The following is a 96286-nucleotide window of genomic DNA, read 5'->3' on the forward strand; positions in this document are numbered from 1 at the left end:
AATTTACGACACAATAGAGGCTTATGTGTTTCTTATTACAAACATACAGCCTTTTTGTAAGGAGGAGAGCTGATTTACATGATGCATAGATCTATACGTTTATAAAACTTCTTTTCGAACACAATTGCTCATTCATGCACTTCTGTTCCATGCACAGGCATAGTAAATGACCGATAGTTACAAATGAAAATAAGGGCAATCGTCATTGTTTATGCTCATTTCTCAGCCTTATGCAACGGAGTGTTTAAACTTAAGCAGGCAAGTTCATTTTAGTAGGATAGAGATTATTTAAATTACCACGCGACAGGAGTTGCGCGGCAGCGTGGTAAGCCTGCATACCAAGTCGTGGTAAGCATACATACCAAGTCATGGTATGCCTGTATACCAAGTCGTGGTAATTTAAGGCCAGGACCCCGAATGTGACGAATAAATAGTTGTGGTGTACCGCTAGCGCCGGTTTGCAATCGGCGCTTAAAATTAACGCAGCCCTCATTATTATCTGTTTACTCGTGTTTCAATACGACCAAGCTTAGATTCCGGACTGCCTCTTTTTTTTAGAGCTATTGAGCAAATTCTTGTTTTAAGCTGATGTTTGTGTTAATTCTCTTATTGGAAGTTGGGATGATAAAACTAACCTTTGTGCCACTATTCTCAATGGATTCCACCCATATCTTTCCACCATGATAATCGACAAACTCTTTACAGAGAATCAGACCCAATCCTGATCCTTTTTTGGATACATCAGAACCAATGTAATATGTTTCTTTCTTATCAAATATCTGTTCAACCTGTTCAGCTGCTATCCCTTTTCCCTGGTCATTAATGCTTATGCACACGTGTTTTTGCTGCCATTCTGCATGAATTTTCACCTCACCATTCTCAGGAGAGTATTTGATCGCATTGGATACCAGGTTGCGAATAATTGCCCGAAACATATTAATGTCAACCTTTAAGCTCAGGCTGGTTTCCATATCAATGTTAAAGCGGATGTTCTTATTGTTAATGGATTGATCGAGCAGCTCAACACTTTTTTTAATAACAGGATAAATAGGTGTAGTTTGCGGTTTAAATGAGATTTCGCCCCGCTGTGAATTGGCCCAGGTTAATAGATTCTCCAATAGATAATAGGCGCTTGATGATGACTCACGTGCTGTTTTCAGCAGGTTATCAATGTCATTGGGTTCCAGTTCCGGTAACTCCATATATAGTTCCACCAGTTCTTTTAAACCACCAACGGGGCCTCTCAAATCATGACCTATCACCGACAAAATGCGCTCCTTTGACTTATTCGATTGCTCAAGGCGCTTGTTAACAGATAGTATTTCGCTTTGCTTCACTTTTAGTTGCTCATCAGCCCTTAGTAACTTAATCCACTGTCGCTTCATATAGAAACCGTTAACCAATAAAACTACAATAAATGCAATGATGAAAACAATGGTAATCTTTAAACTTTTCAATTGTGCTTGTTGTAATTCATCTTCCTGTTCCAGCAGTTTAATCTTCTGATCGCGTCGTTCAATCTCAAATGCTTCCTCTATATCAATCAGTTGGTCTGAAAATACGGCATTGCTAATGGAGTCTTTATCTGACGAAAAGTCATAAAAGGCTCTTTGAGCTTTGTCTGGTTCACCGCGCAATATGTAATAATCGGTGGTGTTGAATTTAAATGACAGTACCTGCTCATTGGGTACTTTTAATTTGCCAAGCCATTCGTTCAGCAGAGTATGATAATATTCAGCATCTTGCAGTTGCTTGGTTTTGATGCTTATTCTAAACAGGTTTTGATAACTGGCAAACATTCCCAGTGAATCGTTTTCCTGCCTTTTGATGGTCAGCGACTTATTAATGTACTCTTTGGCATTGGGCCAGTCGTGCTTATAAATATAAATAACCCCCAGGTTATTATAGAGTGGTTTAAGTCTTCGCTTGTTATTACTTATTTTAAGGCTCGCTTCAAGCAGTTTATAATACTTGAGGGCTTGCTCGGTCTCTGCCTGTTCGGTGTAAAAATTAGCTACGTTCAAATACACCATTTCTTTTAAATTGCGATCGTCGGTATTCTTTACTATACCCAGTAACTGCTGATTGTACTTTTCGGCCAGTTCAAAATTATCCGATTTGGAATAATAGTTAGCCATGCGTGATAATGCATAAACAACGCCCAGTTCATAATCTGTCTTTTCAAAACAAAGAGCTGCTTCATTAAAAGCATTGTGCAACACTTCTGATTTATTGTCATCAATTGCCCTTGCACCAATAAAGAACATGGCTTCACCCAAACCACGAAGGCAGTTTGATTCACGCATCATTTGTACTGACACAAGAAGCAATGAGTCAACTTCAATGCCTGCTTTCAGATGTTTCTTGGCAAACTGGATATGGAAAGTTGCCTGTTCAATAGGCGTCAGGTTAGCTACTTTATCGGCTTCACTGGCAAGTAGCATTTCAAATGATGCCGACTGATCCTGATTCTTAATAAAGCGGATGGCCTCATCTTTTGCACTTAAATACATGTTTGTCAGTGAATCTTGCTCTTGTGCAAAAGCAGGATAGGTAAGCAGACAGAGTAAAATAGTATACAAGTAATGTTTTAAAGGCATGTCAACTAGATAACTACTCCTAAAAAATAGAAGTACATTAGGTCACGTAAAATACTATTTTTTTTTAACAGTAAGAATGTGTTATTGAGCAGCTACCTCCTTGATACTGCTTACCGATACCGTTTTATAGCTCTTTACCGGAATTCTAAAACATACATTTGTACCTCGACCTTTTTCTGAGTCAATCCAGATGGTGCCACCATGGCGCTCCACAAATTCTTTACAAAGAATAAGGCCTAGTCCGGTGCCTTTGGCGGTCATTTCACTTCCAATAAAGTAGGTTTCTTTCTTTTTAAAGATGCGCTCTGTTTCTTCGGCTGTCATGCCTTCACCCTGGTCAATCACGCAAAAACGAACGTTTTGTCCTTCCTCAATGGCCGAAATGGTAATCACGCTTTCGTGTGGAGAGTATTTTAAGGCATTGGATACCAGGTTGCGAATAATGGTGCGCAACATGTTTAAGTCTACCTGCACCACCATTGATTCGGGTATGTCAAACTCAAATTGAATGTGACGTGTATTAATGGATGTATCCAGTAACTGAACGGTCTGTTTAATAAGTGGCAATACAGGTGCTGAAACCGGGTTATATACCAGTTCGCCACGTTGCGAGTTGGCCCAGCTCAGCAGGTTTTCAAGCAGGTGATAGGTGCTGGTCGATGCTTCGCGGGCAGCTTTTAACAGGTTTTTAATATCGTTGGGCTCGTATTCGGGCAGCTCCATATAGAGCTCAATTAATTCTTTCAGGCCGCCAACCGGACCACGCAGGTCATGACCAATAACGGATAGTATACGATCTTTAGACAGGTTAGAAACGCGCAACTGCTCATTCATACCTGTAATATCTTCTTTTTGGCGCAACAGGCGGCGACGCGACTGCACCAATTCTTTACGCTGACGATTGATTAAATAACCAACAATTAATAAAACCACCAGGAAACCAATGGTGATGACAATAAGGATGTTTTTTGTTTTTAGGCGGGCCTGGTTTAAAGCATCTTCTTTTTCGAGTAGGGCAATCTCACGATCCTTTTCTTTGAGCTCGAAGCTCTTTTGCATTTCGATAAGTTTGTCGGAGAAGGCGGCGTTGGAGACAGAGTCTTTAGAATTGATTAAATCATTAATAGCTTCTCTTGCCTTTTCAATCTTATTTAGCAATAGATAATAGTCTATCTTTGAATAGAGGAAGCTTACCCTAATGTTTGTATTTAGTTTACTTTCTTTATTATTTTTTTCTAGTTCGTCAAAAAAAATCTTTGATTTTTCAATATCACTTTTTTTAAGTGCCAAATTGAAAAGATTTTGAAGAGTGCTATTAACACCGTTTGTATCATTAATTCTTTTCTTAAATCTTAACGATTTTTCAAATTCAATCTGTGCTTTATTAAACTTATCTAGTTTAATGAATATCGCACCTTTATTATTATGAAATTTAGCTTTCTTTGATAATGATAAGTCCTTATAATACTTCCTTTCAATTAAATCATATATTTCGACTGACTCAACATATAAATTCTCATCTGCAAACAATGCTGCTTTGCTAAGCAGTACAGATGTTTTTATTCGTGTATTACCTGTTGAATTAAACTGCATCTCAGCTAACTCGAATTGTTTCTTTGCTAAAACAAAGTTTTTTCGCTGAGCAAAAAAGTTACCTGTATTTAAATAACACACGATTATACCATCAAAATATTCACACATCTTAAAATTGTCAATCGCAAAATTATAATTTGTAGAGATTGCAAATGTATCATCTTGTTTTTTAGATAACGCTCCTTTATAAAAATAGGAATTCCCAATGCCCTTATAATTATTGAGATTAGTGAAGATAATAATAGCCTTGTCTAATAAGATTTCTGCATCATAGAACTTGTTTATTTGAATTAATTTTTTTGACTTAAAAATAAGCGCTACTCCTTTCTCAATATCTAGATTTGAATTATCAATAATACTGTCGAGAACAAAAAGATAATCTTCTAAACTTTTTTCTCTTAATGATTCGTTTAGTTTAAGACTCCATTTATCATACTGAGCATTTGTACCTATCATATTAGAACAAACACCCAGTAAGATTATAATTAGAAACTTATTCCTTAATTGGTTTATTAGAATAATGTTAATAAAGAATATATATATATTTCTAATCATTTCGACTGTTATGGTAAATCTTCATCTTCATATTCAATCACCACTCCAGGGTCTCCTTCAGTATCTTTCATTTCACTACTATCAGTTGCCATAGCTCTTGCTTCAACAACAGCACTCTTCACCATTACTCTTACACCTCTCTCCAATAAGCCAACATCTTTGCGCTCAACTGTAAAGTCTACACCAAAATAGTCAAATTCGTCAGATGTACCATTGTAAGTAATGGTTAACGGACGGTAATATACATTGTCGGCTACTTCTCCTTCACCGGTTTTTGTTACTGTACTGTCTTTAGGGAGGTAAGATACTGTGCGTACAATAAATTTTTCGATTTTACCGTTTTTGCCTTTAACGGTCTCCAGGTTCACATAAGGAACGTACTTCTCCATATTGATTCAGGTTAAAAAATTAAAAATGCAATGTAGGAAAAAATATTATGAGTTGTTTTAGACTTCGAATATTTTGGTGTTAAATTCCAGAGCATTCATCTACCTTTTGCGGGCTTTTGTAAAATACTGTTAACTTCGCCCTGTCATTTGCTTCAAATAGCAAACACCGATCAACTGTTTTTGAAGATTATTATGGAATTTAATAACATACTATTTGCCTTTGGCCTAACGCTTTTTGCTGGATTAAGTACCGGAATTGGCAGTGCCATGGCCTTTTTTGCCAAACGTACCAATACTCGTTTTTTAGCTTTGTCATTGGGCTTTTCAGCCGGGGTAATGATTTATGTGTCCTTTGTCGAGATATTTATGAAAGCCAAAGACACCATGGTGGAGGCTTATGGAGAGATGCCCGGCACCTGGTACACGGTACTGGCCTTTTTTGGTGGTGTACTGTTTATTGCCCTGATCGATAAATTTATTCCATCGGCAGAGAACCCGCACGAATTGCATTCTGTAGAAGAAATGGGTAATCAACCCAAGGCCAAGGATAAAAAGCTGATGCGCATGGGCTTATTTACAGCACTGGCCATTGGTATCCATAACTTCCCTGAAGGACTGGCCACCTTTACAGCCGCTTTGCAGGATCCTAACCTGGGTATTGCCATTGCTGTAGCCATCGCCATCCACAATATACCGGAGGGTATTGCTGTATCTGTGCCTATTTATTATGCCACAGGCAGCCGGCGCAAAGCTTTTCGACTCAGTTTCTTATCCGGTCTGTCTGAACCCATTGGCGCATTAATCGGCTACCTGATACTGATGCCTTTTATGACACCACTCACCTTCGGAATTATCTTTGCCGGAGTAGCGGGTATCATGGTCTTCATCAGCCTCGATGAACTATTACCCTCCGCCCGCGAGTATGGGGAGCATCACTTGTCCATCTACGGCCTGTTTGCCGGCATGGCGGTAATGGCGGTTAGTTTGTTGCTGTTTTTGTAGATGTTTAGTTATGGGGTGATAGGTTATTTTGTAAAACCATTGAGCTGTCGAACCGTCGAATTGCTTAACTGTCGAGTTGTTGAAAGAGTTGAAGAGTTGACAAGTATAAGAGTTTAAGAGTTTAAGAGTTTATGAGATGGTTTCGTTAAACTATTCAACTTTTAAACTGTCGAACCGTCAAATTGCTTAACTGTCGAATTGTTGAAAGAGTTGTTGAGTTGACAAGTTTATAAGATGGTTTCATTAAACTATTCAACCTCTAAACTATTCAACTTGTAAACTACTAAACCTTCAACCAACCCAATAATCTATTGACCTAATCATCTAATATTATTCTCACCTCACCTCGTTCCTCTCCTCAAGGAGAGGATGTGTGAACGATCGAACAGCTCATCATGTATAAAGTGATATGCATTGCCAGTTTGCTCAACTGAGGATGTCCAAAATGAAGGATATTGCTCGCAAAGAACGCAAATGAAAAAAAAACGCAAAGCGCGCAAAGTGTTGAAAAATAACATCATATTCTTTGTTGTCTTGGCGTAATTCTTAGCGGCCTTAGCGTGAATCTTAAAATTTGGACAGCCTCTTGGAATGAGGTGGATGTTTTAGCGAAGTTTAAAACTTTTTAACTGTCGAACCGTCGAATTGCTTAACTGTCGAGTTGACAAGTTTATAAGATGGTTTCATTAAACTCTTCAACTTTTAAACTACTAAACCTTCAACCAACCCAATAATCTATCGAGCTATTGACCTGCCAACCTACCGACCTAACTATCTAATGAGCTAGATAAACTCACCTGATTCTTATCACTCATTAAACCTTTCCTTCATTACAATGTTTCTAATGGATAAACTCAAAATGTAAACTAGAAAACAACTATAATGAAGTACATTTTAAACCTGTTAATCTTAACCATTTTATCAACCCCCTTCTCTTTGGCTCAAAAATCGGATGCCAACATCTTTGGTGATGTGCAGGCCGAAGGAGAGCATTTACCTTTTGTAAGTGTCTATTTAAAAGAAACGCAGCATGGTACAATGACCGATTTATCGGGTCACTACATGTTAACGAACCTGCCTGAGGGCGAGCATATTTTAGTTGCCAGCTTAATGGGATACAAGCCCGTTGAAAAAAAGGTTACTATCGTCAAAGGCCAGTCGCAGGAGATCAATTTTGTGATGGAAGAGCAGGTGATGTCATTGGATGATATTGTTATTACCGGTACCAAAACCTTTAAGCGCAAAACAGAATCGGCCGTAGTGGTCAACGTCATGGAAGGCAAGAAGCTTGAAATGCTGCAGGCCGGTACCTTATCTGAAGGATTGGCATTTCAGCCGGGCCTGCGCATGGAAACGGATTGCCAGACATGTAACTACACACAGTTGCGTATGAACGGACTGGGTGGTGCTTATTCACAGATATTGATTAATAGTCGACCTGTATTCAGCCCTTTAACAGGCTTATACGGACTGGAGCAGATACCAACCAATATGATTGAGCGCATTGAAGTAGTACGTGGTGGTGGTTCGGCCTTATATGGGGCAGGAGCCGTTGGTGGTACCGTAAACGTGATCACCAAAGTGCCAGAGTCGAGTTCGTTCTCGGCCTCAACAACACAATCGGTTATTAATGGCGATGCCAGCGACAGTCAGGTGATGGCCAACGCAGGTATTTTAACCGACAGAAAAAATGCCGGGCTAACATTGTTTGCTACCAATCGTAACCGTGAGTCATATGACCATAACGGCGATGGTTTTAGTGAATTGCCCAAGCTAAAGAATAACTCATTCGGCTTCACCTCCTTTTTATTACCGGCACCCAACCATAAGCTGGAGGCTAACTTCTCAAGTATGTATGAGTACCGTCGAGGTGGCGACCGTGAAGATTTACCGGCTTACCTGGCCGAACAGAGTGAAGACCGTACCCACAATGTGTTGATGGGAGGATTGGATTACAGTTTCTCATTCAATGATAACCAGTCGTCATTAGCTGTTTATGTGGCGGGGCAAAAAACCGATCGCGACCATTATACCGGTATTCTACCCGATAAGGGAACGCCCGAGTACCTGCAGCACCTGGAGGAACCACCATATGGAATCACAGAAAACGAAACCTATATGGGAGGGGCTCAGCTGAACCATATGCTGCCCGATTTCTTTGGAGGTAAAAACAACCTGACTTTCGGCGCTGAATACAATTACGACATGGTGGTGGATGAGATCAAAGCCTATGACTATCTGCTTGACCAGACAACACGTAACTTTGGAGCATATGTGCAAAGTGACTGGGAGCTGGCTAAAAAGTGGAACCTCTTAACAGGTGTAAGAACCGATAAGCACAACATGGTGGATAACCTGATATTCAGCCCGCGAGTTTCATTGCTTTACAAGCAAAATGGTATGCAGCTGCGTGGTAGCTGGTCAACAGGATTCAGGGCACCGCAGGCCTTCGATTCAGATATGCACATTGCTTTTGCAGGTGGAGGTATTCAACGTATACAGCTGGCCGACGACCTGGAAGAAGAACGCTCACAAAGCTGGAGTGCGTCCGTCAACTACGATAAGCCAACCGAGAGATATATCTGGGGCGTGACCCTTGAAGGATTCTACACAACCCTTTACGATGCCTTTATTCTTGAAGAAAATGGTACAGACCCCAATGGTAATGTGATATTAGAGAAGCGAAACGGCAGTAACTCAACTGTAAAAGGTATTACCATGGAAGCACGTGCCAACTATAACAAACTATGGCAGCTTGAGGCAGGCTATACCATTCAGTCGAGTCAGTTTGATGAAGCCGTAAACTGGTCGGAAAGCATTGAAGGAACCAAAGATTACCTGCGCACGCCCGATCATTATGGCTACTATACCTTAACCTATAATCCGGTCTGGGGTATTAAAGCAGCCTTATCGGGTGTTTACACCGGATCTATGATGGTACCGCACTTTGGTGCAGGTGAAGATGACGGAACAGGTAATCCGATCGATGATGAGCTGGTGAAATCAGATCCGTTTCTGGAAACCAATATCAAATTAAGCTATGCGCTGGACTGGCGTTATGTTGGTGTAGGAGTCGAATTCTTTGGTGGTGTGCAAAACCTGTTTAACGCCTACCAGGACGACTTTGATAAAGGTAAAAACCGTGACAGTAACTATATTTATGGCCCGGCACGCCCACGTACCATCTTCTTTGGTTTGAAGTTGATGAACCTTTAGGATGTTTGGATATGAGATGTGCGACCTTGGGATGTGAGATGTTATCATCAGATTCTGAGTACATCTTAAGATACTAGTTATTGGCTTGTAAGATTTTTTATAAAAGTAAAGAAACGGTATACATAAAAGGCCTTAAGGTTTCATAACGAAACCTTAAGGCCTTGCTATAATTAAGCCGGCTGATTAGCTCTGTATTTCTCCCCCTATTGCCATTATGGTTTCTTCGGTCTACCGTCCTTCATCCCCTGACACTAAAACCAATTTCTTAATGTACTAAGCTAAATATCTAACAACTAATGTTTATTTTTAGCCGCTATAAATCGATTGAATATGCTTAAAAAGGAACGCTACAATAGAGTCATAGATTACTTCCAGGAACACATGCCGGTTGCCGAAACCGAGTTGCATTATTCCAATCCCTATGAGCTACTGGTAGCAGTTATATTATCGGCACAGTGCACCGATAAACGAGTTAACCTGCTGACACCTGCCATTTTTGAGCGGTATCCCCAACCAGAAGACATGGCTCTGGCAACGCCGGAAGAGATATTTGAATTAATTCGTTCCTGTAGTTACCCCAATAATAAAAGCAAGCATTTGGTGGGTATGGCCAAAATGCTCATTGAAGATTTCAAAGGCATCGTACCCGATGATATCAAAGAGTTGCAAAAACTGCCTGGGGTGGGGCGGAAGACGGCCAATGTGATCGCATCGGTTGTATATGAAAAGCCTGCCATGGCTGTAGATACCCATGTTTTCAGGGTAGCAGCCCGCATCGGACTAACCACCAACTCAAAAACGCCTTTAGACACCGAAAAGCAGCTCGTTAAGTACTTTCCTGAAGAGTTGTTGCCAATTGCCCATCACTGGCTCATTTTACATGGCAGATACGTGTGTATAGCCCGCAAGCCGAAGTGTGGGAGATGTGGGTTAAAGGAATTTTGCCGCTACTACGAGAAAGAGGTGTATAGCGTGAAGTAAGGTGTGCTTTTTCTTTTATTACTTTTGTGTAGATAGCTACTTGCAGCGGAATGTGCAATAATTGATTAGCATTTGACACTAAAAAAGGGTAACTCAATGAGCTACCCTTTTCAATATATTAATATACTTCTCTTTACTTTTTAAGACGAGCAATGCTTTCAGTCAATGTCTTGATTTTAGCCTCGGCATCAGCTTTTTTCTGACGTTCTTTAGCAACAACAGCTTCCGGCGCACTGCCAACAAAGCGTTCGTTACCAAGCTTCTTCATCACACCTTTCAAAAAGCCTTCCTGGTGAGCCAGGTCCTTCTCCAGCTTAGCAATTTCAGCTTCAACATCAATTAAACCATCCATAGGAACGAAGTATTCGCTGGTGCGAACCATAAACGAAACGGCACCTTCCACTTTTTCATCCACCATGGTCAACTCGCTTAAGTTGGCAAGTTTAGTTAGTATTGCGTTGAAATCAGTTGCAAACTCTTCGCCTGCTAAAATGCTTAAAGAAAGAGCGTCTTTCATTGGTATGTTCTTTTCTTTACGAATGGTACGAACACCACCTACTGCTTCCTTCAGCATTTCAAATTTTTCTAACAATGCAGTATCGGCCCCGGTAACGGTTGGCATATCAACCTTCATGATGCTTTCTCCGCCTTTGCGTTCCTCAAGTGCCTGCCACAGTTCCTCGGTAATAAAAGGCATAAACGGATGTAGTAAGCGCAGCATTTTATCAAAGAACATGCATGTTGCTTCGTAAGTTTTAGCATCCAAAGGTTGCTGGTAAGCTGGCTTAATAGCCTCAAGGTACCACGATGAGAATTCTTGCCAGAAAACGGTGTAAACGGTCATCAATGCATCAGAGATACGGTACTTACTAAAATGATCGTCTAATATCTGAATGGTTTGATCTAATTTGGCATCAAACCAGGCAATGGCTTGTTTGGCAGACTCTGGCTGCTCAATATTGTTATCAATTTCCCATCCTTTAACCAATCGGAATGCATTCCATATTTTATTGGCAAAGTTACGCCCTTGTTCCGGTTGGCTTTCGTCGAATAACAAATCGCCACCGGCAGGTGAGCAAAATAGCATACCAATACGAACGCTATCGGCACCATACTTATCGATCAAATCTAATGGATCGGGTGAGTTACCGAGCGATTTAGACATTTTACGGCGTTGCTTATCACGCACCATTCCGGTAAAATAAACATTCTTAAACGGAAGGTCACCTTTAAACTCGTAACCGGCAATAATCATTCGTGCTACCCAGAAAAAGATAATGTCGTGTCCCGTAACCAAGTCGGAAGTAGGATAGTAGTATGCCAGATCTTCTGGTTTTTCAAAACCGGTAAATGGCAATAGCCATGAAGAAGCCCAGGTATCTAATACATCGTCATCCTGGCGCAAATCGTCTATAGTTAAATTAGCATTACCTGTTTGTTCTTTGGCTTGCTCCAGTGCTTTTTCTTTGGTTTCGGCAACAAAATACGAATTATCCTCAAGGTAAAACACTGGTATTTGATGGCCCCAGTATAACTGACGCGATACACACCAGTCTTTAACATTTTCCATCCAGTGGCGGAAAACATTTTTAAATTTTGGCGGATGAAACTGAACGGTATCGTTCATTACATTATTGAGGGCCGGCTTCGAAATTTCGTCCATTTTAAGATACCATTGCGCCGATAGTTTTGGCTCAATAGCAACATGTGTACGCTCCGAGTACCCCACCTTATTATTGTAATCCTCAATTTTTACAATATTACCTGCTTCTTCAAGCACAGGAATAATATTTTTACGAACATCAAATCGATCTTCGCCAATAAATAGTTCAGCAGCTTCGCTCAAGGTACCGTTATCATTAAAAATATCGATAACTTTCAGGTTATGCTTCAATCCTATTTCGTAGTCATTAACATCGTGAGCCGGTGTAATTTTTAAGCAACCCGTACCAAACTCCATATCCACATATGAATCCTGAATAATTGGGATAACACGGTTGACCAATGGTACAATAACATTTTTACCTTTCAGGTGCTTAAAACGTTCATCGTCTGGATGTACACATACGGCTGTATCGCCCAAAATAGTTTCGGGGCGGGTAGTAGCAATAGTTACATATTCATCGCTACCTTCAATTTTATATCTTAAGTAATAAAGCTTACCCTGTTTCTCTTTGTAAATTACCTCTTCGTCAGAAAGTGCAGTTAAGGCAGCAGGATCCCAGTTTACCATTCGTACCCCACGATATATTAAGCCTTTGTTGTATAACTCAACAAACGACTTGATAACGCCTTCAGAGCGTTCGTCATCCATGGTAAAATAGGTGCGATCCCAATCGGCCGAGGCGCCCATTTTTTGCAATTGCTTTAGAATGATTCCACCATATTCGTCAGTCCAGTCGTAAGCATGCTTCAAAAATTCTTCGCGGCTGAGCTCTTTTTTATCAATGCCGCGCTCTTTAAGTCGGTTAACCACTTTAGCTTCTGTTGCAATAGAAGCATGATCGGTACCTGGTACCCAGCAAGCATTTTTGCCCATCATGCGCGCACGACGAATCAGAATATCCTGAATCGTATTGTTTAGCATGTGACCCATGTGCAAGACGCCAGTGACGTTTGGTGGCGGCATTAATATTGTATAAGGTTCGCGCTTATCTGGTTCTGAATGAAATAACTTTTGATCCATCCAGTACTTATACCACTTGTCTTCGGTAGCAGACGGGTTGTACTTGCTTGCAATTTCCATAATTGTAATTGTCTTTCTTCTGTTTTTACATTTTCATCAATAGCCATTTGCTAATGACGTGATTATATAAGTCTGCAAAAATAAGAAAAAAAACAGTGTTGTTATAACGTTATACTATAAGTATTATTAAAGAATTGCTGCCTGTTGTAACTTGTTTCAGATAGCTGCTGTTTACAGGTTAATAGGCTATCAATTGAATTGTAAAGGGAATTGTTATTGTAATTTTCTGCCCTTCTTTTCAGTTTAAAAAGGCAATTAATATATTTTTGTGCCATGGATGCTCAGGAAAAGATTAAAGACTATTTACGGGAGAGGAAACTAAAGGCAACACCTATTAGGGTCGAGCTGCTTAAGTTGTTAAAAGAAAGGGCTTCGGCGGTTCCATATTCAGACATTCAGGACAACCTTAAGAACTTTGACCGTGTGACGCTTTATCGAACCATTAATGCATTGATCGATAGTGGTATCGTACATAAAGCTTCAACTTCGGGAGATGAAACCTACTATGCTTTATGTACCCCTGAATGTTCGCAGGATTGCCATAATCACGAACATATTCATTTTAAATGTACCCGCTGCAACGAGGTGTCATGCATACATGCCAGGCAAAGCATAGAAATCACAATTCCCGAACATCAGATTGATGAAATCTCGGTTGAGGTAAGCGGATTATGTAAAGCATGCCTCGAACATTTAAATGATTAATTCGACTTGTTAATCATATTGTTTTAATAGGTAATAGCAAATAAAAAAAGGGCAACCGCTGTATGGTTGCCCTTTTCTGTGCATTATCGTTAACTACGACCTTGGGTGGAATTGAATAAGAGTATTCTTTAAATATTCCTTATCAAGGTGCGTGTAAATTTCAGTGGTAATAATAGATTCGTGTCCAAGCATTTCCTGCACAGCTCTCAGGTTAGCGCCTCCGTCAATTAAGTGAGTAGCAAATGAATGACGGAAGGTGTGAGGGCTGATGTTTTTCTCAAATCCAAGTTTCTTGGTGAGATTCTTGATTATAGTAAAGATCATAACGCGTGAAAGCTTATGCCCGCGGCGATTTAAGAACAAAATGTCCTCGTCTTCTTTATTGATCTTTAATGTACGGCGATATTCGCTCAGGTACAGGTTGATCTCTTTGATGGCTTTGGAACTGATTGGTACTAAGCGCTCTTTGTTTCCTTTTCCTTCAATTTTAATAAATCCCGATTCGAAGAATAGGTTAGAGATTTTAAGTTCAATAAGTTCAGAAACGCGAAGTCCACAACTGTAAAGGGTTTCTAAAATTGCCTTGTTGCGTTGTCCTTCAGATTTCTTCAGATCAACAGAGTTGATAATAGTGTCAATTTCTTCTACCGACAGAATATCAGGTAGTTTACGTCCGATCTTTGGTGATTCAAGCAGTGCGGTAGGATCTTTTTCTACCTTTTCTTCAATTAATAAGAACTTGTAGAATGATTTGATTCCACTGATAACACGCGCTTGTGTACGAGGGCTGATTCCCCTGTCACCAATCCATTGCATCATCTCCTTGAGGTCTGCAAGAATAACGTCTTCAGGTCCTTTCTTTTTTCCCTTGTCTTCTAAGAAAGTAACCAGCTTTGTTAGATCAGTAATGTAGGCATGAATAGAATTTTCAGATAATCCTTTCTCAATTTTAAGGTAACTTCTGAATTCATTAATTTCTGATTCCCAATTCATAATTTAACAATTTAAAATGTTTCCCGATTAATTCATTATCAGTAAAAATAAAAATTGAACTGATAACAAGCAATAAAGCTACGGAAAAATTTAAAATAATGTTTATTTTCCCTATAAAATTTAAAATATTTAGGTTGCTTTTTTATTCCAACAAACTATCGTAATTTTGCAGCGATTAATAATAGTAGCGGATGAACTTGTTAATAATAAACGGTCCCAATTTAAATTTGCTTGGCAAGCGTGAGCCCTCAGTATATGGAAGTGAATCTTTTGATGATTATTTAAACAAGCTCGTTGGTGAATATACTGATGATGCAATTTCTTACTATCAGTCAAATAATGAGGGAGATATAATAGATAAATTGCATGAAGTAGGATTTGATATTGACGGTATTATTATTAATGCAGGTGCATATACGCATACATCATTGGCCATAGCCGATGCCATATCAGCCATAAAAAGTCCAGTTATTGAAGTTCATATTAGTAATGTGCATAAACGGGAAGCGTTCAGGCATAACTCATACCTGTCGGCAGTTTGCCAGGGTGTTATTGCCGGATTTGGTTTAGATTCTTACCGTTTGGCTATTGAAGCTTTAAAAAGATCGAAATAGAATAATTCCAATTAATATATTAATTAAACTCTGCTTAAGGTTGGGGAAGAACCTTATTCAGAATAGTAGTAATTGTTGCATACCACCAAGAAAAATTGATTATGAAGAAGTTTACCAAAATTGTTGCTACAATTTCGGATCGCAATTGTGATGTTGATTTTCTTAAGAAGCTTTACAAATCAGGGATGAACGTTGTTCGTTTGAACACTGCTCACCAGGATTTCGAAGGTGTTCTTAAAGTAATAACCAATGTAAGAGCTGTCTCTGACAAAATTGCCATTTTAATTGATACAAAAGGGCCGGAGATCAGAACAACAAAGTGCGAGGAAGACATCGAATTGAAGACAGGTGATGTATTGAAGGTAAAAGGTGATTTAGATTGCTTTTCATCAAATGAGTGCATTTGTGTTAGTTACCCTGACTTTGTAAAAGACATGCCTGTTGGAGGTCAGATCTTGATCGATGACGGTGAGGTTGCTATGGAAGTGACATCTAAAGAAGAGGAGCACTTGGTTTGTAAGGTTTTAAATGACGGCACTGTTGGAAGTCGCAAGAGTGTAAACGTTCCTGGTGTACGTATCAACCTGCCTTCAGTAACTGAGAAGGATCGTAATTTTATCAAGTTTGCTGCGCAAAATAACATTGATTTTGTTGCTCACTCTTTCGTGCGTAACAAGGAAGATGTTATTGAAGTTCAGCAGATCTTAAATGAAATGGAAAGCCCGATGAAAATTGTGGCTAAGATTGAGAACGAAGAAGGTGTTGCAAACCTGGATGAGATACTGGAGCATGTTCATGGTGTGATGGTTGCTCGTGGTGACCTGGGTATTGAAATTCCACAGGAAAAGATCCCTGGTATTCAGCGTCGTATGATCCGTAAGTGTGTTGAGGCTAAAAAGCCGGTTATTGTTGCTACTCAGATGTTGCATACAATGATCAAAAACCCACGTCCTACACGTGCGGAGGTAACCGATGTGGCCAACGCTATATACTACCGTACTGATGCTATCATGTTAAGTGGTGAAACTGCCTATGGTAACTACCCCGTTGAAGCGGTTAAAACAATGGCTAAAATTGCCAAAGAGGTTGAAGCTTCAAAAGATAGTCGTTACGATATTCCTGTTTTACACGATACTAATGATATTACTGCATATTTATCAGATACAGCTGTAAGAGCCAGTAAAAACTTAAATATTAAAGCGGTATTAACAGATAGCTTAACAGGCAAAACAGCTCGTTATTTAGCGGCATTCAGAGGTACTTGTCCAGTTTATGCTTTATGTTACAATGCCAATGTCGGACGCCAGTTAGCATTGTCTTATGGTGTTGTTCCCCGCTTGATGGAAGACGGTAGCTCTAAGAAAGAGATTCTAAAGAAAACTTTAAAGAAGCTATTAAAGAAAGAGGTATTGATCGAGGATGATTTGGTAGCCTACTTAGGAGGTAGCTTTGGTATCGGCGGCGGTACTACTTACCTGGAGGTGATTACTGTTAAAGCACTATTGAAGAAAGTAGAAAAAGAGTAAGTATCTTTTACAGATAATACAAAGAAGGTGTTGCCGTTTGGTAACACCTTTTTTTGTGTATTATTTTATATCGCACAGGTCTTTTGTGTGCAGCCTTTGTAGTAAGTTCCATCCACAAGACTTTCTAATATAGAAACGTAATACAACATCTAAAAACGGATCACGTACAAAAGTTAGGTCTAATCTGGAAATGTTTAATTTTGTGGTAAATTAGAATTAAACTAAAGAGCTTATTAAGGAAGTTATCAGCTTTTTTCTATAAGCATAATACACCAGCTTGTATATAAGATATTTCTTAGGCTGAATTGAAAATCGACGCAGTCAAAGCCTAAAACATCACAACAAGGGGCAACGCCCCTTGTGAGATTAATCGATTAACTATCAGGCTGTAAGTCTGAAACTATCGCCAATAATATTCAGGCTTGTATTCCAGGTTATACTCCTTAAAAAACATCTCAATCTCCTCTTGATAGGATAAATGCTTATGATGTTCTTTTGGGTTGATTATGATAATGATTGTCCCATAGTTTATGGATAAGCGTATTATAAATGTTCCAGACCTACAGTCTGGATTGTCATTGTATATATGTGCTTGGGGCGTTGCCCCAAGTTTTGATGTATCAGGCTTTCAGCCTGACATACAGCTATAATATTATTTAATTTTTCATCAACGGAGAAACTGAAATTTCAGTTAATCACCCTAAACCTAATATAATAAAGACAGATGGCTGTTTAGAGGGGTGACAGATGTGAAGTTCTTTCTCTATCGTTTGTGTAAAATTTATGCCTGGACCCAGAAATTGGTTGTGATCCATACAACATCTAAAAACAACAAAAGCCCACCGGAAATGATGAGCTTTTGCGGTCTGGACGGGACTCGAACCCGCGACCTCCGGCGTGACAGGCCGGCATTCTAACCAGCTGAACTACCAGACCTAAAATTGAAGTTAAAACAAGCGGTCTGGACGGGACTCGAACCCGCGACCTCCGGCGTGACAGGCCGGCATTCTAACCAGCTGAACTACCAGACCAGTTTTATCTTCATTTATTTCTAGTGAAACTAAACAAGCGGTCTGGACGGGACTCGAACCCGCGACCTCCGGCGTGACAGGCCGGCATTCTAACCAGCTGAACTACCAGACCAGTTTAATTTCATTTCAGTCTTTTTGATGAGCTTTTTTCCGTTTGAAAATCGCCTGCTTTCCTTTATTAATACCGCTTTGATTGGGTACCCCTGTTTCTGAAAGCGATGCAAAGATAAGTCTTCTTTTCTATTATGCAATACTTTTTTTCAATAGAAATGCTGCTTTTATTTCTTCTTTTAGTCTTGATCATTTGTTGTCAGTCATTTAAGAGGCTCAAAAAAATGTGATTTTTTTTATCAGATATGATTAGAACGTGCAAACACTGCATTTTTCAAGTAAAACAATGAATCCGGATAGGGAAAGTTATTGTTGTTGTTTGTTAGTTAGAAGGCGAAATTCTGCGTACAAAAACAGTTTTCTTTAAGGGACCGCCTCATTTTATGCTTTGTTGAAGAATAGGGTTGAAGAAAGTCACTTGTTGCTGCCCTGTGAAGCCATATTTTAATTTTGGGTAGTTAGTCCTGTCATTTGACCGCTTAATCTAAAAGTTCGGGCATTTCGCCTAATAGCGTTGCTTACATCACAACTTTAATAGTGTTTACCCGTAGAATTTAGCCAGTGGAAGATTACAGGAAGGGCTGTGATTGTGTTGTAATTAGTAAGCCATTACTATAGATCGCAACTAAGCATGAAGATAAGGAAAATATAATTGCATGTACTTTCCTGAAAGATATAAGTCGTGGAGACTGAAGTAGGGAGACCAGTTACATTGGGGAATGTAGCAAGGGCCGGTTGGGAGGATGCTCGCAACCGGCTTTTTTTATAGTTCCTGAATAATGTTATTGATTGCCTGCCAGAAGCGAATATGAAAAGCCATGCTTTCCTCATCGAGGTATTGGTTTAAATACTTGCCTTCAGCATCGGGCTCAAAGGTGTATTTTCGTGACTGAAGAAAGAATTGTGAGCGCTCGGGGTGAAACTGCACACCAAATACATTGGGGTAATGCGCGTGAAACATAGCTTCAATTACTTTTTCATCGCTCGATGTTGCTCCAATAATAAAACCTTTCCCTAGATTCTCAACCGCCTGGTGGTGATAACTGTTGATCAAAGGACTGAGCTCCGGATCTGTTTTTGTAAGGTTGGGGAAGAAATAATCCTTAAATAGTATTCGGTGAAAATGCGAGCCAGCCAAATTTTTATCTTCATGCTTTTTCATTTTACAGTAAAAATTCCTGTGCACCTCTTCATTATCTAAATGAGCCAGCCCTTTTGTTTCTTTACTGTCGAATAGTTCCGTAGGGATATCCTGTATAAGCGTGCCACCAGTGGCTATGTTCATTGTTTGCATGCCAAGGCAGATCCCAAATATCAGATAGTTGGAGTTGTCTTCCAGAAAGGCAGTGTGCTCAGTGTTTTGATAACCGCCTAACAGATGGTAAATAAAAGAGGCTTCAAAATAATGCCTGTAAGGATCGGTTATTTTTGTTGCAGGATGAATATCTTCACCATAAATGCAGGGCGGGATATCGGGACCACCAAAGAAAATAATACCTTCACTTTCGTTAAAGAGGTGACGAAATGTTTCACTGTTTGCATTTTGGCAAAACAGGCTATCGGCATAAAGTGTGTCTCTTAACTCAACTAATCTTAAATTGAGGTGGGGTAAGGTATCAAGCATCGCCTCAGATTTTGAGTAATCGTATACTTCATCTTTATGATACAAACCAATAAGTTCGGTGTGCGAAATATCGATAAGCTTATTCTGATGTAAGGCTTCGATAACCTCTATGGTTGAGGTAGTTGGGTGTGCCAGTAATATGCGTTTGTTAAACTGTTGGGGCAGAGGGCTGAGTAATTGGGCACTCAGGTTAAAGGAACAAAGCAGCAGTAGCAGGATCAGGCTTCTCATAGTATAATTGTTTTGAGCTTCTAAAATACAAAAAAAAGCGACTGTCAGGCATTGGTGTGACAGTCGCTTGTACCATATTAAATGGTGTCGAAGTTATATATTGATTGGGATTTACAGCTTAGATCGATTCATACTCATCATTTATTGATCGTGTCTGATCTGCAATGTCGATCTTTATTCCATTTTCTATTGTCTCTGCCATGTTGTTGTCAACAGGCTTTGGAGTAAAAGTTTTACTTGTTGATGACGTTTCTGCTACATCCTTGATCCTGAAGAAGGAAACAGTTTCTTTCATTTGTGCAGCTTGCGAGGATAGCTCCTCTGCTGTTGATGCCAATTCTTCTGAAGAGGCTGCATTTTCCTGGGTGATATTGGCCAGTTGCTGCACACCTGTGTTAATTTGGTTGACTCCGGCACTTTGCTCTTTACTTGAAATATTTATCTCCTCAACCAGCTGGGTGGTTTTTTGAATTTCCGGCACCAGGGTCTTTAGCATTCTGCCTGATTTTTCTGCGATTTCAACACTTGTGGCTGCCAGTTCCGTTATTTCACGTGCAGCTCGTTGTGTTTGTTCAGCCAGCTTTCGTACCTCACTGGCAACAACAGCAAAGCCTTTCCCGTTCTCACCTGCCCTGGCAGCTTCTACCGCTGCATTAATGGCCAGTAAATCAGTTTTGTGAGAGATGTCGTTAATGATAAAGATCTTTTCAGCGATCTGTTTAATTGCTTTGTTCGATTCCTCTACAGCCACCTGGCCTTCATTCATTTCCAATGCCGTTTTATTGGCAATTTGTTCTGTACGTTTGGCATTATCGGCGTTTTGTGAAATGCTGCTTGTCATTTCTTCAATGGATGACGATATTTCTTCACTGGAAGCGGCTTGCTCAGTTGACCCGGCAGATAATTGTTCCGATGAAGTGCTCAATTGATTACTTACCGTAGCAAAACTGTCAGAAGCCATCGTTATTTCTTCGATAATGATTTTTAGTCGGTTAACCATCTGGATAAGTGCCTCATCAAGTTCTCCTTCAAAGTCATTTTTATTCATTGAATTAAGAACAAGCAGGTTACCTTTTGACACTTCAGTTGCAACCGTTACACTTTTGCGAAGCTTATTGATCATCAGTTGCACATCTGTTAGTAAAACGCCGATTTCATCCTGGTTCTTAATCTCAACGTTTTTAGAAAAATCACCATGAGCAACTGCATTTACCGCCGTTTGGGCAGAGCGCAGACCATTTTGAATGCTTGAAAGGGTAAGCATCAGCAAGGCTATGGTTATCATTAAAAACAGAACGATGAGGATTATGATGTTTCGAATAGTAGCATTGATTGAATTTTCACTCTCATTTTCAATGGCCGCTACAATTTCTTCAATCTCAGGTTCTGTTTTATGAATGGTGGCTCTCAATTGCCCTTTAATACCTTCCTTTTCACTTAAGCCAATTCTTTCATCAATACTGATAATGTTATTAAAAGCCTGCTGATAGTTCTTCAGTCGCATAATCAGTATATCCTTCTTACTGTCGGTAAGTTGTCTGCTGTTCTTTATTTGTTGAACGAACGAATTAACAGCATCGTTTAGCTTTTTTTGGTACGAAATATCTTTTCTCAGCAGGTAATCCTTTTCATGTTTACGAAGCAATAACTGCTGGGCTGCAATGAAATTGGCATCATTATAGTTTTCTTCCAGGGCCTTGACTGCCATTCGCATTTCGCCAATACGACCATAGTCTTTTAAGCCTCTGTCGGTCAAAAGTTGAACTAAACTGCCAAAGTGCTTCTCGTATTCCTCAAAATCAGCCTTCAGAACTTCAAGGTTACTGACAAGGTTATACTTTTCAATATAACTGCTGGCAAGTAATACCTCCAGTGTTTTAAGGTTGCTCATTTTTACTTCTTTGAAAGTAGTGAGGTATTTACTTTGCTCAGTTTCAAAATAATCGTAGTTGACTAACTCTCTCAGCATAAAATCTTTTTCGGCTTTACGCATCATTAGCATGTTGGTGTGCACCTGGTTGGCCATAGCCAGGTGATCGTGTAGTTTATCTACTCTTTTAAACGACAGGTATGTCATGGTGCCAATAATCAAAAGCACCAAGGCAATAGCGACAATAAGCCCTGTGAGCTTTTGTCTGATTGTAATTTTTCCCATTATTCAAGTTATTTTCAGGCTATGCCTGATGAATTCCCAATATGATGTACTGTTTTTTAACGGATTATTGCAGTGGCGGTTTCATCTTTTTTGCCTTTGTTAAGTGTGATCTCAGATACAATAAAAGACATTTAGGTCTCTAATGTACGGTAGTGGTGAAAAACAAGAGAATGAGTGAGCAATGTTAAATTTTGTTCTTTAACAGTTTGAATGATATATGCATGATACGTGTCACTATTGGCATTACCTCAGGGATTTGTCAAATGGAACGGATGCGTGTATTAGAGACGTTTTTGATAGAATATAAGTGTGACTCAAAACAAAAGGCGAAGCTGTCGGTTATTTACATTAAGAATTAAAACAATACTCTTATTTTTTCGCTAATTAAAATCTATTTACCCTATGAGCGTATTAGTAAATAAAGACTCTAAAGTTATCATACAAGGATTTACCGGCAGTGAAGGAACCTTTCACGCCACCCAAATGATAGAATACGGAACCAATGTTGTTGGAGGAGTAACGCCTGGAAAAGGAGGTACCCAACATCTTAATCTACCTGTTTTTAATACTGTAGCAGAAGCTGTTACAAAGGTAGGAGCCGATGTGGCCGCCATATTTGTTCCGCCTCCGTTTGCTGCTGATGCTATTATGGAAGCTGCCGATGCGGGTGTAGAGGTAATTGTAACCATCACTGAAGGTATACCTACGGCCGATATGGTTAAGGTAAAGGATTATATAACGGGTCGTGATGTGCGATTGGTTGGCCCTAATTGTCCTGGTGTTATCACGGCTGATGAATGTAAGGTTGGCATTATGCCCGGCTTTGTATTCAAGAAAGGTAGGGTTGGAGTTGTTTCAAAATCGGGAACCTTAACCTACGAAGCAGCTGATCAGATCGTCAAAGCCGGATTGGGAATTTCAACGGCAATTGGAATTGGGGGAGATCCGATAATTGGAACAACCACCAAAGAAGCTGTTGAGTTATTCATGAACGATGATGAAACAGATGCTGTCATAATGATTGGTGAGATCGGTGGTACAATGGAGGCAGATGCGGCTCGCTGGATAAAAGAGAACGGTACCAAGCCTGTTGTTGGTTTTATTGCCGGACAAACAGCTCCTAAAGGACGTCGAATGGGGCATGCGGGTGCTATTATTGGTGGTAAAGATGATACTGCTGCCGCTAAAATGGCTATTATGCGTGAATGTGGTATTCATGTTGTTGACTCACCTGCCGATTTAGGGGTGATGGTTAAGCGAGCACTTGAAAGTGTTGCCAGTGTTTAAAGAAGCGCAATAAATAGATATGAGTCATTTAAGCTTTAAATATTGATTGGTATTTTAATTGGAATGGACAGGCTATCCGTGTTGGATAGCCTGTTTTTTTATCCTGGTAAACTTTCATTCTATTAATAGATTGTATTTATCCAGCTCTGCATATAAATGTAGGAGTTATCTTTATCAAGATTATGCCTGCCTGCACGATAAAAACTAAATTTCGTAACACGGTTACAGATATTAATCTTAATACTTCACCTTATTTTATCGTAAAGTATTGCACTTCGCTTGCTATAGCCTTCGGGTTTGTAGTGACCCTGCTTCGGTATTTGTTCGGCAGTTCTTCGGTAATCCTTCGGTAATTGTTCGCTTACGCGCGTAGCCGAACAATTACCGAAGAAATACCGAAGAAGACCCGTTTATGGCCCGAAAATGCCTCGAAATAGGGTCAGATGAGCTCAAAAATGGCTTGTTTAGCTTCATTTTTGGGGAATTTCATGCAAAATACCCTGTTATTCTAACGTTTGCTTGTTAATGTTTTGGTGCTAAAAGGTATGTTTTTTAGCTTAAGTAGTTTATATTGAGTGATGTGTGGTTTTTGTCAAATTACAATGCATGCATTGTAATTGACCTGGTCTTCCAGAGTTTATATGTTTGCATAAAACATTAAGTTCAAATCCAAACAATGCAATCATCATGAAAATCAATCACCAGTTTTTCAACAACAGATTTCCTGTTCCTGATTTCGACAATCAGGCTTTAGTTCGCCAAGCACTGCATGGTGTTAACGGGTACAGGGTTTCCAACTTCTTAATTGTTGCCCCGTACTCCCCTCTGTTTGATAGTATTCAAATACCTGGTCTTGTCAGATGAATGCATGGATTAATGTTCTGTTACAAACTAGTTTCGTCCAACCTTAAAATATTCAACCTGTCGTTGCAGTTCATTGGCAAAAGCGTTTAGTTCATCAGCACTTTGCGCTAGAGTATCAGCCAGCGATGCATTCTTTTGAGTACCATTATTCAACTGTTGAAGTGCACTTGAAATTTGCTGGATACCCATATTTTGCTCGATGCTGGCAGAGGATATTTCGTCAACAAGTGAGGAGGTTTTCTCTATTTCCGGCACCAGGTCTTCCATATCATTGCCCGCACGCTCTGAAATCATTAAAGCCCTGCGTGATAGTTTTTCTATGTCAGAAGCTGCATTCTGACTTCTTTCAGCCAGTTTTTTTACTTCTGCAGCAACAACCGAGAAGCCTCGTCCAGCCTCGCCTGCACGGGCAGCTTCAACAGCAGCGTTCAGTGACAGTATATTTGTTTGAGAGGCAATATCCTGAATAATGGAAATGCGTTCGGCGACTGAGCCCATGGCTTCGCGCATCCTTTGGGTTGATTGGTTACTGTTCTTGACGCTTTCCAGTGCTGAATGAGACAACTGGGCTGTTGTTTTAGCATTTTCTGTATTCTGTTCGATGTTAGCCGTCATCTCTTCTATTGCAGATGATACTTCTTCTGATGATGATGCCATTGAGGTAGCTGCATCTGACAAAGAGCTTGAATCCTGCTCAAGTTTATCGGAAGCATTTTGTATCAGACCTGAATTTTCACGGATCATGTTAACCACCACAGTCAGTTTTTCCTGCATATCCAATAATGAATTATTGAGTACATCCAGTTCATCATCTTCCTTTTTATATGACATTTCACCGGTTAGATCTCCTGCTGAAATGTTGGAAGTAATTTTGGTAGAAAGGATGATAGGATTCGTGATTTTTCCTGAAACAATATAGATTAGGATGGCTATGATAATAATGGCTGAGGCACCAATGATCAGCATGATCAAAAGGATCCAGTTGGCTTCTGCTGTTAAAGTCTTTTTAGGTGTTTGAATAAGCACGTACCATGGGCTGGTGCTTTTACCAGCGAATATGGGGGAGATAGTAAATACATAATTCATCTCGTCGTATTCATCCTCAAACATCAATGCCCCCTTATTGGCAGCTATCAGCTTTTCTGAGCTGATTGTGGTGAATGTTTCACTTATTGGTTTACCAAGTAAATTGATATCATCACTTCCTAAAATAACGCCCTTGTTTGAAATTAACCAGGACTTTGAAGATTCGAATGGTTTGATATTGGCCACATAGTCGGGAAAAGCTTTAAGTGACATGTCAATACCAACCACACCAATGGCTGTTGAATTGTCGGTCATTGGAACAATCAGGGTTGTCTCAAGTACCTTGTCATTTTCATTGTCACCGTATTGGTACCAATACGGTTCAACCAGTGTTTCTTCTTTGCTTTCTAATATATCGTAATAAGGAGAAGGTTTAATGCCGTCAACGTCGCGAATGATATCTTTTTGTTTCAGGTCGCCTTCTTCACGAGAGAGTGTCGAAGTTAGACGGCCAGGTTTATCACCCCAGTCAGGATCAATGACCTCGTACTGGAAACAGTTCCAGACAGCCAGGTACGATGATTCTTGTTCAGCAACTTTTTCCATTGAGGCATTAAAAAGTGGTGCCATCATGTTCCAATCGGCTTTATAGCTTGATTGAAATGTTAGGGCAAGTGCCCTTGCTACACCCATGTGTGACGACAATTGCGTGTTAATTTCTTCAGCTGCTTTCTGGGTTTCTTCAGTCAGTACATGTTTGTTGGCTTCAATAAACGAACGCCGGATAACTATTAATGACACTGTCAGAAAGATGCAAAAAACGGCACCAACAGTGAGGATAGTAAAGCTAGCCAGCTTTTTCTTAAGAGTGAACTTCATTCTCGTTTAGGTATTATGTTGTAGATTCCGAATTCTATACAAAAATATAATTCCGTACATATTATCGTTAAATAAATTGATGAAAAGCAACTATTAAGTGATAGATGTATTGCCTTTGATAAATTAATACCAGATAATTTTAAAGTCATCATGTCGTAATTAACAGTTAAAGAATGGTCAAGTCAGTTGTTTTAAGGTGTAAGTTTGTTTAGTCCATTGTTTCAGACATCCGTCTCCATTGTGTTTGGAGCGTAAATGTGCATTTCAACAAAAAAAATAGCGAAAAGCTAAGAATTGTTCTATTTTTGTCGGGTTAAGTTTGAAACAGATAGTTGAGGAGTGGCTTAACTATAAATTTAACGCACTATTTTTTTGTAATGATGAGCAGGTCATTGAAAACAAGGCTCGTCAAAACTTATAAATAAAACAATATGAAGTTACTAGAAGGAAAAACAGCCATTGTAACTGGTGCTGCACGAGGCATTGGTAAGGCTATTGCTATTCGTTTTGCACAGGAAGGTTGTAATGTTGCATTTACTGACTTAGTAATTAACGAGGCAGCAGAAGAAACTCAAAAAGAACTTGAAGCATTTGGTGTAAAAGCTAAGGGATATGCTTCTGATGCCAGTAATTTTGAAGACACGCAAAAAGTAGTAGCTGAAATCGCTAAAGATTTTGACTCTATCGATATTTTGATCAACAACGCCGGTATCACAAAAGATACTTTGTTGATGCGTATGACTGAAGATCAGTGGGACGCTGTTATCAATGTGAACTTAAAATCAGTGTTTAACTTCACTAAAGCTGTTCAGCCAACCATGTTGCGTCAGCGTTCAGGCTCTATCGTTAACATGAGCTCTGTGGTAGGTGTAAGTGGTAATGCTGGTCAGGCAAACTACTCAGCTTCAAAAGCTGGAATGATTGGATTTACCAAGTCAATTGCTAAGGAATTAGGATCACGTGGTATTCGCTCCAATGCAATTGCTCCAGGTTTTATCATCACTGAAATGACTGGTAAATTGCCAGAGGATGTAAAGAAAGACTGGGAACAAAAAATTCCTTTGAAACGCGGTGGTACACCAGAAGATGTGGCTAATATCTGTGTATTCTTAGGTTCTGATTTGTCTGCTTATGTTAGTGGTCAGACTATCCATGTTTGTGGTGGTATGAATATGTAAGAGTTTCAAATTATATTGACAGAAGGGTGGTTTTTTAACCACCCTTTTTTATTTTTATAGAAAATTACATTTGGCACTAAATTTGTTAACAGAAGTTAAGCTTCCGGGCATTTTTATTTAATAAAGATGTTATGAAGTTCTTGAACCGAACACTCTAAAATTCATATGATTAAAAAAGTCCCAATTTATTTTCTGTATCTATTGATACTGGTGTCATGTAAACCATTTGAACTGATGCGCTATGACGTTCTTCGTCCTGCTACGTATACGATACCATTAGAAATAAAGTCCATTGTAATTGTCGACAATGCTTATCCTTATAATCCTGATAATGCCCATTTGGCTACCGTATTGGGAGATGAGGTGCGTTTGGATACCATCAGGGTAGATACCTTTTCAACTGTTATTATCAACCAACTCCAGCAAGAGTTGGATTTTCGCCGTTTTTTTGATACTGTATATGTTGATACGCTGAAGTATAATTCGGTTGAAAATGACTCTCCAATAAGAAGGCTAACACATAATCAGATTATTGATATCTGTAATAAGTACAATGTTGATGCTGTTTTGTCACTTGATGCCGCCATGTATAATACGAAAATTAAAGTTGAGGACATGGAGGTGGAATATTTTGCTACAATGGATATTTCAGGTTTTGTTTACTGGAATTTTTTCGATGGGTATTCAACAGAACCACTTTTTTCAAGCTCTCAAAATGATACATTGTACTGGAGTGGTGTTGGGGCCGATGTAAATGGCTCGGTAAGTATGTTTCCAGGTATAAAAGAAGCGACCATTGAGGTCGGGCATTACATGGGAGAAATGTTTGCCGATGAGATGGTCCCTTACTGGGAGCCTGTTGTAAGAAAACTCTATATTACAGGTAATCCACACTTTGTCAATGCAGCTGAGTGGTTAAGTAAAGATAATCGCTATGAAGCTGAGAAACTATGGGGTTATATATACCAGCATGGTAATTCGCGTGAGAAAGGAAAGGCAGCTAACAATATTGCTGTTTCAATGGAGGTCAGGGGTGATTTAGAACTTGCCATGGAATGGGCCTATAAGAGTTATGATGCCTTTAATACCAAAGGGGTGGTTGGAACAAGTGAGGAAAGCAGAACAGCTAAACAGTTGTATGTTGATATGGTCAGGCGATACCGGGATAAAAAGCGCCTGGATGAACAGGTTGGTACTGTAACAGAGTAATTTATTAATTGATAAAGTGAGTCACTCAACGGTTTATTAGTGTGTTACGTGGTTCATTAATTCATTTTGCTTTAACCGTATGGTGGGTTAATACCAGGCACAACTTTATACATGATCCACTTGATGTCTTTATTGTTTAATGGAGAGATAGGTAGTATATTGCGTTCTGTTAAATCACCTCATTCCACTTATAGGACTAATCTTTTAAAAAAATTGTAACGTGAAATTACTTGTCGTTATCCTTGCAGGCATATTGTATAGTTGCAGCTTGTCATCTCAGCAATCCAATGAAAAAAATACAGATTCTTATTCCCTGGACATAAGCCAGTATGGCGCTGTGTCGGTTTTAGCTGTTGACATTGAATCAAATGAAGTAATTGTTGAGCTTCATCCAGCACAGCGAATGACACCTGCTTCGTTAACCAAGGTTATTACAACAGGGGCTGCATTGGGTGTTCTGGAATCGGATTTTAGGTTTGAGACACAATTTTTCATTAAAGATAATGAGTTGATTGTAAAAGGGAAGGGAGATCCTACTCTTGGTTCTGACCGTTTTGATGAGACGCAGGCGCAGCATGTTTTTAATAAGCTGTTAATGGCTATGCAGGCAAGTGGAATATCATCTATAGATAAAATTGTAGTTGATAACTCATTTTTCTCAGGCATTCGTTTGCCCTCTAAGCGCCTTTGGGAAGATATTGGTAATTATTACGGGGCTGTTCCCAATGCATTGACATATAAAGAAAACACTTTTTACCTGACCATGAAGTCACCCAAAGGAGTTGGTTTGCCGGTTGAGATAGTAAAGACAGAACCGGAAGTTGATGTTCACCTGAATTGCCTGGTTAAAACAGCTGATAACAATAAGGATAGTGCCTATATCTATGGGTATTATCAGGCTGATCAATGGTATGTTAGTGGTTCTATTCCGCAAGACAGGCAGGAGTTCACGATAAAAGGAGCACTGCCAAAACCAGAGATCACACTTGCCGATGAATTAAAGTTGTATTTAAATAATAATGGTATAGCGGTTAAGGGAATTGAAGCTGCTGAGGTAACAATGTCTGAAAAAGCAGAGCCTATACTGGTGCATTACTCACCTGCTCTGAAAGATATAATCGCTGTTGTAAATAAGACAAGTCACAACCTTTTTGCCGATCATCTGATGTATCAGATGGCTCTGCAGTTATATGGGAAAGCCGATTGGGATCGTGGTGTTAAAAGTTTGCATGAATATTGGGGTGAGGCCATTCCCGGATTCACCGGCCGGTTTTTTGACGGTAGCGGGTTATCACCCTTTAATGCCTTTAGTGCACATGATATGGTGCAGGTGTTGAGTTATATAAATGCCACCGAAGAAGGGGAGGTATTTAAGGAAACATTATCTGTAGCTGGGGTTGATGGCACCTTGAGAAGTATTTTAAAAGAGGACGAGTTTAAAGGTAAACTCATTGGAAAAAGCGGGTCGTTAAACGGAGTACTTTGCTATTGTGGTTATATATCAACCAAAGGAGGCAAAACAATCGCTTTTTGTATGATGGGGAACCGTTTTACGGAAACGTATAAAGAGGTCAGATACCAGATGGAGCAGTTGATGAAAGAAATTATTGTGCAGAATTAGACTGAAGTCGGATTAATAATAGCAAGAATGATTAGTGTTGCTGTAGTTATAATGTATGTAGGCTTGCCCGGCATAGTACTATATTTGTGTAACAGGTTTTCGTTTCTTAATAAGATAGGCTCTATAGTACTGGCTTATGCCATAGGCTTGTTACTGGGATTGTGTGGTTTGTCAGATGACCGGTTTTATCAGATTCAGGAAGTTATTATGTCGGTCACCGTTCCCCTGGCTATACCTTTATTGCTGTTTTCTTCCAATGTGAAGGAATGGAAAAAACTGGCTGTTCAGCCTTTGTATTCCTTATTGTTTGCCCTGCTGGCCGTGTTTGTAGCCGTTGTGTCTGGCTTTGTTCTGTTTGAAGGCAGCGAAGTAGAAGATTTTAATATAGTGGGAGGATTGCTGGTGGGTATATACTCAGGAGGTACACCTAACCTGGCATCGTTAAAAATGATGTTGGATGTAAAGGAAGAAATTTACCTGGCGGTGCATTCATACGATATGCTTATTGGTGCCGTCTACCTGTTCTTTTTGATGGGAGCGGGTCAAAGGGTATTTCAGTTGATACTTCCACAATTCAAAAATGCAGAGGAGGGTATTGTGGAAAAGCAAGTTGATAAAGGTTTGTCAGCATTGCTTAAGGTGCCAGATCAGCGCAAAAGACTGCTGCTTATACTGTTTGTCAGCCTGGCTATTGTAGCCCTTGCAGGTGGCGTCATGTTAATATTACCTCAAACTGTTAAGATGGTCTCCTTTATTTTTCTGATAACAGCCGGAGGTATCTGGGGGTCATCAAATAAATGGATCAGCGAAACGAAAGGATCGTTTGATCTGGGGATGTACCTGATTCTAATATTTAGTTTGGTGGTTGCATCAAAGGTGCAAGTCGATACACTAAGTAACATTAATCCATCTCTTTTCGCCTATATCACTTTTGTGGTATTTGTCAGTTTGATAGTTCATGTGCTATTGTCACGTTTTCGCCGGATTGATGCCGATACAGTTATTATAACTTCAGCGGCATTAATATGCAGTCCGCCCTTTGTTCCCGTTGTGGCAGGTGCATTGCGTAATCGAGCGGTGATTGTGCCTGGATTAACGATCGGGCTTATTGGTTATGCCCTCGGCAATTACATGGGATTGTTAATGGCTTTGCTATTGAGCCTTTTCTGATTAAAGTACACGCGTTGATTGAGTCCGGGATTAAAACAAATAGTTTAAAGTAATATAGAGACCTGAGGTGCCGTCCTGTTTGCTGACAGCAATACCATAATCAGCCGAAAGCACAAAGTTCTCGTTTAGAGCAGCTTTTAATCCCATTCCGTAACTGATATGCGGGCGGTCGTTGGTGTCGTTAAAGTATAGGTCATATTCATCTGCCGGCACCATTGATTTATCTATTTTATAATCCTGTGTTATCAGTCCCATATCAGCAAAGTAATTGGTGCCGAGGTAAAAATCCTGCTTAAAAAGTTTTGTGCGCCACATTTTCCATCGAAACTCCAGGTTGGTCAGTAAACTGCCGTTTCCAACGATGCGGTTGCGGTTTATGCCTCGAAGTGTTTTTGAGCCGCCAAGACCTTGCGATGTGGCCGATGTCAATATACTTGTTGACATATGTGGCAACAGGTAGAAGGGAATGGTGCCTGATAATTTATGCTGGTAGCCAATGCGGTATACAAATGTGAGGTTTCGGCTTTTATTCAGTGCAAAGTATTGTCGATGAAACAAATTCAGTCGTGTGTAACTATCCGTCTGGCTCGACAGGAAAGATGGCATGTGTGCAACAAATAGTTCTGTCCAGATACCTTTGGTTGCATTGGCTGTAATGTCTCTTGTGTCGTATGATAAGCCCAGCTTTAAATAAGCATGCCGGCCACCTTCTGCTTCATCTTCATCTATTATATTCCAGTCGAGGTACTTATCGTATATGCCATCGATTTCAGGCAGCTTTTCATCATCATCTTTGCGTTTGTTCAAGCGGTCAATATCAACCGATCCAATGGTAAAGTCAAAATAGACTAACCCCGCCATCCATTCCCACTCGGGCTTATTGGTATTGAGATGTCCCTTGAAATTGGTCATGATACGAAACATTTCCCGGTGGTGCCTGTAGAAAACACTTGATTTATAATGTGGTGATGAGTCATCTTCCCAGTCCTGATTGTAAACAGCATCACGGCCGTTAAAACCATAAAAGTCCATGGCCAGATCTCTGAAATAAGTTATGTCTGCAGTAGTTCTGATGCCCGGAATAATAACGGGAGAGTCATAGTACAGTCTCATGAGGGTTGATCCTGCTGTGTACTCTGAATATTCCAGGTAAAGGGAGTGATTGTAGTCAGGGTAGTTGGAGCCGTCGCCATACCAGTATAAGTTTGTTAAGCCTCCGTATTGAAAACCAAGGTCAGCGCTGTAGGAGATAGCAGGTAGCAAACCAAAGGTAAACCCCTCTTTAATGTAGGTCGAATCTTTTTGAGAAAAAGAGGCGAAAGGTAAGGTGCAGAATAATATAAAGCAGAGTATTTTCTTCGGATTCATTGTTGGCGAATTAGTGGACTTCAAAGTTAATACCAAAAAGGCTAAATAAAAAGCTCATCCATTTACACGGATGAGCTTCGCTTAATTTGCCGGAAAGCTTAAGTATTTAAGCACTTTTTTCTTCAATCGATTTAAATCCTTCACCTATTATTTCAGAAGTTTCCATTACTGCCATAAAAGCAGTGGGATCAATGTTTTTTATCATGGCTTGTAAAGCTGAAACTTCACGTCGTGTTACCACGGTGAAAATAACACGCTTTTCATTGCCACTGTACATACCTTCGCCATTGAGGTAGGTGCCACCTCGCTCCAGGGTATTAAGTATTTTATCCTTAATAAGGGCATGCTTGTCCGAGACAATAACCAATGCCCTTTCATAATTCAGACCATCAATGGTAATGTCAATAACTTTACCGGTTATAAATATCACAATCCATGAGTATAAAGGAATTTTCCAGTCTTTAAATACAAGAAGTCCTATCAATACAATGATCGAATCGACAATAATCAAAAGCTGACCAACCGATATCTTAGTGAATTTTGCAAATATCATAGCAACGATATCTGAGCCTCCTGAAGTTGCTTTTGCCCTGAATATTAATCCCAGACCAAAGCCAATGACAATGCCCCCAAATACACAGGATAGTAATAGGTCATTGGCCAGTCCCAGGGGATCATTCTCGCCAATAAAATAGGTGAGGCCGTCCATGAAAACAGTTGTTAATACCATCCCGATAACTGTTTTAAGACCAAAGCGGGCCCCCAATATTTTAATACCCAATAGTGTGAGTGGAACGTTAAGGACCAGGCCAAAAGTTCCGACAGGAATGGCGGGAACCAGGTGGTGCACAACTATTCCAATACCGTATACGCCTCCCGGAACAATGTTGTATGGATTGATAAAAAACACAAAACCGGCAGCCAGTATGAATGCCCCGGTAATAATAAGCGCATAATCGAGAATTGTTCTCCTGGTGCTTTCACCGTAAAGTTGAGAAGCGATTTTAATCATTTTTGTAAATTGTAATGGTTGATTAATATGGTTGTTTGCTCATTTTTTTTTGGGAGGGCGCAAAATTAAACACTTTGTTGATATAAGAAAATAAAAATAACAAAAAGGATCATGGGGGTTTAAATATTAACAAATAGCGAATTGAGTATTTACCTGTGAAAAAGCTATAATTGCGGTAGAAATTAAAATATAGTATAATGGACTTAAAAGTTGCTGTTGTTCAGTTTGATATAATTTGGGAGGATACGGAAGCGAACTTATCGTATCTCACCAATCAGTTTGAAAAACTCGATGCGGATACTGATCTAGTGGTTTTGCCCGAAATGTTTCATTGTGGTTTCAGTATGTCCGCGCAAAAAAATGTGCAGGAAGATGGTGGTGATGTTTTGCAATGGATGCGCCAGATGTCGACCAGATATTCAATTGCTCTTATTGGTAGTGTAGTTGTTGGAACAGATGGAGGAGTAACAAATCGATTGTATGTAGTAGAAGGAGATAAGGTTGCAAGCTACGATAAGCGTCATTTGTTTACCATGGGTGGCGAGCATTTGTATTATCAAAAAGGCACTGAGCGAATAATTGTTGAGGTAAAAGGATGGAGGTTATGTCCGCTGATCTGCTATGATCTGAGGTTTCCGGTTTGGAGCAGGAATCAGGGTGAAGAATACGATGCGCTTATTTATGTTGCTAACTGGCCGGCAAGCAGGATTGATGTCTGGAATACCTTACTAAAAGCACGAGCCATTGAGAACCAATCATATGTTATTGGTGTTAATAGAATAGGAAAAGATAAATCACTGGAATATAATGGCAGCAGCCAGGTGATCGATGCGAGAGGGAATGCTTTAATGAACACAGGAGATAATAATGTTATTGCTTATGTTTTGTTAGATAAGGTTGAATTAGCGCGATTCAGATCAGTTTTTCCTGTATTAAAAGATGCCGACAGATATGAATTAAAAGTCAGTAATTAAGCCTTATGGGCTGCCTGTTAAGGCAAACTTGTATGAGGTGTTTTTTTGTTGTAACTTTATAATACTAGTGTAGAAAACAAATAAATATATTTATATGAAAATGTTTAGTGTATCAGTTCCTGATGATAAGATGAAATTTATGGCCGAGTTACTCGATAATCTAGGGATAAAATGGCAAATGGAATCAGGGCATGAGGGAAAAGCCATTCTTACAGAAGCTCCAAAGACCTATGAAGTGGATGAAGAATCAAGGAAGAAAGCAGCTAAGATAAGGGAAGAAAGTCTTAAGGATGTGATTAGTAAAATTGAAGCAATGCGCAAAAAATAGAAATTTAGTTTCTGTTATTTCTTTTGTGGTATAATTATTGTTTGTGATTATTGTGATTCCTATGCTGATTGATAGAGGTTAACAATGGTGTAAACCTTTTCGATTTGGAACATGATAACCTAAAATATACTGACATGAAAGCTTCTATTTTCTCACTGATTATTTTAATCACCACTATAATTGAAACTCCGGTATTTTCTCAGGATGAAGTTTCAGATTTAAATGTTTATACCACTGTTGATAAGATGCCGCGTCTCAAAGGTGCCGGAAAAGATCTAAGCTCATATTTGTTTAAACAGATTGATTATTCTGACGCTTACAAGTTACGAGGTATTGAAGGTGAAGTGTGGGTGAGTTTTGTTGTAACATCAAGGGGAGAGGTTGTGCAGGTTCAAATAGAAAAGGGTCTGGATGAGGAGCTCGATCAGGAAGTTATTCAGGTTGTAAAGAATACAAGCAAGTGGAAGCCGGGAGAGTTAAATAAGGATAAGGTCAATACGCAAATGCGAGTGCCGGTTCAATTTACATTATCTAGCAGCGAAAGGCGAATGGCTAAGCAAATAAAGGCCCTGGATGAACAAGGGAAAAGGCCTTTGTTTGTACTTGATAATAAGCTGATAGACGGACTGGTGCAAATCAATGACTACGATGTGGAATCCATCCGGATTATTAAAGGAGATAAAGCTATTAAGCTGTATGGCGACAGAGCCAAAAACGGTGTAGTAGTGATTACGTCAAAACGAGGTACTCCGCCTTTATATTAAACGATCAATTACCAATCTTACATATTTAAATTTTCATTGTTGTATTGGCATCACTGTTAATGGTGTGTGCAAGGTATGACGTTTAAAATTGTGCATTTCAATTTTCATCACTAAGGTATGCCTCATTGCTGTTGCTATATACTACAATTAGGCAAATGTTATCTATTTATCATAGCATACCAGGCATGTAAACTCTGTGTGACAATTCCCAATTGTCAACGATAATGCCTGTAGGGTTGTGGAACAAATAGAGGTTTCCTTCCTCCTTGGATATCTTCAAACCAGGGGCATGAGCAGATTTGTAAATAAGGAGTTTTATCAATAAGCAAATGTTACTTAAATTTTAAGAAATCCCTTTAGAGGCATCTTTTTGGAATTAATGCAGTATTGCTGATGATTTTTTTTCATTAAAACGATAAAAACTCTTTTCTTTGTAGTCTCCTTCAAGAAATGGTTTAGCTAATGAGTCCAAATCAAGTGAAAAAATTAAAAGTTCGTCATTTAATATGAATATTAATGATCGTTTTCGAAGTGACTTTTAAAAGTTCGTTGATTTTACAGAAGTGTATTAAGCCATGAATAATCAAAGTATAATTGTTCTGAGACATGTTTGCAATGTCGTATGATTATTTCCTTCTTAAGTTAAGAACGAATGGAATAGGTCGTGATTGCTTACTATTTGTAAGTAAGGTTAGGTTGTGATAGTATAAAATGGGCTGATTATATTGAAATATAGCATATAAAAGGGGTGTTGAATAATAAATTGAAAGCAACGGAAAAGACAATGAAGTTTGGTCGCTGTTTTCTGTTTTTAAACATCTTAAATAAATGATAAAAGACATGTAAATAATGCGAATTTCACCGTAGATTTGCAGCAAATTGTTAATTATAACTTTTAGAGACAAAAATGGAATTTATTGAACAACTTAAGCAGAGGGCAAGCGAAAACAAAAAACGTATCGTTTTGCCTGAAGGTTTAGAAGAACGTACGCTTCGTGCGGCTAACACTATTTTAACTGAAGGTTTTGCAGAAGTTATCCTTATCGGTAATCCTGATAAAGTGAAAGAAGAAGCAGCTAACTTTGGTTTAGATAATATTAGTAAAGCAACAGTTGTTGACCCGGAAAGCCATGAGAAAATGGATGCGTATGCTGACATGATGGTTGAAATCAGAAAAAACAAAGGGCTTACCAAGGAAGAAGCACTTAAGTTGATTAAGAATCCATTGTTTTTAGCTGTTATGATGATTAAAGCTGGTGATGCTGATGGAGAAGTCGCTGGTGCAGATAACGCAACAGGTGATGTATTGCGTCCTGCATTTCAGTATGTAAAAACAGCTCCTGGTATTAGTGTTGTTTCTGGTGCATTTATCATGATTTTAAAAGATAAGCACTTTGGTGAAGATGGAATGATGGTATTTGCTGATTGTGCAGTTCATCCAAATCCAACAGCCGAAGAGTTAGCTGAAATAGCTGTGGCAACTGGTCGCACAACTCGCGCCATTGCAGGTTTTGAACCTAAGATTGCCATGTTAAGCTTTTCTACCAAGGGATCAGCTAAGCACGAAATGGTTGATAAGGTTGCAAACGCAACCAAGCTGGCGAAAGAAATGGCACCAGATTTAAAAATTGAAGGTGAAATTCAATCCGATGCTGCTATTATTCCTGAAATTGGTCAGAAAAAAGCGCCAGGTTCAGAAATTGCAGGGCACGCCAATGTATTAGTATTCCCAACATTGGAGACAGGAAATATTGCATATAAGTTAGTTCAGCGCATGGCGAAGGCCGAAGCTATTGGTCCTGTATTACAGGGAATGGCTGCGCCGATCAATGACTTGTCACGAGGCTGTTCGGTAAGCGATATTGTTAACCTGGTTGCTATTACTGCAAATCAGGCAGCAGGTAATATGTAATAAACTAAGCCGGTGTATGCCGGCTTTTTGTTTTGAGTGCAGATACTTAAGTATAAAAACCATTAGGAATAAAAACAGATTAAATGGCTGAAATTCTTGTAGAACCTATTGAGCAGTACTCATTAGGTCAAAAGAAAAAAGGGAAAACATTGTTTTCTAAAGTTGGTGTTGTAGGATGTGGAAAAGAAGGGCAGAATATTGCCCGCATCGCCAGCTGGCATGGAATGGAAGTTGTTTTCATTGAGCTTAACGAGGAGAAAATCTCACAAGCGATTGAAAACATAGGAAAAGAATTAGATAGCAGAATTGAAAACTGGGGATTGACCGGTAGTGAAAAACGTGCTATCATGAGTCGTATTAAAGGCTCAACGAGCTTTAATGATTTAGCTGATTGTGACTTTGTCATTGAAGCCATCAGGGCTGATGAGAAAACAGGCTTACGTAGCATTGACGCGCGTAAAGAAGTTTTTAGAAAAGTAGAGGAGGTAGTTAGTCGTGACGCAATTATTGCAACCAATGCAACAACAATTGTTGTAACAGAGTTGGCTTCAGAATTACAGTTCCGTGAGCGTTGTGCAAGCCTGCACTTTTTCGTTACTTCACCTGAAGCTCGAATTATTGAGGTTGTTAAAGGTCTTTATACATCAGATGAGGTATATGAGCGTGTATGTACGTTCGTTAAATTAATTAATCGCGATGTTATTCCGGTTGAGGAATCGGCAGGTATTGTAAGTGTTCGTTTGTATGTAACCCTTTTAAATGAAGCTTGTGCTACATTAATGGAAGGTGTTGCCACTATGCGTAACATTGACAAAACAATGGAAATAGGATTAGGTATGCGCCTTGGTCCTTTCAAAGCTGCTGATGTTATTGGTTTAGATAAAGTGGTTCGTTGGATGGAGAATCTTCATGAAGAGTTTGGAAATCAAAAATTTGCTCCATCTCCATTGATTCGCCGTTTAGTTAGGGCAAAACGATTAGGTAGTCATGTTGGTGTTGGTTTCTATCGCTATGATCAGGATGGAAACATCTTAGATGATGATACTATTCTTGGCAAAAAAGCCTAATCAAGATTTGAAGCATTAACGAACCAGGTGATGTAAGCATCATCAAAAAGAAATTTAAAATGAAAATTTTAGTATTGAACTGCGGAAGTTCATCAATTAAATATCAACTGTTCAACATGGTCAATAATGACTGGGGTGTGTTGGCAGCAGGTGTAGTGGAAAAAATCGGTCTGAAAGGTTCTTTCCTGAAGCACCAGAAAGAAGGTAACGAAAAGGTACTGCTTGAAGGTGAGATTCTTGATCACCAAACAGGTATCGACTATATTTTGGGCGTATTGGTTAGCGAGCGTCATGGATGTATCGAATCATTGGAAGAAATTGATGCAGTTGGTCATCGCGTTGTTCATGGTGGTGAGGAATTTAATTCAAGTGTATTTATTACCAATGATGTAGTACGTAAAATGGAGGAGTGTATTGATCTTGCCCCTCTGCACAACCCACCAAACTTAAAAGGTATTGAGGCAATTACTCAATTATTGCCAAGTGTACCACAGTGTGGTGTGTTTGATACAGCGTTCCACCAAACAATGCCAAAGGAAGCATATATGTATGCTATTCCTCAGTCATTGTACAAAAAATATGGTATTCGTCGATATGGATTCCACGGAACAAGTCATCGCTATGTTTCAAAGCGAGCTTGTGAGATACTGGGTGTTGATTATAAAACTCAGAAGATCATTTCTTGTCACTTAGGAAACGGAGCTTCTATTTGTGCCATTAAAAATGGTGAATCTGTTGATACTTCAATGGGTTTCACACCACTTGAAGGATTAGTAATGGGTACACGTGCCGGAGATCTTGACTTAGGTGCGGTAACATACATTATGGATAAAGAGTTAATAGGAACCCGATCAGCAAGTGTATTGTTCAATAAGCACAGTGGAATGCTTGGTTTGACAGGTATTTCATCAGATATGCGCGAAATTGAAAGTGCAGCAGCAGAAGGACACGACGGAGCAGTTTTAGGTCTTGAAATTTACGACTACCGAATCAAAAAATACATTGGTTCATATGCAGCTGCAATGGGTGGTGTTGATATTGTTGTATTTACCGGAGGTATTGGTGAAAATGGCGACGGAACACGTGCCGGTGTATGTAAAGGGCTTGAGTTTATGGGTGTTGAGGTTGACCCTGCTATTAACAAAGGCTTGCGTGGAGAAGAGATGGTAATTAGTCCTGAAGGCAACGATGTGAAAGTAATGGTTGTACCAACTAATGAAGAGTTGGTTATTGCCCAGGATACCAAAGAAATCGTTGAAGAATTAGCTAACCGCTAATTAGCAGCGAATAAGTTCACAGAATGCACTGGTTTTATGTAGTGATAAAATCAGTGCTTTCAGTTGAAAGCAAAAAATCCGAACGGATTTTAACAAGCTGACTAAATCTTTAGATTCAATATAAAATGTTTAAATCCTTATCTGATCTTCAAAAACTTATTGAAAAAAATAAGGTTAAGAAGAAGCTAGCTCTTGCTGTTTCGCAAGACTCACACTCATTAGAGGCTGTTTACACAGCTTTTAAAAATGGTATTATTGATCCCATTTTAATCGGTTCCCGCCCTGATACAGAGCGTATCATTGAGGAGAAAGGATTCGATTTTACCGGAGCTACATTTATTCATGAACCAGATGATGTAAAGTCGGTTGAATTAGCTGTGCGTATGGTGCACGATAATAAGGCTGATATCCTTATGAAAGGAAAAGTAGCTACTCCAACATTATTAAAAGGAGTGCTAAACAAAGAATGGGGACTGAGAACCGGAAGCTTATTATCACACTTTGCTTTGTTTGAGGTTGATACATACCATAAACTGATTGGCGTTACCGATGTTGCCATGAATATTGCTCCTAATTTAAAGGACAAAATCGGCATTGTGAATAACTCAGTTGGTTATATGAATAAGATGGGTATTGCTAAACCTAAAGTGGCAGTACTTGGTGCAATTGAGATGGTAAATGAAAGTATGGAGGCAACTCTTGATGCAGCTTTATTATCGAAGATGAACCAGCGCGACCAGATAAAAAACTGTATTATTGACGGACCCCTGGCGTTTGATAATGCTGTTAGCTTTGAAAGTGCTAAGCATAAAGGTATTAAGAGTGAGGTTGCAGGAGATACAGACCTTTTGCTGATGCCCGATATTGAAGTGGGTAACGTGTTATACAAAACCCTTGTTTTCTTTGCGAAGGCTAAAGTGGCTTCAGTTATTTTAGGAGCTTCAGCACCAATTGTTTTAACATCACGTAGTGATTCAGAAGAATCAAAATACAATAGTATTTTATTAGCCGCAATGGGTTAAATTGTTTATAGATAAAGAATTATTTGACAATTATTGCTATGTGCAACGCCCCCGGGGCTGAATGAGAATATAATTTGTGAAAAATCCCAATTAATTAAGAACAAACCATGGATAAGAAGAAAATCCTTGTTATTAATCCAGGATCAACATCAACAAAAATTGCCGTTTATCGTGGAGAAGAGTCTGTTTTTCTGAAAACACTTAGACATTCATCAGAAGAGATTGGACAGTTTGAGAATATTGCTTCTCAGTTTGAGTTTAGAAAAGAAACAATTATCAAAGAGCTTTTAGAAGCTGATATTGAAATAGATGATTTTGACGCTATCGTTGGTCGTGGTGGTATGGTTAAGCCTATCGCATCAGGTGTTTACGAGGTAAATGAAGTGTTAAAAGCCGATTTGAGAAAAGGTGTTTTAGGTCAGCATGCCAGTAACCTCGGAGGTTTAATAGCTGATGATATGGCTAAGAACATTGACGAAGCTCGTGCTTTTATTGCAGACCCGGTAGTTGTTGATGAATTACAAGATGTTGCACGTGTAACAGGTCACCCTGAGATGCCACGTCGTTCAATTTTCCATGCACTGAACCAAAAGGCAGTTGCCAAGCGTTTTGCCAAAGAAATTGAAAAGAAATACGAAGATATTAATGTCATTGTAGCCCACCTTGGTGGAGGTATCTCTGTTGGAGCTCACCTTAATGGTAAGGTGGTTGATGTAAACAATGCGTTAGATGGATATGGTCCTTTCTCACCTGAGCGTGCAGGAACTTTACCAACAGGTGCATTAATCGACGCTTGTTACAGTGGTAAATATTCTTACGAAGAAATGCGTAAGATTGTTAATGGTAAAGGTGGATTAGTTGCTCACCTGGGAACTAACCAGGCTCATGAAGTAGAGAAAAAAGCTGCCGAAGGAGATGAGCACTTTAAATTAATTCACTCAGCTATGTCATACCAGATTGGTAAAACAATTGGAGGCTGTGCTGCTGTTTTAAAGGGTAAAGTTGATGGTATTATTATTACAGGAGGTATTGCTTACGATAAAATTGTGATTGAATATCTTAAAGATATGGTAGGCTGGATCGCTCCTGTTAAAGTTTATCCGGGCGAAGACGAAATGTGGGCTTTAGCTGAAAATGGATTGGCTGTTTTGAACGGTGAGGTTCAGTGTAAGACCTACGAATAAATAGACCAAATGATCTAATATATAAATCCCGCTCTTTATGAGCGGGATTTTTTCTATCTTGACATCCCAGCTTAATAATCTATGGAAGGAATTAGCGCGTATTATTTAGTAATTGGTGCGGCGGTTATTATCATCGTCTCTTATTTGTATAATATTCTGGCACAGAAAACGAATGTTCCCAGTGTTATACTGTTGATTGTGACTGGCTATGCAGCCAAAGAGTTTTTTGGCATACAGTTCAATGAGGAGGAATGGTTTTTACCATTGGAGGTACTTGGTATTGTTGGCCTGATTTTAATCGTTTTGGAGGCAGCCCTTGATCTTGAGTTAAGAAAAGATAAGTTGCGCTTAATTTGGCAATCAAGTCTTATAGCAGGCTTATCCTTGTTTTTTAATACCTTTTTTTTAGCATTGGGAATACAGTATTTTATTGGGAATCTGGATTTTTTAACTTCAGTTATTTATGCCATTCCCTTATCTATTACAAGTAGCGCAATAGTCATTCCTAGTGTTCATGGACTGGAGAAATCAAAGCGTGAATTTCTAATCTATGAATCCACTATTTCTGATATTTTGGGTATTATGTTCTTCTATCTATTAGTTGAAAACCTGGATACTGATGGAGCTACAATGGTTGGATTAAATGTTATCTCCAATATAGCAGGTACCTTGCTGTTGAGTGTAGCCTTATCATATGCGATGATTATTGCATTCCAGCGTATTAAGTCCGATGTCAAACTCTTCCTGTTTTTTGCAGTGCTTGTTTTATTCTACTCGATTGGAAAACTTTTTCACCTTTCATCGTTATTGATGATCCTGGTTTTTGGATTGGTACTGGAAAACCGTATGTTATTTTTTAGTGGTTTCCTAAGGAAGTACTTAAAGGAAAACCGTGTTAAAAGGGTGCTGGTTGATTTTAAACTGATTACCCGCGAAAGTTCGTTTGTTGTTCGTACTTTCTTTTTCTTTGTGCTTGGTATGTCAATAACCCTAGCCGGAGTATTTGTTCCTGATATATTATTATTGACACTCTATTTTATTTTCGGTCTTTTTTCGTTTCGCTTTTTCGTATTTAAGTTATTGTTTAAACAGAATTTCTTCACACAGGTTTTTATTGCGCCGCGAGGATTAATATCGATCTTACTTTTCTTCGCTATTCCCAAAGAGTTTAGGATTAATGATTTTGAACTTGGGATCCTTTTGCTTTCAATAGTTGTTACCAGTTTATTTATGGCATGGGCTTTGGTACTAAATAGTTTTGGAAGGGTAGGAAGAATGAAAAGATATATTTCTTTTTTGCGTGCGGTGGATAGAGGAAAGGTGTTGATGCTAAGGCGAAAAAGAAGTGCTTAGGGCTTGCATTGAGCAAAAAGTGAAACAAAATTGTTAGTATTAAGTATTCTGAGATATGGTTAAACAAATTGTCACAATTATATTTTTAGCAATCGGTGTTGTTGTATACGGGCAGGTTTCAAAGGGAGGCCAGCCAATGCCTGAATCTATGACTGTTGATGCAGTTCATCTTCATGTAGCGCGTCCTGCTATGGCATCTCAGATGGTAACGTCAGGTAAAAGTGCAAATCAGCCACTTCGTTTTGCCGATCCGATATATACTCACTTCACTCCTCAAAACAGCGGTACATGGGAAGCCGATGTAAATGGCTATAATATATGGCGTCTGGCCCTCAAGTCAGATGGGGCAAAAAGCCTCAATCTTATTTTTGATCAATTTTATTTAAATGATGGAGATAAGCTGTTTGTGTATAATCCTCAAAGGACACATGTATTGGGAGCTTTTACCAAAGAAAACAATAAGGCCTCTAAAATATTCGCTATTGCGCCAGTTGCAGGAGATGAGATCATTCTTGAATTACAAACCAGGCTATCGATCGATCATGAGCATGAGATTGTCCTTAGCGAAGTTAATCATGATTTCTTAGGTGTTCATAATTATTTAAAACGACAGAGTGATTTTGGAGATTCCGGTAACTGTAATATTGATGCTTCATGTGAGAGTATTTGTTCCGATGAAATTAGAAGAGCGGTATGTAAGATAATAAGTGACGGAAAATATTTATGCTCCGGAACCATGGTTAATAGTACGGATCAGACTGGTAATCCTATGTTTTTAACGGCCGGGCATTGCGCTACCAATGACAGAGGTACATTATTCGATTATACAGCGCAAACAATCATCTTCTTCTTTAATTACGAATCGCATAGTTGTGATCCTGTTGTCAATGGCACTGATGCTCAAACGGTTTCTGGAGCTCAGTTATTGGCATACGTGGAGAATATGGATTTTGCTTTATTGCAAATGAGTGAGGCTCCGAAAGAAAGCTACCGACCTTACCTGGCTGGCTGGACCAGGGATGTTACTATTCCAAATCCTGTTTTTTCAGTGCATCATCCATGGGGCGATGTTAAAAAAATTGCAGTCTCAACAGCTGCACCTGTTGATGCGACTTTTAATAATAAATCCTACGGAGGGGTTCCTTTCCTGGAAAATGTACACTGGCATATTGCCCAGTGGGATAGGGGAGTGACTGAAGGTGGTTCTTCCGGTTCGGGATTGTTTACAGAAGATCAATTGTTAATCGGGAATCTATCAGGAGGATCGGCCTATTGCGGAAACCCGGTAGATGACTACTATGTTCGCTTTAACCAGGCTTGGGCTAACAATAACGAACCCGAAAAAAGCTTATACTCATGGTTGTCACCTGATGATGCAGGTCTAAATAAACTGGAAGGACGTGAGTTGTCAGAATATACCCGATTATCTCACTTAAATGAAGAAAAAAAGGCAGGTGTTTTATACGACAACGATTTCACCGGAAGTTGGTCTGGACATAACGACAGAAAAGATCTTAGCTATGCCAGTTCCTACTATGATATTGAGAGTGCTAAAATCAGTGGTGTGTATATTATACCAAGTAAAGCTGATTATTCTGCTCAGACAATCACTGTTAAAATATGGGATAATGATAATGGCTTGCCAGGGGAGGTTTTGTGGAGTGAAAATGATATACCAATCAGTACATTCTCTAAGAATAAGGAAACGCTGATCACCCTATCTGAACCACTAGAAGTGAAAAATGCCTTTTTTGCAGGTGTTGAACTTAACTATGCAGCCAGTGTAGATACTTTTAGTATTTATATGAGTGATATTTCTTTAGAGGACGGAGATAACAGGGCATTTATTAAGCAGGCAAGTGGTGAATGGGTTGAGTTTAATGATGTACACTCGTCAGGCAATAAAGGTGCTTACTGGATTGATGTGCTGGCTTCAGATGCTGTGTATGTTGGTATTGGGAATGTACCGACTTCAATCCCAGAGAGCTATGTGAATATAGTTAATAACCCTATTAAAACCGGCGAAATAAGCTTTAAAACCAATCTTACTTTTTTAGAAAGAGCTGAAGTGTTCAGTGTTAATGGCTCCATGTTGCAACAGGTCAATTTGACAGGGATTACAGAAGGTTCCTTTTCTGTAAGAAACCTTCCACCCGGACTGTATCTTGTTCGCTTTTCTGCCAAAAACGAATCGCTTGTGAAGAGAGTAGTTATTAACAGGTAACTATTCTATAATATATAGATTGTCTAAGCAAAAGTACATTGGTAGTTCAAACGCTGCATCATCATCGCGTGAGGAGCTTAATTTAAATCCAAGCTGACGAATGGAGCCCAGTTCTTTTAGATCAACAGTAAGCCATTCCCCAAGAATGTATTTTTCAGCTGTTACTTCCGGTCGGTAGTCTGCTAAAAGCACTTCTTTGGGACCGGATAAAACAGTGCCTGCTTCATCTAATCCATATATGTTTAACTGAAAATAGTCTTGACCTTCCTTTTTGTTAAACCCATTTTGCATGTAGATATAACTTCTTACACAGTTGTTTACAGCAATGCTTTTTACGATATGCGACTGTCCATCCTCAAAGCTAATAGTGTTTGATATATTTTCAACTTGTTTGAAAATGGTAAAATTATCAGAGTCATCGGCGGCACTCTTTCCATATACACTAAATTCTCCTTTCGTACTGGAGTCACTTGTGCTCGCATTTTTACTAATAGCAAATCCACTCCAATCATCAGGTGCTGCTTCATCAAATATACATGGGTATTGAATGTATTTAAATTGATGATACCCCTCTGTTGGAGAATTAAAATAGTCGTTGTCGTTAAAATTATCGAACTCTTCAAATGAGTTAATATCAAGCGAATGGACCTTAATGTTCATGGTGTCATCACCGGAATCGGTTAATACCGTAAACATGAATTCATAGGTGCCAAGAGGCCTGTTTTCAAAGGTGTAATCCTTTTCATCATGAAACAGTGTATTATTCTCATACCAGGCATATACTGAATTAATATCATAGGTGATTTTGGGTTCTATGATTTCTGCACTATCTGTGTCAAAGTTAAAACCGCCTTCTGGTATTTGCAGGTATATCTCTGGTGCTGGTATTACCTTTTCTTCATTTTTACATGAAAAGAAAGAAAACACGATTGCTGCAGCAATGAAAATATTTTTAGTCATCTTTATTTTAGTTTAAAATAATGGTCAAGAAATCCAGGGATTTGTTCAGCACCAATTCGTTTGGCCAAAATTTTCTTGTCCTTGTCCAATATGTAAATTACAGGTGTACTGTAGATGTCATAGTTATTTCTGAAATTACTTCTGTTGTATGGATCATAAAGGTGAATCCAGTCGTGCAGTTCATTATTATGGATAAATTCTATCCATGAGTCTTTTTCCCATTGGGTATAAACTGCTACCATTTTAATGCTCTGACTTGAGTATTTCTGCCAAACCTCTGTGTTTAGTTTGGGTATTTCTTTTTCGCAATGACCGCATTCGGGCTCCCAAAATACAAGGATTGTAATATCGGCCCGTATTTCGCTTAATTTATAAAATTCATCGGTATACGATTGCATTTTAAAGTCGGGCGCTGTATTTCCAATGATATTGGGGCTGATCTTGTCAACTCGTTCCTGAAGGTTCTTAATAAACTCTTCATCTACCCAATCAGCATGACCACTTAAATAATATGTTTCACCTAAGCTAACCATAACAGCGTCCATGCCCATTATTTTACTTTCATTGGCGCGGTTAAACAGGTGCTGGATCAGGTATTTCTCCATTTCATAATTACCATTAGCCATAGCAATGACACGATGAGATTCTTTAATGATTGTGTCAGGAATCTGCAATAGTACATTATTGAAATAGGTGTCAAGTTTGTTGGTAAATATGGGTGTACGAAGTAGTCGCGGGTCATTCATCTTAAAATTATCAAAATAATGCGCTTTGTAATAGCCGTAACGCATGCGCTGAACTGTTGAGTCAGGGTTGGAACTTCCCGGAGGAGCAGTCATAGCTGGTACCTCAATCTCTTGTGTAGCCTTTAAAAACAAACTCAGGAAACTTCCCGGATGCTTATTGATGAGCTCGTCATACTTTGCCTTAACATCAGAAGTAAGAATGCCGATTTTATCCTGAAACTGTTTTCTGGTGGCCGGATCAGTAGCACTTTTAAGTTGATCCTGAATTGGAACAGCTTCCTTTTGCTTACTAATCAGGTATTTCTGGTAAGCCAGGAAGTCAGCACTCTCATCGGCCCCACTTATCTTCATTTGATTCAACAGGTCAGCTTTTGATGTAGATACATTGAAATTTTGATCAGCTCCAATTAACAGGTCAAAATAGCTTTGGTCGTTGAGATATACAATATACAAGCCTTCTTCAAGTTTATTCTCACCAGCAAAGGTATACTGGCCATCAGCTTGAATATATGTTGTGTCTTTGACCAACATTTTCTTGTTGAAATAGTAGCCAAGAATCAGCGAGGAATCTTTAACTCCATCTATATTAACAGTAATATTATGGCCCTGTGCTTTTGTATTGAGGGTAGCTATTACTAATATCAGTATGAATAGAATATACTTCATTACAAACTATTATTTAAAAGTAGTTGGTGCTTGAGTTTATATATGTACAACAATTTATACAGGTCAAAGATATAAATTGAGGGATATATTTTACTAAGATAAAACTGAATAGGTTGATTAAGAAATGTAAATAAAAGACTAAGAGTTTTAATCAGAACCTTGTTTTGCTTCTTTTTTAAAATCTTGATTATTAGTAGTTTTTGTAGGTTATTTTGGTTTATTTTAGTGTATATCTTCCAAAGGTTTGAAATGGACTCTCTGGTTTTTGAAATAAAAATAGAAGCAGTTTCTAGTCCACAATGAGTTACCTTATTATCAATCTGTACAAATGGTATTTGACGCAGGCGCAATTGGATGCCCAGCAATGTATCTTCATGACCATATTCCGTGATTCGTTCATCAAACTGAATGCTTGCAAAGAGCGTTTTATCAATCATGAAGTTGCTTGAAAGAAAGCTCAATGAATCAGCAGTGTATTGTATTCGGGCTTCTCTTAATCGTCCGTAATTCCACCTTAGCCTAAGGTTTTTGTCCTTGGGCTTTCTTCCATATTTTAAACCACCAATTACCAATGGTAGCTTTATGACATTGGGAGCGCAATATTTATGAAGGTAGTTTTCATCAACTAAACAATCACCGTCAATAAAAGCAATTTTACTGTACCTGGCATACCTGGCAAGCGTATTGCGGGTTATTGAGCGACCTTTGTTTTCCTGCAAATAATACCTTACATACTCCAGTTGTTTGATCGTTTCATTTATACTTCGATAATGCTCATTTGAACCATCATCTAATACAACAATTTCCCCAACATAATTCTGATGGAGAAATTGTTTGTTAAGTTCAATTACCAGCTTTGAAACATCAACATTATAAACAGGAATACAAATGCTAAGCATGGTTTATATTTCCTTTGTACTGTTTTCAAGCCACTTTTTCTCACTATCTGGTAAAAGCGGAGAAAGCTTTTCGAATACTTTTTTATGATATTTGTTTAGCCAATCTATTTCGCTTCGATCCATTAACGTGATGTCTATAGCCCTGGTGTCTATAGGGCAAAGCGTTAAGGTTTCAAATTTAAGGAATGAACCAAATACTGTTTCCTGATCTTTCCGGGTTAATATGAGGTTTTCAATTCGAATACCATGCTTACCTGATTTGTAGATACCTGGTTCGTTTGAAGAAATCATACCTTCTTTAATTTCAACACCATTATCTTGTGGCCTGATACTCTGTGGGCCTTCATGGACACATAGGAAGTGACCAATGCCATGACCTGTTCCATGACCGTAATTGATACCATGTTTCCACATGGCCTGGCGCGCTAAAATATCAATGTGGACACCCCTTGTTCCTTCAGGAAAAACGGCAGCATCAAGCCCAATGTGTCCTTTTAGTACCAGTGTGAAATCCGTCTTTTCCTCGTCGCTTAACGGACCTAAAGCAATGGTTCTTGTAATATCTGTTGTTCCTTCAGAATACTGACCGCCTGAATCGATCAAATACAAGCCTTTAGGTTCCAGAGTTGCAGCTGTTTCTTCCTGGACAGCATAATGTACAATAGCACCATTACCCGCGTAACCACTGATGGTGTTAAATGAATCACCGTGGTAATTGTTTTGTTCAGCTCTGAACGAGCTGAGTTTTTGCGCTGCTGAAAACTCAGTTATTGACTCTTTACCTATAGAATTGTCTAACCAATGCAAAAACTTAACCATGGCAACACCATCTTTCACCATTGCTTGTCTGAAGTTTTTAACTTCTACCTCGTTTTTTTGAGCTTTTAGATTGGTAATGATACTTGATTGCTCAATCTTGGCAGATTGTGAGGGCAAATTGCTCAATATAGTGCTGTTGGCTCTATCGGGATCAATAAGAACGATGCTATCAGGGAGCATGTCTTTCAGGAACTCATAAAAATCATCGTATAAGTTAACTTTAATATCTTCGATAGCCAGCTGTTTACCAATGGCCGATGTTAGTTTATGAGGATCAATAAAAAGGTATACCTGGTTTTCAGTTATGATTAAATAGGAATGAAATAAAGGATTGTAAGGAATATCCTTACCCCTGAAATTTAGAGCCCAAGCAATCTCATCCAGGGAGGCAATGATATAATGGGTAGCCCCCTTTTCTTTCATCTTATTGCGAATGAGCTTGATTTTGTCAGTTCGATCGAGCCCACAATACTTAGAGTCCAGTTCAAAAATACCTTCTTCCGGCATTGGAGGTCTGCCTTCCCAAATATCTTCATCGAGCGATACTTTTCCATCCAGACGAATGTCCACTTTTTTTAGTTGTTTAGCTAACTGGCGATATTCGTTAATTGTAATGGTTTTACCATTTATGCCAACAACACACCCTGCATTTAAATGAACGCTTAACCATTCTTTATAATCCGGAACATCTTGCTCTCCCATTTTAAACAAGTCAATGCCCGAATCTTCAAGTTGCTGTTCTGCCTGCAAAAAATAGCGTGAATCAGTCCATAGCCCGGCTGATTCATTGGTGATAATAACGGTGCCAGCAGAACCGGAGAAACCCGAGATCCACTCTCTGAATTTCCAGTGTTCAGCCGGGTATTCACTTAAATGAGGATCTGAGCTTGGAATTATATAGGCATCCACACCAAGTGTGGCCATATGACTTCTTAACTTGAATAATCTATCGGGCGTTGACATATAGTATTAGTTTTTAATCGTTATTGAAGCTTCTTTGTTAAACAGGATAATGTTAGCCAGATTGTTGCTTTCATTACCTATTAATCCTGAGAATGTTATGTTGTCATTTTCTTTTATTAATTGCAACTCTTGAGGTGAGGGGTGAATGAATGACCCGTTGGAAACTTCTCCGTTGATGCGATATGATACAGAATGGGGGATGACTAATGTTGTATTGACGCTTTTGTTTGAGATATTAATATTCTTAATGGATTCGTGAGCATCAATCAACAGCTTCCCTTTGTCTAATTCACACAGTACATAGGTTTTTACTTGCTCAAATTTTCCAATAAACTGAGAACCTGTAAGTTTAATGCTATCTGAATTGGTGATCGTTAAACGATCGGTAAATGATTTGATATCAGCCGAAAGTATGTTGTTAAAACTTGCCATGCAATAGCTTGTTTTACCAGCGAGTTTTGTTCCATGACTGATGTTTAAAGTACAATTGGAAAAGTCAGCTTTTGCAACACTAAAAGTATCTATCAGACCTTCAACAAATGCTAACTTAAAATTATGTTCCTTGTCTGATGTCAAATTGCTCAGTTCAAGGTTGCCATAGCTGTGCTTGAGATTAACTGTTCCATCTATATTTTCAACTTTAACATCGCCAATGGAATTATTGATAGTTAAATTGAGTCTGGCAGGAACTTTTACCGAAAAGTTAATTGTGAAAGGATAATTTGAGAAGAAATCTTCAAGAAAAACAGTTTTAAAATCCAGTTTATTGGAATAAATACGATCACTAAATTCAATTAACTTTAAAATTTCTTCTGCTTCTGTTTTACTGCTGGTTTCAATATTAGCAATTACCTCAATTTCAACCATGTCTTTATCCCAGGTGGTAACATGGACAAAGCCGTGCTTATTAGTCAGTTTTAATTCATTCAAATTACTGGCACCATATTCTTTAATAACCGCTTCCCCGTTTTTAAGAACAGATTTTTGTTCGGCAGATTTACGATTATAATGCTGGGCACTGCTAAATGACAAGGTTAATAAGGTTAATAAACTAAGAAATAAACATCGTTTCATGTCAATATTTTCGTTATTACAGTTTGCTTTTGTTCTATTAAAAAAAGCAATTTGATTCGTTGTTTGTTTAAACAAAGTAGTGGCTAAAATACGTAAAATCGAACTGCTTTGAAAATCTTGGAAAAGATTGTTGTAAAAGGGCTCGGTAAACATTAATAGCCTTATAATTCTTATACCTTTGCGGCTCATTAATTTTTTATTAATCATTATATGAAGACAATTAATTTATTTAAAAAGAGTAACCTGTGTTTTAAACATTGGAATGGAGAGAATTACGCTGTTTTTAACAGCATCAAGAAAGTAGTGAAAATAGGTGCACTTGCTGCCGCTTATTTTAGTGTTTTAGGTTTTCAGCAAACTTTTGCACAAACAGATACAGCTTCAATCAATAAAAAAATAAATCTTGAAGAGATCGAAGTGTCAGCACGCCGCACAACATCAGTGTATTCTGAAGTGGGGCGCGTTCTGCATGTTATACCTCGCAAGGAGATTGAAGCACTGCCTGTATATAGTGTTCAGGACCTGCTAAAGTATGCTATGAATGTTGATGTTCGCCAGCGCGGACCATTAGGAATTCAAGCCGATGTAAGTGTTCGGGGAGGTTCCTTTGACCAGGTGATGATACTTTTCAACGGGGTTAACGTTACCGACCCTCAAACCGGTCACCTGAGTCTTAATTTACCAGTCGACATTCAAAGTATTGAGCGTGTTGAGATCCTGGAGGGACCTGGCGCACGTGTATATGGTCCTGGTGCTTTCAGTGGTGCCATTAATTTTGTAACCGGAACCAAAAATCAGGATAATGTTACCGCAAATGTATTAGTTGGAGAACATGGACTATACAATGCTTCAGTCAATACTACTCTCAAAACCGGTAAGCTAAAAAACTACATAGCTGCCAATGTTGCCTCAAGTGATGGGTATATTGATAATACCGACTTCAAAAATCACAGTATCTTCTACCAGGGGCAATTAGATTTCGGACAGGAAAAACTGGATTTTCAATTAGGGTATAATGACAAGGCTTTTGGTGCCAATGCCTTTTATACACCTGTTTATCCTAATCAGTTCGAGCAAAATAAAACAACTTTTGCCTCAATAAAACTTATTACCGGATCGAAAGTAAAAGTAACTCCGGCACTTTATTGGCGACGTCATCAGGACAGGTTTGAGTTATTTCGCGACAACCCTGCATCATGGTACACAACCCACAATTATCATTTAACCGATGTATTTGGAGGAAGTTTCAATGCTGTTATACCTTCTGTCTTGGGTAAGACATCAGTAGGAGGGGAAGTGAGAAGCGAAAATGTTTGGAGTAATGTACTGGGTTACGATATGGATAAACCGATGGATGTACCAGGCGAAGATGCGATATTCACGAAATCGTATCAACGAACCAATATATCAACATTTATTGAGCATGTATATACCTATGAGCGCTTTTCGGTTTCTGCTGGCGTGCTGATGAATTACAATACCGGTCTGGGGTATGATGTTGATTTCTTTCCGGGTATGGATGTGAGTTATTGGGTAACAGATGAAGTCAAATTCTTTGGTAGCCTCAATAAGACTTTACGAATGCCAACATTTACCGATTTATTTTATGATGGGCCAACAAACATCGGAAACCCTGATCTTAAACCTGAGGAGGCGCTAACATATGAACTTGGTTTGAAGACAGTAAACAACTGGTTTAACGGACAGGCAAGTGTCTATTACCGTCAGGGTGAAAATTTAATTGACTGGGGGCGACTACCCGGAGATGCCGAATATTCAACCCGTAACCTGTCAGAGGTCAATTCATTGGGGATGCAAGCTCAGGGGCGCGTTAATTTTGATGAGCTAATAGGAAAAACATTACTTAAGAGTATTGAAGTTGGTTATGCACATATTGATCAGGATAAATCAATGCCTGATAATTACGAATCGGCTTACGTAGAGGATTATTTGAAACATAAGTTAAACATAGGATTACATTTACGATTAATTGATCGTTTGGGCTTATCAATTAATACTTTATACCAGGATAGAGAAGGAGATTATATTGCTTATGTTGATGGTTCATATGAAGAAGTGCGGACAGACTATGAGCCATTTTGGTTGACTGACCTGCGTTTACAATGGTCGGCGGATCGATACAAGCTTTTTGTTGATGCCAACAACGTATTTGATAAATCGTATTATGACTTAGGTAATGTTGTTCAGCCTGGTCGTTGGATTAAAGCGGGAGTGCAGCTGAATTTAAATTTATAAGATTAAAATAAATATATATTTAAAACCCGTATGAGACATGTCATACGGGTTTTTTAACTGGTTACTATTATTATTTTCTTTTTACAATCATCTCACAGTTTTTGCAATCAAACTCAAGTAGGTAACTGTCCTTTTTATTGTATAGTGTCAGCGGAAGTAACTGGCGTGCTTCAGGGTGCTCTTTCAAGCATTGCTTATTCATATACAGCAGGCAATGTTTTGTGCGCATCAATTCTGCACCTTTGATGGAAGAGCTTTTTTCAAAACCCCAGTCGCTTTTTTTAACCCCGTGGCGAGAATAGAATTGTTGAGCCTTTTCATTGATGATGTTGGCGGTATAGTTCAATTCTGATATAGGAAAAGGAATAGTGTTGGCTTTAAATACTGTATCCCTGGGTTTATAGAACTCCCGTCGTTTGGCTTCATGTTCAGCTATAAGCTGGCGTCGGGCTGCATTAAGCTCCTTAGCCTGAAAAAACCAATCGTTTATCAAGTCAATATTAATATGTTCAGGGTGAAATACTGTGTTTCCCAATTTACTTATCTGTGATTTTATTTGCTCAAGAGCACGAGCCGGATTATTTGCTTTATTTGGTGATACATCACAAATAACAGTTGTTTTAAGTTGATCCTCATCAATGATCGATAGTTCAAATTGATTGTTCAGTTCAATAAAATGTATCTCAACCATAATGGAACGTCGGGTCGTGTTTTTAATGACAGCATCGTTAAATTGCTTGTCATGATTCCGATATAAGGTAATGCCTTTAGAAATACCCTTCATATGGTTGGGGTAGATTTTGTTACCTTCAACTTTATTTACCAGAACACCACTCAGCTCCTTGTTTTTGGTGAAATAACTAAGTCCGTCACCATTCACAAGCTTTTCTCTGGAATCAAGGATAAAATGGGTTTTGGCTATGAACTTAACTTTGCCAAGCTCTTCACCAATGTTTTTAGGTGAATCAATTGAACAGATGTCCTGTTCCCGGCCATTGACAAAATATTTACTAAACCCCCTGTTGAAGCTTTTTGATGCGGAAGCTTTGAAACTGGTCATAGCTTTTCCAGAAGATGCCTGTATTAAATCATCTCTGTCATCTATGATTGTATCCAGCATTTTTCGGTAATGAGCAGTAATATTGGCCACATAATCTTTGTCTTTAAGCCGACCTTCAATTTTAAAAGAGGAGATACCTGCATCAATTAATGATTCAAGGTGTGATGAAAGATTAAGATCTTTGAGCGACAGCAGGTGTTTGTCCTTATAGATTTCTGAGCCATTTTTATCTTTCAGGCTGTATTTTAATCGGCATGGTTGGGCACATTCTCCACGATTGGCACTGCGTTTATTAATAGAGGCACTCATGTAACATTGGCCGCTGTAACAAACGCATAAGGCGCCATGGATAAAATACTCCAAAGGAACGGTTGTGTTTTTACTGATGTCTTTAATCTGCTTAATGGATAATTCACGTGCCAATACGACTTGTGAAAAACCAACATCCTGTAAGAATCTGACTTTCTCGATGCTTCGGTTATCTGTTTGTGTGCTGGCGTGGATCTCTATTGGAGGGAGCTCTGTTTCCAGTAGGCCCATATCCTGAATGATTACTGCATTGGCGCCTGCTTTATAAATGGCATGAATGAGTTTATTCGCTTCGTCTATTTCATGATCAAATAGCAATGTATTAAGTGTGATATAAACTTTTACCCCGAAAAGATGAGCATAATTGATTAACTCTTCAATATCGGCCAAAGAATTACCGGCATTTTTGCGGGCACCAAAACCCGGACCGCCGATGTATACAGCGTCTGCACCATGGTTTATAGCGGCAATACCACATTCCAGGTTTTTTGCTGGAGAAAGTAGTTCAATCGTTTTGCTAATGGAGCTGTTCATTGATTTTTATTTAGCTTAATATACGGGCAGAATAGGTATTTAAGTTATAATTTATATTTTTGCTTTGATACTATTTGCTCATTTACGGGCAAAAGTAACATATTTATTTGACCCTATATCAGATGCCAGGTTTAGACGTAATTGTTGTATTTGTTGTTATTGCCTTTATCCTTCTATCGCTTTATCGTGAATGGATGGGAGCTGCATTTACGTTCTTTATTGCAGTGATGGTTCTTGGCATCTTCAAGATATTAACACCGGCTGAAATACTGGAAGGTTTTGCTAATGAGCAGATCGCAGTCATTATTATGCTCTTGTTACTTGGCGATGCTATACGCCAAACATCTGTTATTGAAATCTTTTTCGCCAGAATTTTCCCTACATCATCTACATATAAGGGCTTTTTAGCGCGTATGATGCTATGGGTGGGTGGATTCTCAGCTTTCTTAAATAACACACCGCTTGTGGCTGTTATGATGCCATATGTGCACCAATGGAGTCGGCGAAATAATATTTCTTCATCGAAGTTGTTGATTCCTCTTTCATATGCTGCAATTCTGGGAGGTTGTGTAACACTGATAGGTACTTCCACTAACCTGATTGTAAGTGGTATGGTTGTTGACCAGGAGATAATTCCGGATATGGCACCACTTGAAATGTTTGATTTTGTGTGGGTAGGTTTACCCATGTTGGTTATCGGCTTTGCCTATTTATATTTCTTCAGTTATAGATTATTGCCAAGCCGTGCATCAGCCTTAGATGATTTTAATGATTCGGACCGCAAATACTTGGTTGAGGCTGAGATACGAAGTAATTCGGGACTCATAGGCAAAGTCGTCAAGGATGTTGATTTTAAGGGAAAGTACGGTTTACTGGTCGTTGAAATATGTCGGGGAAAACAAATCTTTCAAATAAGGGAAGGTAACTTTGTTTTAAGTGAAGGAGATGTGCTGCGTTTTGCGGGTGATCATAACAATATAGCAGGATTGTTATCTGATAGCAGTGAACTAACGGTGCCGTCAGTTGGTATGATGTCCAAGCTCAAACGTTCGCAGATTGTAGAAATTGTAATTTCTCACAACAGCTCACTTATTACCAAGCAGGTCAAAGATATTTATTTCCGAGGTAATTATGACTCAGCACTTCTGGCTATTCATAGGAATGGAGAAAGAATAAGAGGTGGTATTGACGATGTTAAGCTGAAGGCAGGAGACGTATTACTTTTGTTGGCAGGTGATAACTTTACAAGTCACCTTCAGAACGAGATTGATTTCTATGTAATTTCACGCGTTAAAGAATTACGCAAGCCAGAAAAGTATAAAATATGGGCGCTGTTCGGAGGAACATTGATGGCCATATTTTTAGCAGCTGTTAAACTGGTACCCCTGTTTCTTGGCTTACTCATTGTATTAGCAATGATTAATATTCTGAAGGTTGTATCTTCTAAAGATCTGCCTAAAAGCATTGATTATAACCTGGGTGTTATCATAGCCTTGTCATTGGCCCTGGGTACCGCCATGATCAAAACCGGCGTGGCCGACATGATTGCTAATACTGTTATTCGTGTGTTTTTACCATTTGGGCGAATTTCATTATTGGTGGGCATATATTTAATTACAACTGTATTGGCTGCTTATATTACCAATAAGGCAGCTGTTGCCATCATGTTTCCAATTGCCATCACTGCAGCCAAAAACCTACCCCTTGATCCGATGCCTTTTGTACTGGTAGTGTCGTTTGCTGCTGCTGCTAATTTTCTGACGCCCATTGGATATCAGACGAACCTGATGGTCTACGGTCCCGGTGGGTATAATTTCAAGGATTTCTTTAAAATAGGGCTGCCGCTTACAATTATTTATATGATTGTTACCATATCAATTTTAAGCTACATGTATTTCCCATCATGATCATAAAAAAAGCTGTCCGATTGATCGAACAGCTCTTCTCTATAATCTAGTTCTTTTTTAATAATGTCCCAGAAGTTTGGCGACTTTATCAACCTGCTTGCTTTTATTTGGATCAATCGCCTTGTTGTTACTCTTGGCTTTAAGCATTTCTTTTCTTAACTCAATAAATGCATTGGAAACTTCAGACATATTTTGTTGGCTTTTAATCAATTGACGTTCCATCTCTTTAAGCTGAGCCGATTGCGCGTCTAATTGCTTTTGTATTTCAACCCGTTGAAGACCACTCTCATTTGCTTTTTCCTGCGATTGTTTTAACTCATCCTGTAGCATTTTGTTTCGCTGTTTAGCCAGTTGCAGAGAATAATTTAAACTAGCCGTATCGCGCTTTAGAACATTAACAGTGCGCATGGTTTGATTTAATTCTTCATTGGCCAGGTATGAGTCAGCTTCCTTGGCCTTAAAATTCTTCATGGTCTCATCCAGCCTGGTGTTTAATTCTTCGCTTTCATCTTTAAGGCGTGTAACCATTATCATTAGATCCGAAATTTCATCAGTTTTTAATGCATTACTTTTACCAAAGTCATTTTTCATGCTTTCGTAGTCCGAAATAGCACTTTCTAAATTAACCTGTAGTTGTTTGCTTTCGGCTGTTTTCTGTTCTAGATTATCTTCCAGCTTGCTGTTTTCAAGTAGAAGTGCGTCGTATTTCTTTTTTGATACCACGCAGCTACTTAATGACAGAACGAGTGCGGTTAATACAAAAATTACTCTAGTCATATTGCTTTTGTTTTAATGTAGTTTCAATAATTTAAGTCGGTATTTGACTTTAAATATACCTTAAAAGAAATGAATTTCTCATTTGAAGAAAATCATTTCTCAAATTATATATTCAAAACACTGCGTCTGGGACATCAAATATAGTGCCTAAAATCCCGGGTTTACGAGTGTTTTTTTATAATAGTTATAAGAGGCGAATTTTAAGGAATGATTATTGTTAATGTATGCGAGCAAAAGAAAAATAGTATCTTAACAACTTGTAATAATAGATTTTTATCAAACAATAAAATATAGATATGCTATTAACAAAGATTAATGCTTATATAGTTCTAATAGCTTTGTTGCTTGGAAGTTCAGTTTTACAAGCCCAGGATTTTGAAATCAAAGGACGAATAATTGATGCGGAAACCAATAAGCCTGTTGAGTTTGCAAATATAGGAGTTGTTGGAACTTACCTGGGGACGGCATCTGATTTTGATGGCTATTATCATTTAACAGTTGCAAAAGACTTTGTCAATTTTAAGGTGCAGATTTCAGCCGTTGGTTATAAAGTAAAGGAATTTACTGTTGACGAATTGAATGTGCTTAACGGAGAGTCTATAAAGCTGTTTAGTCAAACTTATGGATTAAAGGCGGTTGACGTTAAAGCTGATTCAAAGCGCTTGTATGGCATTGTAAAGACGGCTGCCAATATTATAGAGGACTCTTATGAAAAGGCCTATTCTGCAGATGTTTACCTTGAACAAAGTTACAATGGAAATAAAACCGAAGCAGTTATTAGTTATACTGATTCGAAAGGCTACGGTAATCGTTCTTTGGCATCGGTATATGAAAGTACAGGTTTTAAGATTGAAGAAGTACGACGTGATTATGAGGTAACGCCTATTAAAAAGGGTATGATTTTCGCCGGTGACATTCTCGCATTCGATATTGCGAGGCAGCGTGGTAATATACTTGATGTTGATTTTGTTGATCAGTATGAGTTAAAATTAGCGGAAGAGACCATTATTAATGGTGATTCTGTATGGGTTATAAATTATAACCTAGAACACCCGAATGTCGCTAATACGGGAGACGCCTATTGCAAATCCTATAATGGGGTTATTGTGGTACGTCAACATGATTATTCAGTTGTTACCAATAATATTGAATATACATCAAATGGATTCTTTCATGCAGGCAGAGATGCCTACAGAGACAGTGTTAATGAATCAGATTATGTGTGCAAAGTATCTGTCAACTACATGAAAACTGAGAATAATAAGTATGCTGTAAGTAAGATTAAGTACGAAGGAAGCGGTGGAGGTACTACACTAAAAGCAAACTGGTTAGTGTATAAATACAATTCCTTTAAAACAGAAGCAGATAAATCATTTTATAGCGATAAAACTGAAAACAAAGATTTCTGGAATCGATTTAGCTTACCGTCAGAATAAAAAGAGTACAACGAATAAGTAAAAAGGGGATTTGCTATAGTAGCAAAATCCCCTTTTTACATTGTTGATAGATGTATTTTCTTTAATTCTTTGACTGATAGCATTTAATCCATTCAACCTGTATGCTGGCATTTGAATCAATATTTTCAGCATTTTCAGTCATATGGGAACTGAAAACAAGGTACATTGGTGAATGTGGAATGTTGCTGCTTTGCTCATTTACTTTTACCCCATTGATAAACCAATTGATTTTGTCTTTGGTCCATTCAAGTGAGTAGATGTAAAAGTCATTTTCAAAGTTGGCTCCGTTAACTGTTTTAGTCACTACTTTTGGTGTTTTACCATTTAGCAGTTGTAGGCCAGAAGTGAAGCTTTTGGCATTTTTAGCATTAAATCGGAATATATCAATTTGAGGTGCCATTTCTTCACCAACCATCCAAAAAGCATGTGTAACTGCTTTATTATGATTAACCCTTACTTTAGCTTCAATCTTACCAAAAGCCTGGCGATGGCTTTGACCGGTACTAATCATACCAGAAGTATAATTAAATGTTTTGGGCATAAAACCTCTTTGCATGTCCCATACCAATCCTTCAGCTTCTTCATTTTTGGTATTAATGTTTACACCGTTACCATCAATTTTAATGTTATTGTCGGTAAAGAACTGATTTTCGTTCTCCAGAACGTATGTCTTATTTAATAAAGCCTTTCCCCAGTAATATCCGGTAATCCATTTGCCCTTGTCTAATTGCTTGGCAGAGAATTCATCTTCAAAACAAAGTTCCCACTTATTAATGGTATTGAATGAATTCTTCTTTTCAGTCTTAACATACCAATTGTAGTCAGGCGATTTTAGTAATCTTGCATGCTCTTGAATTAGACTATATTCTTCAGATTTCTGGAATTTCTTTTTGTCTTCCATCCAGCTCTTAAACTGAACAAATTTCTCTGAAGTAACTTCATGTTCTAAATCATGATATGTTTTTAGTCGTTCAGAATTATGAATGTTTAGATAGTTCTTGTAGATCGCCGATTTTATTTGCTTGTTATAAAGCTTAATTTCAGAATCTTTAGATAATTCTTTATAACGCTTAAACTTAGTAAAGGCATCAGTCTTTTTAAATCCTCTTTGCTTCTTCTCACTTAAAAACTCACTGCTTCTTACAAATTCACTGAGTTCGGCCAGTTCCTTAAGCTTCGCTGATTGCTTAATGCTATCAACCTTATCAGGCATGCCTGAAGCCTGATACCTGAAGTACTTTTTAAACTCGCTTGACTTCTTTTGAGCAGTATATTTGTTTAATTGCCTGTATTCGGCAGTATCTTTAAACTTTTCATTTTTAAGTTTATCAACTTTCTTTTTAAAATCACTTGAGTTGATAAGTATCTCCAACTCCTTGATGCGTTTTAATTCATCAGATTCTTTGTATGAATTAAAGCGTTCAAAGTCGCTGTGTAATTGCTTTATGTCGGCTTCGTATTTAGCCGTTTTCGGATATTTATTTGAAGAAAAGAGTGCCATTAAATTATAAGTTTTGGGCGTTTAGTTGATATCATACGTGTTTGAGCCAATAAAGTTTATTCTTTGATCAATAATTTTTGCTTTATAAATGTAAGTGTTCGCAAATAGAATGGTATTGTTCGGATATGAACGCTTTTAATTTGAGGTTGAATTTGGTAAGGTGCATTATATCAGTGTTATGTGTTTTTTGGTTTGATAGTTGAGTTATAGTTTTCAGAGTGACACTTATAAAGATAAGATATTGTTACAGATTGACACATGATGAGCAGGGTGAAACAGGTGATTTAAGTTTATTAACAATTTTTAGACTTGTTTTTAAGAAATTGTAAGGGTTTTTAAGGGCTTGAAAAACAGAATATAAGAAAAATATTTGTGTTCTATAACATTAAAATGGTGTTAAATTTTCTTAGCTTATAAAAAACATGATTTCAGTCATATATCCTGAAAATCTAAAGTGTGTTTTTTGCAGCGAATTTGAAAATAGTTGTTAAGGATATAACAGTTTTTAATTACGGACCATGAAGGATTTATTACAGTTAGTTAGTTTTTTCGATACGACATCTTTAGAAGGGATGAGTAGAGCTAAGCTATTAAATAGGATAGATACAAAATACATTGTATCTCCTGCTGTATTAGTCAAAGCTCTTTCTGAACACATCAACGATTATGAGGTTCTTGCAGTTGATGGAAAAGTTAATCTATCGTATAGCACCATTTATTTTGATACTGATGATTTATCAATGTACAAAGAGCATCACAATGGTAAAAATCATAGATATAAAGTTCGTTACAGACAATATAAGGAAACAGGTGATAAATTCATCGAGGTAAAGGAGAAAATTAAGACTCGTACGGTTAAACAACGTCTGAGAATAGATCAGTTTACCTATCCTATTTCAAAAGGTTTAGAAAGCCTTGTTCACGATTGCACGCCCTATAGTGCAGGTGATTTGGAACCAAAGCTTACGACAGATTTTAATCGGATTACCCTGATTAATAAAAAAGCATGTGAGCGTATTACCATTGACCTGAATATTCGCTTTACAAATGATAAGCAATGCAATTATTCATTAGGTAATTGTGCGATTGTTGAAATAAAACGAGACAAAGAAGACGTTTATTCCGGATTTGCCCGTACTTTAAAATCAAAAGGGGTTTTACCATTATCAATAAGCAAGTATTGCCTAGGAACTATTGCTCTTAACAACAAAGTAAAATACAATCGATTTAAACCTCGATTAAGAAAAGTTGAAAAACTGGTTGCTCAGGAACATTCACAACTATCAATGGTTGTTTAACTGATGAGATGATGAGACTGTCGTTACTACTTTTAAGCCTTTTAATTGCAAATACGCTTTTTGCAGGTTCATATGAGTTGGATGCAGCAACAAAAGAGCGTATAAAGCAAACTGCCATTCATTTTTTTGAATCTGATGAAATAATTGAGCTGACAGTAAAAGCTGATTTTACAAGTATCAGAGAGGATCGCGACAGGGCAACCAATGAATATCATGCAGCAACCATAGTAATGAATGATGATGGTGATGAACTGCAGATTCCGGTTAAAATAAAAACACGAGGTAATTTCAGGCTTAAAACTGAGAATTGCGATTTCCCTCCTTTGAGGTTTAAATTTAAGACCCGTGAAGTTATCAATACTGTTTTTGAAGGTCAGAAAAAACTGAAACTGGTTACTCATTGTCGCGACACAAGCGAAACCATGCAAAATACCATGCTACGAGAATACCTTGTATATAAAATGTACAATGCTGTTAGTGATCAAAGTCTTAGAGTGCGGCTAGTCAAGGTAAAATATGAAGATGTGGTATATGGTGATGAATTGATTAAATATGCCTTTTTTGTCGAATCAGTTGAGCAGATGGCCAGTCGCCTTGGACTTGAAGAGGTAGAGATGGCAAACCTTAGACAAGAACAATTGGTTGAGGAAAATATTATACAGTTGGCCTTGTTTAATTATATGATTGGAAATACAGACTGGTCTATTCCAAAGTTGCACAACGTGGCCTTGTTCCGGCACGACCGACATTCACCTCCGGTAGCTGTACCATACGATTTTGATATGTCAGAGTTTGTTGACGCTTGCTATATGCATGTTTATATGGGACGTGAGTTACTCGAAAACAGGTATAAAGGAAAAAAAGTACCACTTGAGACCTTAGAAAATGCAATGGCGCACTATAAAGAGAAAAAATCAGAGTTAATCAATACTATACTTGATTTTGAATACCTGGATTTAGCCACCAGGCAGGAATGTCTGACGATAGTTGATTCCTTTTACCAGGTATTGGCCAATAAGCAGTCTTACCGAAAAGCATTTATTGCCGAAGCTACAAAATAAGAGTCGCTCCTTAATTGATTAAGCTTTAAGCCCTTGTTTTTAAAAGATAGCTAAGGGCTCAAAAAACTGCGCTAATACTGCGAAACATCCCTATTTTTTTATATTTTTGCACAGCAAATGCGAAAATAGCTCAGTTGGTAGAGCACGACCTTGCCAAGGTCGGGGTCGCGGGTTCGAGTCCCGTTTTTCGCTCAAAGGGGCCAAAAGCAGGCCCTCTTCTTTTTCAGAATAATTCTGATCATATGCCCAAGTGGTGAAATTGGTAGACACGCAAGGTTGAGGGCCTTGTGGACGATTTAGTCCGTGCTGGTTCGAGTCCAGTCTTGGGCACTTTATGATAAATATAAAGTGAATCAAAATCGCTCAAAACGAATGTTTTGGGCGATTTTAGGTTAACTGAATAATTTAAAATAAATCATTCAGAAACAAGCTCATCGAGACTAAATCGAGACCTGTTTTTCTACACTTACTTCCTTTGATCTTTTCATTTTTTAGACGAAGTCTCTTTTTACTAGTTGTCATACAAATTAGTCTGATTTAACATGTTTTGCTGTTGGAGTTGTGTTCCATCGGCATTAATTTGTTGAAGCAGATACATAAATTAGGAGGAGATTATTATGAAATTAAAGATTCACTTTATTTTAAAGAGAGGTAAAAAGAAAAGAAATGGTGAATGTCCGATTTATGTGCGCTATACATATTTGGGAAAGAGGGTAGAGAACGCCACAGGAATTTATTTGCGGCAGGATATGTGGAACGCATCTCTTCAGCGATCAATTGCTAAAGGAAGAGAACGAGATGATGTTAATAATCGATTGAGTAAAATTAGAAGCAAGCTAAATGATACCTTTTATAAGCTTGAAGCAATAGGAGATAGATTTGATGTTTATAATATTAAAGAGGACATACTTCAAATAGATACGAATGAATATGTCATGGTTGTTTTTGATTATTACCTCAACTCAATCAGACAGAAATTATATAAAGGTTATTCCAAAGAAACCTTCAAACATTATAAAACATCCCGCAATCGTTTGGCTAAATTTATTTATTGGAAGTATCGAAAGTATGATGTCACACTCTCTACTATAGATTATCGTTTTTTGGATGCTTTTGATATGTATTTAAAAATGGAATGTGGTGCACATCAGAATACTGCCTGGAACTACCATAAACATTTAAGAAGAGTTTTGAATTTAGCTATTTCTTTAGATTACATTGCTTATAATCCTTATTCTCGATACAAGGTTCCTCTCGAACCAACTTACAGGGAATTTTTGACAATTGAGGAAGTGCGCAAAATTGAAACAGCAGATATAGATTTACCGGTTGTCAGCATGATACGTGATATATTTATTTTTGCATGTTATACCGGCTTAGCGTACGCTGATTTATCCAAACTGAATAGCTCACATATCCAAAAGCGCGATGATGGCAACATTTGGATTATTATTCAGCGAACGAAAACAAAAAATCGTTGTATTGTTCCTTTATTTCCCAATGTTCAAAGAATTTTAGATAAATATGATAATCACCCTTATTGCATTGAAAAAGGCACCGTATTACCGGTGTATGTGAATCAAAAAATGAATAGTTATTTAAAGGAGGTAGCTCGTGTCTGTGGAATTGCAAAGAATTTAACAATGCATATGGCCAGGCATACGTTTGCCACTTCAATTTCATTGTCTAACGGTGTGCCAATAGAGACTGTGGCAAAAATGTTAGGTCATACATCCTTAAAAACAACTCAGATTTATGCCAGGATAGTAGAAAGTAAGATCTCTGAAGAGATGATGGAGTTACAGAAAAAATTAGGAATGTAAAAATGATTGATTATAGCAATTTTAGCGTTCATATTTGATGTGAAAAACCACATGTATTTGACAATGTACTGATTATCGAATTTAAACAAATAACTGTGTTCACGAAAAATATTTGTTCACGTAACGTGAACGATGTATATTTGTGAACATGAAGCAAGAGGTTATACATATTGCATTGGATAATTTTAAGAAAACTACCGGGATGGATATTTTCTTAAAAGATAATACACCATTAGATGGAGAGTTGGAAATACCAGCTTTGGGTAAAGGTGTTCATTATGTTGTCGAAATTAAGCAAGAGGTCAGACCACATCAGGTGCAGCAGTTGGAATATAACAGCAAAGAATATGGCAATTTTATGGTTATTGCAAATCAGATTTTTCCAAAGGTTAAAGAAGAATTGAGAGCAAAAGGTATCGCATATCTTGAGACTAATGGTAATACTTTTATAAAAAAGGAAAATATCTTTCTGTTTATTGATACTCAGAAAACAATCTTTCGGACAAAAGAAAAAGGTAATCGGGCATTTACAAAAACAGGATTGAAAGTATTATTTCACTTACTCCATAATAAAGAAGATATCAATTTGCCGCAACGAGAATTAGCAAAATTAACCAAGGTCGGATTGGGTAGCATTCCTCAGGTTATAGAAGGGCTAAAAGAGACGGGGTATCTTTTGCAGCTAAATAATAAGACATACGTTTGGGAAAATCGGAAAGAGTTATTAGATCGTTGGGTAATAGAATATGACACAGTTTTGAAACCCAAACTGAAGAAAGAACGATTTGGGTATCAGGGCAATTGGAAGGACATTGTTTTAGTAAACGAGTTAACTGCTTGGGGAGGAGAACCAGCAGCAGATATTTTAACCAATTACCTTCGTCCGGAAAAATTGATTCTTTATACAAAGGAGAACCGTTTGAACTTAATGAAAAACTATCGCTTGATACCAAAAATTAACGGTCAGATAGAGGCTTACGAAATGTTCTGGGAACAAGATAAAGAGAAGCCTACAGCACCTCCAATTTTAGTTTATGCAGAATTATTATTGGAAGGTGGAAAAAGAAATAATGAAACAGCAACAATAATTTTTAATGAATACATCCAACCAAAGTTATAAAGAGTTGGCCATTCCTTATTTTAGGGAAACTTTTGAGTGCATTGATAAAATAATGAAAGCACGCAATATTCCTTATTATTTAATTGGAGTAAGTGCTATAGCTTTAGAGCTTCTCAAAAAAGGAATTAAACCATGTAGAGGTACCAAAGATATTGATTTTGCCATAATGATTTCGAGTATGGCAGAGTATGAGGGAATTAGTGATGCATTAATTAACAATGGCTATAATAAAGTGAAAGCACCATGGACATTCTACTCTGATAAATTTAATGTGGCAATTGATATTTTACCTTTTGGTGAAATAGAAGAGCAGGATACTATTAATTTTAATAAGCGCTATAGTGATCTGCATGTATTGGGTTTTACCGAAGTGTTGGAGGAGGCCATTTCTATACCAATTGAGGAGAAAATGGTTAATATTCCGCCTTTACCTGGAATGATTATTCTAAAATTAGTAGCCTGGAGCGATAGACCTGAGGAACGTGATAATGATTTGACAGATATTCTTAAAATAATTGAACATTATTTTGATTTAGAATTTGACGATATTGTTGAGAATCATAATGATATTTTTCCAGATGACGGCTTTGATCAAATGAAGATTGCTGCAGAAGTATTAGGAAGAAAGGCGGCAATGTTCCTAGATAAATCAGTGACCTTATCGCAAAGAATTCATTCGGTATTAAAAGAAAATCTATCAGATGCATCTATGTCTGAAATTGCACGAGAATGGTCTAAAAAACTAGATGTAGAAATTGAATATGCATATTCTGTATTAGAATCGTTTTACAGAGGAATTTTAGAGGGAAAGTAAGAATAGCTTTTTAGGAATTGTGTCTAAAGCCTTTTCAGTTTTAACTATACCCAAAGGAAGATGGCCGAAAAAACTAAGAAGTGATAAAAAGTTTATCGTATCAGCTGCTGGCATCGCACAGAAAGCTCAGGATTATATTCTGAATATCTGATTTCGATATTCATTTACTTACAAAGCATAATCTAAGTGTATAAAAGACAGGATATCGCACTGTATTAGTGAGATTACTTTGTTTGTTAGCAGGGTAAATAGTCGTTTATGAAGAATTTACTTAATGCTACATTGCAATTAATCAAAGAAATAGATAGCCCATTGAATGCGAACATGGAATATACCAATCTGACTCCAACTTGGGAACAATAAACGTTCAACCTTCTGAATTTAGCTGCTTACATTTTCATTTAAAACGAAGTATTATGGCACTAAAATCAGAAAGAGACGTCAGTTATGGACGTGAAAAAGTCTATCGTGACCAGATTGTTACCCTTGGGGACCTGAAAGAATTCAAAGAAGACTTATTAACACAGCTCAGCAAAATTGTAGCTGAAAACCTAACACCAACCAAGAAGTGGATAAAAAGCGCTGAAGTAAGAAAGATACTAGGTATCTCGCCAGGGACTCTGCAAAATATGCGGGATAACGGTACCCTGCCTTATACCAAGGTGGGAGGTACGCTCTTCTATGATATCAAGGATATCCAAAAGATGCTCAATAAGAACAAGGTGGCTGCATTGACGCGTTTTAACTCATGAACTACATCCTGCACCTGAACCATGTATTGGAATGTTTCAGCAATGATAAGCGCATCATCCCTCGGCATATCAGCATGTACATGGCCTTGTTTTTTCTGTGGAATAAATTCAAATTCCCGGAAAGCATATACATTGTGCGCCATGAACTGATGCCTTTGTCTAAGATCGGCTCCATGAAATATTACCATTTAACTCTAAGGGAGCTGGATGAATGGGGCTATATTCGTTATCAGCCTTCGAAAAGCATTTATCAGGGTTCAGGTGTGGTGATGCAAACATGTTTCAATAGTGATACAAGCTGTGGAAGTTCTAGTGAAACAACTGCTGCATGTTCCACTGAAACGACCGCTCCAACATCCGGTAGTACAGGTAATGGAACAAGCAGTGTATCCACTGGTGAAGCCATTAATATAAACGCTAATAAAACAGTTATAAATAGTAATAACTCTGGAGAAACAATTGAAAACACTAGTGGGCACCCAGATGAAGCTCAGCCCAGAATCGTTTTTAATGAAGCGTCAGGGAAGAGCAATGAAAAAGTCGATCAAGCTAAGCGTTTTCAGAAGCCCGAACTGAAGGAGCTGAAAAGGTATTTTGAATCCCGAGGCATTGCAGGAGAGGAAGCGATTCGTTTTTACAATCATTTTGAATCCAATGGCTGGAAGGTAGGCGGTAAGAGCGCAATGAAAGATTGGAAAGCTGCTGTTCGTAACTGGATCTTAAACATGCAAAGATACCGTTCGAACGGTAAAAAGTCAGAACAAAATCCTTTGTCCACAACTAATGATAAAAACTATGACGAACCCCTCTAGTCCCTTGAGATGGAAAAAAGATGGCTGGATACATTATAGTTTTTCAGCCTCACTGGCCTGGTTGGAGAAGACTGGGAAAAAGCGCTATGGACAGCATTTTGAAATACAGGAGAAAGACCATGGGATTATTTACAAACTTCTTATTTACGCTATTGGAGATTCGGAAAATATGCTTAAGCATGGCTTACATCCTGCCAAAGGCATCCTGTTATCCGGACCAATCGGGTGTGGGAAAACCAGTTTGATGCACTTGGTGAATTACTTTTTCCCGGTTCATCAACGCTATAGCATACAGTCAGCCCGGCAGATCACCATTAATTTTGTCCGGCAAGGTTATGAGGTGCTACATACTTATACCAATGGCTCCTACCAGTTTAAAGCAAATGGTTACCAGGCTAGGACCTATTGTTTTGATGACATTGGCATTGAACGACCTGTCAATTATTTTGGAAATGAATGTAATGTGATGGGGGAGATATTATTGAGTCGTTATGACCATTTTATTCACAGAAAAATGATGACGCACCTGACAACCAACCTTTCTGCTTCCGAGCTGGAGGGATTGTATGGGAACCGCTTAAGAAGCCGTATGCGGGAGATGTTTAACCTGATTAGTTTCGAACGCAATTCAGTGGATAAACGGCAGTGATATTCGATAATACTTGATTATTTTTGCAGTATGAACGAGCAGACAGAAGATTTTAATGAGTTAGTGAAGCAGTACATTCAATCCATCGATGAACAGGCTGACATTATCCTGTTATTTCCACAAGGTAAAAGACCGGACGAGGAGATTCAAATTTATGTGCTGACAGCGGAGAAAGTGAATTTTGAGCTCGAACAAAACTACTACAAAGCTTGCTATAATCTGGAGCTGGCTTCCAAACACAATTTATCCATTTATCTGTATGCCAGGGAGGACTGGCATAATCAATTGCTTAATACGCCTATTTATCGACAGGTAAGCAATGAGGGCATCGTATTATAAGTGAATGCCCCCGGCCCATTGGGAAAAGACAGATGCGATAAGGTATTGGCCAGTATTATATATTTATCATTCCCCAAAGCGCCCTTAACACACGTCCTAGCCCAGGGGCCTGACAGTTTCATCATTTCGCTTAAGCTTATTGCTTCAACAGACAGGCCTGAAGAAGGCTATTTTCTATAGATGCCCTTTTTTAAAGTCATTGCATAAGATATCGCGTGCGCAAAGCTTGGGCGGGTGGTGTGATGTGCAAAAGAGACGCTTTGCACTGCTACAGTTATGCACATGGGCTTATCGTTGGTCATGCCAATGAATGGAAGGGATTTACTATACGCATTGTTTTATTACAAATGATAAGCTCATTGCTTGGGCCAGTCAATCATGTTATGCCCGTCAATGAAGCTCCACTGCAAAGTGCTTCCTTTTGCAAATGACACCAATCCCTCTTCAATGGGTGGCTTACGCGATATTAATATGCCCCATACCATATCTGAAAAGAAAAATGTATCCCAAGATGAATCCAACTTGGGAATGGGTGTCCAGGAATGCTTGAATCTTTGTCACAAGCTTTTTCTGAAAGCAGAATAGGTATTGAACACCATGTTTCATCAAAAGAAGGCGCATGTTTGGATTAGAAGATATTAGCCATTGGCAATTTGCCAGGGGACTGCTTGTCTGCCTGGCTGGTTACTACATCATCATACTGATGTACCTGGCATTAAAGAAGGCTGCTAAGCCTGAAGAGACAAGCTTTGAAGCGGAGGCTTTGCAACATATGGAGAAGGCTCCAGTACAAACGGTGCGTGCGTCGGATTTTCCTGATAACAGGATCAATCAGGCAACAGCTGATGATAAAGCATTACGAGTAGCCACGAATCATGAGCCGGATTATAGCGGTTATGTGATGGAAACACTACAAGGTCGCCCAATGGAAGAGAAAGAGGCTTTTCTGAATAACATCGAATACCAACTGCAGGAGGGTGATAAACAATAAACGAATGAAGCAAACAAACATATATTATGAAAGAACACAACACGATTAAAAGAGGTCTGCTGGTTCTCTGCTTAGGTGCCATGCGTATGACGCATATACTGGCTCAATCAGCCCAGGGGATTGATCAGGCAACGTCTGAGGTGCAATCTTATGTGGATCCCATTGCCAACCTGATCATTGCCATCGGCGCGGTGGTGGGGCTCATTGGTGGTATCCGTGTTTACATCAAGTGGCAGAGCGGTGATCAGGATACACAGAAAGCCCTGATGGGCTGGTTTGGTGCTTGTCTCTTCCTCATCCTGGTGGGTGTTGTCATACGGGCATTCTTTGGTTAAAGCATGAAGGGCAAAAAAGTATATTCTATCAGCAAGGTGGATACCCGCATCTATGTCAAAGGTTTTAGTGGGGTGTTGGTGTACAAAGCCATGTATGCCATCCTGACTAGTCTTGGGATATTTGTTGGACTCTACCTGCTGACCAGCCCTTTGATCGCCTTACTGGTGGTGGTACCGGTATTAATGGTGATCCTCTACCGCCTGAATAAGATCCAACAGTCACTGGGGCCGGAGGGCTACCTGAAAAAACAGACGGCTAAAAAACTACCGGCCTTTGTAAGCATCAAACAAGAGATCACACAACTACTCAACAACGATAATCATTAGTTCATGAACGTTAAAAGCATTAATGAAACCTTGCCTGTAATGGGTTTTGATGGTGATATACTGTTGTCCAATAACCTGGATATGACCATTGGACTAGAGCTGCAATTGCCCGAATTACTGGCGTGTAGTGCGGAGGAGCTAAGTAAACTGCACGATACTTTTAGACGCCTACTGGCCATGCTGCCGGCCGGAACCTTGTTGCACCGCCAGGATTACTTTGTGGAGCAATCCTTTTACAATCAGGATGGCGGTGACGTTTCCTTTTTAAGTCGTTCTTACCTCCGTCATTTCAAGGGCAGGAGTCACATGCAGCATCAAGCATTCTTGTTTATATCACTGATCAATACCGAGCTCTTAAAGAATTTTTTGAGCTCCAGCCTGATTCAACCGGGTAACACCAAGAAGAAGGTGAAGCGACAAAAGGACCTACTGGAGGAGGTACGGGACAATGTGATGGCACAGCTAAAGCAAGGTGGTATCAACAGCCGCATCGTGAATCAGAAAGCTTTGGCTACGTTGATGCAAAATTATTTGGGCATGCAGTTTCAGGGGCAGCAAGGTATGTTGGGGAACCTGGACTTTCGGGATCACTTAAAAGTGATGAACCATTTTGTGGAATGCTACAGCCTGAGCGATTACAATCATGTGCCCTCAGAGCTTGGTTGTGTGTCCCGGCATCCTGGTACCAACCTGCCGGTCTCCATGGTATACCCCATTAGTTTTGGATTGCCTTTCTCTCATATCAACAACTGCTTTATCTACAAAGGCAATCAGAATGCGATCAAAGCTCAGCTGGAAGGGGCACGCAAGAAAATTTATTCGCTCAGTAAATTCTCCACGGAGAACAAGCTGAATGCTGAGCTCATCAGCCGCTTCCTGGAAGCGGTGCAGCAAGGTGGTGATCCCATTGTGCAGCTGCATGCCAACCTGATGCTTTTTGATGAATCTCTGCAAGGTTTAAAGGAGAAGCGCAGTCAAGCGAGTATGGCCTTTTCACAGATGAATTGCTTGCCATACCGCCATAGTTTTGATCTGCCGCTGATATATTGGGCCAATATGCCGGGTAGCACGCAGCTGCCGGAGACGGAGTTGATGTTGATGCAAACAGGGGAAGCATGTTGTTTCCTGAATTTTGAAGGGGCCATCCAAAACAGTGATTCTCCCTTTTACATTCATTTTGCCGACCGCCAAAGTGGTTGTCCGGTGAAAGTGGATATATCGGATGAACCCATGAAAAGGCATCAGATACATAACCGCAATAAGATCATCATTGGAGGATCGGGGTCGGGCAAGTCTTTCCTGACCAATCACCTGATGCGCCATTATGCCGAAAGTGACAAGTGTCACGTGGTATTGCTGGATGTGGGGCGTAGCTATGAACTGTTGGTGCACTACCTGAATGATCACCTGAAAGAACAAGGGGGTGCCATGCACGTGGAGTTTACGGAAGAGACGCCCATCTCCTTTAACCCCTTTGTGCTGACCGATGGACTGAGCACGGAGCGTAAACAAACGATTTTATCGGTTCTCTACACCATCTATAAACCGAACTTATCGGAGATAGACAAAGATGTGATCGCTCAGTCCTTAACAGCATACTATAAGGAACAGCACTCAGGACACTGCTTTAACACTTACTATGAGTTTGTGCAGCAATGGATACCTCGATTGGTGAAGGAAAAGGGGCTCATGTTCAATTGCGGAGAGTTCTTTTTTATCCTGAGCAAATACTACCAGGGTGGGGAATATGACTACCTGCTCAACAAGGAGATGCAGACGGATGAGTTTTTTCAATGTCCTTTTATTGTTTTTGAACTGGATAACATTAAAGACCATCCTATCATCTTTCCAGTGGCTACACTGATCATCATTGACATCTTTATGCAGAAGATGCGTCGCCTGAAAGGGACGCGCAAAGTCATTTGTATTGAAGAGGCCTGGAAAGCCATTGCCACACCACAGATGGCTGATTACATCAAATACTTTTTTAAGACGATCCGTAAATTCTTTGGTGAAGCACTGGTGGTGACCCAGGAGATCGAAGATGTCATATCCAGTCCCATCATCAAAGATGCCATCATTAACAATGCGGATACCAAGATATTGCTGGATATGCGCAAATTTGCCAATAAGTTTGATACCATCAGCCAGGTGCTGGGTTTAACAGCTTTTCAAAAGGAGCAGATACTATCTGTTAACAACAATCTGCCGGCCAAACGCAAACTGAAGGAGTGTTTTATCGGGCTGGGTACATACTCCAGAGTCTTTGCCGTTGAGGTGAGCCTGGCTGAATATTACTGTTACACCTCGGAGGAAAAGGAGAAGGAGCATATCAAACGGCAACTGCCGCACTACGATAGTTTTATGGAGCTGCTGGAGGCCTTTTCAAGTCCATAAACCAGTGCTTCATTAATAAATAGTCACTGACTCTAAAGAAGACTTGCTTCAGGACGGAAGCAAGTGTATTTATTTTTCAACCACATTAAATCTGTTATCATGAAAATCCTACAACTTATCTTATTATCAATGCTATGCTGGCTTGCAACCACTCAGCAAGTATATGCCCAGGCGCCTGTTACGGACATTGGGGCAGGCATTCAACGTCAGGCCCTGTGGGCTGCCGAAAAGGGTATATTGAGTAAAATGAGCTGGTATAACCTGCTGATAAAAGCCCTCAACGGTGATATCAAAGGACTAACGGGTGAACTGCTGGGTATCGACCAGCAGCTGCTTATAAGGAACAGCACTCAGGACACTGCTTTAACACTTACTATGAGTTTGTGCAGCAATGGATACCTCGATTGGTGAAGGAAAAGGGGCTCATGTTCAATTGCGGAGAGTTCTTTTTTATCCTGAGCAAATACTACCAGGGTGGGGAATATGACTACCTGCTCAACAAGGAGATGCAGACGGATGAGTTTTTTCAATGTCCTTTTATTGTTTTTGAACTGGATAACATTAAAGACCATCCTATCATCTTTCCAGTGGCTACACTGATCATCATTGACATCTTTATGCAGAAGATGCGTCGCCTGAAAGGGACGCGCAAAGTCATTTGTATTGAAGAGGCCTGGAAAGCCATTGCCACACCACAGATGGCTGATTACATCAAATACTTTTTTAAGACGATCCGTAAATTCTTTGGTGAAGCACTGGTGGTGACCCAGGAGATCGAAGATGTCATATCCAGTCCCATCATCAAAGATGCCATCATTAACAATGCGGATACCAAGATATTGCTGGATATGCGCAAATTTGCCAATAAGTTTGATACCATCAGCCAGGTGCTGGGTTTAACAGCTTTTCAAAAGGAGCAGATACTATCTGTTAACAACAATCTGCCGGCCAAACGCAAACTGAAGGAGTGTTTTATCGGGCTGGGTACATACTCCAGAGTCTTTGCCGTTGAGGTGAGCCTGGCTGAATATTACTGTTACACCTCGGAGGAAAAGGAGAAGGAGCATATCAAACGGCAACTGCCGCACTACGATAGTTTTATGGAGCTGCTGGAGGCCTTTTCAAGTCCATAAACCAGTGCTTCATTAATAAATAGTCACTGACTCTAAAGAAGACTTGCTTCAGGACGGAAGCAAGTGTATTTATTTTTCAACCACATTAAATCTGTTATCATGAAAATCCTACAACTTATCTTATTATCAATGCTATGCTGGCTTGCAACCACTCAGCAAGTATATGCCCAGGCGCCTGTTACGGACATTGGGGCAGGCATTCAACGTCAGGCCCTGTGGGCTGCCGAAAAGGGTATATTGAGTAAAATGAGCTGGTATAACCTGCTGATAAAAGCCCTCAACGGTGATATCAAAGGACTAACGGGTGAACTGCTGGGTATCGACCAGCAGCTGCTGGATGCGGTAGAGAATGTGTCGGGACTGATCAAAGATTACCGACGCATCGAAGAGACACGGGCCATGGTGGGCAAGATATTGGAAATTTATACGGAGAAAGTACCGAAGCTGATACAGGACAATAATTTTACGCCGCAGCAGGCGGCCGCCATACTGGAGGCTTTTGACATTATATTGACGGATAGCAGGAAGCTGGTGACCAATGTGCTGAATACCATCACCATTGATAAAGCGTTTATCATGGATGACAAGGCACGTTATGATGTGATAAACGGTATTTACCACCAGGTGCACAGCCACTATGGTACCATCTGTTACCTCTACAACAAAATACTCTATGCTTCCTATATGAAAAGCTACCAGCTGGATGACCTGAAGACCTTCGCTTTTTACTACAGTCTCTACGAAACCAATTAATCCAATAGTCATGAATGCCAAATTGTTATACCTGATGATACTCTTGTTAGTGGTGGCTGATACAAACCGGGCGCAAAGTTTTATCGCCACCAAGGAATGGAACGGTCAATACCCGGAGATGAATGGGGACTATCCTTTTACATTTATCTGCTGGAAAGGCTGGCTGCCACCCAAGGCTCATACCTTCATCGGCATCTTTCCAACGCAGTACTATTACTATGTGGGCTCCATGCTGGCTTACGATGTGAAGAGTTATGCCGAACTGGGGCTGCTGGGTGCGGTCAGCCTGGTCTTAAAAACGATTGATAAGAACACCATGGAAAAGTCGATGCAAGCGGTGAAAGGCATTAAGCTGAACCAGGAGGCACATGAAGCCATTGAAGACTTCTTGCGGCAAAGTCGCCTAAAAGGTTTACCGGATATCTATCAGACCACGCAGGTTTTTGACAAGGCTTACATGGCTTTGGAGGAACTATATCGACATGAGGCGCCGCAGGACATTAGTTGTGCTTTTGAACAGGCGATACGGGATTGCCTGGATGAGCTGCAGATGATCAACCAACTGGATGCTGAGCAAGGGGATAAGGTCAAAGCCATGGAGGCATTAAACCAGCAGGTCAGACAGCTGACGGGCACCATCTACTATACGGCACGCAAGATAGGAAGCAAGCGTCATGAGAACCAGGCGAGGACCTGTCACCTGGGCTTTTTAGGACAGTTGTAATTGAGATTTAATCCCCTTAACACGATGATCATGAACATTGAGAACTTTTTTGAATTCACAGATAGCCTGATTCAAACAGGCATTGAGCATGCACGCCTGCTGGTGGATATGGCAAGGGCCATCGGTGGTATCGCGGCTTTTCTGTTTATTGCCAGACGTATCTTTGAGCAGCTGATAGCTGACAATCCCATTATGATCTTACCCTTGTTGCGTCCCTTTGCCCTGGTTTTAGTCATCACCTTTTGGGGTGCTTTTATCCAGATACTTCTGGTGCCAACGCAAGGATTGACGCAGCTGTCGGAAGCCATCTACAATAACCAGCAGCCACTGGTGAGTGAGAAGCTGCAGGAGAAGCAGAATGCCATCCTGATGACGGACATGCCACTATTTGTGGAGAACGAAGAGAAGGAAGCAGACCTGTGGGATAAGGGCATCAACGTGCTGCTCACCACCTATAACATTGTGAGTGGACGGGCGCTGCGGAATCAGATCAGCTATTACATCATGGAGGGGCTGCGACAGGTGACGGAAGTGGCCTTTGAGGTGGTGGTTTACCTGATTGCTTTTTTACGCACCATCTTTTGTGTCTTGTTGGTCATCTTTGGTCCACTGGTGTTTGCGGTGTCGATCTTCGATGGTTTTCAGGATAACTACCTGCAGTGGATAGCGCGCTTTGTCAATGTGAACCTCTACCTGCCCATCGCGCTGATCATCCTGGCGCTGACGCAACACCTGCTCATCTATGTGCTGGATTTTGAGATTAACCTGATTAACTCCATGGGCATGTACCAGTCGTCGCTCTTTTTTGTGACGAACCTGATCGTGCCGGTATGTGGTATCTGCGGGCTGGTGATGGTGCCTAAGATAGCTACCTGGATCGTGAATGCATCGGGGACCAACACTGGTGGAGGCCGCATGCTCAGAACGGCTGCCATGATGGCGGTCTCCAAAGGCAGCCTGAAATAATCTGATCGTCCAATGAGCTATTGATTCATTATGAAACAACTATTCAACATACAACGCCAGTTCCGGTTCACAGTCTATGTGCTGCTGGCGACCACCATCCTGTCCATTGGAGCAGGGGTATATACTTTTGTGAGCTCCTTACAGCTGGTGAAAGAGTCCCGTAAGAAAATTTACGTACTGGATAATGGTCAGTCTCTTTTACTGGCACTAAGAGCGGATATCTCGGAGAACCGATCGGCTGAAGCCCGTCACCATGTGAAGCGCTTTCATGAGCTCTTCTTTACCCTGGAGCCAGATAAAGCGTATATCGAGAACAATATACGGGAGGCACTTTACCTGGCGGATAAGAGTGCCATGAAACAGTACCGTACTTTCAAAGAGAACAATCTCTATAACCGGGTGATCGCCTCGGATATCAGCATGACTTTGCAGAGTGATTCCATAAGGGTGGATTTCTCGGCATACCCCTATCGATTTAGCTACTACGGCAAGCAGAAGATTGTGCGTAAATCCAATACCACCATCCGTCAACTGATAACCAGTGGTCACCTTCGTAATATCTCAAGGACGGATAACAATACGCATGGCTTTTTAATCGAAGGCTGGATGATCGAGGATAACATGGATATACAAACCACACGTCGAACGAATTTTTAATGGCTTTTATAAAATCAACAGCTATGATGAACAACCTTAAAAACTATACCAAGGCCTTGTTGGAAAAAGCGGATGGGCAAGACAGAGGCCTTAGCCGGCAAAAACGAAAAATCAAATGGATCGCTATTCTGGGTACTCTCTTTTGCCTGTATATTCTGTCGTTTATGCAGCCGCATTTAGCCTTGCATCACCGCGCATTAGTGATACCCGGAGATAGTGTGCTTACGAATGTACCGGGAAATGACAGTACTCAGCTATCCAACAGCCCCTTTGCATGGCCGGTCGATTCCTTTGAACAACTACTAAACAAGCGAATAGATGAAAACACTGATTAAGAAATACAAAGCACTGTTTATCCTGCCATTGGGGCTCTTACCTTTCATCGTCCTGATCTTTTATATCCTGGGAGGTGCCAGTGCTGATGAAAATGAAAATGTTGAGACGAAAGCCATTGGTGTCAACTACCAGCTGCCGGATGCCAACCGGGATATTAGTATCCTCGATAAGCAGGAGGCATACCAACAGGTGAAAGTGGATGAACCAATGGAGCAGATAAAAATTGAGGTGGATACAGCACTCCCCAAAACACCTCTGGAGCTGACAGAAAAGGTGCCGGTGGAGCAAAGCAATGAGCTGCTTATGGCACATGTGAAAAGACAGGAGTTGCTTTCCAGGGAGGCTTTGCAGCTGCAAACAGAAGATGCCCCGACAGGTCTGAGGACAAGTGCTCAAAGGCAGGCAACAGCTCGATCCTCAAAGACAAGAAGTCACAGGGGCATAAGGACTTACCAGGCGAGTGCCAGAGAAGAAGCGCGGACGGCTGATAAAAGAACGTATCAGCCGGGTGTGGAACTGGATGACTTGACGGAGCTGGTGGATGCCCATGAACAGCTCATGCGACAAAATGATTCATTAAGCAGACAGCTTACCACAGTGCCCTTACCTGGTCCTGTTCAGCCAGTGAAACGCAAGAGTTTTGTAGTTGAATTGACAGCAAAGCAGGGATTTGAGCAGCCATCTGTGGACAATCAAAGCATAAAAGCACAGGTGGTTCAAAACACCAAAGTACTGACGGGTAACCGGGTGATGTTACGCCTGATACAGGATACACAGGTCAATGGCAGGACTATTCGAAAAGGCACATTGATCTATGCCTTGTGTAAAACGGATAACGAGCGCTTACAACTGTTAATCACCAGCCTGCCTTATCAAGAGGATTTTATCCCAGTCAGTCTCAGTGCCTATGACCTGGATGGCATTAAAGGGCTTTATGTGCCGGATAATGTGAATCGTAAGGTTTATAAGGATGTGGCAGGCGGTGTGAATCCATCGGTACTGTTCTCGGCATCCGACGATCCTTTATCATACATGGGGGTGAATGCGGCTGCTAACCTGAGTAAGACGGTGATCAAGCGGGTTAAACTCAAACGGGTTTACCTCCGTCAAAACTCGGTGCTGATACTTAAAAACGATTAACTACTTAAAACCAATTACCATGAAACGTCCACTAGTAATAACTCTTGCTATTCTGTTCTACCTGGGCAGCATCGCTCAAAACCATATACAGGTATCGGAACAGTCAACGCTGCACATCATCTGCCCGGCGGCAGTTACTTATGTGCAGGTGGGTAGTCACACAAAACTGTTGGCTGAAGCGGTTCCGGCATGGCCCAATATGGTGCGGGTGAAAGCCATTACTTCCTTTAAGGATAGCACTTCGCTAACGATTTTATGTGTCGGTAAGCTATATGGTTTGATCGTCAGCTACGAAAAACATTCTCCCTTGCAGTTAAAGCTCATGGATTTCCATGGGGATAAACTCAAGGAACTGCCTGATGCGGAGATGCCCTTGCATAAAGTATTGGACAGCATGGAAAAGCTCAAAAGAAAGGAGTGCACAAGAAAGCCTATTCGTACCAGGCAAAGCAAACAAATTGAGCTGTCGTTGGATGATATCCGGCTCAAAGATGACTTATTATTCATCAGGTTGACGATATATAACCACTCCGGTCTGATCTATAAAACAACGACGCCCTCCTTTCTCATGCGGGATAAGAAACCGAAGAAAGCTGCCAATGTGCAGGAATACCTGATCGAGCCCAAACGGGCTTCATCATCCCAATTAAGCATATCTCCAAAGGCTCAAAAGACCATGGTACTCGCCTTTAAAAGTTTCACCATCCCTCAGCATAAGCAGATGGAGATTAGTCTTCAGGAAGGAACGGAGGGGTATACCGGGCGTAACCTGCGTCTTACGTTGACGGATAAGGATATCCTGAAGGCGCCGGTACTATGAAGAAATGAGACCGGATAAATGATAACTCTTAACAACTAACTTCTAACTCACAGAAACATGTCACACAGCGAAGGTACCCAGTTGATACGACTGCATGAAGCATTTCGCTTTATCAGCTACCTCTTGCTCTTGCTTTCCTTTTACCTGACTTGCATGGATTTTTTCATTGCACACAACTTGTATCTGGAAGAATTGGGCTTTGTAGTGGAGAAGCTGCTGCGACTGCATTTTCTATCTGAGTTGGTGCCTTCCAAGCTATTGACCCTTGTTGTGTTGTTGATCACCTGCCTGGGAACCAAAGCGCAGAAACAGCCGGAGCTGACGGTTACGCTTATCGTGCTTCAGATATTGTCCGGATTAGTCTTTTACTGGGCAAGCTTATGGTTCTTGCCCCGACAGCCCCTGGCTTACATGATAAGTTCATTGGTGGCTTTTGTGATGGTCAACGTGGGATTTGATAATGTCAGTAAGCTCATTAGTGTTAACCTGATGAAGGACCGTTTTAACACGGGTAATGAAAGTTTTTTGCAGGATGAGGTGCTCAGAAGTAATGAGTGGTCGGTGAACCTGTGCAGTGAATACATCTACAACAATAAGGTCCGGCAGGGGTGGATCAATGTGGTGAATCCATTTCGTGCGACCATGGTCATCGGCACACCTGGTTCTGGTAAATCTTTTGGGGTGGTGCAACCTTTTATATCACAACACCTTCGGAAAGGTTTTTCCATGTGTGTCTATGACTTTAAATACCCGGACTTGTCATCACTGGCTTATACGCAATACCTGAGGGGGAAAGTCAATGGGTACCAGCCGGTTCATACGCGCTTCTGTGTTATTAACCTGGATGATATCAGCAAGAGTCAACGTTGTAATCCTCTGGCTCCGGAGCTGATGGATAGTCCCATCGATGCCTTTGAGGCATCACGAACGGTTCTGTATAACCTGAACCGGGAATGGATACGTAAACAAGGTGAGTTTTTCTCGGAATCGGCGGTGACCTTCTTCGCGGCTGTCATCTGGTTTTTAAAACGCTATGAAGATGGGAAATACTGCACCTTGCCCCATGCCATTGAGCTCTTGCAACTGGATTACGATGAGCTCTTTGAGATCATGGCCACCGAACAGGATGTGGTGAACATCATCAACCCGTTTATCAATGCACACCAACGAGGTGCCAGTGAGCAGCTGGAAGGGCAATTGGGCAGCCTGAAAATTGCCATATCGAAAATTATCACACCGGAGATTTACTGGATATGCTCAGGCAATGACTTCACACTGGACATCAATAACCCGGAACACCCGAAGGTGCTTTGTCTCGCTAATAACCCCTTGCGCATTGAGATATATGGGGCGGTACTGTCCCTGTTTATCACCCGCATGTTGAAGATCATCAACAAGAAAGGGCAACGGCCTTCTTCCCTGATCTTTGATGAGCTGCCCACCATCTATTTCAGGGGATTGGATACGCTTATCGCCACGGCCCGCAGCAATAAAATATCAAGCTTACTGGGGATACAGACCATCGACCAGCTGGTGCGGGATTACGGCAAGGAGGCAGCTAACGCCATACTGACGAATATTGGTAATGTATTTTCCGGCCAGGCGACCGGGGAGACGGCACGTTACATACAAAGTCGAATGGGCAAGGTGCTGCAGGAGCGTCAGTCGCTGAGTATAAACAGGGCAACACAGTCATCTACTATCTCGACGCAGATGGACTACCTGGTGCCGGAGGGTAAGATAGCCACATTGCCACAAGGCTATATGGTAGGGCAGGTGGCGGATAGCTTTGAGCAGCCCATCACCCGAAAAAGTTTCAACGCCCTGATCAAACCGCGAACAATCAACATAAAAAAGGAAATGGACATTCCGGACTTTTATGCCTTCGATGACCAGTCAAAGGTATTGGAAGGGAACCGGCGGCGTATCTACAATGATATACAGGCTATCTGTCAACAACGGATGAAACCATGCTGATAGAAATTATTGTTAAACCCCTAAATATTGAAATGATGGAACAAAAAACACGTTATGGACTGGACGAGGTACCCATGGATAAACTGGAGAAGATGGGTGTCAAAAGGGATTTTATCGAGAAGATGGATCAAAAGGAACTAAGCGATTTTCTCAATGGATTTCGTTCTCAGAAATTGTACACGGTCAGAGCGAAGATCAATGAGGAGAACTACCGTATACCGGCTAAAATACGCCTTCAAAGGGAAGAGGGTGAGATAAAGGTGCGCATTCATCCGATTCAGCGCCTGCACATACCGGATAGCTATATGGGACATAGCTTTTCCAAGGAGGAGAAGGCGGCGTTGCTGCAGGATAAGAACATTGGCAAGGCCATTGAACTGCAGGATTTCTCCGGTAAGAAAGATATGTATTACATCGGCATTGATGCCAAGACCAATGAGATCATTCCGCTGAAGCAGAAGAATATTCAGATAGCGGATACAATAAAAGGGGTGACCCTGACGGCAGCACAGAAGGAGAAACTGTCCAACGGGGAGAAGGTTCAGCTGAAGGGTATGACGGGACGCAACAACAAGCTATTTTCCGCAATACTGCAGATCAATCCGGCCGAACGGAACCTGGGTTTTACCAACTTCAAACCGGAGAAGACAGCGAAACAGGCACAAGAAAAATCCGAAACACAGAAGCAGGGCATGGCCCGAGACGTCGGGGGAAAGACTGCCAAAGTGGGGGGATGATGACAGCTAATTCATAGTCGAAAAGGAAAAGTGGAAACGTCCTCTTTTCCTTTTTTTAGTGCTCTTTTTTATCCAAAAGAAGTGCAAAGAATTAACCCTTACGAAGTGGACGCAAGATGTGTTTTTGTGTACACACAAAAACGTTTCTCTTGCTCTTCGAGGAGTAGTGAAAATTGAGTGTATGATCAATAAAGAGGATGGAAGATGACTTTGCAATCAGAAGAAAACTTTAAGCGAATAGTGCAGTTCAAAATTCGATTGACCTTAAAGGAGAAGCAAATTATAAGCACTAAAGCGAAAGACGAAAAGTACAATTCAATCAGTGACTATGCACGGGAACGCTTGTTAAAAGAACGTTTAACAAAACGCATCACAGTCAGTGATGACTACATCAGAATTTTTAAGACAATGGATTATAACCTGACGAAAATAGGAACGAACCTGAACCAGGTGGCGCACAAATTGAATGCCTATAACACCTACATGTTGACGGAACAGGATCAACAAACGTTTAAAGACTGTTTTGAGATTCTGAAGGATTGTTATGCCTTGTTGGGGCAGTACCTGCGTAAAATCAAATAGTGTGGTAATTAAGATTCATCAGACGGCATCAACCAAAGAGGCTTTTAACTATAACGAACAGAAGGTGGAGCAGGGGCAGGCTCACTTCTTTCATAGTCGCAATACGACGGAGCTAAGGCCTTTTGTCTATCCGGCATCACAGCGTCTGGCTCAATTGTTAGCCATTGAAAATGGTAATACCCGCTGTCACAACAAGTGCTTTCATGTATCGGTGAATCCAACCAATGAGGAGCTGGAGATACTCACCAAAGAGGGGGTGAAAAAGGAAATAGATGCCTTTATGAAATACATGGGTTACGGGGCACAGCCCTACTTTGTGTATGAACATGCAGATTTGAAACGCAGCCATTTTCATATCGTCTCCACACGTATCAATGTAATAACACAAAAGAAGATCAATGACAGCAATGAAAAGCGGAAAGTCAATCAGTTTATACAGGAGCTGCAACAGCGCTATTGTTTAGAAGTAAAATCAAAAAAAACGGACAAAGTAAATCTGATTCCCACCATTCATAGTACACATCTGCATGAAGGTATTCAACAGGTCTTTAAGCTGCTCAATCAGTCCAATATCGTCAGTCGGCAGGAATACTTCGACATATTGAAAGCCTTTAACCTGGAGCTTTACCAATCAGATCAGGGGCAAACGGTCATAGTTAAAGACAGTCATGGACAAACCTTGCGCCACCCCATTGCCTTATCTCAATTTAAAGAGCCACCCAACCTGTCTGTTAATAAGACTAAAGCGTTGAATGAAGAACTGCATCAGAAACTGCTTCGAAAGACGGAACACATTCTGAAGGACCTGAACAAAAACTATCGATTCTACACCATCGATGAGTTGCGTGAGGCATTTATCAGGCAAAATTTATTGCCCTTTACATTAACGAAGAATGGTAACCTGAATATCTATTCGCCTTTGGATAAAACAGTCCTAGACGCTCAATTTTTATTAAAAAGACACCGAATGCGTCTGCAAGGCTTTGTCTTAACCAATGACCAGTTTTATGCTATTGTCCGTGAGTTTACCCAGCAAAATAAGCTTACAGATATTGTGCACCAGGAAAGGTCATTTGTGAATAAGGGAGTCAATGAGATTGCACTAAAAGGGCTGAATTTGGAGACTTGTAGTGCTTATAATCAAATAGCATTACAACTGAATAGTGAACAGCAGGAAGTGGTGCAAAAGGCCGTGCAGAATCATCTGAAGTACATGGCTGCAAGAGTCCTTGAGCAATCACCATTCAATTCGGGATCACATCGAAATAGGCAGGACAGAAGTCTTTGGGACAAGGTGAACCATCAGTTTATAATGGAGGTTCTTAATTATCAGGATTGGGGGGAGCGTAAAAGCAGGAACCAACAAAAGAGAAATAGTAAACGAAGAAAGAGTAGACGGTTTTAAAAGGATTATTGGATACTTGCATTGTATGATAATCCTATAGCAGGTGTTTGGCAATGTTATCTCTTACAGCTTTAGAAACACCACAGTCTTTTGCAATGTTGTCCCATTGGTTAATAGCTTCCTGCACTTCTTCAATGATGAACTTCGCTTTTTTTACCTTAAAGGTATCAGCCAGCTTTAACAGGTGTTCCTTTCCGGGATTCTTACTTTCGCCGGCGACCATGGTACTGTGAAATCCATAGGCCGAATTTGAAAAGGTCAGGTCATAGGCTGGAGCCAATTGCCACTTGCCTTGACCATCCATTAAAAATGCGAAATTCTTACTGTGGTCATCGCGGTTATGAGCAAACACATTAAATACAGCCAGACGAAGGACTTTTTCATAGGCGTGCACATGACGCTCCAACTGAAAAGCACAATCCATCAGATGCCCATAATCCATGGTGCTCATCCTGAAGTTGTCGTGCATCATACCACAGGCTGTATGCATATGTAAACGTTGCCCCTGGATCCTGTCAAAACGTTTGGTGCCAAAATAGGGCTGTCCTGATTTTCCGGAAAATAATTGGCTTTCGCTCATCTCCATACCGGCTGTCAAAGCCATCTTATAATAGGCATATTCTATGGTGGCTATCTCAGGATTATCAACTGAGGATGGAAATTTAATGATCCAGTCTTCATATCCTTCAGGTAGCTCTTGGGAACCATGAATAAGTTCTGAAGTTGTTTTGTTATAGCCCACCAGAATTTTGGGGCGGGCACCCCCCGAAGATCCACCAATGGCAAATAATTCATCCAAAAGGTCTGTGCTATCACCTTTGAGACTGTATGTTTGTAAAAGCATAAGCTAGTTAAGTCTTCTTTGTTATAAAAGAAGATACTCACAAAAAACCTAAAAAGCTTATGCAACGGACAAGTAAAGAATTAACGTTTAAAGGACAAAACATTTAAGTAGGAATTGACACACATTTACGAAGTTGGTCGGTAATAATCTTGACTGAGAATAATTTCCATAAGAGGTTTAGTCAAGACCCCAAGCCCGAAAACCTTAGTAATTATTTGAACAGGCATTTTCCTGGAGGTACTTATTATTCAGCTTATGAAGCGAGTTTTTGTGGTTTTACCATCCATCGCCGATTAAATAAATTAGGAATAAACAACATTGTGGTTAATCCGGCAGATGTGCCAACAACCGATAAAGAGAAAAAACAAAAAGAAGACGGCAGGGATAGCCGCAAATTAGCTATGACTTTACGTTCGGGAGAATTAAGAAGCATTTATGTGCCATCGCTTGAGATGGAAGAATTAAGGAGTCTGGTTCGCTACAGAAAAACCTTGGTTAAAGATATTGCCAGGGGTAAGAACAGGATAAAGTCCAACCTTTATTTTCATGGCAAAGCTATTCCTTCCGAGCATCAAAAGGCAGCGAAGTATTGGTCTAACAATTTCACTCAATGGCTTCAAAGCGTAACATATAATACTGAATACGGCACAATGGTCTTGCAGGATTTGATTGATACGAATTTGCTGTTAAGAAAAAAGCTATTGAAAGTGACACGTGACATACGGGCCGCAGCAAAAAACAGTAAGTATTGCGCACTTCATGGGTTATTGGCAAGTATCCCGGGCATAGCCACCAATACAGCAATGGTTATCATATAGGAGATAGAAAATATTGAACGTTTTAAGAATCTAGATGCACTTTGTTCATACATTGGTTTAGTGCCGACAACAAGTTCATCAGGAGAAAAAGAAAAAACGGGGAATGTTACGCCAAGAGCCAATAGGATATTGCGAAACGCCATCATCGAGAGCGCATGGATAGCTGCCCGGATAGACCTTGCACTATCATTGGTGTACAATAAATTATGCGAAAGGATGCACCCAAACAGGGCAATCATACGGATTGCAAAGAAACTATTAAACCGAATACGCTATGTACTAAAAAACGATAAAGAATATGTATGTTCAGTTATGTCTTAGATTTAATGCGATAAAAACAATCACAAGGCGAAGTGACTGTTACTCATCTCTTGCGGCTTGATTGCCAGTGCCCGTTTCTTTGAGACTACAGCTCCCGCCTATAGAAATTAAACACAGAAATGCGGCTTTTACAATGTCCGTTGATAGAAGATTGTTTTTATAGGAGATTAAATTTAAGCTGCCAAGAATGGTGGCCGACGGTGAAGTTTTATACCGAAGGTTATTAAAAGTTATATCGGGCATCGAGCCCGGTATAACTTTGCCAAGAAAAGGTAACCTTCTGGCTTCGTATTACCCGAAGGAAAATAACAATAAAATTATTGTATTGAATATCTGAACTTTAATAAAGAGAAGTGAAAATAAATTTGAATTACAACATAGAAGTAGATGGGACATTTCACGGGCTATAAGATCTAATTCCAGCTGCATCTGAGAATCTTCTATTTCGAATTGTGGTTGATAGCAAAGAGCGCCCATACGCTTATTACCCACGTAGGCTAACCTGTCCAGAGGGCTTAATAGGCTTATGTCAATGCCTTTTGAGCTCAGTGTGCGATCTAAAAGCAAGCGTCCCCAGCCGTCAGGCAGTGAATCATTGAAAATGCCATACAGGCCATCAAAGGGCTCCTTATTCGTGTTATTGATCTCGTTATCAAATGGTAATCGTATTGGGGAAAGGTTTAAGCCACTTTTGATAAAGTCGGTGTGATAGCGAAAGTACATAAGGTGATTATTAATAACTAACTCTCCAACATCATAAGTCATACCTTCAATATTTAGAGAGACAAGTATGTTTCTGATTCTTTCCATGGCCCAGAAATTAAGTTGTAAATAATCGTTTCAGTTCTTCTTTGTCTTCTTTAGGTTTGAACACATCATCAAAATCAGATAAGCGATTGAGAAGGTTGGCCAGTTTCAATAATGATTCCAATGAAATCTGTGCCGTTGTTTCAAATCGTTTAAGACTTCCGAGTGATACGCCAGCTCGCTCTGCCAATTCCGCTTGCGATAGTTTTAGTTGTTTTCGCAAAGCCTTGTGACGCTTTGCCAACTCTTTAATGATGCTGTCAGGAGTGGAAGAAATAGTATACATATAGCTAAAATATTAGCTAAATGTAGGGTTTTATGAATTAAAAGGCTAATATATTAGCTGTGAATTACTGTTTGTTTTTTTGTTTGTAATGATATACAATTAGGAAAAAAATGGATGAACAAAAAATACTAAAACATAAGTTTATTGATGGAATGTTTTACCAAATTACCGTTGGGAGAGACTCATTTTTATTCTGTATTGTACGTTATCATTGACAATCTCAAAAACTGGTTTTAAGAATTAGTTTCGCGATTTAATGTTATTTGATACATATTGAAAGGATGATTTTTTCAAATGGAGCAACATTCTGTTCTGTTGGATTAGATCCAAGATGCAAATAAATGTGAGCTGTAAATGTTAAAGCGTAGAACAACTTAGTTTAACGATGATAATAGTTTTAGCCTCCCGCTTCACCGCTTTTGGTTGCCTCTTTTTCAAACTCAATAATTTTGCTATGTTTTTTTTAAACTTAACATCAAAACTCGCTTTAAAAGTTGTTATTGCCAAATAGAAAATCAGGATTTTTACTTAAATTGTATGACGAATGAATTATAATGAAAAAGATATTACGGATATGTCTATGTGTATTCTGTACTATTCAGATTATGCGTGGGCAAGAGTTTACTGGAGTACATTGCAGCACATATCTTCCTTTTGTTGGCATCTCAAATCAGCCGGCTGAATTAACCAGACATGATGCTAAATGGAATATTAACCTTCTGACAGGAAATATTGGTCTGCAAAGGGATTTAAGTTTTATCTCATCAAATTTTTGGGATGTCATTACGAACACGAGCTTTAAGGATCTTAAGTACTTTTTGGGAACGGAAGAGTCGTTACTTTATATTAAAGGTCGCTTGATGGTACCATCGATTTCATACAAGCATAATGAGAAACACTCTTTTGGGTTTTCAATTAATGTGCGTTCTGATGGAGTTTATAATTCGTCAAATGATGATTTTATAAAAATATTTCAAGGTATTGATAATCCGGAAGCATTAGCGAATATTAAGGATGAGTATTTCAGATCTTTAGTAAATAGCTGGGTTGAATATAGTCTTATTTGGTCAGCAACAATCGTCAAAACAGAAAACAGCTGGTTGACGGGTGGGCTTGTGGTTAAGTTACTGAATGGTTCAGGTTCAGGCTATTTGGAGATGGATGGTATCGATGTTTTTTTTGATAAGGAATATATCTCGCACTTTGATATGCGATTGAACTATGGCTTTAATGAAAGTTTTAGTAAAACGATTGATGGGGGGGATATAGTTGAACAATCCGGAGATATTGGTGTAGGATACGATCTGGGTTTGAGTTATTCGTTTATACCAGATCACCTAGTTGGAGTTGAGGGGGTTCCCTATAAGTACAAAATAGGTCTTGTTGTTGCCGATGTTGGAAAAATAAGGCACATTGCAATAGATAATAAGGCTTCCTACAATGTGCAAATGAATAATGTTCCATATTCGCGTTTTAAAGGAGTTGGATCCATTGAGGCACTTAAAGATTCTATTGCGAAATCAATTGAAATTCATGAAATAAAAGGAGGAAGTTTCAAAACAAATTTGCCTCTTACAATAGGCGTAAATCTGGATTACTGTGTGTGGCCCAAATGGTTTGTTAATTCTACAATTTCAATAAGACCAAACTACTATAATTCACTGGTTAAATTTGCTAATAAAAATATATGGCGAGGAAATCTTACGGTGCGATATGAAACAAAGAAAATAGGCGTCTATGTGCCAATAACATATTCAAATGTAGTTGGTTGGGGGATGGGGGTGTCTGCACGATATGGCAATTTTTTTATCGGTTCCTCTACTATGATTGGTAATTTCTTTAAAAAAGAGAATAGTCAACAGACTCTTTTCCTTGGGATGTCCATTCCAATAGGAGCATTGGAGGAATAGTCATCTCCGAAATTCCAGAGTGGCTTAATATTCAGGTTGACGATTATGATGAAAACTACACTTATTTCTCTTTGGAATGTTGTGGGAGATATTCAAAATTAAAAAACATATGTATTACATATAAGAAGTCTACCCTCCGTTTCATTCTTTAACAAAAACTATTAATATCCTAAAATGAATACAATTACTGAAAATGTGTTTATCAACTATAGGTATTTTAGCATGTTTTATCATTTTACACCTGTATAAGGTGTTCTCGACAGGTCATATCATGAAATGTTCTATAAAAAGGTGATATTACACAATTGATTTGGGTTTCATTTGTGTCAATAGATGATGAGGAATTTAATGAATAGGGAAATATATATAAGATTTGTAGAACACAGCTCAATTTTTTCTGTAGCCATAAAGGGGAAAGGCTGCGCGAGGATTTCAACCTTTGCAGGCTAAACACTCAGATATAGAAAATGTGTCAAACAAATTGATTGGATGCTTACTTTCTTAGCGAGTGATTTGTATTTTATACAAATGTATTAACTACCTTTTAAACATCTATTATAGTCATACCGGCTTTTTCAGCAATGGCTGAAACTAGTTCATTTTTAAGGGTAAGGCTACATAATTATCAATTTATAGTTCTTGGTAATACTTCTGTTTTTATTTAGTTTATCTCTATTTTTATACGTTCATTAATAAAATAACTTAAGGTGCTTAAGTAAAAAAAGAATACTTGTTCATTGCTTTTATTCAACAATTGATTATCTTGAATATGTTAGCTTTTAATAACAGTATAGCTTGATTGATAAGATGAAGTATATAGAGTATAGGATTTTACCAAAATTTGAGCTTATCATTGAGTTTTATAAAGGAGTAATAAAACTCGGAGATATTTTGAATTTAAAAGATGATGAGCTAGTTAATATAGATTATAGCGCACGATATAATTATATTGCAGATTTCAGATTAGCTGATTTGGAAATTGACATAAATGATGTAAATGAATATGTTCGCTTTGCAGAAAACAATCAATTAGTTGGTCATAAAAAAAGAGTTGCTTTTCTGACACATACCCCAAAGCAAGCAGCTTTTCTTACTCTTTATCATCATTTATCTTCAAGTCTTCCAATTGAAACGAATGTCTTCACTCAATTAGAAAGTGCGATAGATTGGGTGCAATTACCTATATCTAATTTAGAATCGATAGATCTTATATTGAAAAGCATGAAAGACATAAAATTTAAATATCAGGAACCAAAATAATTATTAATGTCTTTTGGGGTAATGTTGAATGTCTAAACGGGATAATTCATCATAATTGATCATGACATCTTTGTATCAACAAAAATAAATGTTGAACAATTAAAAATAATAGTCATGGTTAAGAACTTAAATTATCTATTCGCATTAGTATTCACTTTTGCATTTTATTCAAATTCTTCAGGTCAAAATATAATTCATGATGCAGAGCAGGACATATTGCTTGAACAATATGGCATGCAATGGGCAGAACAGGACGAGGAAATTGATGAGAAATTAGCAGCTCTTGAAAAGAAATTCGGAAAGAAACCTAATATTGTACACATCATGTGGGACGATAATAGTTTTGGTGAAGTTGGTATCAAAGAGCTTAATTACATTAGGGGTTTCAAAACTCCAAGGCTAAATAAAATGGCCGAGGACGGCATGACTTTTACACGTATGTACACAGAGCCTTCTTGTACGCCTACCAGAGCTGGTTGTTTAACCGGACGATTAGCGGTTAGAAGTGGTATGCATACAGTTGCATTCCCACCAGAAGGTAGCGGGTTACCAGCCGAAGAAGTAACAATCGCTGAGGTATTATCAGAAGCAGGTTATAATACAGCTTTTATTGCGAAAGCACACCAAGGTGATATTGAGGAAAGCTATATGCATAACCAGGGATTTGATGAAGCACAATTTTCAATGTATAATCAATTTCCTTCTATTTTCTGGCATGAACAAGGTCAAAATGCCAATATGACAATAGGTTATTGTGAAGACATGCAAGAGAAAGATTATTTGGTTGATCAGACTTGGCGACCGTATGGTTGGATTATGGATGTTGAAGCAAAAAAAGGAGAAAAAGCTCGTGAAACCTTACCTCCTACATTAGATAATTATCGGGAAATAAATAAAATTCATCAAGAGAAAGCAGTTGATTTTATAAAACGTAAAGCTCATGATGACAAACCATTTTATTTGGCTTATTGGCCAAATGTTTATGACCTTCTGCCTGGACAGGATCGCACGACTAGTAATAGTTCATATTTTGCGCAAAATATTGAACAGCTTGATCGAAATATTGGTGAAATTTTAGATGAATTGAAAGCTCAGGGAATATCTGAGAATACATTAGTTATTGCCATGGCAGATAATGGGCCTATGACAGAGGTTGTTGGAGCGATGTATCAAGTAGTTTTCAATGGAGGAAAAGGTGATTATCGAGAAGGGGGAATACGCGTAGCTGCATTTGCGCAGTGGGATGGTGTAATTGAGCCAGGAACAATTATAGGAGATATTTTTGCATGTCATGATTTGTATACAACATTTGCAAGGTTAGGAGGTGGGACTAAATACATACCACGTGATAGAATCATCGATGGTATTGATCAGACAGCTGTATTCTTGTATGGAGATGGACAAAGTAGACGCGATTATTATCATGTTTATACAGGACCTTACCACGCAGCCACCATTAAACAACAATACAAGCGTGTTTGGATAGGAGGACGTCCTGGCTTAGTTAAAAATGATTTTTACGATTTATATCAGGATCCTAGAGAAATGCGTGGTATGATGGCACAATTTTTATGGGCCTGGGGACCATTTGATATGATGAAGAAAAGGCACGATGCAATGATTGAGAAATATCCACATACACCAACTCGACATGGTATACCTTTTGAGGGTATTGAGAATCTGCGTCCTGAAACAATTCAATATCAGGAAACGGTAAAAAAAACAATGGAAATTGGTAAATAATAAGATAGAAAGACGGTGATTCTAAATCACCGTCTTTTGCCTTTGAATCAATTGCCTTTAGCAACCTGTGTTGGAAGAACTCCTTTAATTTTTTTAAACATACTACTAAATTTGGAGAGGCTTGAATAACCTAAATCATATCCAACTTCAGAAACAGAAAATTGACCAGTTTTTAATCGCCGATAGGCTTCGTCCATCCGAGCGTGATTATAAAACTGGTATATGGAATTGCCAAATAAGTGCTTAAAGTCCTGTTTTAATTTGGTATGACTTACTCCAAACTCTTTAGATAGTTCATCAATAGTGAAAGACTGTTCAAGGTTCGATAAAATTTTCGTCTTAACATCTGAGATTATTTGATAATCTTGAACATGGAGTCCTGATAATTCATCCTTTTCAACCTCTTTATTGAAATGTAATCCCATATTGGTAAAAATTTCAAGTGCCCTCGCAGAAATAAGAGGGACTTTACCATTTGGTAAGTCCTTAAATGAGAATAAATCGGAGAGTAAGCGCTCATTTTCAGCGGATAAGCTTGTATGGTATCCTAAGCCAACTTTTTCTTCAAATAGCTTATCAAATAATTTGGGTAAGTCATCATATATTTCGCCAAGATTTTGCGTATTGAATTTAAACCCCATCCATTTAATAGTTGTTTTCGCAGGTAACTCGACTTCAATTGGGAAAAGTCCATTATAAAGAAAAACACCCCTTAGACTTCCGGCTTTCATTTGTGTTAATTCATCCTTGTATTTATGAGCAAAATGACCTTCTTTGATAATATTAAGATGTAATAATTCAGGATCTTTATCTGGTTCACGAGTGATGATCAATGGTTTTAAAGAATAAAGTTCTGTAAACATGAACTCAACTCCCTCAATATTATAGAACGCCATATTTAGCTTAACAGGGCCTGTATTTACTTCTAGGCTGTTATCATCAATGGTTCCGCCAAATGCATCTTTAAATCCATTGATATAGTTTTTTGAGATACCTTCTTGAATAGTAATTTGAATAGAGTTGGTGTTTGAAGTCATAAATAGCTTATTAGTTGGTTATTATCAATAAAAATAAAAATAGGAAAAGAGATATGCAAAAGAGGTAGAGATAATAATAAATGGAAACTAAAAATATGATCTGCTGAGTTTTGTTAGAGAAAAATTTAATTTCCTATTAATAGATATATTAAACATAGGCTATGTGATTTCTGCATATGTCTTTCTGGAACATTGTTAAGTCCTGAAAGACTAATACAATGACTTTAAAGTCCTCATCTTTGAATCATCAAAATAAATAATCTTTAAACATTTATTGTCATGAAAAAGTTAACAGTATTAATCGCAAGCATATTTATTTTAGCTAGTTGTTCATCAACCAAAGTAAGTAGTGACCAGGTAAAAAATGCCAATTTTTCTTTTTTCTCAACTTTTGAGATTGTCTATCAAAGTGATGAAAACAGTCCTCAAGTTAATGCTTTAAACATTCAGCGCATAGAAGATGCCATTGGGTATGAATCTCGAATGCGTGGATTAACTGAATCAGATGATGCAGATTTAATGATTGTGTGGGCTGTTGATGCAGAAGTACATTGTAATTTCTCTACGAATACTAATTACTATACAACCGGCAGGTATGGTATCCGAGGTCGATGCAATGGTTATGGAATGGCTTCCAGTACTGGTGATAGTAGGGAATATACATCTACAACAGGCACATTGCAACTTGTACTTATTAACAAAAACAGTAATGAGATTATATGGATAGGTACGGCACAGGACGAGTTAAAAGGTAAAATAAAGAATGTAGATAAAAGAATTAACAAAGTAATAGCAAAAGTGTTTGATGAATTTCCAATTGAAAAATATCGTTCGTAGTACACCTTTTTTGTTTGAGTGTTTGGGGTCTAGTATAAAACTGGACCCTTTTTTCGTTTTTCAGAATGTACAAACTACAGAAGTTGCTAATAACTATGAAATGAATCATCTATGGGGCATATTGTTGAACGTTTTATGAGCTACTTATAAGTTTTGATTTGTAATTTCTGATAATATTGGTTTGATCTCATTAAGATTAATTTTAGTTTGGTATGTATTTGTAAGTCATGTTTATAAAAGGCCATTGGAATGGTGGTCTATTGACAATAAAACTTTCAATAAATACATCGATGTCGTTTTGGGGTATTGTCATGACTATTTGGACTAAGTAGATCCATTTGGTATACGCACTTTTGTATAGTCGAAAGAGCTTAAACAATTACCGAATATAGTTTTCGGACATAGTATTATTTCATGACTATGTTTAGGGTTTGGGCGTAATGCCTGAGCCCTTTTTTATTCCTTCAATATATAGTCCAAAGGGGATATTTCTAAGTCGTAACGGGTTAAATATATGGTAGTAATGTTCCCATCTTTGAATCAGTAAAAATCAATAAAAGTCAAACAATAAAATTAAGAGTCATGAAAACATTAAAGTCATTATTAGCAGTAGGATTATTTGTCATTGGATTAGGGTTTACCTCATGTAGTAGCGATGATAAGTATGTAGCACCTGAAGGAACACCCGAGCAGCCAATCGCACCAGGAGCAGAGAATCCAATCGCCCAGCCACCAACCGTTGCACCGGCATAAGTC

General features: G+C 39.2%; 79 protein-coding genes, 5 tRNA genes and 1 pseudogene. 60 read left to right on the forward strand and 25 right to left on the reverse strand.

Going from position 1 to position 96286, the window contains the following annotated elements:
• Positions 1–560 precede the first annotated feature (560 nt).
• The 3 genes from ACRD69_RS14625 to ACRD69_RS14635 all read right to left on the reverse strand — a co-directional run bounded on the left by ACRD69_RS14625 (position 561) and on the right by ACRD69_RS14635 (position 5137).
• The gene (locus ACRD69_RS14625; RefSeq protein WP_430815849.1) at positions 561–2600 is read right to left on the reverse strand and encodes a tetratricopeptide repeat-containing sensor histidine kinase; all 2040 of its coding nucleotides are present in this window, start codon (positions 2598–2600) and stop codon (positions 561–563) included.
• Positions 2601–2681: 81 nt separating this feature from the next.
• On the reverse strand, positions 2682–4748 hold the full coding sequence (locus tag ACRD69_RS14630) for a sensor histidine kinase (protein WP_430815850.1): 2067 nt from the start codon (positions 4746–4748) through the stop codon (positions 2682–2684).
• A gap of 8 nt (positions 4749–4756) precedes the next feature.
• A complete protein-coding gene (locus ACRD69_RS14635; RefSeq protein WP_430815851.1) occupies positions 4757–5137 on the reverse strand; it encodes a hypothetical protein in 381 nt (126 codons plus the stop codon).
• Positions 5138–5329: 192 nt separating this feature from the next.
• Here ACRD69_RS14635 and zupT point away from each other — a divergent pair, with 192 nt between their 5' ends.
• From zupT to nth, 3 genes are all read left to right on the forward strand, one after another.
• The gene (zupT, locus tag ACRD69_RS14640) at positions 5330–6139 is read left to right on the forward strand and encodes a zinc transporter ZupT (protein WP_430815852.1); all 810 of its coding nucleotides are present in this window, start codon (positions 5330–5332) and stop codon (positions 6137–6139) included.
• A gap of 882 nt (positions 6140–7021) precedes the next feature.
• Positions 7022–9355 carry a TonB-dependent receptor gene (locus tag ACRD69_RS14650; protein ID WP_430815854.1) on the forward strand — a complete coding sequence of 778 codons (2334 nt, stop codon included), beginning with the start codon at positions 7022–7024 and terminating at the stop codon, positions 9353–9355.
• A gap of 330 nt (positions 9356–9685) precedes the next feature.
• Positions 9686–10336: an endonuclease III gene (nth, locus tag ACRD69_RS14655; RefSeq protein ID WP_430815855.1), complete on the forward strand. Its 651-nt coding sequence runs from the start codon at positions 9686–9688 to the stop codon at positions 10334–10336.
• A gap of 133 nt (positions 10337–10469) precedes the next feature.
• Here nth and ACRD69_RS14660 read toward each other — a convergent pair whose 3' ends face one another.
• Positions 10470–13082: a valine--tRNA ligase gene (locus ACRD69_RS14660; RefSeq protein WP_430815856.1), complete on the reverse strand. Its 2613-nt coding sequence runs from the start codon at positions 13080–13082 to the stop codon at positions 10470–10472.
• Between the two features lie 273 nt (positions 13083–13355).
• Between ACRD69_RS14660 and ACRD69_RS14665 the strand changes: the two genes are divergently transcribed.
• Positions 13356–13787 (forward strand): Fur family transcriptional regulator, encoded by a 432-nt coding sequence (locus ACRD69_RS14665; protein ID WP_430815857.1) that lies wholly within the window; start codon positions 13356–13358, stop codon positions 13785–13787.
• Positions 13788–13880: 93 nt separating this feature from the next.
• Here ACRD69_RS14665 and xerD read toward each other — a convergent pair whose 3' ends face one another.
• Positions 13881–14780 carry a site-specific tyrosine recombinase XerD gene (gene xerD, locus ACRD69_RS14670; RefSeq protein ID WP_430815858.1) on the reverse strand — a complete coding sequence of 300 codons (900 nt, stop codon included), beginning with the start codon at positions 14778–14780 and terminating at the stop codon, positions 13881–13883.
• A gap of 191 nt (positions 14781–14971) precedes the next feature.
• On the opposite strand from xerD, the gene aroQ reads away from it, so the two are divergent.
• Complete coding sequence (gene aroQ / locus ACRD69_RS14675) at positions 14972–15394, forward strand: type II 3-dehydroquinate dehydratase (protein ID WP_430815859.1); 423 nt, start codon at positions 14972–14974, stop codon at positions 15392–15394.
• A gap of 101 nt (positions 15395–15495) precedes the next feature.
• Positions 15496–16920: a pyruvate kinase gene (pyk, locus tag ACRD69_RS14680; protein ID WP_430815860.1), complete on the forward strand. Its 1425-nt coding sequence runs from the start codon at positions 15496–15498 to the stop codon at positions 16918–16920.
• 862 nt (positions 16921–17782) lie between these two features.
• Here the strand turns inward: pyk and ACRD69_RS14685 are convergent.
• The 5 genes from ACRD69_RS14685 to ACRD69_RS14705 form a co-directional block, all read right to left on the reverse strand.
• A tRNA-Asp gene (locus ACRD69_RS14685) sits at positions 17783–17856 on the reverse strand.
• A 21-nt stretch (positions 17857–17877) separates the two neighbouring features.
• A tRNA-Asp gene (locus ACRD69_RS14690) sits at positions 17878–17951 on the reverse strand.
• 38 nt (positions 17952–17989) lie between these two features.
• Positions 17990–18063 (reverse strand) — tRNA-Asp (locus ACRD69_RS14695).
• 762 nt (positions 18064–18825) lie between these two features.
• Complete coding sequence (locus ACRD69_RS14700; RefSeq protein WP_430815861.1) at positions 18826–19917, reverse strand: gamma-glutamyl-gamma-aminobutyrate hydrolase family protein; 1092 nt, start codon at positions 19915–19917, stop codon at positions 18826–18828.
• A 118-nt stretch (positions 19918–20035) separates the two neighbouring features.
• Positions 20036–22072 (reverse strand): methyl-accepting chemotaxis protein, encoded by a 2037-nt coding sequence (locus ACRD69_RS14705; protein ID WP_430815862.1) that lies wholly within the window; start codon positions 22070–22072, stop codon positions 20036–20038.
• A gap of 402 nt (positions 22073–22474) precedes the next feature.
• Here ACRD69_RS14705 and sucD point away from each other — a divergent pair, with 402 nt between their 5' ends.
• Positions 22475–23359: a succinate--CoA ligase subunit alpha gene (gene sucD, locus ACRD69_RS14710; protein ID WP_430815863.1), complete on the forward strand. Its 885-nt coding sequence runs from the start codon at positions 22475–22477 to the stop codon at positions 23357–23359.
• A gap of 891 nt (positions 23360–24250) precedes the next feature.
• Here the strand turns inward: sucD and ACRD69_RS14715 are convergent.
• Positions 24251–26128: a methyl-accepting chemotaxis protein gene (locus ACRD69_RS14715; RefSeq protein WP_430815864.1), complete on the reverse strand. Its 1878-nt coding sequence runs from the start codon at positions 26126–26128 to the stop codon at positions 24251–24253.
• A 431-nt stretch (positions 26129–26559) separates the two neighbouring features.
• On the opposite strand from ACRD69_RS14715, the gene fabG reads away from it, so the two are divergent.
• The 4 genes from fabG (at position 26560) to ACRD69_RS14735 (ending at position 31306) form a co-directional block, all read left to right on the forward strand.
• A complete protein-coding gene (gene fabG, locus ACRD69_RS14720) occupies positions 26560–27306 on the forward strand; it encodes a 3-oxoacyl-[acyl-carrier-protein] reductase (RefSeq protein WP_430815865.1) in 747 nt (248 codons plus the stop codon).
• A gap of 165 nt (positions 27307–27471) precedes the next feature.
• Complete coding sequence (locus tag ACRD69_RS14725; protein ID WP_430815866.1) at positions 27472–28515, forward strand: DUF6340 family protein; 1044 nt, start codon at positions 27472–27474, stop codon at positions 28513–28515.
• A 220-nt stretch (positions 28516–28735) separates the two neighbouring features.
• On the forward strand, positions 28736–30136 hold the full coding sequence (dacB, locus tag ACRD69_RS14730) for a D-alanyl-D-alanine carboxypeptidase/D-alanyl-D-alanine endopeptidase (protein ID WP_430815867.1): 1401 nt from the start codon (positions 28736–28738) through the stop codon (positions 30134–30136).
• 27 nt (positions 30137–30163) lie between these two features.
• Positions 30164–31306 (forward strand): DUF819 family protein, encoded by a 1143-nt coding sequence (locus ACRD69_RS14735; protein WP_430815868.1) that lies wholly within the window; start codon positions 30164–30166, stop codon positions 31304–31306.
• A gap of 30 nt (positions 31307–31336) precedes the next feature.
• On the opposite strand, the gene omp85 is transcribed toward ACRD69_RS14735, so the two are convergent.
• Together omp85 and ACRD69_RS14745 are read right to left on the reverse strand one after the other, a co-directional pair.
• Positions 31337–32674 carry an Omp85 family outer membrane protein gene (gene omp85, locus ACRD69_RS14740; protein WP_430815869.1) on the reverse strand — a complete coding sequence of 446 codons (1338 nt, stop codon included), beginning with the start codon at positions 32672–32674 and terminating at the stop codon, positions 31337–31339.
• 106 nt (positions 32675–32780) lie between these two features.
• Positions 32781–33686 (reverse strand): YitT family protein, encoded by a 906-nt coding sequence (locus tag ACRD69_RS14745; protein ID WP_430815870.1) that lies wholly within the window; start codon positions 33684–33686, stop codon positions 32781–32783.
• A 197-nt stretch (positions 33687–33883) separates the two neighbouring features.
• Here ACRD69_RS14745 and ACRD69_RS14750 point away from each other — a divergent pair, with 197 nt between their 5' ends.
• The 11 genes and pseudogenes from ACRD69_RS14750 to ACRD69_RS14800 all read left to right on the forward strand — a co-directional run bounded on the left by ACRD69_RS14750 (position 33884) and on the right by ACRD69_RS14800 (position 45791).
• Positions 33884–34660: an amidohydrolase gene (locus ACRD69_RS14750; protein ID WP_430815871.1), complete on the forward strand. Its 777-nt coding sequence runs from the start codon at positions 33884–33886 to the stop codon at positions 34658–34660.
• A 94-nt stretch (positions 34661–34754) separates the two neighbouring features.
• Entirely contained in the window at positions 34755–34988 is a 234-nt protein-coding gene (locus tag ACRD69_RS14755) for a hypothetical protein (RefSeq protein ID WP_430815872.1), read from the forward strand.
• A gap of 134 nt (positions 34989–35122) precedes the next feature.
• On the forward strand, positions 35123–35752 hold the full coding sequence (locus ACRD69_RS14760; protein ID WP_430815873.1) for an energy transducer TonB: 630 nt from the start codon (positions 35123–35125) through the stop codon (positions 35750–35752).
• Positions 35753–36659: 907 nt separating this feature from the next.
• The gene (gene pta / locus ACRD69_RS14765) at positions 36660–37664 is read left to right on the forward strand and encodes a phosphate acetyltransferase (RefSeq protein ID WP_430815874.1); all 1005 of its coding nucleotides are present in this window, start codon (positions 36660–36662) and stop codon (positions 37662–37664) included.
• 83 nt (positions 37665–37747) lie between these two features.
• A pseudogene (locus ACRD69_RS14770) lies at positions 37748–38368 on the forward strand (3-hydroxyacyl-CoA dehydrogenase family protein); the annotation flags it as partial.
• Between the two features lie 21 nt (positions 38369–38389).
• A complete protein-coding gene (locus ACRD69_RS14775) occupies positions 38390–38731 on the forward strand; it encodes a 3-hydroxyacyl-CoA dehydrogenase family protein (protein ID WP_430815927.1) in 342 nt (113 codons plus the stop codon).
• A 59-nt stretch (positions 38732–38790) separates the two neighbouring features.
• On the forward strand, positions 38791–40008 hold the full coding sequence (locus ACRD69_RS14780; protein ID WP_430815875.1) for an acetate kinase: 1218 nt from the start codon (positions 38791–38793) through the stop codon (positions 40006–40008).
• Positions 40009–40133: 125 nt separating this feature from the next.
• Entirely contained in the window at positions 40134–41030 is an 897-nt protein-coding gene (locus tag ACRD69_RS14785; protein WP_430815876.1) for a bifunctional enoyl-CoA hydratase/phosphate acetyltransferase, read from the forward strand.
• A gap of 107 nt (positions 41031–41137) precedes the next feature.
• On the forward strand, positions 41138–42214 hold the full coding sequence (buk, locus tag ACRD69_RS14790; protein WP_430815877.1) for a butyrate kinase: 1077 nt from the start codon (positions 41138–41140) through the stop codon (positions 42212–42214).
• Between the two features lie 81 nt (positions 42215–42295).
• A complete protein-coding gene (locus ACRD69_RS14795) occupies positions 42296–43567 on the forward strand; it encodes a cation:proton antiporter domain-containing protein (RefSeq protein WP_430815878.1) in 1272 nt (423 codons plus the stop codon).
• 55 nt (positions 43568–43622) lie between these two features.
• Entirely contained in the window at positions 43623–45791 is a 2169-nt protein-coding gene (locus tag ACRD69_RS14800) for a T9SS type A sorting domain-containing protein (protein WP_430815879.1), read from the forward strand.
• Here ACRD69_RS14800 and ACRD69_RS14805 read toward each other — a convergent pair whose 3' ends face one another.
• Genes ACRD69_RS14805 through ACRD69_RS14825 form a run of 5 tightly spaced genes read right to left on the reverse strand, consistent with a single transcriptional unit; the run spans position 45792 to position 51918 of the window.
• Complete coding sequence (locus ACRD69_RS14805; RefSeq protein ID WP_430815880.1) at positions 45792–46751, reverse strand: DUF4465 domain-containing protein; 960 nt, start codon at positions 46749–46751, stop codon at positions 45792–45794. It abuts the gene before it with no gap.
• A gap of 2 nt (positions 46752–46753) precedes the next feature.
• On the reverse strand, positions 46754–48163 hold the full coding sequence (locus tag ACRD69_RS14810; RefSeq protein WP_430815881.1) for a redoxin domain-containing protein: 1410 nt from the start codon (positions 48161–48163) through the stop codon (positions 46754–46756).
• Positions 48163–49062, reverse strand: coding sequence for a glycosyltransferase family 2 protein (locus ACRD69_RS14815; protein WP_430815882.1), 900 nt, complete (start codon positions 49060–49062; stop codon positions 48163–48165). Before ACRD69_RS14815 ends, ACRD69_RS14810 begins: the two co-directional genes overlap by 1 nt.
• A gap of 3 nt (positions 49063–49065) precedes the next feature.
• Complete coding sequence (locus ACRD69_RS14820) at positions 49066–50844, reverse strand: aminopeptidase P family protein (protein WP_430815883.1); 1779 nt, start codon at positions 50842–50844, stop codon at positions 49066–49068.
• Positions 50845–50850: 6 nt separating this feature from the next.
• Positions 50851–51918 (reverse strand): hypothetical protein, encoded by a 1068-nt coding sequence (locus ACRD69_RS14825; protein ID WP_430815884.1) that lies wholly within the window; start codon positions 51916–51918, stop codon positions 50851–50853.
• A gap of 210 nt (positions 51919–52128) precedes the next feature.
• Here ACRD69_RS14825 and ACRD69_RS14830 point away from each other — a divergent pair, with 210 nt between their 5' ends.
• Positions 52129–54174, forward strand: a complete 2046-nt coding sequence (locus ACRD69_RS14830; protein ID WP_430815885.1) for a TonB-dependent receptor — start codon at positions 52129–52131, stop codon at positions 54172–54174.
• A gap of 70 nt (positions 54175–54244) precedes the next feature.
• Here the strand turns inward: ACRD69_RS14830 and ACRD69_RS14835 are convergent, their stop codons facing one another.
• Complete coding sequence (locus tag ACRD69_RS14835; protein ID WP_430815886.1) at positions 54245–56077, reverse strand: peptidase U32 family protein; 1833 nt, start codon at positions 56075–56077, stop codon at positions 54245–54247.
• 122 nt (positions 56078–56199) lie between these two features.
• Here ACRD69_RS14835 and ACRD69_RS14840 point away from each other — a divergent pair, with 122 nt between their 5' ends.
• Positions 56200–57984 carry an SLC13 family permease gene (locus tag ACRD69_RS14840; protein ID WP_430815887.1) on the forward strand — a complete coding sequence of 595 codons (1785 nt, stop codon included), beginning with the start codon at positions 56200–56202 and terminating at the stop codon, positions 57982–57984.
• Positions 57985–58041: 57 nt separating this feature from the next.
• Here ACRD69_RS14840 and ACRD69_RS14845 read toward each other — a convergent pair whose 3' ends face one another.
• On the reverse strand, positions 58042–58761 hold the full coding sequence (locus ACRD69_RS14845) for a hypothetical protein (protein ID WP_430815888.1): 720 nt from the start codon (positions 58759–58761) through the stop codon (positions 58042–58044).
• A 296-nt stretch (positions 58762–59057) separates the two neighbouring features.
• Here ACRD69_RS14845 and ACRD69_RS14850 point away from each other — a divergent pair, with 296 nt between their 5' ends.
• Positions 59058–60197 (forward strand): carboxypeptidase-like regulatory domain-containing protein, encoded by a 1140-nt coding sequence (locus ACRD69_RS14850; protein WP_430815889.1) that lies wholly within the window; start codon positions 59058–59060, stop codon positions 60195–60197.
• An 82-nt stretch (positions 60198–60279) separates the two neighbouring features.
• Here the strand turns inward: ACRD69_RS14850 and ACRD69_RS14855 are convergent, their stop codons facing one another.
• Positions 60280–61719 carry a glycoside hydrolase family 16 protein gene (locus ACRD69_RS14855; protein ID WP_430815890.1) on the reverse strand — a complete coding sequence of 480 codons (1440 nt, stop codon included), beginning with the start codon at positions 61717–61719 and terminating at the stop codon, positions 60280–60282.
• A gap of 518 nt (positions 61720–62237) precedes the next feature.
• On the opposite strand from ACRD69_RS14855, the gene ACRD69_RS14860 reads away from it, so the two are divergent.
• From ACRD69_RS14860 to ACRD69_RS14995, 28 genes are all read left to right on the forward strand, one after another.
• On the forward strand, positions 62238–63017 hold the full coding sequence (locus ACRD69_RS14860) for a polyphosphate polymerase domain-containing protein (RefSeq protein ID WP_430815891.1): 780 nt from the start codon (positions 62238–62240) through the stop codon (positions 63015–63017).
• Between the two features lie 11 nt (positions 63018–63028).
• Positions 63029–64078: a CotH family protein gene (locus tag ACRD69_RS14865; protein WP_430815892.1), complete on the forward strand. Its 1050-nt coding sequence runs from the start codon at positions 63029–63031 to the stop codon at positions 64076–64078.
• A gap of 119 nt (positions 64079–64197) precedes the next feature.
• Positions 64198–64270 (forward strand) — tRNA-Gly (locus tag ACRD69_RS14870).
• A 52-nt stretch (positions 64271–64322) separates the two neighbouring features.
• A tRNA-Leu gene (locus tag ACRD69_RS14875) sits at positions 64323–64408 on the forward strand.
• A gap of 287 nt (positions 64409–64695) precedes the next feature.
• Positions 64696–65901, forward strand: a complete 1206-nt coding sequence (locus ACRD69_RS14880) for a site-specific integrase (protein WP_430815893.1) — start codon at positions 64696–64698, stop codon at positions 65899–65901.
• A 148-nt stretch (positions 65902–66049) separates the two neighbouring features.
• Positions 66050–67021: a type IV toxin-antitoxin system AbiEi family antitoxin gene (locus ACRD69_RS14885; RefSeq protein WP_430815894.1), complete on the forward strand. Its 972-nt coding sequence runs from the start codon at positions 66050–66052 to the stop codon at positions 67019–67021.
• Positions 66996–67835, forward strand: a complete 840-nt coding sequence (locus ACRD69_RS14890) for a hypothetical protein (protein ID WP_430815895.1) — start codon at positions 66996–66998, stop codon at positions 67833–67835. The genes ACRD69_RS14885 and ACRD69_RS14890 overlap by 26 nt, the downstream gene beginning before the upstream one ends.
• Before the next feature lie 416 nt (positions 67836–68251).
• Positions 68252–68587, forward strand: a complete 336-nt coding sequence (locus ACRD69_RS14895) for a helix-turn-helix domain-containing protein (RefSeq protein WP_430815896.1) — start codon at positions 68252–68254, stop codon at positions 68585–68587.
• The gene (locus ACRD69_RS14900; protein WP_430815897.1) at positions 68584–69399 is read left to right on the forward strand and encodes a hypothetical protein; all 816 of its coding nucleotides are present in this window, start codon (positions 68584–68586) and stop codon (positions 69397–69399) included. Before ACRD69_RS14895 ends, ACRD69_RS14900 begins: the two co-directional genes overlap by 4 nt.
• Positions 69383–70048, forward strand: coding sequence for a P-loop NTPase family protein (locus ACRD69_RS14905; RefSeq protein WP_430815898.1), 666 nt, complete (start codon positions 69383–69385; stop codon positions 70046–70048). Before ACRD69_RS14900 ends, ACRD69_RS14905 begins: the two co-directional genes overlap by 17 nt.
• 30 nt (positions 70049–70078) lie before the next feature.
• Positions 70079–70387 (forward strand): hypothetical protein, encoded by a 309-nt coding sequence (locus ACRD69_RS14910; protein ID WP_430815899.1) that lies wholly within the window; start codon positions 70079–70081, stop codon positions 70385–70387.
• A gap of 619 nt (positions 70388–71006) precedes the next feature.
• Complete coding sequence (locus ACRD69_RS14915; protein WP_430815900.1) at positions 71007–71378, forward strand: hypothetical protein; 372 nt, start codon at positions 71007–71009, stop codon at positions 71376–71378.
• A 26-nt stretch (positions 71379–71404) separates the two neighbouring features.
• Positions 71405–71713 carry a DUF4134 domain-containing protein gene (locus tag ACRD69_RS14920; RefSeq protein WP_430815901.1) on the forward strand — a complete coding sequence of 103 codons (309 nt, stop codon included), beginning with the start codon at positions 71405–71407 and terminating at the stop codon, positions 71711–71713.
• Positions 71714–71716: 3 nt separating this feature from the next.
• Positions 71717–72040: a hypothetical protein gene (locus tag ACRD69_RS14925; protein ID WP_430815902.1), complete on the forward strand. Its 324-nt coding sequence runs from the start codon at positions 71717–71719 to the stop codon at positions 72038–72040.
• 3 nt (positions 72041–72043) lie between these two features.
• Complete coding sequence (locus ACRD69_RS14930) at positions 72044–74437, forward strand: TraG family conjugative transposon ATPase (RefSeq protein ID WP_430815903.1); 2394 nt, start codon at positions 72044–72046, stop codon at positions 74435–74437.
• 99 nt (positions 74438–74536) lie between these two features.
• Positions 74537–74848 (forward strand): hypothetical protein, encoded by a 312-nt coding sequence (locus ACRD69_RS14935; protein WP_430815904.1) that lies wholly within the window; start codon positions 74537–74539, stop codon positions 74846–74848.
• On the forward strand, positions 74821–75570 hold the full coding sequence (locus ACRD69_RS14940) for a TraG family conjugative transposon ATPase (RefSeq protein ID WP_430815905.1): 750 nt from the start codon (positions 74821–74823) through the stop codon (positions 75568–75570). The genes ACRD69_RS14935 and ACRD69_RS14940 overlap by 28 nt, the downstream gene beginning before the upstream one ends.
• Before the next feature lie 99 nt (positions 75571–75669).
• Positions 75670–76323, forward strand: coding sequence for a transcription initiation factor IIA subunit 2 family protein (locus ACRD69_RS14945; RefSeq protein ID WP_430815906.1), 654 nt, complete (start codon positions 75670–75672; stop codon positions 76321–76323).
• A gap of 10 nt (positions 76324–76333) precedes the next feature.
• The gene (locus ACRD69_RS14950; protein WP_430815908.1) at positions 76334–77047 is read left to right on the forward strand and encodes a hypothetical protein; all 714 of its coding nucleotides are present in this window, start codon (positions 76334–76336) and stop codon (positions 77045–77047) included.
• A 30-nt stretch (positions 77048–77077) separates the two neighbouring features.
• Positions 77078–78013, forward strand: a complete 936-nt coding sequence (locus tag ACRD69_RS14955; RefSeq protein WP_430815909.1) for a TraJ family protein — start codon at positions 77078–77080, stop codon at positions 78011–78013.
• Between the two features lie 30 nt (positions 78014–78043).
• Positions 78044–78670, forward strand: coding sequence for a conjugative transposon protein TraK (traK, locus tag ACRD69_RS14960; RefSeq protein ID WP_430815910.1), 627 nt, complete (start codon positions 78044–78046; stop codon positions 78668–78670).
• 23 nt (positions 78671–78693) lie between these two features.
• Positions 78694–79005, forward strand: coding sequence for a hypothetical protein (locus ACRD69_RS14965; RefSeq protein WP_430815911.1), 312 nt, complete (start codon positions 78694–78696; stop codon positions 79003–79005).
• A complete protein-coding gene (gene traM, locus ACRD69_RS14970) occupies positions 78989–80146 on the forward strand; it encodes a conjugative transposon protein TraM (protein WP_430815912.1) in 1158 nt (385 codons plus the stop codon). The genes ACRD69_RS14965 and traM overlap by 17 nt, the downstream gene beginning before the upstream one ends.
• Before the next feature lie 19 nt (positions 80147–80165).
• Positions 80166–80966: a DUF4138 domain-containing protein gene (locus ACRD69_RS14975; RefSeq protein WP_430815913.1), complete on the forward strand. Its 801-nt coding sequence runs from the start codon at positions 80166–80168 to the stop codon at positions 80964–80966.
• Positions 80967–81023: 57 nt separating this feature from the next.
• Positions 81024–82943, forward strand: a complete 1920-nt coding sequence (locus ACRD69_RS14980; RefSeq protein ID WP_430815914.1) for a type IV secretory system conjugative DNA transfer family protein — start codon at positions 81024–81026, stop codon at positions 82941–82943.
• On the forward strand, positions 82937–83680 hold the full coding sequence (locus tag ACRD69_RS14985; protein ID WP_430815915.1) for a DUF3945 domain-containing protein: 744 nt from the start codon (positions 82937–82939) through the stop codon (positions 83678–83680). Before ACRD69_RS14980 ends, ACRD69_RS14985 begins: the two co-directional genes overlap by 7 nt.
• Positions 83681–83884: 204 nt before the next feature.
• The gene (locus tag ACRD69_RS14990) at positions 83885–84262 is read left to right on the forward strand and encodes a plasmid mobilization protein (protein WP_430815916.1); all 378 of its coding nucleotides are present in this window, start codon (positions 83885–83887) and stop codon (positions 84260–84262) included.
• A 1-nt stretch (position 84263) separates the two neighbouring features.
• Positions 84264–85667 carry a relaxase/mobilization nuclease domain-containing protein gene (locus tag ACRD69_RS14995; protein WP_430815917.1) on the forward strand — a complete coding sequence of 468 codons (1404 nt, stop codon included), beginning with the start codon at positions 84264–84266 and terminating at the stop codon, positions 85665–85667.
• A 34-nt stretch (positions 85668–85701) separates the two neighbouring features.
• Here ACRD69_RS14995 and ACRD69_RS15000 read toward each other — a convergent pair whose 3' ends face one another.
• A complete protein-coding gene (locus tag ACRD69_RS15000) occupies positions 85702–86511 on the reverse strand; it encodes a type II toxin-antitoxin system HipA family toxin (RefSeq protein WP_430815918.1) in 810 nt (269 codons plus the stop codon).
• Between the two features lie 113 nt (positions 86512–86624).
• On the opposite strand from ACRD69_RS15000, the gene ACRD69_RS15005 reads away from it, so the two are divergent.
• Positions 86625–87329 (forward strand): IS110 family transposase, encoded by a 705-nt coding sequence (locus ACRD69_RS15005; RefSeq protein ID WP_430815928.1) that lies wholly within the window; start codon positions 86625–86627, stop codon positions 87327–87329.
• A gap of 12 nt (positions 87330–87341) precedes the next feature.
• Positions 87342–87650, forward strand: a complete 309-nt coding sequence (locus ACRD69_RS15010; RefSeq protein WP_430815929.1) for a transposase — start codon at positions 87342–87344, stop codon at positions 87648–87650.
• A 291-nt stretch (positions 87651–87941) separates the two neighbouring features.
• On the opposite strand, the gene ACRD69_RS15015 is transcribed toward ACRD69_RS15010, so the two are convergent.
• On the reverse strand, positions 87942–88460 hold the full coding sequence (locus ACRD69_RS15015) for a HipA N-terminal domain-containing protein (protein WP_430815919.1): 519 nt from the start codon (positions 88458–88460) through the stop codon (positions 87942–87944).
• A gap of 10 nt (positions 88461–88470) precedes the next feature.
• Positions 88471–88743, reverse strand: coding sequence for a helix-turn-helix domain-containing protein (locus ACRD69_RS15020; RefSeq protein ID WP_430815920.1), 273 nt, complete (start codon positions 88741–88743; stop codon positions 88471–88473).
• 554 nt (positions 88744–89297) lie between these two features.
• Here ACRD69_RS15020 and ACRD69_RS15025 point away from each other — a divergent pair.
• The 3 genes from ACRD69_RS15025 (at position 89298) to ACRD69_RS15035 (ending at position 93656) form a co-directional block, all read left to right on the forward strand.
• Positions 89298–90653, forward strand: a complete 1356-nt coding sequence (locus ACRD69_RS15025; protein ID WP_430815921.1) for a DUF5723 family protein — start codon at positions 89298–89300, stop codon at positions 90651–90653.
• 807 nt (positions 90654–91460) lie between these two features.
• Positions 91461–91913 carry a hypothetical protein gene (locus tag ACRD69_RS15030; protein ID WP_430815922.1) on the forward strand — a complete coding sequence of 151 codons (453 nt, stop codon included), beginning with the start codon at positions 91461–91463 and terminating at the stop codon, positions 91911–91913.
• Positions 91914–92027: 114 nt separating this feature from the next.
• Positions 92028–93656, forward strand: coding sequence for a sulfatase-like hydrolase/transferase (locus ACRD69_RS15035; protein ID WP_430815923.1), 1629 nt, complete (start codon positions 92028–92030; stop codon positions 93654–93656).
• Positions 93657–93703: 47 nt separating this feature from the next.
• On the opposite strand, the gene ACRD69_RS15040 is transcribed toward ACRD69_RS15035, so the two are convergent.
• Complete coding sequence (locus ACRD69_RS15040) at positions 93704–94693, reverse strand: helix-turn-helix domain-containing protein (RefSeq protein WP_430815924.1); 990 nt, start codon at positions 94691–94693, stop codon at positions 93704–93706.
• 279 nt (positions 94694–94972) lie between these two features.
• Between ACRD69_RS15040 and ACRD69_RS15045 the strand changes: the two genes are divergently transcribed.
• Together ACRD69_RS15045 and ACRD69_RS15050 are read left to right on the forward strand one after the other, a co-directional pair.
• Positions 94973–95530 carry a DUF4136 domain-containing protein gene (locus ACRD69_RS15045; protein WP_430815925.1) on the forward strand — a complete coding sequence of 186 codons (558 nt, stop codon included), beginning with the start codon at positions 94973–94975 and terminating at the stop codon, positions 95528–95530.
• A gap of 582 nt (positions 95531–96112) precedes the next feature.
• A complete protein-coding gene (locus tag ACRD69_RS15050) occupies positions 96113–96283 on the forward strand; it encodes a hypothetical protein (RefSeq protein WP_430815926.1) in 171 nt (56 codons plus the stop codon).
• Positions 96284–96286: the final 3 nt, after the last annotated feature.

The sequence above is a fragment of the Carboxylicivirga agarovorans genome, from assembly GCF_050589845.1.
Classification (GTDB): domain Bacteria; phylum Bacteroidota; class Bacteroidia; order Bacteroidales; family Marinilabiliaceae; genus Carboxylicivirga; species Carboxylicivirga agarovorans.

Coding starts and splice junctions, on each gene's coding strand:
- ACRD69_RS14840 (WP_430815887.1), top strand. CDS start 56,200: ATGCCAGGTTTAGACGTAATTGTTGTATTTGTTGTTATTGCCTTTATC.
- nth (WP_430815855.1), top strand. CDS start 9,686: ATGCTTAAAAAGGAACGCTACAATAGAGTCATAGATTACTTCCAGGAA.
- traM (WP_430815912.1), top strand. CDS start 78,989: ATGAAAACACTGATTAAGAAATACAAAGCACTGTTTATCCTGCCATTG.
- ACRD69_RS14750 (WP_430815871.1), top strand. CDS start 33,884: ATGGACTTAAAAGTTGCTGTTGTTCAGTTTGATATAATTTGGGAGGAT.
- ACRD69_RS14905 (WP_430815898.1), top strand. CDS start 69,383: ATGACGAACCCCTCTAGTCCCTTGAGATGGAAAAAAGATGGCTGGATA.
- ACRD69_RS15035 (WP_430815923.1), top strand. CDS start 92,028: ATGGTTAAGAACTTAAATTATCTATTCGCATTAGTATTCACTTTTGCA.
- ACRD69_RS14850 (WP_430815889.1), top strand. CDS start 59,058: ATGCTATTAACAAAGATTAATGCTTATATAGTTCTAATAGCTTTGTTG.
- ACRD69_RS14745 (WP_430815870.1), bottom strand. CDS start 33,686: ATGATTAAAATCGCTTCTCAACTTTACGGTGAAAGCACCAGGAGAACA.
- ACRD69_RS14625 (WP_430815849.1), bottom strand. CDS start 2,600: ATGCCTTTAAAACATTACTTGTATACTATTTTACTCTGTCTGCTTACC.
- ACRD69_RS14630 (WP_430815850.1), bottom strand. CDS start 4,748: ATGATTAGAAATATATATATATTCTTTATTAACATTATTCTAATAAAC.
- ACRD69_RS14980 (WP_430815914.1), top strand. CDS start 81,024: ATGTCACACAGCGAAGGTACCCAGTTGATACGACTGCATGAAGCATTT.
- ACRD69_RS14900 (WP_430815897.1), top strand. CDS start 68,584: ATGAACTACATCCTGCACCTGAACCATGTATTGGAATGTTTCAGCAAT.
- ACRD69_RS14805 (WP_430815880.1), bottom strand. CDS start 46,751: ATGACTAAAAATATTTTCATTGCTGCAGCAATCGTGTTTTCTTTCTTT.
- ACRD69_RS14815 (WP_430815882.1), bottom strand. CDS start 49,062: ATGCTTAGCATTTGTATTCCTGTTTATAATGTTGATGTTTCAAAGCTG.
- ACRD69_RS14965 (WP_430815911.1), top strand. CDS start 78,694: ATGATGAACAACCTTAAAAACTATACCAAGGCCTTGTTGGAAAAAGCG.
- ACRD69_RS14835 (WP_430815886.1), bottom strand. CDS start 56,077: ATGAACAGCTCCATTAGCAAAACGATTGAACTACTTTCTCCAGCAAAA.
- ACRD69_RS14945 (WP_430815906.1), top strand. CDS start 75,670: ATGAAAATCCTACAACTTATCTTATTATCAATGCTATGCTGGCTTGCA.
- ACRD69_RS14780 (WP_430815875.1), top strand. CDS start 38,791: ATGAAAATTTTAGTATTGAACTGCGGAAGTTCATCAATTAAATATCAA.
- omp85 (WP_430815869.1), bottom strand. CDS start 32,674: ATGAATCCGAAGAAAATACTCTGCTTTATATTATTCTGCACCTTACCT.
- ACRD69_RS14865 (WP_430815892.1), top strand. CDS start 63,029: ATGAGACTGTCGTTACTACTTTTAAGCCTTTTAATTGCAAATACGCTT.
- pta (WP_430815874.1), top strand. CDS start 36,660: ATGGAATTTATTGAACAACTTAAGCAGAGGGCAAGCGAAAACAAAAAA.
- ACRD69_RS14910 (WP_430815899.1), top strand. CDS start 70,079: ATGAACGAGCAGACAGAAGATTTTAATGAGTTAGTGAAGCAGTACATT.
- zupT (WP_430815852.1), top strand. CDS start 5,330: ATGGAATTTAATAACATACTATTTGCCTTTGGCCTAACGCTTTTTGCT.
- ACRD69_RS14635 (WP_430815851.1), bottom strand. CDS start 5,137: ATGGAGAAGTACGTTCCTTATGTGAACCTGGAGACCGTTAAAGGCAAA.
- ACRD69_RS15045 (WP_430815925.1), top strand. CDS start 94,973: ATGAAAAAGTTAACAGTATTAATCGCAAGCATATTTATTTTAGCTAGT.
- ACRD69_RS15050 (WP_430815926.1), top strand. CDS start 96,113: ATGAAAACATTAAAGTCATTATTAGCAGTAGGATTATTTGTCATTGGA.
- ACRD69_RS14800 (WP_430815879.1), top strand. CDS start 43,623: ATGGTTAAACAAATTGTCACAATTATATTTTTAGCAATCGGTGTTGTT.
- ACRD69_RS15040 (WP_430815924.1), bottom strand. CDS start 94,693: ATGACTTCAAACACCAACTCTATTCAAATTACTATTCAAGAAGGTATC.
- traK (WP_430815910.1), top strand. CDS start 78,044: ATGAAACAACTATTCAACATACAACGCCAGTTCCGGTTCACAGTCTAT.
- ACRD69_RS14825 (WP_430815884.1), bottom strand. CDS start 51,918: ATGAAACGATGTTTATTTCTTAGTTTATTAACCTTATTAACCTTGTCA.
- sucD (WP_430815863.1), top strand. CDS start 22,475: ATGAGCGTATTAGTAAATAAAGACTCTAAAGTTATCATACAAGGATTT.
- buk (WP_430815877.1), top strand. CDS start 41,138: ATGGATAAGAAGAAAATCCTTGTTATTAATCCAGGATCAACATCAACA.
- ACRD69_RS14735 (WP_430815868.1), top strand. CDS start 30,164: ATGATTAGTGTTGCTGTAGTTATAATGTATGTAGGCTTGCCCGGCATA.
- ACRD69_RS14755 (WP_430815872.1), top strand. CDS start 34,755: ATGAAAATGTTTAGTGTATCAGTTCCTGATGATAAGATGAAATTTATG.
- ACRD69_RS14935 (WP_430815904.1), top strand. CDS start 74,537: ATGAAAATCCTACAACTTATCTTATTATCAATGCTATGCTGGCTTGCA.
- ACRD69_RS14950 (WP_430815908.1), top strand. CDS start 76,334: ATGAATGCCAAATTGTTATACCTGATGATACTCTTGTTAGTGGTGGCT.
- aroQ (WP_430815859.1), top strand. CDS start 14,972: ATGAACTTGTTAATAATAAACGGTCCCAATTTAAATTTGCTTGGCAAG.
- ACRD69_RS14855 (WP_430815890.1), bottom strand. CDS start 61,719: ATGGCACTCTTTTCTTCAAATAAATATCCGAAAACGGCTAAATACGAA.
- ACRD69_RS14845 (WP_430815888.1), bottom strand. CDS start 58,761: ATGACTAGAGTAATTTTTGTATTAACCGCACTCGTTCTGTCATTAAGT.
- ACRD69_RS14990 (WP_430815916.1), top strand. CDS start 83,885: ATGACTTTGCAATCAGAAGAAAACTTTAAGCGAATAGTGCAGTTCAAA.
- ACRD69_RS14760 (WP_430815873.1), top strand. CDS start 35,123: ATGAAAGCTTCTATTTTCTCACTGATTATTTTAATCACCACTATAATT.
- ACRD69_RS15025 (WP_430815921.1), top strand. CDS start 89,298: ATGAAAAAGATATTACGGATATGTCTATGTGTATTCTGTACTATTCAG.
- fabG (WP_430815865.1), top strand. CDS start 26,560: ATGAAGTTACTAGAAGGAAAAACAGCCATTGTAACTGGTGCTGCACGA.
- ACRD69_RS14665 (WP_430815857.1), top strand. CDS start 13,356: ATGGATGCTCAGGAAAAGATTAAAGACTATTTACGGGAGAGGAAACTA.
- ACRD69_RS15000 (WP_430815918.1), bottom strand. CDS start 86,511: ATGCTTTTACAAACATACAGTCTCAAAGGTGATAGCACAGACCTTTTG.
- ACRD69_RS14985 (WP_430815915.1), top strand. CDS start 82,937: ATGCTGATAGAAATTATTGTTAAACCCCTAAATATTGAAATGATGGAA.
- ACRD69_RS15020 (WP_430815920.1), bottom strand. CDS start 88,743: ATGTATACTATTTCTTCCACTCCTGACAGCATCATTAAAGAGTTGGCA.
- ACRD69_RS14925 (WP_430815902.1), top strand. CDS start 71,717: ATGAAGGGCAAAAAAGTATATTCTATCAGCAAGGTGGATACCCGCATC.
- ACRD69_RS14920 (WP_430815901.1), top strand. CDS start 71,405: ATGAAAGAACACAACACGATTAAAAGAGGTCTGCTGGTTCTCTGCTTA.
- ACRD69_RS14785 (WP_430815876.1), top strand. CDS start 40,134: ATGTTTAAATCCTTATCTGATCTTCAAAAACTTATTGAAAAAAATAAG.
- ACRD69_RS14890 (WP_430815895.1), top strand. CDS start 66,996: ATGAATACATCCAACCAAAGTTATAAAGAGTTGGCCATTCCTTATTTT.
- ACRD69_RS14895 (WP_430815896.1), top strand. CDS start 68,252: ATGGCACTAAAATCAGAAAGAGACGTCAGTTATGGACGTGAAAAAGTC.
- ACRD69_RS14930 (WP_430815903.1), top strand. CDS start 72,044: ATGAACGTTAAAAGCATTAATGAAACCTTGCCTGTAATGGGTTTTGAT.
- ACRD69_RS14795 (WP_430815878.1), top strand. CDS start 42,296: ATGGAAGGAATTAGCGCGTATTATTTAGTAATTGGTGCGGCGGTTATT.
- ACRD69_RS14975 (WP_430815913.1), top strand. CDS start 80,166: ATGAAACGTCCACTAGTAATAACTCTTGCTATTCTGTTCTACCTGGGC.
- ACRD69_RS14830 (WP_430815885.1), top strand. CDS start 52,129: ATGAAGACAATTAATTTATTTAAAAAGAGTAACCTGTGTTTTAAACAT.
- ACRD69_RS14810 (WP_430815881.1), bottom strand. CDS start 48,163: ATGAAGTATATTCTATTCATACTGATATTAGTAATAGCTACCCTCAAT.
- xerD (WP_430815858.1), bottom strand. CDS start 14,780: ATGAATTGGGAATCAGAAATTAATGAATTCAGAAGTTACCTTAAAATT.
- ACRD69_RS14820 (WP_430815883.1), bottom strand. CDS start 50,844: ATGTCAACGCCCGATAGATTATTCAAGTTAAGAAGTCATATGGCCACA.
- ACRD69_RS14955 (WP_430815909.1), top strand. CDS start 77,078: ATGAACATTGAGAACTTTTTTGAATTCACAGATAGCCTGATTCAAACA.
- ACRD69_RS15030 (WP_430815922.1), top strand. CDS start 91,461: ATGAAGTATATAGAGTATAGGATTTTACCAAAATTTGAGCTTATCATT.
- ACRD69_RS14915 (WP_430815900.1), top strand. CDS start 71,007: ATGTTTGGATTAGAAGATATTAGCCATTGGCAATTTGCCAGGGGACTG.
- ACRD69_RS14880 (WP_430815893.1), top strand. CDS start 64,696: ATGAAATTAAAGATTCACTTTATTTTAAAGAGAGGTAAAAAGAAAAGA.
- ACRD69_RS14705 (WP_430815862.1), bottom strand. CDS start 22,072: ATGGGAAAAATTACAATCAGACAAAAGCTCACAGGGCTTATTGTCGCT.
- pyk (WP_430815860.1), top strand. CDS start 15,496: ATGAAGAAGTTTACCAAAATTGTTGCTACAATTTCGGATCGCAATTGT.
- ACRD69_RS15015 (WP_430815919.1), bottom strand. CDS start 88,460: ATGGAAAGAATCAGAAACATACTTGTCTCTCTAAATATTGAAGGTATG.
- ACRD69_RS14725 (WP_430815866.1), top strand. CDS start 27,472: ATGATTAAAAAAGTCCCAATTTATTTTCTGTATCTATTGATACTGGTG.
- ACRD69_RS14660 (WP_430815856.1), bottom strand. CDS start 13,082: ATGGAAATTGCAAGCAAGTACAACCCGTCTGCTACCGAAGACAAGTGG.
- ACRD69_RS14860 (WP_430815891.1), top strand. CDS start 62,238: ATGAAGGATTTATTACAGTTAGTTAGTTTTTTCGATACGACATCTTTA.
- ACRD69_RS14700 (WP_430815861.1), bottom strand. CDS start 19,917: ATGAGAAGCCTGATCCTGCTACTGCTGCTTTGTTCCTTTAACCTGAGT.
- ACRD69_RS14650 (WP_430815854.1), top strand. CDS start 7,022: ATGAAGTACATTTTAAACCTGTTAATCTTAACCATTTTATCAACCCCC.
- ACRD69_RS14715 (WP_430815864.1), bottom strand. CDS start 26,128: ATGAAGTTCACTCTTAAGAAAAAGCTGGCTAGCTTTACTATCCTCACT.
- ACRD69_RS14885 (WP_430815894.1), top strand. CDS start 66,050: ATGAAGCAAGAGGTTATACATATTGCATTGGATAATTTTAAGAAAACT.